Here is a 115,343-nt window from a genome sequence, read left to right as displayed (position 1 = left end):
TAATAAACCAACTTGAAGTAATACAAGACCTTGATATTGATGCAGGACTTGAAGCTGGAGAATTAGACGTTTAAAGAATGTTTTTTCAGTTTCCACAAGTGTTTTCCAAATACTTGTATTGATTTGAGCGGAAAGTAAATTCTTAGGTTCGGTAGAAGCAAACAAAGTTCTTTTGATAGCAGTAATCAAGGTTTTTTGGATGCTGTAGTAAGATAAGCCAATAGATTGTTTAATAATTCTGTTGGCAGCGGCTTTATTATCGAATTTAAAATTGCCATTTTTCAACGTCAATTCAATTAGTTTTTTAATATCAGCTTCATTCGGTAATTCAAACCCAATGATGTTATCAAATCTTCTTAGCAAAGCATCATCCAACATATCTTTTTGATTTGTTGCTGCTATAACAATGCTACTTTGAGGAAGATAATCAAACAATTGAAGTATTGTATTCACAACACGTTTCATTTCGCCGTGGTCTTGGCTATAATCTCTTATTTTACCTAAACTATCAAATTCATCAAGGAAAATAATACAATCTTCTGTAGCTGCTTTTTTGAATATTTTAGATAGATTTTTACTGGTTTCGCCTAATTTAGAAGAAACGATAGCACCTAAATTAATAACCACCATCATTTTATCCAATTCGCCTGCAATAACATAGGAAGCAAGAGTTTTTCCGCAACCCGAAGGTCCGTACAAAAGTAATTTATTAGAAACTGGTAAATCAAATTGTTGTAAGATTTCTATCTTATGGTGTTCCTCAATAAAAAACTTTAGTTCAGTATATATCTTTTCGTTGGCAATGATATTATCTAATGAGTAATCAGAAGTGATTTTCTCTAAAATAAGTTCGGATAACTCTTTATCTTCAATTCTATTGAGATGAGTTTCTGAGCCAACTTTTGTTAATCCGTTAGACTTTTGGAGTCTTAAGCTATCCTTTAAAATAGATTGAAGTTGAATAGCGAAATTGAGCTTCTTTGTTTTTTTTGAATGCTCAATTAATTCGTTCAGCACAGTTAATAGGCGTTCCTGGTCATTTTCAAGACCATATTTCGCTATCTCTTTTATGTAATCTAACTGTGCCATTTCTTACTGCAAAGGTAACTTTTTTTGCTTAATAAAAATATGACAATATAACAAATAATACAACTGGGTTTTACACACAAATACTATTGGGTAAAGTTGATATTATGTTTAAAGAGATATTGGCTTAGTTCCTCATTTCCTTACTACGACTTATCACGGGATTTTTAAAATATCCTAACTCTTCCTTTACTTCTGCAATTTTTTTCAACATTTCATCATCTAGTTCCGGTATATCAAAATACGCTATATCGAATATATGTTCTTTCTCTGGACTTTCGCCGATAGCAATGCCAATAACTTTTGCTGCATTTATATTTTCCATTCTTGCAACCAAGCACCTTAATTGTAATTCCTTTTCTTTGTTTTTCCAATTTTTAGAGCTCAAAGGCATAAATACATACGAGTGGTCACTGTCTTTAAAAGGTTTTATCATTCTGCCTTTTAATTTCTTTTCGATAGCATCAATAAAAGCCATTCCTAACTCAATCCTATTAATTCTTGGTTCTAACGTGATTATTCTCGTTGCTGTCTCCAAATCAGACATCATTTCAGAATTTCCTTTATCAATAATATGAATTTTATGCAGGTGAGCCACAATTTCATCCCACATAAAGCTTTGTGGAATTTCTCTTTGCCAGTATTTATATTCTTCGCTTTCAAGATATTCTTCCCACATACCATCATCCAGAATAACGCTGTCAGGTACAAAATCAAATTTCAATTCTGTGGTTAGATAGAGTGCAAGAAAATCTATTTCTCTTGGTACTGAAATGATCTTATTTGATAAAAAATTCTCTTTTGCTTTAATATAGTTTACAAAATCTGTAATGGTATCCAGTTCTTTTAAGATCGTAAAAGTAGAAGGTTGATCGAATACGTGTACGAAACCATTTCCAAAATTTCCATTTGGTGCAATTGAGAGTTTGATAAATAAAAGCAAAAGCCCCCCTGATTAAAGGGATGAAGAGTAAAGCCGGCAAAGCCTTTAATGCCTTTATTGTGCTGAATGACAAGGGTGAAACCAGTTTTGAATTTGAAATGCCAAAAACAAAAAGAAGAAATAACACTTAAAGCTTGAAAAGCACCATTTCCTGAGAACTTTAGACAGTGATCAGCTAAGCAAGTCCTCCATATTTGTTTCTACTGAAAATCTTTGCCTTTGGATTCATCACTAAGGTGGGCAATTGCGGGAACTTGATTTTAATCAGGCTGCGTTCCCATCGAAAATATTATGTATTTTTACTAACTACTAAACTTTAGAAAATGAAAAATATATTGTTAGTCTTTTTGTTATTATCGCAAACCATTTTTGCACAACATAAAAAGAAAGCGGAGAAAGAACCTCCTTTACCTCCTTTATCCAAACAAATTGAAATATATAAAATTCCTGAAGATCGTTTGTTGAATGGTACTCTAAAAGGTTCCAAGTGGTATTTTGATCTAAGAAATTCCGAAACAGAACTTTCTTTGGATAAAGACAAAACAAAACCTGATGTTTTATACTTAGTTGATGCTAAGAATTTTCAAATTAATATCAATCAGAAGAATTGTAAAAGTTTAATAAAAGGCATCTATCAAATCATGAAAATGAATGATGGAAGTACAACTGCACAAAATGGGCATCAACCTTTTAAAATTACATCACCTAATCAAAAATGTAGTGCAAGATTAGCCGCATTTTTATCAGGAGCTCTTGATATTTCTTTTAATGAAACGGGAGAAGTTATGGAGATAAAAGGTCAATCTATACACGACGTATCTTATCCTGGGTCTTAATATTTTCCTCTATCAATTATTTCAATTTGAAAGATTGGGTGTTATCTTCTTTACTTGACTTTTTCTTACTAATTTCTTCGTACACTGCTCTTTTGCCAATCAGATCATCACTTCTATCCTTGACTTTGATTCTGGCCCGACCTTTATAACAACGCTTAAATACGGTTGGATATTCTTCGAGGATAAAGGCATTATCCGACTGGACCGCACACCTCAATTGGACTATTTGAAAGTCTTCATGGTTCCGGTTACAAGAATCAAAGACTGTCCAGGTAGGAGATCTGTTTTATGATCAAGCTAAAAAATAAAGCCGGAGCAATAATCGCTGCAGCCATAATTAACATATATTTCATCTTCTTAATATAATTCCTTTCTTTCTGTGTTTGAGAATTAAAAAATATTCGGGTTAAATTGAGCACCGGCGAGAGGGGCCATTTTATACCTCTTTATTGTTCTGAGCGATAAGGACCTGCATATATGAGTTAAAGGGTTTCAGGTTTATGTCTAAATTGGAAAAAAATTCCAGATCGGCAGTTTCTACACTAATAATTGCTCGCTGCAGAATCTTTTCCCCTGTAGCCGTAAGCCTTATGGTTTTGGCCCTTGTAACAAGGGTTTTGCAATAGTGTGGCGAAACTGCAAGGTTCAACAGTTGTGCTTCAGTTCAAGTTTTGTACATAACTTAAAATTTTCTTCGATTCCCCCGACCATCGTAAAGCCCCAAACCGTTGTGCGATATGCTAAAAACACCATTCGCCAAAGATGAACTAATAGAAAACAAATGAAAAAAAATCTTAATACTATTCACAATTTTACCTTTGTTGGCATCTTGCCAGTCAACTTTAGAAGATGGAAATCTTGACTTTGAAAAACTAAATTTTGCTACATTCAACACAAAAAAATATTACTCAAAATCTCTGAAAGCAGAATTGGCAGATTATCATAAAATGCGGAAGAGCGACCAAAAACAAATCTATTTCTTTCAAGCCGATGCAGATACCATTGATGTTAGTGGAAACGATTTCAAGAATATCGAACCATATGCTATTACTTATCGCCAAACAGGTATCGGCAGAAGGAATTGGAGTGAAGATTATAGTGTTGGCATTTTTAGAAATTTAAAATTTGACGAAGTAAATGCAATAACAGATTTAAAAAACAATTTGCTTTTGATTTCAGGAACAACTGACAGTGTAAGAATCGAAAATATAGAAAAATTCATAAAAGAATTAACCAAATTATATGGTAATCCAACTGTGTCGAATGTCGCATCAGGAATGTCATCTTATGATTTAAAAAAAGTGGGATTTTGACGACAAAAAATCGTTCTTGTATCAGACGGAAAATTTGATTATAAAAAATCTCGTCTTAAACGAAAATAAAAAAAATATAGTAAGGAAATTGAAAGTAGAAATCATACTTCTATTACCTTATTCATTTGTAAAAATGAATATTATGATGTTTTTAGAAAGATGAGTATGAGAACAGGTTTTATGACAAATTTTGAAAAATAAAAATTGGAAAGCACAATCGCACAAGATCGGTTTGGCAATATGGCGGGTTTCGCGTATTTAATGAATAAATTATCACCATTGCTAATTTCTTCAGCGTCTCCGTTTCTTCTTCTTCATCTGATTAGCAAATATCAGTTCCTCAAAATCTTCACCCTGCGCTTGTGGCAATAGACTTCCTAAACTTCCAGAAAGCCTGGTTCATCATAAGTATTTGCATCTTTAAGAAGAAAATCAAACAGATGATGCTGCGGCTCACCAGTCTCTTTGAGGTATGTACTTTTTGATTTTATAGTTGGTTCGGATTGTTTTTCAGTTTTACAATCTGTCCTTTTTGATGGTTCCACCAGTCATTAAATACATTAGCGGAAAATTCTTTCCCTAAACGCGAACCATTCCATACCGTTTTTGAATTGTGATCAATAAAAGTGATGCCATAGATACGTCCAGTATCATTCTTTCGCACGACTGTATTAATGCCCTGTTCGGCTAATTGTTTTTTAAAGGCCTGCTCATCATCAGCTGATTGCAGGGCAATGGTAATGGCAGCTTTAACACTTGGCTTTACCTGATTGTCTTTTAAAGCCATCTTGCATTTCGCAAAATGCAGTTCCAGAGCCGGCAGTCCTGCACCTTTTCCAAATAAGGAAGCCTTTAGAGGGTTACCGGTTTCTCTCCATGTTTATCAAGCACCGAGTAAATCAAACCCTCTTTTTGTAACCCATTAAGTTCACCTTTGACTAATTCAGTGGTGATATTAAAAAGGGATAACAGGGCGTTATATTCTCCCATGCTTTGAAATTTGTAATACTCCGGGAGATGCCGGACGACGGAAACCGTCTGGCTTTTCAGGTTTCCTTTCTGATAATCCACTCCACGGAAGGTTGGGCTTTGCAACTGGTCTTTTTCTAAGGTTGGCAATAAACCGTGTTTATGTTCTAATTCCCTGGTGATCTTAACAGAACGCCTTTTATCGAAGGTGTCAGAAATCTTCCGGCCTTCTTCGTTCACACAAACTGACACGATATGGATATGGGTACGGTCAATATCCGTATGTTTGAAAACTACAAAGGGCTGGTTTCCGTAGCCCATTTCCTGCATATAATCTTGTGCAAGCGTGCGGAATTTTTCGTCGCTGACCTGATCCCGGGGGGTTTGGATTTAAAGAAATATGCAGAACAGGCTTTTCTGTTTTGATATTTGCAAGCAGGTAAGATTCAAAAGAACGGGCCAATTACGGTACGGTGTATTTCCCGTCAGGCGTTTCGATCATCCTGTTTGTATACAGAATCCGGCCATCTTCCCGGTCAATTTTGAATTGATTGTAAGCCAGTGTGCCGAATAAATTCTCTCCCCTGCCAATCTTTGCAATCATTGTGTCTTTATTTATTTAGATATTTTTCCTCAAATTCCTGTGTCAACCGAATCATTTCCTGGCATAATCTGGCCATTTCAGCAGTCTGTTTTTCCAGTTTAAAGAGCTATGCTGCTGCTTTTTTTGGAAAAATTCTGGTATAACAGCTTTACCGTCTGGATATAATTGACGCCGATGGCACGAAACTGGCCATAAAAAGTGGTCAACCAGATATGATAATCAATGGAAGCCTTATCAATTTTTACGGTTTTAACTGTCCTTTGAAAAATGCAGGCAGTAATAAAATGCGCGATCACTTTCATCCCTGAGCCTTCAAAAAGAGAGATGGACCTGCTATTTTCTTCCGCGTTCAGACTAATCGAATATCTAAGCGTAGCGGGATCTTTTTTTAGGTTTTCTTCCGCTTTTGCTTGTTCTTCTATAATTATTTCCATCCATACCGATCCATTTAGTTTTATAATAAAATTCGACTTCGGAGAATTTTTCCGGCCCCCTGCAAGGGCAAGTTGTTTTGAGCAGCGGAATTTATTTCCAGCAGCTCAAAACACAACTTGCTCCTTTCGGGTGAAAGGAGAATCTGCCCTGCGGGACAGATTAAAGTAAGAAGGGAAATCTGCCTGTTGGCATTCTCATTTTCTGGTTTGTTTAGAAGTATTCGCATGATAAATCCATTTCAAAATATTTGATAAAGTTCGGGCAGTTTATTAAAAGCATTACTATGGAGTACGATGTCAATTGCATCCTTTAAACGTCGCAGAGTGCCACGCACCACTTAAAGGGTAAATCAAACGCTTTATATGCTTTATGATTTTAATGCAGGAAATAAAAAATGTACTTGTGCAGAGAAAGAAAATGTTTTTGTATCAAGTCGGTCGGGAATAAAAGTATAAAGTTTTAAAAACATAAAACTGTAAAAGCGCAAAGGCAGGAAGGTGTTTTTGTTTTTGCAGGGCTTACCAAATGCTTAGTAGTAAATCCGACATTGCAGAAACGACAACATGAACCTGTATAAGAACAAGGGTAAAAGGGAAAGCATGGATACATGAATGAAAGAATATTTACATGCAGATTCCTTGTTAAGAGGTAAAGACGGCAATAATAAAATTTTATATGGTGGAATTTTAATAGAAAGAAGAATCAACCAATCCTATAAAATTATTGCCCGGACAAAAGACATTTAACGCCAAACGGCGTCACTGAGTGCCAGTTTGGAGATGAGCCTCACTTGTCGGATTAATTTTCCTGCAAACTCCAGATCATGTTATATAAAGAAACGGTCAGTAAGGAGATGTGGGAGCTTCTTCAAAAACTTATGAAAGATGAGAAGTTGAAAGATTTTAATCTTGTTGGCGGCACAGCTCTTAGTTTAAGAATTGGACATCGTAAAAGCGTAGACATTGATTTGTTTACAAATGCAGATTTTGATGAGAATGCTATGCTTACTTATTTAGAAACTCAATATTCAGGAAAGGTCAGAGATCTATTTAAAAATACAGCACTTATGTTTATAGACAAAGTAAAAGTGGATATTCTTGCCCATAAATACCCTCTGGTGAATCCAGTAGAGATTCAGGATGGAGTCCGTATGGTTTCTAACGAAGACATTGGAGCCATGAAACTTCACGCCATTTTTCAAAGTGGAACAAGAATAAAGGATTACATCGATATGTATTTCCTTTTAGAGCATCATCCTTTTAAGGTTTATTTGGAAGCTTATGAAAAAAAATATGATGGAAATATGAGGCTTGCTGCCTACGCTCTGTTAGACCACGGAAAAATTGATATAGAGGAAAAAGTTCTTTTAATGAAGGGTAAGGAGTCTAATTGGGTAAGAATGAAGGACCGGCTAAAAAAAGCAGTTTTTAACCCAAGTCAAAAGTTTTCTCAAACTACACAAGAGAAAAAACCGTTGCCTCCTAAAAATAAAGGTAAGGGCTTTCGCAGATAAACATCCTTGCACAATTCAGAAAAAAATCGTAAATTCCATACTATGAAAAGCATTCCTAAAAATAAAAAAATGCCCAATATCGAGCTTGTATTTTTTGGGGATTACGATATAGCGGCTATGGATTTTGAAAAGGCCTACAGATCAATTATTGCCCGAATCGTAGAGCGTGGGGGGCAGGAAGAAATTGACGAAATCATCCGTTTCTACGGTCATGAAAAAGTGATCAGGACTATCCGTGACGAAATTCACTTTCTCCCTAATTATGCCATTGACAAGGTATTGAAATTCTTTCCTGAAATCAAAAAGGAAGAAATGCACTGCTACCTAAACCGCAAGGATAAACCTTATCACTGGATTTAAAGCCAAAGTGAAAGGCTTTTTGCCGTTATTTCACTTCTACAATACTGGTAGCTGCACAGTTGAACTTACCTTCAATTATTAAGGGCTAACTAAGAATCTGTTAAAACAAACATTAAAAATGAAACGCTTTCAGAGAAATGATGAATATATCACTCCTCCAGGCTCGTTAAGCCAATTACTTTCCCATCCCAGCAATAAAGGCAGTAAAGGTATTGATATATCGATATTCCACGATCACAGGTATGCATTTTTCTTTTGGAATAAATGGACACAGAGACTAATCAAAGAAAACCGGATTAATTATCCACCATGCCTGGTGACATTAGACTGGCATCAGGATTTGGTTTTTCCCGAGGATATTGAAAAGTCAGATTTAGAAGTATTAAACTTAGATAGTAATCATGATGTGGCAGTATACGCATGGTCAAATTTAAGAAGCTTAAACGATACCCATATACTATCCGCTGCCTATCTAAATATCATCGGAGATGTATATGTTCACTGCCGTCAGGGATCATTTGAGAGTGATTGGGAAAATGAATATATTATTGACCGGTATGGCAATACCCATACCATAAAAAAATTCAAGGACTACGCGGATCTAGAAAGCTGTCTTTTATCAAGCGATGAAAATCATGTATATTTCGATATAGATCTTGATTTTTTCACTTTGAAAAATCCATTCAATGGAAAAGGCAGCAACTACACCTATCTGTCAGAAAAGACAATAAAAAAAATGCTCAGTTCTGAGCATCCTTTAATGAAATGGATTTTCCAGCGTCTTGAGGGAATTACCATCGCAACGGAACCTGAACATACCGGAGGTTTACTAAAAGCTAATAGGCTGTTACATCTTATCAACAACATCTGGTTTCAGCCTTCACTTTTTACAACATATCCTGGACAGTGGGATAAAGAAACGCAATGGAAACACCTAAGATAAATACAGGAATTTTATAATTGTTTATTTTTCTGTTGCCTCAGAATTCGGTGTTCATCCTCCGCCTAGTGGGACATAATTAAGTTGATAAATCTTAAAGGCTAAATAAACGAACCGGGTCGCTTTGAAAGCGACCCGATTTTTTTATAACAGCAGCTAACTGTTGTAAAAGACATAACCACCATCGCTCCAATAATCGCCACAAAAGAGGTCACGGGCGTACGCTTCATAGTCAAAATATCTTTTTGCGAATTCGCTTAAATCTTCCCTTTCTTCAATAAGCTCGCGAGCGAAATCTTCATCACTTTCGTAGGTTCCTATATAGTCATTCTGAAAAGAAGACACCAGCTCATCGATATCATGCCCTGATATTTCATGGTGACCATTATTGCACCAGATCAGAAAGGCTTCCTGCTGTTCACCCAGCTCACTAAGGGCCTGGATAATCTCAAAGATGTTATCACTGATCCAGCTTTCGCCTATAAGATTTTCGGGAATATTTTCATAATCCTGAAACATATATTCCGGGTCTTTTTCATCTGCATGGAGTTGTTTACAGGCATTGTAAAATTCATTGACGTCCGTAAAATCGGAAAGATCCATCCATTGTCCCTGTAATGAACCTTCGTTGTACTTTTTATAGGTTCCCACGTACACGCGGGCATCGTATATTTGGATTTGCTTTTTCATTTTGAATAATTTTTGAGATTGACGTTTTTCATTGATGATTTAAGATTACCTCTCTTCCTTGTTGTCGTGTGCTTTTTCTTTGCCATAATAGGAATCTGTTTTATTCGGTAATGAGAGGAGGAGCTGTTTTCGTTTTCTAATAAATTCGGTATTTCTGACATTTTTTTTATTCGTCTAAAGAGCCGGAGTATGCTTTGTTTCGTTTTCAAGAGCATAAAAAGGTTAGTGTTTTTTTAGGAGCAAGGTTTTTCAAAAAAATACAACCCGAATGGGTGGAGATTTTTTTGAAAATGCAAAGCACGTGACCTTGCCCGTGAAAAACACGGTATTACCTTTGCTCTTGAAACGGAACAAAAAGCATTCAGGGTCTTCGTATAACATGCGGGGAAGAAATACCATTCATATAACTACAAGATGGGCAATGAACGCCAAAAAGCGCCTTTGGAAACCGTTTGATAGGTAAGGCTTACTTGCTGAAATACCTTAGCCAATCCCACCAAATACTTTGGCTATGAAAAAGGAAAAACCGACTGCTAAGCCCCCAAAAGGATATATTCGATACAGTTATACACGTCAGCTTCCTTCAGTAAAAAAGATGACTATAAAAGAAGCTATGGAAATGCTGCGCAATGCAGGGATCATTGTACAGGAAGAAGAAGCCGAGGAAATCATGGAATTTCTATATATGCTTACGCAAATAACCATCAAAGAATTTTTCTCACCTGATTGATTATTCGTATATTAGCTCTATAAAGAGGTCAAAAACAAGCTAGCCCATTTCAGACTGTCTCAGCGCTGAAATAATATAATCCATACTAAATACTTTCCTCGGTATTCTATTCTTTATCCATCAGTTTTAATTTTAATAAACATATATGTTATGGTAACTGCCGATTTATACATCAGGGTTTCTACCGATGAACAAGCCGAAAAGGGATACTCGCAAAGAGATCAGGATGAAAGACTGCGTAAGTATTGTCTTTACAATAATATTATGGTCGGACATGTGATTTATGAGGATCATTCAGCAAAAAGCTTTAATCGTCCCGAGTGGATCAAGTACCTCATTGAGGTTAAAAAGAAAAGCCATAAAAGTACTTTAGTGCTGTTTACCAAATGGGACAGGTTCAGTCGCAATGCAGGCGATGCTTACCAGATGATCAGTCAGCTACAGAAAAACGGCATCAATCCACAAGCCATAGAGCAGCCATTGGATATGGCCATTCCCGAAAATAAATTGATGCTGGCTATTTATCTAGCGTCTCCTGAAGTTGAAAACGACCGAAGGGCCTTAAATGTCTTTTACGGGATGAGAAAGGCAAAAAAGGAAGGAAGAATGATGGGTACCGCTCCCTATGGCTATATCAACCGTAGCATGGAAGACGGTAAAAAATATGTAGCCATAAAAGAGCCTGAAGCGACGAATCTAATCTGGGCATTTAATGAGATAGCGAAAGGTCATACTCCAGCAGATCATGTCAGGGTAAAGATGAATCAAAGAGAGGGCAAGAGCCTTTCCAGAAATACTTTTATAACTGCTATGAGGAATGCCATCTACTGTGGCAAAATCTACATTGGGCAACACAAACAGGAAGAGGCACACTACATTCAGGGCAAGCACGAACCTTTGATCAGCGAAGCACTTTTCTATAAGGTTCAGGACGTATTGGATGGTAACAAGAAAAAAGAAAGACCAGGAGGAAAGATTCTGTGCAATGAGCATTTTCCGCTAAGGGGACTTTTGACCTGTCCGCGTTGCGGCGGCAATCTTACAGGCAGCGGTTCGAAAGGTCATTCTAAGATATACTACTATTACCATTGTACCAAGAAATGCAGTTTTAGATATAAATCTGATATTGTAAATGACCTTTTTGAAAAAGAGTTGACAAAATTTGAGTTTAACCCGCCTTTGAAGGATATTTTAAAAAAACTTTTGCTTGATAACTACAAATCATTTACCGGAGGTATTGATGAAAAGAGAAAATCAGTATCCAAACAGATAGATTTGATCAACGAAAGAGTGTCAAAGGCAAGAGACCTTTATCTTTCTGAAAAATTGGATGAAGACGATTATAGGGAGATAAAAAGCAGTGGGAAATTAGAAGTTGACAAGCTGGAAGAAGAACTGGGTCATTTGGTTTCAGAGAGCAAAACATACGATATTCAAAATAGGCTTGATCATGCCCTGAATGCTATTTCAAGTATCTCAAAACGCTATAAACAGGGCGATATGGAAATAAAACGGATGATTGCCAGTTCGATATATCCAAAAAAAGTGGAATTTGACGGAACGGAGTTTCGAACTGCTGAAATGAACATAATTGCAAGATATATCTATCTGGCTAACAATAAGTTAAAGGATAAAAAAAACCGACATCAAATCATTAAAAATTCTGATGTCGGTTGTGTGAGCGCGAAAGGATTCGAACCTTTGACCGTCTGCTTAGAAGGCAGATGCTCTATCCAGCTGAGCTACGCACCCTAAAGTTTTTTTTGAATAAAGTCGGGGCGGCAGGATTCGAACCTGCGACCTCCTGGTCCCAAACCAGGCGCGATGACCGGACTACGCTACGCCCCGATTGAAGCCATCTTGTAACAAGAATTACCTTGTTTTTTGTGGGTGCAAATATAGGAGGTTTTTCTTAATTATAAAAATAAAATTTATAAAAAATAAAATTATTCTGAAATAAAAAGTTTTATTACTCGTTAGTACACTCAGATTCAGTATTCTGAGTAGTGTGATGAATTTCTGACTAATTTGAAAAATGTTGAATGAGTCAAGTATATTTAATTTCATTATTGCACGATATGATTCATTGATGTAATTTTAAAAAAATCTGATACCAACCATGAAAACTAGGGGCAAATTATTTATTTCATTTATTGTAGCCGTTTTTTTATCATTCAATGCAAATGCACAATTACAGGAAAGTAACGGGGAAGCAACAATCTCGTACATCCATAAAAAAGAGATGTCTCCGGAAGATTTTTTTCAGAAGAGAATGAGGCAGTCGAAGATGTATAAAGTTACAGGCAAAAAGCTTGAAATATTCTTTGAAAAAGATAATACCTTCTTTCTGGGAAGAAACTTGCTTGCCGGAACAGATAAAACAAGTATAAAAGTAGATACGCTGTATATAATTTCTCAAAAGATTCTTGTAAATTATTTTCCTGATTATCAGTTGGAAGGGGAGGATGTAAGAGATGTTGTTTATAAATATTTGTATAAAAATATTCCGGGATTCAGTGGGAATATTAGCAGTAAATTTGCCTATAAAATTGATAAAAATATTATCGATGTTGATTATAAGAATATTACTCGTAAATATATTGCTAAAAAAAAGCGCTATTTATCACTTTAAAATCAATACTGAAAATTTAAAAAATTTTAGAGTTTAAAAAAAGATTAGAAGACGCATGATCAGAAGCTGGCTTTATCAGACAGATATAAAAAAAACTCACAATTTCTTGTGAGTTTTTTGTGAGCGCGAAAGGATTCGAACCTTTGACCGTCTGCTTAGAAGGCAGATGCTCTATCCAGCTGAGCTACGCACCCTAAAGTTTTTTTTTTGAATAAAGTCGGGGCGGCAGGATTCGAACCTGCGACCTCCTGGTCCCAAACCAGGCGCGATGACCGGACTACGCTACGCCCCGAAAAAAGATATATAGAAAAGCGGAGGGTAAGGGATTCGAACCCTTGCGACACTTTCGCGTCGACAGTTTAGCAAACTGCTCCGTTAACCACTCCGGCAACCCTCCTGTTATCTTCGTTTATTAATGATCGTTACTGCTTTATTGCGAGTGCAAATATAGAATAGATTTCTTTATTTACCAAATATTTTTCAAGAAAAATTTGCGTATTTTTGAGCTGATAAACTGAGAAAAAAAGTAACAAATGCGTAAAACATTATATATCATCGGATTAAGTATGGTCGTTTTTTCCTGTACTTCGCAGCGAAATGCAAAAAACAGACAGTATATCCCCAAAACCCCTTCAGTACAGCCAAAAACGGCAGTGAAAACCCCTTCTGAAAAGCCGAAACCAAAGGTTACTTCTGAACACGGGGTAGAATTTTTTACTACTAATATTGCAGATCCTGCCAAGAATGATAATACCGCAAGTTACGGATCCATTGTTTCCGCAAAACCGGCTGGCTACAAAGTGGTTAAAACCTATTTCCCGGCTATTGCCCAGAATTTCAGACAGAGATATCTCATTCTGCATTATACAGCACTGCCGGATGATAAATCGATTACCGTTCTTACCCAGCAGGCTGTAAGCTCACATTATTTGGTAAATAACACTGGAGATAACGAAATTTATCAGCTGGTAGACGAAAACAAACGTGCTTATCATGCAGGAGTGAGTGCATGGAGAGCAGATAAGAATCTTAATGATACTTCTATTGGGATAGAAATCGTAAATACAGGTTATACAACAGATTCTACAGGAAATAAAGTATTTGCTCCTTTTGATGATGCCCAAATAAAAAAAGGTGGCTGCTTTGGTAAAAGATATTGTAAGCAGATATCAGATTCCGGCAACAAATATTCTGGCGCATTCTGATATTGCTCCTACTAGAAAGCAGGATCCGGGACCATTATTTCCATGGAAAAAATTATATGATGAATATCAGATCGGGATGTGGTATGATGAAGCTCAGAAGCAAGGCTTCTATGATCTTGCGACATCTACTGATTTTCAGTCGAAATATAACGATCCTGCATTTATTTTTAACGTTCAGACCCAATTGCAGAAATTTGGTTACGGACTGAATCTTAGCGGAAAATGGGATGATGCTACCAAGAAAACCATTGAAGCTTTTCAGTATCATTTCCGTCCGCAGAATTATAATGGAATCATGGATGCCGAGACATTCTCGATATTACAGGCATTGCTACTCAAGTATCCGGTGAAGTAGAATGTAACAATATAAAAATCTAGCAGTGTAACAATGTATAATTTAATTGTTAAATTGGTACATGGTTAAATTGTTACATTAATTTATAACGTAAATTATGGAAAATTTCAGAAAAGAGAGCGATTTACTGGGCGAACTGGATGTGCCTGTAAATGCTTATTATGGAGTGCAGACACAAAGAGCGATTAATAATTTTAAAATTTCAGGTCAGCTTTTATCTTCATACCCGCAGTTCATCAGGGGGTTGGCTTTTGTGAAAAAAGCGGCTGCCAAAACAAATTATGAATTGGGTCTTCTTGATGAGAATCTGTATTTCAATATCGCTGAGGTCTGTGATGAAATTATCAACGGCGAACTTCACGAGCAGTTTCCTGTAGATATGATACAGGGAGGAGCAGGAACTTCAATCAATATGAATGCTAACGAAGTGATTGCCAACAGGGTTTTAGAGAAATTAGAAAAAAATAAAGGACAATACGAATTTTGTTCACCCAATGACCATATCAATCTTTCACAATCTACCAACGATGCGTATCCTACCGCAATAAAAATGGGATTGCTGCAGATGAATGCTACACTGGTAGAAAAATTGGAAAAAATCGTTGAAGCTTTCAGAGAAAAAGGAAGAGAATTTCACGATGTGATCAAAATGGGACGTACACAGCTTCAGGATGCCGTTCCGATGACTTTGGGACAGGAGTTTGAAGCATTTGCCGCAACACTGGAAGAAGATATTTCTAAATTAAATAACAACGCAAGCCTTTTTGTAGAAGTAAATATGGGGGCAACGGCCATCGGAACCGGACTGAATGCTCCCGTTGGATATGCTACACTTTGCGCGAAGAATCTGGCTCAGATTACTGGATTTCCGGTAGTTTCTGCGCCCGATCTTGTGGAAGCAACCCCTGATACTGGTTCTTACGTGATTTACTCTTCTGCAATGAAGCGTCTTGCCGTAAAGCTGTCGAAAATTTGTAATGATCTGAGACTGCTTTCTTCGGGACCAAGAGCCGGACTTTCTGAAATCAACCTTCCGCCGATGCAGCCGGGATCTTCCATCATGCCGGGTAAAGTGAATCCTGTTATTCCGGAAGTGGTTAATCAGGTTTGCTTTAAAGTTTTCGGGAACGATCTTACGGTGACTTTTGCCGCCGAAGCAGGACAGTTACAGCTTAATGTCATGGAGCCGGTACTTTCCCACGCCATCATGGAAAATATTCACTTTCTTTGCAATGCGTTGGATACGCTTCGTGAAAAATGTGTAATGGGAATTACCGCAAACCGTGAAGTTTGTTTAAACATGGTAAAACACAGCATAGGAATTGTAACAGCGCTCAATCCGTATATTGGATATAAACATTCGACAGAAATTGCAAAAGAAGCCCTGGAAACAGGAAAAAGTGTGTATAATCTGGTATTGGAAAAAGGTATTTTATCACAGGAAAAGCTGGACGAAATCCTTGATCCCAGAAATATGCTGAAACCACATAACAAATAAAATAAGTGATAATTTTAAAGTGAGGTTTTTAATCATAATTCCTGCACATAACGAAGAAAATAATCTTCCCTTTACTCTGGATTCTTTACAGCAACAAAGCTTTAAGGAATTCAAAGCAGTAATCGTGAACGATGGTTCTACGGACAATACAGCCGAAGTAATCCGAAAATATACCGATCTTGATCCGCGCTTTGAAACGGTTGATCTTCAAAAATCTGCACATCAGCCCGGATCAAAAGTTGTAAATGCATTTAAAAACGGCTTAAAAACTCAGGATTTAAATGAATTTGACATTATATGTAAATTTGATTCGGATGTTATTTTTCCTGAAAATTATCTTGAAAAAATAGAAGAATCATTCCGGAGTAATCCGAATTTTGGTTTGGTAGGTGGCCTTTTGTACGTTGAAAAAAATGGAAACTGGGTGTATGAAGGAAATTCTAATAAACACCATGTTCGTGGACCTTTAAAAGCATATCGTAAAGAAAGTTATCTGCAAATGAACGGAATCAGAGAAACGTTAGGCTGGGATAATATCGACTCGGTTCTTCTTCAAAATCTCGGTTGGAAAGAGGTTGTTCTTTCCGAGCTTCATGTAAAGCTAATCAAAGTGAAAGGAGCGGATTATACCATAAAACCAGCCGAATATTACGGGAAATATTTTTATTTTTTAGGGTTAAACAGATTTTTGGCTTACATTGCTTCATTTAAAGAAGCTGTAAAAATCAGATCTGTGTCTTTTTTCTTTACAATAATCAGAGCATATGAAAAGTGTCGCGCCGGAAAATTGGAATTAAAAATATCCGAAGAAGAACAAAAGGTCATCAACAGGCAACGCTGGCAAATGCTGAAGAAAAAATGGCTTAAAATATAAAAATGAACTTAACTGTTTGAATAAAACCAAAACAAGTTGGCTTTAGCTAAAATATAAAACTTGAAGAAAATAGCCTACATAGAAATTGATACGCACGCAGAAATTGCACAATCTTTCATGGAAATCATGAACGGTGCAGACTCATTTTCAGTGGATTATTATTTTTCGGAAAAGATTAAAAATCAGGTTGTTGAAAACGGAGAGTCAATTTTTATTTCTGACAGCTCAATGATTTTGGATCAGCTAAAATCAAAAAGATATGATCTTATTATTGTCGGGACTGTTCATCGTTATTTTAATACATTCAGGATAATTGCTGAAAAATATAATACTTCAGTTATTGTTCATAATATAAATTTCGTCAATATTTCTGCCTTAAGTTTATTCAAAAGTATTTTCAAAGCAGATTTGATGTACCGGCTGAAACTATGGTGGAAAGAAGGTTTATTTTATTCATCAAAAGTTTATCAGAAAGCGAAAAATCTTCTGGTTCTGGATGATGAACTGAGTTCTGAACGTTTCAGGTTTTTACCTCTTTTTTACACGAAATATGCAGAAAAACAGGACCGTAAACTTCTGACAATCGTTATTCCGGGAGGGGTTTCTCAGCAACGGAGAGACTATAAAAAAAGTATTTTCAGTCATAAAAAAACTGGAGGAATTATATAATTCAGATCTTCAGAAAAAACTGATAGAGTTTGTTTTTTTAGGAAAAGCAAAGAATGATGAATTGAAGCAAATTATTGATCTCGAAAGGTCTTTAAAATATATAAATATTACGTATTTTTCCGAAAGAGTTTCGCAGGCAGATTTTGATAAATGGATGCTGAAAGCTGATGTCTTATGGTGCCCGATTCAGCAGGAAACAGTTTTTTTCAGTCAGAAGGAAATATACGGAAAAACAAAAATGACCGGAAATTTAGGTGATGCCATAAAATTCGGAAAGCCGGCTGTTTTCCCAAAAAATTATCATTCTCATTTAGGATTTATTTTCCCTGAGCAGTCTGATATTATCAAACAATTTCAAGAACTTAAAAGTTTTCATTTTGATTTTCAGAAGGATTACAATAAAATAACAATTCAACAAAAGCTACAGAAAGTTCTCGGTGATCTGATTTCTATTTAAATTTAAAAATACTTTTAATGAAATTTTTGTTTACATAATCTTCAATCGGAAAAACCTTTGTAAAATAATTCCCTATGAAAATTAAAATCAGAACAACCGCAGGTTTGTAAACCAGATTGATGAAATTATTACTGAAATTCGGTAAAACAATCGCCACGGTAATCGCCAGCGTACAGATAATCGAAACAAAGATCATCTCAATCGTGAGTGGAGAGACTTTAAATACAATATAATTGAAAACAATTTTCACAACGTTGTAGGTCGTTAGTGAAATCGCTGTAGACAATGCAATACCGATCAGCTTTAAATCTGTGTTTTTCAGAAAGTAAAAATTCAAACTTATGGTTAATCCGGCAAGCAGAAGCATTACCAGAATATTGAATTTATAATACTTTGAAAGTGAAATAATATTACCGTTGAATCCTGTAGCAAGATCAATTAATACTGCTGATCCCCAGATCCAGACTACCGGTTCGTATTCCCTGAGCAATACCCCGTTTTTTGGCATGAAATACGTGAGATAAGGAAATCCGATCATAATACATGAAAACAGAACGGCTCCCAAAAAATACAATGTCAGCGATGTTTTTTTATGAAACTTATCCAATCCTTCCATGTCACCATCTGCCAGGTTTTTGCTGATAATCGGTGCTGAAATATTAAATAAGCCCAGCTGTGGGATTGAGATTAAAGAAATCAACGCATACAAGGTAGAGTAGATCCCATTTTCTTCCATTCCCATGTATTCGCCGATCATAAAGCTATTAATGGCCAGGTAATTCCCGAAAGTACCTAAAAAGCCGAAGAAACTGTAATTGGTAAATTCCTTCCAGAATCCGTCCTTCTTAAAGTAATCAGTACTGAAATCAAGATTGATTTTTTCCAGCTTATTCGTGTAATAGATGTACCCGAAGAGCATCAGTGCAAAGATCCCGAAGAAAAATGCCAGTGCAACTCGTTGTGAAAATGCAAAATAAAAAAAAGGCAAAAAGCGCCAAGATTGGCTATCTTAGGAAAAAGATTATCAAAAATATTGGAAACTACAATTCTTTTAAAGTTTGATACATATTTATTGAATATAGCGCAGAGCGATAAGACCAAAATGAGCGGAAGGACAATTTCTTTTAAATTCCATGCTTTTGTATTCAGAAATTTAGGATAAAAGTGGGGTAATATAAAAAATATGCCACAAAAAATGAGAAAATTGATTAAAATGGTAAGCAAGGACAGGGAAAGCATATTCTGGTTTTTTCCGTCTTTCTGTACACTGTGGAAAAATTTTACATTGGCGTAAGAAATTCCAAATACAACAAACGGAACCAGCATCTCTGCCGTCTGCATGCTATATCGGAGTGTGCCATAAAACACAAAATCGTTCGGAAAAATAAAAATTGCGGAAACGGTACCGAGCAGAAAACCTACATAGCCAATGATAGAATATTTAAAGCCTTGTCTTGCTACTACACTCATTCTTATTGGCTTTTAGGGATGAAAATGATATTGTTGATGTATTCTTTTTTTATTTTTTTCGTCGCTTATGTTTTTTAACAGTATTTCTTCCGTTAGTTTTTCTAGATTAAAAGTGGTTCTGTTCAGATATTTTGCATCGTAGCCCCAGGATTCTACTTCAGATATTTCCTGCCAAATTGAGGTTTCATGATGTCTTTGTTCCATTTCCACCATCAAAACTGGCAGGAACTTTTGGATAACTTCCCGGGCTCCGTAAAGTGTTTTCATTTCATTGCCTTCAACATCTATTTTGATGAAATCCATTTTGCTGAAGTTTTCAATAGCAGCCCAGTCATCAAGTCGTATTACTTTTACCTTTTCGGTATAGCTTTTTTCTTCGCCTTTTTCCTTGTAAGATGTATTCAGGGTTCCTCTGGACGCAATTGTTTTCCCATTGATAACAGGGACTTTAAATTCTGCCGTCGTATTTTCATCAGAAAGAGCTAACGGAAAAACCCTCATTGTCGGGAAAATTCTTTTCAGTCTTCTGTACAATTTTTTGTTGGGTTCAAAAGCATAAATATTTTCATGATTAAGCTTTTTTTCCAGCTGATACAAAAATGTACCTACATTGGCGCCGATATCAAGAATTACAGCATTTTTGGGTAAGAATTCTTTGATCCAAACCAATTCCGGTTCAACATTTCTCACGGAGAAATTGTCTTTGTTGAGATTATTTAAACTTTTAAAAAATCTTTTCTTATAAAAACCAGGACTGATATATTGTAGATTTTCAGCAATTCTTTGGTATAGAGACATTCTTTCGCTTTTGACAACAACAAAGATACATAAAAATGTTAAATAAGTGTTAAAACGATGTGTTTGTAAGCGATTGATTATCAGTGTTAAAAATTTAAGCTAATAAAAAGATGCGTTAAGGAAATCATTCAGAGGTTTCATTACTTTGAAAATTTTTGAAAGGTTTTCAGCCGCGTTTTTATCTGTAATTTCATCATCTTTAAGATCGTAAACAACAATAAAACTCTTTAGTTTCAGGTATTCTGCCATAGGATCTTCCTTTTCGAATCCCTGTGGTACTTTTTTAAGTTTGTCATCCTGATCCAGTTCCGGAAAATATTTTTTAAACTCTTTATCATTTAAAAGTTTAATAAAATCCTGTCCATACACTGAAATTTCTTTTCTCAATGTTTTCAGGACAGAAGATTCCGGCATATAAATTCCCCCCGGCAATAAAAGATTTCCCGGGTTCCAGGTGAAGGTAATATCCGCCTTTCTGGCTTCCTTTTCCCATGCCCAGCGAAGCTCCGAAATTGGTTTTGTAAGGGGTTTTGTCTTTTGAAAACCGGGTGTCACGGTAAATTCTGAATAAGGATTTTTTAGCATCAATTTTTCCAAGCTCAGCATCGAATTCCGACATTTCTTTAATAAGCTCTTCCAGGAATGATATGATGTTTTCCTGAGCTTCCGTATAAAGATTTTTATTTTCCGTAAACCATTCCCGGTTGTTATTTTTGGTCAGTTTTTTTAAGAAATCAAAAATTTTTGGAGAAATTGCTGCTGACATATTTTTTTATTTTCAATCAAATTTAATTAAAATTGATCAAATCGGAAAAACATTTTTTGTAGTATCAGGAGTAGCTGTGGAAAGAATAGTTATTAAATTAAAATTAAAAATAATGCGTTTTTTCTGCGGAAACTACAAAAGCATTATATGTTTTAAATATTAAATTATTGTTTCTGTAATAATAGTTAAAATGTAATTCAAATAATAATTGTATCTTTGCAAAAATTTTAAAATATTTAATGAATTTATTTACGGAAACCAATTTAAGTCCTGATATTCTTAAGGCAATTGGCGAACTGGGCTACGAAAGCCCGACAGAAATCCAAAAACAGACTATCCCTTTCATTCTTTCAGATATTCGCGACTTGATCGCACTTGCGCAGACTGGGACAGGCAAAACAGCAGCATTTTCGCTTCCGATTTTGGATATGATTGACGATACGAGTCGCAAAATCCAACTTTTGGTGCTTTGTCCGACACGGGAATTATGTCTTCAGATTACGAAAGACATTAAAAACTACTCCAAATACATGAAAGACATCAAAACGACAGCCGTTTATGGTGGAAGCAGTATTATGGATCAAATCAGATCTCTTAAGGATAAACCGCAGATTATCGTGGGAACTCCGGGTAGAGTAATCGACCTTATCAACAGAAAAGCATTAGATTTCTCCGCGATCCACTGGCTGGTTTTGGATGAAGCCGATGAAATGCTTTCCATGGGTTTCAAGGACGAACTGGAAACTATTCTCAGCGAAACGCCTGAAACCAAGCAGACTTTTCTTTTCTCTGCCACAATGAGCAAAGAAGTGGAAAGAATCTCTAAAAATTATTTAACAAAACCGCACAGAATTTCAGTGGGTTCTATTAACGAGGTTAAAAAGAACATCAAACATGAATATTATGTAATCGGTTATCGCCAGAAAAAAGAGGCCTTGAAGCGTCTTATTGATTCCAACCCGAATCAGTATTCCATTATTTTCTGCAGAACGAGAATGGAAACCCAGGAGATTGCTGATTTCCTGATGCAAAATGGATACGCAGCAGATGCTCTTCACGGAGATCTTTCTCAGGCACAGAGAGATACGGTAATGAAAAAATTCAGGTTAAAGAATATCGATATCCTGGTAGCGACAGATGTAGCTGCAAGAGGACTTGATGTAAATTCCCTGACACACGTTATTCATTATTCTTTACCTGATGATCCGGAAGTGTTTGTTCACCGAAGCGGAAGAACAGGAAGAGCCGGAAAAGACGGTATTTCCATTGCCCTGATCAAACCTGAAGAAAGCAGAAAGCTGAAGCAGATAAAATCGGTGACGAAGATCGAAATGCACGAAGGTAAAATTCCTACAGGAGAAGATATTATCAAAGCTCAGGTTGGAGGTGTTTTCGAAAGTCTTTTTGAGATCCACGAAGATTTCTTTGAATTTGACGATTCTCTGATTCCTGACCTGTCAGCATTTACGAAGGAGGAACTTGCTCATAAATTACTTCAGTTCCAGCTGAAAGATCTTGCACTTTATTACAAAGACAGACATGATCTGATGGATCAGAAACTGAGCAGCAGAGATGATGATGGTTCAAGAAGGGACAGAAGAGATCGCGACAGAGACAGAGGAAGAGATCGTGACAGAGGCGAAAGAAGCGAACGTAGCGAACGTAGCAGTAAACCGAGAAGGAAAAATGAAGATATGGTAAGATTCTTCTTTAATCTTGGTAAAAAAAGATCAATTGAAGAAGCTTGACGTATTGGATATCATCAATAAAGCGACTTCAGGTAAGAGCAAAAAAAGAGCAGAAATCGGCGATATTGAAATTCTTGAGAAATTCTCATTCTTCGAAGTTGAAAAATCATTTAAAGACAATGTATTGAGCAACATCGGATCAATGAAATTCAAAGGAAAGGAAATGAGAGCCGAAGTAGCAAACTAAGCTTCTCAAAATATACTGAAAACCGGCCGTAGCGCCGGTTTTTTTAGCTGATAATCAGCTTGTAGCACAATGTTAACAAAACTTAACCTAGTATTGTTTCAGGTAAGGTCCTTTTTTAGGAAATTTGCACACGAATTATAAATACTTAAAAATGGGAATTGGTAATATTTTCCACGCTTTTCAACCAAAAGATAAAATCTTCTTTGTACTTTTCGAAAAAGTAACTGAAAACCTAGTTGCAATGTCTGAAGATTTCAATACAGGAATCAAAGACTTTGATCTCAATGATGATTCCATGTTGAAAAAAATGAGCGACTTCGAACATAAAAATGACGAATTGACTCATGAGATTTTTGTGGAACTGGGAAAAAACTTCATCACTCCTTTCGACAGAGAAGATATTCACACACTGGCAACGGGATTAGATGATATTGCTGATTACATTTATGCTTCCACGAAGTATATTTTCCTGTACAAATCACCTGAGATGAAAGCGTATTCAGATTTTTCATTACTGATCCACAAGGCATGTCTTGAAATTCAGAATGCAATGAAAAACCTGAAAGGATTCAAAAATATGGAACAGGTAAAAGAAGCTTGTATTAAAGTAAACTCTATTGAAAATATTGCAGACGACCTTCTTTCCAATTCAATGGTAGAACTGTTCGAAACAAATGATGCCATTAATATCATTAAAGTTTCTTCTGTACTTAATTATCTTGAGATCGTAACTGATAAAGCAGAAGATGTTGCCAATACGATTGAGAACATTATGATTAAATACGCTTAATTAATAATTATAATTAAACAATGGAATTTCCGATTTTACTTATAGTTATTATTGTCTTGGCATTAATATTTGATTATATCAACGGTTTTCATGATGCAGCCAATTCAATTGCGACTATTGTTTCTACAAAAGTTTTAACCCCTTTCCAGGCTGTACTTTGGGCAGCATTATGGAATTTTGCGGCGTTCTTTATCGCTGCTTATATCATTGGCGAATTTAAAATCGGTAATACGATCGCAAAAACCGTTAATGAAAATTTTATCAACCTCGAAGTAATTTTTTCTGGTCTGATTGCCGCCATTGCCTGGAATCTTTTAACATGGTGGTTTGGTATTCCTTCTTCATCTTCCCATACACTGATCGGAGGATTTTTGGGAGCGGCGCTGATGCATGCTTTCATGATGGATTATCATAACGTGGCAGCGGCACAGCCTGCTCTTGGATTCTGGGAAACCTGTAAAGAGGCCTTCGGTCAGGTAACACACCAGAGTGTTGTGAAATTTAATAAGGTAATTCCTATTTTCCTGTTCATTTTCCTGGCACCGATCATAGGAATGATTATTTCTATTATTATTACACTCATTATTGTTCATCTTTATAAGAGATCAAATCCTCACAAAGCTGATAAATCTTTCAAAAGGTTACAATTGGGTTCTTCGGCGCTATTCAGTTTAGGTCACGGTCTGAATGATGCACAAAAGGTAATGGGGATCATTGGTGCGGCTTTAATTTATTATCATGTTGAAATGCTTCATGATCCTGTATATTTAAAGATACCTGCTGCCGGGCGTTTCGATTACTTTGCCGAGCATTATCTTTGGGTTCCGTTAGTATCATTTATTGCAATTGCATTAGGTACCATGAGCGGTGGATGGAAGATCATCAAAACGATGGGAACCAAAATCACAAAAGTTACTTCTTTAGAAGGCGTAAGTGCTGAAACAGCGGGAGCGATTACTTTATTTATCACCGATCACTTCGGAATTCCGGTTTCAACGACGCACACAATTACCGGTTCGATTATTGGGGTAGGTCTTACGAAAAGAATTTCTGCGGTAAGATGGGGGATCACCGTAAGCCTTCTTTGGGCCTGGGTTCTTACCATTCCTATTTCAGCGATTGTGGCAGGGATTACATATCTTGTCGTAACATTTTTATCTTAAATTTCAGAATTAATTTAAATAATAATACAACTTTGCTCATCCGGGCAAAGTTTTTTTTGTTTTATTGAATTGATATTTAGTTTTTTTAAGTATGTTATTAGCTAATGATAGAGATGAATTTTGTTTATTTTAATCAAATGAATTTAACACAAACTCTTTAATATTATTGATAAAACAGTGAGGATTTTTTACTTTAAAAAAGCCCCGAAAAATTGTATTTTTGCTTAAACTATTAGAATTTATGGAATTTTTAGACAGATACCAGCAGATTGTTGCGGACGCTATTGCTAAATATACTTTCAAAGACAAACCTGAAGAATTATATGAGCCGATGAATTACATTATTTCACACGGCGGAAAACGTCTTCGTCCGATTATGGTTCTTATGGCTTGTGATCTTTTCGGGGGCAATTTGAAAGAAGCGATCAAACCTGCCTTGGCAATCGAGTTTTTCCATAATTTTACGCTGATTCATGATGATATTATGGATGAAGCACCGTTAAGAAGAAATAAGCCCACTATTCATACCTTACACGGAATTAACGTTGGTATTCTATCCGGAGACGGCTTGATGCTGAAAGCCTACAAATTCTTTGAAGACCTTGAACCTGAAATTTTCAAGGCATGTGTAAGGATATTTACCCATACGGGATTACTGTTGTGTGAAGGACAACAATATGACATTAATTTTGAGACTCAGGAAAACGTGACTTTTGATGATTATATCAGAATGATCACCTACAAAACCGGTGTCCTGAGCGCTTCATCATTTGAAATCGGCGCATTGATTGCAAAAGCGAACTTTAAAGACGCAAAAGCGGTCTTCAATTTCGGAAAACATATCGGAATCGCATTCCAGATTATGGATGATTATCTTGATGTATTCGGAGATCAGGCTCAATTCGGAAAAAAGCACGCCGGAGATATTTATGAAAATAAAAAAACGGTTCTTTATCTGATGGCAAGAGAACATGCAACCGAAGAGGAAAGGAAAGAACTGGATTACTGGTATTCTAAAAAAACCGACAATATTGATAAAGTCTACGGAGTAGAAAAAATATTCAGAAGAACCAAAGTAGACGAGAAAGCATTACGATTAATTGAAAAACACAATGAAATCGGCCAGAGCTATCTTCAAAAAATTGATATTCCGGAGGAAAAGAAAAAACCGTTTGCGGAACTTGCCAATTATTTATTACGAAGAGAAAGCTAAAAGAGGTAGTAGATTTTAGGTTGCAGCTAGCAGTTTTGCCTGCAACCTAAGACCTTCAACCTATCATCTATACAATGAAATTCAGAACAGAAGTTAATATCAAAGAATCGAAGAAAAAAATAGATCTTGAGGATAGAATATTTTCAATAGGCTCCTGTTTTGCATCTGAAATGTCTGATCTTTTTTTGGCAGGGACAACTCCAGGCTTTGAATAATCCTTTTGGAACTGTTTTTAACCCCTTTTCCATCAGTAATTCTGTGAAAAGGCTCCATGATGCAGATTTTTATCATGAAGAGGAATTAATCACCTTTGAAGATGAATTTATCTCTCTGGATCATCATACAAGTTTTGATACACGATACATTCATCAGACATTAGAGCGAATTAATACTAATATTGAAGAAGGAAATTCTTTTCTTCAGGAAACGGACTGGGTAATAATTACTTACGGAACATCCTTTATTTACGAGTTTCTTCCGAAACAGAAGCTGGTAGCCAACTGTCACAAGATTCCGCAAAAATTCTTTGAGAAAAGATTACTAAGCCATCAGGAACTTACGGATTCCATTTGTAATACCGTACTGAACCTGAAAGATATCTGTAAAGATGATGTTCAGATTCTCTTTACCGTTTCACCCGTTCGCCATACAAAAGACGGAATGATTGAGAATCAATTAAGTAAATCTAAACTGATTACGGCTGTTCATGAAAGTATTCTGCAATTTGAAAACTGCCATTATCTTCCTGTATATGAAATTTTGATGGATGATCTCAGGGATTATCGTTTTTATAAAGAAGATATGATTCATCCTAATAACCAGGCGGTTAATTATATTTTTGAAAAATTCGGGAATGCTTATTTTTCTGATCCAACCAAAGAGTTTATCAAAGAAAACTTTAAAATTAATAAAGCATTAGAACACAGAACTAACGATGAAAAAGATCCTAAATATATCGAGTTTAAAGAAAAATTAAACGAGAAAATCGAAAATCAGCGGCAAAAAGTAAAGCATAAAATCTTTCAAAATGATTGATTTTACGACAATTAATTATCTGAAAACAGGAAATCAGAAACAAAAAAGAGCTTACGAAGTTCTAACGAAATACAGGATTTTTGAGAAATTAAAAGATTTTTCTCCACTTTTAGCCGGAACTGTTCCTATTGAAATTGATACTGAAGAGAGTGATCTTGATATTATTTGTGAGGTTGATCTCAGATTTGAAGAAAATTTTTTGGATGAGTTGATGTTCAGTAAATTGATTCCTTTTGATGGAGATGTCAAAGTTTCATATCCCATTTTGAATGGCGAAAAATGTATTACTTTAAATTTCATGTTAGAAGGATTTTCTATTGAAATTTTCGGACAAAATAAACCGACATTGTTGCAAAATGCTTGTCGTCATATGCTTGCCGAATATAGGATATTACAGGAAAAAGGAGAAGAATTTAAACAAAAAATAATAGAGTTAAAGAAAAAAGGAATCAAAACAGAACCGGCTTTCGGAATGTTGCTGGGACTGAAAAACCCTTATGAAGATCTATTAAAATTTTAAGAAAATGATTGATACACATACACATCTGTACGCAGAAGAATTTGATGAAGATAGAAAAGAAGCTATTGAAAGAGCTTTAAATAAAGGGATTGACAAATTTTATCTTCCCGCCATTGATTCAGAATCTCATGGGAAAATGCTTCAGCTTGAAGCAGAATACCCTGATCATATTTTCTCTATGATGGGACTGCATCCTTGTTACGTAAAACCCGAGACTTGGGAAAATGAGCTTGAAATTGTTAAAAATTATCTCGGCGAAAGAAAATTCCCGGCAATCGGCGAGATCGGTATTGATCTGTATTGGGATAAAACAACGCTTGATATTCAGGTAAAAGCTTTTGAACAGCAGATTGACTGGGCGATAGAAAAAGATCTTCCGATTGTGATCCACACCAGGGAAAGTTTTAATGAAACATTTGAGGTGCTGGAACGAAAAAAACATCCAAAACTGAGAGGAATTTTTCACTGCTTTTCAGGGAATCTTGAACAGGCAAAACATGCCATTGATCTTAATTTCATCCTGGGAATCGGTGGAGTAGTGACCTTTAAAAATGGTAAAATCGATCAGTTCCTGAATGAAATTCCTTTAGATAAAATCGTTCTGGAAACAGATTCTCCATATCTCGCGCCTGTTCCGCACAGAGGAAAAAGGAATGAAAGTGCTTATCTTGATCTGGTTGCCGGAAAACTCGTGAATATCTACGGAAAAGATTTTTCAGAAATCGACAGGATCACGACAGAAAATGCAAACAAAATTTTTAATCATTAAATATAAAAGTCTTCCGATTTGGAAGACTTTCTTTTATTTTTTTCGTGTAAAGTTTTTGTTCTTAGGCTTCTTAAATCCAACGGGTGCAGATGAAGATTCATTATTCCTGTTTTTGGGTCTCGGAGGATTTGATCTTGGAGGTCTTGGTTTGTCGGCTCCGGCTGTAAAAGGTTTGTTATTAGAATCTCTTTTCTGCGCGACAAGATTGTCTGTGTGGAAAGGGTGATCTTTAATCACAGGGATCTTTTTTCCGATCAGCTTTTCAGTATTTTTAAGATTTAGTAAATCCAGTCCGTCCACAAAAGAAATAGAGGTTCCTTCCGCGCCGGCTCTTCCCGTTCTTCCGATTCGGTGAACATAGGTTTCAGAAACGTCAGAAAGCTCGAAATTAATGACGAATTTAAGCTCATCAATATCAATTCCTCTTGCAGCAATATCAGTGGCTACCAAAACCCTTGTCTTGCCGGATTTAAAATTGTTTAAAGCATTCTGACGCGCATTCTGGGATTTATTTCCGTGAATAGCTTCCGTCGTAATATGATCTTTCTGCAGTTTTCGGGCAATCTTGTCGGCGCCGTGTTTAGTTCTTGAAAAAACCAATACGGAATCCGAAATATCATTCTTTAAAATATGGGTCAAAAGGTCCAGCTTATTGTCTTTTTCCACAAAATAAACCGATTGCTTTATCGTATCCGCTGTCGAAGAAACCGGTGTTACTTCTACCTTCACAGGATTGTTGAGTATAGAATCTGCAAGTTTCTGAATCTCTGCCGGCATGGTAGCCGAGAAAAATAAAGTCTGTCTTTTCTGAGGTAATAGCTTGATAACTCTTTTTACATCATGCACAAAACCCATGTCAAGCATCCTGTCAGCCTCGTCCAATACGAAGATTTCAATATTTTTTAGACTGATGATACCCTGTGAGATAAAATCCAGTAATCTTCCGGGAGTTGCTACCAATATATCAACCCCTTTTTTCAATGCATTTTCCTGGTTTCCCTGCTTTACACCTCCGAAAATAACGAGATGTCTTAACGGTAAATATTTTCCGTAGGCTTTAATATTTTCTTCAATCTGGATCGCCAGTTCTCTGGTAGGTGTCAGGATTAAAGCTTTGATATGATTCGAAGGTCTGTTTTTAGAAAGATTCTGTAAAATAGGAATAGCAAATGCCGCCGTTTTTCCAGTCCCTGTCTGCGCGCATCCCAGGAAATCTCTTCCTTTCGTAATTTCAGGAATAGATTTTTCCTGAATGGGCGTAGGGTTGGTATATCCTTGTTCCTTAATTGCTTTTGCAATAGGCTCGATTAAGTTTAAATCTGTAAAATTCAAATGAATTGTTTTTATAATTACAACAAAAATTCCTTCATCTTGAAGGAATTGTATTTTGCAAAGGTAGTTTAAATATTTTTAAATAAGTTAATTCACTTTTGTCCACTGCTGATTCTTTCTCAGATCCTCAAAAAACTTGTACAATTCTGATAATTTTTCACTACCGCGTTTACCGTAATCTTCAATGTGTTTTGTGGTTCCGTCTGCAAACTGGATTCTTAGATGTGAGGAAGGAAGATCAGTTACATTCTTTTCTCCGTAATTATCATTAAGGTTTTTTACGTCAAGTCCGTCCAAAAGGGCAATCAGTTTATTGTAATCTTCCTGTTTAATGGTACCTTTAAAAGTTCCCTCGCGAGGTTTTGAAAATTCATCTTTGGAAGGTTTGTCACTGAAATTAAAATGTTCTGCTTCAAAAACTGCAGTTCTGTCAGGATTGATGGTCAATTTAAAAACCGGGCAGAATCCAAAGCAAGGTGTCGCTTCATACTCAATTTTAGAGTATTTTGAATCCAATTTCTGAGAAGTGCATGAAAATAAAAAGATGAAGGCACAAATGCCAAGTAAATATTTCATAGTATAAATTTGTTTTTGGTCTTTCAAGAACCGTTCCAAAGGGAGATGTAAGGAAATATTACAGAGAAATTTAATGTAGAAAGGGCTTTTCAGATAATTTTTTGTTATTTTGAGGCTTGTAATTTCATGCCTTTTATTCATGTATAATTTTTTTAAATCAATTGCTAAAGTTTTAATTCCCCAGCAGGTACTTATCAATAATGAAGAAAACTTCAGAAAATTAATGATTCCTTTTTATAAAGGAAATAATAATGAATGTAATGTTTGCGGAACAAAACTGAAAGGCTTCGCGGAATTGCCTAATGGAGAAAAAATATGTCCGATATGTGGCAGTCTTCCCAGGGCGAGAAGGCTCTATAATCTTTTGGAGACAGAATTTCTGAAGCCGGGGATTTCCTTTCTGGATTTTTCTCCCTTCAGAATTTTATATAAAAAATTAAAAAGTAAAAAAAACATCCAGTACTTTTCATCAGATTATGAAGACGATTTTCTGGCAGATTATCATTTCGATATCAGAAATATAGATGTTGAAGATAACAAATTTGATCTGATCACATGTTATCACATTCTGGAACACGTCATTGAAGATACAGATGCCATGAAAGATTTGCACAGGGTATTGAAACCCGGCGGTAATTTGCTGGTCCAGACTCCGTTTAAAGATGGCGATATTTATGAAGATTACAGCATTACGACTCCTGAGGACAGATTAAAATATTTCGGACAGGATAATCATGTAAGGATATATTCCGTTGAAGGTTTAAAAGAAAGACTCGAAGGCGCAGGTTTTAATGTTGAAATAAGAAATTTTTCAGCTGACCATTACTATGGATTGTCGGATCAGGAAAAAATACTGGTTTGCACAAAGTAAAATTATTAATTGAATAAAAAAAGGAGAGACTCGTAAGTTTCTCCTTTGTTTTTTTTGAATGTTTTTATTTAGCCGGCCCTGTAAAAAATCTACCTAAAGAAAAATTTTACAGTCAGGTAATTATCCGTGTAATTGCTTCCAGATGGCATCTTTCAACTCAATAAGACCTTCTCCGGTAACACCCGAGAAAAATAACGGTTGTTTGTTTTCCGGAAATTCTGCGGCGATTTCCTTTTTCAGTTCGTCATCCAGAAGATCAGATTTTGAAATGGAGATAATGAAATCTTTATCCATTAATTCAGGATTATATTCTTTCAGCTCATTTTCCAGTATTTTAAACTCCTGGAAATGATCTTCAGAATCGGCCGGAATTAAAAACAGCAGGATGGAATTTCTTTCAATATGTCTTAAAAACCTGTGCCCTAAGCCTTTACCTTCTGCTGCCCCTTCGATGATTCCCGGAATATCTGCCATTACAAAAGATTTATAATTTCTGTAATCAACAATTCCTAAATTGGGCGTTAATGTAGTAAATGCATAATCGGCAATTTTCGGTTTAGCCGCAGAAACAGATGCCAATAAGGTAGACTTTCCGGCATTCGGGAAACCGACAAGACCTACATCTGCAAGAATTTTAAGCTCAAATACGACATAACCTTCCTGACCATCCATTCCGGGTTGCGCAAATCGGGGAGTCTGGTTGGTAGAAGATTTAAAATGTTCGTTTCCTTTTCCTCCCATTCCTCCTTCCATCAGGATGATTTCCTGACCATCTTCCATGATTTCTCCGATGATCTCTCCGTCTTCATTTTTGGCAATTGTCCCGATCGGAACTTCGATATATACATCGGCTCCGTAAGCTCCTGTTAATTGGTTTTTTCCTCCGTTTTCACCACGTTCCGCTTTTACGTGACGGGTATAACGAAGAGGGAGTAAAGTCCATTCGTTGGCATTTCCTTTCATGATGACGTGACCGCCGCGGCCTCCGTCGCCACCGTCAGGTCCACCTTTGGGAATGTATTTTTCACGGCGAAGATGTGCAGAACCTGCACCTCCATGACCGCTTTTACAATGAATCTTTACGTAATCTACAAAATTTGACATAATTTTTAATCGTCAGTTAATGGTTGACAGTTGATGCTGCTGATGATGACAATCAACTGTCAACGATCAACTTTAATCTATTTTACTTTTTCTACTTCAGCGAAAAGTTTTTCGGAGATTTCGTTGATGTCTCCGACACCGTTGATCTCTACATATTTGCCTTGCTGCTTGTACAGTTCGGCCACTTCTGCTGTTTTTGCGTAGTATTCTTTTATTCTGTTTTCGATGATCTCTACATTGCTGTCGTCTGATCTTCCGCTGATTTCTCCTCTTTTCAAAAGTCTTTCAACTAAAATCTTATCTTCAACGACCAATGAAAGGCAGATGTCGATCTCATCATTCAATTCTTCTTTTACGATTTTTTCCAGCGCTTCTGTCTGAACAGCAGTTCTCGGATAACCGTCGAAAATAAATCCTGCAGTATCGGTCGGTTTTCTGATCTCGTCTACCAGCATATCAGTTGTTACCTGATCCGGAACGAGTTCTCCCTTATCGATATAAGATTTTGCAAGTTTCCCCAATTCTGTATCATTTTTAATGTTGAATCTGAAAAGGTCACCTGTTGAGATCTGCTTCAAGTTGAATTTCTCGATTAAGTTTTGCGCTTGCGTACCTTTTCCGCTTCCCGGAGGGCCGAACAGAACAATGTTTATCATAATGTTGAAGGGCTTCTGGCGATGGCATATGGCTTTTGGTTTTCACCATTCACATACTTGCTTCCTGCCTTTAGCATTTTTAAGTTATTATTAAATTTATTTCTTTATTTATTTTACTTTTTAAGCTAAAAGCTATCAGCTAATAGCCAACAGCGTTTAATGATTGATTTGTCCTTCTTCCAGTTGGTACAAATTGGGTAGGTTTCTTCCCAGTTCATCATAATCCAGTCCGTATCCTAAGACAAATTTATTGGGGATTTCCTTTCCGATATAATCCAGCTTGAAATCTTTTTTATACACTTCGGGTTTCAATAAGAAAGAAGCTATTTTTACCGATTTCGGACGCTGTGTTTCATTGAAATATTTAAAAAGACTTTCAACAGTATTTCCTGTATCTACAATATCTTCTACAAGAATGATATGGCGGTCTTTTACATCTTTCGTAAGTTCCATTTTCTGGTAAACAATTCCTGTAGATTCTGTTCCTGCATAAGAGCTCATCTGGATAAAAGCAATCTCACAGTTTCCGGGATAATGCTTCAGAAGGTCCGAAAAGAACATGATCACCCCGTTCAGAACTCCGATGAAAACCGGAACTTCATCCTTATAATCTTCATAAATTTTTAAAGCCGTAGCTTTTACAATCTCCTGAATTTCGGCATCCTCCAGATAAGGAACGAAAGTTTTGTCGTGAACTTGAATACTTTCCATAAAATTTTTAGTAGTCTGCAAAGTTAAGGATTTTTGATGAAAGTATTTTATGAGTTTGAATGGGATTGTTTTTAGGGTAAATGAATTTTGTGTACTCTGAATAACATAAAGAATATAATATAAAGTACATTATCGTGAATTCTATTGAAAAAAAATATTTTGATCCTTATAAAATTTTTTAGAATTTCTTTAGTGATTCTTTTCATTTTCTTAAAGTTTCTGAAACGAAGATAGAATGAAATTTTTCATTTTCAAGCACTTGTGAAAACTATGACGGGATTTGACGCGTTTTGACCGGTTTCCGAGGTACTATCCTTAAGCGACTACCTTTTGAGAGAGTGTATAGGCGTTCATAATGCATTCTGAACTCTGAAAATAATGTGTCTTTGCGAAAAGTTTTCAAACAATATTGAGCTATCATACTTTGAATCTATCACCCATGTCAATAATTATATTTTGTTCATATTATTTTAAACAACCTTTCTAACATTTTCAATCTTTCTGAGAAGACATGATTTTCAAACTAATACTACAATATTTTCTTTTTCTTGGGATTATTTTTGTAAAAAAGAATTTAAAAACTAATTAAAATCATGGAAACAATCTTTCCGTACATTTTTTTGATGTATATACTTTTATTTTCCCAGACCACAGTTTTCGGTAGTGTTCCCGGACTTTCTTTTCGTGAGAATAATGTAAAAGACAGTATTTATACAACAGATTCTTTAACAATAGACTAATGAACTATCACCTCGTTAAAAATCCTGCAGCAAGAATCAAAGAATTCGGAAGATGAGCATATAATTATATTTATCACGTCAAGTTCTGCCGCTTACGGTTCTGATTTTTGCCTTAAGGAAGAACAATAAAATAATAAAGACTTAAACCTTTTCACTTTGATGATTAAAAATTAATGGTGGAATATTTAAAGTTAATTAATATAATAAACCATAATGATGTTTTATTAGTAAATTCTTAATAATATTTAAATTATTTATTGATTTTAGTGTTTTATGGATTGATATATATTAATAATCGTCATAATATTATTTTTTATTATATTTTTAGTAAAACTAATTTTTTAAATTTAATAACCATAATCCCGGATACTTTTTTCATAACAGTAGCAAAAAAATTAACCGTTTATAAAAACGGAATACTCAAATAACATAACCTAAACAAAATTACAAATGGCAGAAAATGAAATCACTGCAGATTCGATTGCAGAGAACACCCCGACCCAAACACTTTTTAGATTTGTGAGCTTACGAAGTCCTCAGCTTTCTGATGAAAAGAATCAGGAGAAGAGATTTATTCTTTTCCCTGAAGCGATGAAAACCGATACTGTTTTTTATAAGCCTGTAACTGAAGGTACTGGATCTAAGCAAAAACTCCTACATGAGAGAGCTGAGGTCTTTAAAACAAATGCAGACCGAATTGAGAATTTAAATGATTTAAAAAATGAATTTAATGATCTCTATATGTTTGCTTCCTGGCTTGCTGTACATAAGGCGATTTGTACTTATGAAGAATTTCAAGCCAAAAAAACGGAGATATTGCCTCCTATCTATCCGACTCCGGAACTTCATGTTTTATGGAATAATTTAATTTACCAGGTAGTTACACAAGAAAATTTCTATCTCAAGGAGACACTTTTACAAATGCTTTTGGCACTACATACTCTTGCTGTTACAGATGAGGACGATGTTTTGCTGGCTCTTGCAGCGAAAGTTGTTCTTCCAAAAGAACTGATATTGGATGATAATAACATAACAGCTATAACTTCCGGTTCTAGAGCGCTGTCTAATGAGGTTGTGCAAACCCTTCCAACTGATGATATGAAAAAACAGCAGGAAATTTCTGCTGCAAAAACAAAACTCAGTAGAATTGAACTGTTGAACAGGAATCTTTCTGTCATCATAAAGCAATACAAAAAGGATTATGAAATAGAATTTAAGATTCAGAAGCAAGCACATCAGGAAATGATAATTCCGCTTCTTGAAGAATATGAGAGAGCTGTTGCCGCAGCTAAACAAGAATATTGCAGCACGCGTCCACCCGGAACAGAATATAATCCTGAAGATCCATGCCAGCAGCTTCCAATAGTTCCTTTTCCAAGACTGCCGGAGTTTGAGTTTAATTTTAGGGATGAAGTAAGTGCAGAATCGTTGGTAACAGATCTAAAACCGGAAAATTTAGAAGCTTTACTCGACGTATTAGGATATAAGTTTGATCCAGAAATAGAACAGTCTTCACGTTCCGTAGAAGAAAGTATTAGTGATCTTGAATCTGTTTTAGAAGGGAGGGATACATTTGGAGAAATCAGCACTGCAGTTGATAAAAATGTAGAAGAGCTAAATAATCTGATCGTTCAGAATTTTCAGGGAAATGAAGAAGTTTATAAAAGTATAGGAGGTATTCTTATTCCTGCATCAAAGACTGTTTCGGTTCCTTTTACTTTCCAGATTTGTCCAAATTTCATATACAAAGGATATACCCTTAATTTGGCTCTGAATGTACCGGATTCCTCGTGGGATGTAAATTTATTATCTTATGCCCTTACTCCCAATGGAACGCCATCTTCAATTGATGGGGGTTATTTTGTAAAAACTAGAATAGGGAATACCATTTTCTTAAATGATTTATACAACCCAGGTTTGGATTTTTATACTATTCAGGATTCCACATTAAGGGTTAAAGTGGTATTTACCAATGGCAGGGTTGCCGAATTCACCGTTCCTGGGATTACGGCAAGGGCATGCAGCTCGGGAGACTTTGTCCTTCAGATGGAAGAAGGAGAGCCTCCTGTAGTTATTGAAGATGAGAATAACTTTATTCCATCCGGATTTGGCTTTAAAAATATTGGTATTGCAGATTATCTAAAGGTTGAGCAAAGTACCCATGCATATGTAGAAGGAGAAGTAGCCCATATAGAAAATGTAATGGCCAGGGAATACAGGGAGAAATCTACCAGAAGATTAAGAAGAAGCGAAAATACAACTACTACATCTTCTGATACCGAAAGAGAACAGCTTACAGATACCACTACAGCTAATCGTTTTGAAATGCAGAATGAGATCTCGAAAATGATGCAGGAAGCAAAAGATTCTAATGTTCAGGCCCATTTTGATGCTAATTGGAAAACGGGTACTGGCCCAATGGCTGCTAGTATAAGTACTGGAGTTGCCGGTGGGTATTCCAGTCATTCCTCAAAAGAAGAAAGTACAAGACAAGCAGTAACACAATCTCAGGATATTACCTCCAGAGCAATGGACAGAATTGTTTCCAAAGTTCATGAGGAAAGAATTGAAAAAATTATTGATGAATTTGAAGAGAACAATTCTCACGGTTTAGATAACAGGAAAGGAGACAGACATGTTGTAGGGGTCTATAGATGGGTTGATAAATTAATGAAAAACCAGATCTATAATTACGGCAAAAGAATGATGTTTGAATTTATGATTCCTGAACCTGCAAAGCTTCATTTGCTGGGAATGAAAGAAGTGAAAGATCCTGATCAGATGGACTTAATAAAGCCTGTAGATCCAAGAGCTGAAGGTGGTATGCAAATCAGTGATTACAGTGCTTTGAACAATGAGATAAAATTAAAATACTGGCTGGGTAAGTACAATGCTGAGATTGATGAGAAGCCAAGAGAACTTTTTTCTGTTACCAAAGCTTTTACAGGTCGGGACTCTTCATTTACCGGTAAAGATGACGGAAATATTCAAGTCGTAAATGGAAACGGTGAAGTTATTATTCCGGAAGGATATATTGCTACTAGTGTTAAGTATGTATTTAATACCTGGCCTCATGGTTTTAATGGGAATCATGCCGCTTTTATGTCTATAGCAGGTAAAAGCTCATCATGGATTATAGGTACCGGAAGTACCCAGATAGAGGGCACCATTGATGGATTGAATGTAAAGGATAAGCTGGAATTTTCCTTTGCAACCGGAGAAAGCCCGATTATACAAGGGGCTTTAAATATCACCTGTGAACTTACTGTGGAAACCAGAAATATATGGCTGCAAAAGACGTTCAATGCTATTATTAATGCCTATGAAGATGCGCTTACAGCTTACAATAATGCTAAGGCAGAAGCAGATAATAAGGCTGTAGTCATTAAAGACTCAAATCCTAATTTCTACAGACAGATTGAAAATACGGTTTTGCGTAAAAACTGTATCTCCTATATGTCAGACAGAACAGCGGATTCTATCCGTGGATATGGCTTGTCCGGATTAACACAAGGCAATTCATTTAACGATTATGAAACCGTTCTTTCATCAAAACTGGATCAATACACTGCTTTTGTCAAGTTTATGGAGCAGGCTTTTGAATGGGATAATCTTTCTTACTACCTGTATCCTTATTACTGGGGAAATAAGCAAAACTGGATAGATTTATATCAATCGGAAAATACAGACCCATTATTCAGAAACTTCCTGCAAAGCGGTATGGCACGGGTGATTGTGACGGTACGTCCTGGTTTCGAAGATGCAGTCCAATTCTATCTGGCAACCGGTAAAATCTGGAATGGCGGTGAGGTTCCTGTTATTGGAGACGAACTTTATTTATCAATAGTGGATGAAATGAAACAGCCAAAAGGAAAAAAACAAGGAAAAGCTTGGCTCACGAGACTTCCTACGACATTAAATATCCTTCAGGCAGAAAGCATCGGGCTACAAGTAGCACACGCTTTACCATTTACCACAGAAAATCCTGATGACTTTGAAGTACCATCGGAAGTAATTACTCCGGAGAAATTCAATTTTAAAAAGAATAATAACCTTTTGGGTATTCAACCCGGAGAAGAAGAAAAAATCATTACGGGAGACTGGCTTTAAGAAAACTATTAAATTAAAAAACAAGATTATGTCCAATATAGGAAAAATTATAAGAGTAAATGCTTTGCCACCAATAGGAGAAAGGGAGACCAACGTTATTTACCAGGTAGCGGTACCGGGTGGGGCTACTTACACGGATTATGCGGTTGACGAAAGCGGTGATTTAAAGACCCATGCCGTTGTAGACGGATCAATTCCTGTGGAACTTTCAGACAATCATGTAAGCATTACTGATCCTGACCTAATAGCAGAAGGCATCGCGAGCCAGGCCAATTACAATACAAATATCCGCGAAAGAGTAACCTTAAAATTAGATATTCCTTCAGTAGACGGCAACGCTCAGGATTATCCTAAAATTATAGGAATGAATGATAATGGAGAAGTGGCAAAACTTCCTGCAGGTGATTTGGGGAAAAATATGATGAATGCAAACCTTTCAAATAGTTCAGCAAGAAGCCATACCCTTAATGCTTCATTTTCGATCAATACTTTAGGAAATCCCTATGTATTATCCGGGTTGCCGAACAAAAATTCTGATACCGCTAATTTTCAAAAAGTTGTAGTTCAAAATACAAGTGGGCTAAATGCTGTGATAGACAGCAAAAATCTACTCCTGGAAATGCCAAACCAATTGACAGAAGCAGAAAGAGCAGTATGGAAGACTAAAATGAATGGAGGTTGGAGTACAGGAACCATGAGTGTAGCTGTAATATCCCCGCCCGTTGTGGATAAAACAGATCAATCTTTCTGGATCAATCTGAAAGGAGCAAATTTAAATCTCCCTTCTACCAGCTTCAAAATTGAGTTATGTACTCATGATAGTGTTTCTGCTGATACTGCTACTGTCATTAAAGAAATACCGGGTGCACAGGTTCAGCTCTATACCAATGGTATTGATCTGACATTTTATTACAACTTTAAAGATATTCCGGTAGGACAGTATAAAATAAGGTTATGGAATGGTGTTGCATGGTATTTAACAAGTTTTACCATCAATGTGGTCAATCAAATTCAGCGAATAGCGTTAAATAACATTATCTGGCAAAAGAAGATATACAATGATGCCGTATCACCTGCCATCATACAGTCCGGATCATCGGTGAGTTATAATTCCGATAGTACTATAAAAACTCCCGCAGATGACTCTTCTTTTATTGCAGCCAGGATGACCAACGAGTTGATTGGCGCTGACGAAGATTTTTATATGAACGTTGAAATTACAGGCAAAACAGCGAGCTTTAATGGAGCCAACGGAAGTATGACTCACTTTTTTGGTGTATTAGATCCGGTGAATACGGTAGCACTTATAAACCAGACCGTTGTTAACGTAAGGCTGGTACAATCGTACTGGTATCCTATGGTTAAAATATTTGCTGATAATTCTGCAGAAGCATTATTTACCAATGATTCGACTTATGCACTTAATGCAGTATTTATAAGACGTGGCGTAAACTGGACTGTTATTGTAAATTTTAATAATAAAACGGGTATCCATACCAAAACAGGCTATACAGGCCCCATCGCTTTTGGAATGTATAATATGAATACACTGGGAAATACCGGTGTAATCGCCAATATCGTTGAAATATATAAACTATAATATATACCCAACTTTGAGACAAGCTCAATATTAAAAAAAGGCAGAGCCTGAAAAACTCTGCCTTTTTATTTTAGATGTAACAGACAACTAGCTAAAAAAAAGATTTTATGGGAAATATTTTAGATGGCATTGATGATTTTGACGAAGAAAGTAAACGAATGCTTCGTGGAAGCCGTATCATCCAATTTGCAGAACTCGAAAAAGGAATTTATGGAAGTGCTAAAGACCCTTTTGAAGGAATAAGAACCAATAAAACATTTGATGAAATTTCTAATGAAATTGCATTAAGTACACCTTTTGGGAAAGAAAGCGTGTTCTATATAGAATTAAGAGAAATAATAACAGGTCAAATACCGAAACTGTAAGTTATGGGCTATTGGAAATATGAAATCGTACATGATTACAATGCTACGAAACTCATCAAAGAATTCGGGGAAGAAAACTTGATACTCAAAAATTCAATAGGAACCGAAGATGATGAGACAGACTTTATTGTGTATGCAGAAAAAGACGATCACACCATTAGTCTGGGAAGAGTATTGCTCATAAAGATGAGCGATGCAATGGTAAAATATCATCATGAGTATAAAGGTACGGAGGATCTGTCGAAATATTGGGCAAAATATATTTATGAACAATGCAAAAGCAATAAAACATTCTGGTTTACAGAGGATGAAATTGCCGGAGCTTTTTTAGAATCTGTAAAACGGCAGACGAAATTAATTTCTAATGTCTCGGCTTTAGATATCGAAAACTTTATCAAGAAAATAACAGAAAGTATTTCGGATTCTTTCCGCAAGGATGAACGGTTTTCCAGGGAGCAATGGGATCCCACACTGAAATCTGATGAATATCTATTTGCACAGCCCGAGAAGGCAGTAAATATCTTTATACAGAGATGTGATTCCTTAAAAAAAATGCTTAAAAAAGTTAAGGATCAATTAGAAATTTTAAATTCTTTTAAATTCTTTGGTAAGGAAGTTAAAATACAGACCCTTGACGATATCATAAAAGGAATTGACGAGCAAATAAAAAGCGTTGAAGAATTTAAAAAATGGCTAATTGAAAAAAGGGATGATATTAAGCTGACGATCCCGTTTCTTTGTGGAGTATGGAATGGTTTGGTAGAATTTATTGGCGGATTTTTGGATCTCGCTTTGTTAGCGGTTAATATTACCGTTAGCGATCTGGCGGGAGGAGAAACTAATCTGGAATTTTTAGAAATAAGAGAAGGAGTGGAAGAAGCTTTGGGAGCTGTTTTGAAAGATCCTGCCAAAGTTTTTAAAGATGCAATAGAAGGGATTAAAAATTATAAAAATTCCCGTTACGATGATCCTAAATTAAATGAATACCAAATACAACATAATGAAGGAGAGGATCTTATTTTGGCAATAGATATGGTTGTTACCATTGTTACCATTATAAAAGGTATTGCTAAACTTGCTGAGCTTTTATCTAATTTTACGAAATGGGTTGATGTTATTTTAGGAAGAAATGGCAGAAAGTTTATTAAAGGAAGAATTGTTTTTGGAGAAGTTACCCAAACTATAGTTAAGAGAAATATGCCAGAAGAGTTTTTTGAAGCATTAAAGAAAATGGGTAAATCAGAAGATAACATCTTAGAATATTACACCAAATATCATAACGAAAATGATTTCAGATTTCTGAATGAGATTGATGAGATTCTTGCAAAGAATAAAAATCTTACCAAAATAGATGCCTACACACTTTGGAGTTATACAACAAACCATTATTATGGGGATCTGAATAATTGGTTAAGAAATGGGATAAATGCAAATAAAACAAAAGAAATAGCAAGACTATTAACCAATGCATTAGAGAAAATGCCAAAATATAACGGAACCGCTTTCCGAGCATTAGAGTTTAGGGATGATGACATTTTGGAATCTTTCCTAAAAAAACACAGCAAAGGAAAAACGGTTGAATATAATGATTTTGTATCTTGTGGAAGTAATACCAGTGCTGCATTTTTTGATAAACCCAAAAAAGAATGTATTTTTGAGAATGGAAGTAAAAAATGCACCTATTATTTCAGATTTTGCAGATGGTATAAAGATTAGAGGTTATGCTAAAGACGAATTATTGTTACAAAGAGGAAGGAAATTTGAAATTAAAGATTATAAAGAAGTTAGTGGTAAACATTATTTTGAATTAATAGAAAAATAAATATTATGAAATCAGATTTTGATAAATTTATAGAAGAAGTTGAAGCTTCTAGGAAAAATTTTTGGGAAGAAACTTATCCAAAAATGAGTTTAGAAGAGAAAAAGAAATATTGGTTGGCGAGTACTCATAAAGGAATGAGAACCCAAGGCGAGGCTTTTGCAGATGAATATTCGGAATTTTCTAAAGAATGGTATGATTTTGCAAAGGAACACGAACCTCAGTTTGATGAAATATTTGATTATGTTACCAAAAACTTAGGATTTGAGTTTGATTGGAAAGAGTTTAACAAACGTATCAAGAAATAATTTATTATCAATTCTCCGAAGTCTGTCGCTTCGGAGTTTTTATTGTAGTTGGAAATAATAAGATTAATCGAAAATACTCACTATACGATTAAATATTTAAAATAATGAAAAAAGAATTAATGAAACATCAATGGGATTTTATTCTCTACGAAGAAAATGGTATAAAAACATTTAATGTAGCCTTTTACAAAAGTTATTTTGATTTTACTAGAGAATTTAAATTACAAGGAGATGAACTTAACTATGATTTTGAATAATTGAAAACATTAGCAGAAGACATCAGAAATAATTACGAAAAGTACAAAGATAGAGAAATAAGACTAGAGTAAGTTTTACACTCCGGAGCAAAAATGCTTCGGAGTTTTTTATTTTGAAACAAATAATCTTGATAACACTACCCTAACCTTAATAAATACCAAATACAACATAATGAAGGAGAGGATCTTATTTTGGCAATAGATATTATTGTAACGGTCGTTACTATAATAAAAGGTATTGCTAAACTTGCTGAGCTTTTATCTAATTTTACGAAGTGGATTGATGATGTTTTGGCGAGAGGAGGAAAGGGTGCAAAGAGAGTTGAAATTGCACTACTAAGAAGAGGGAAATATTTGGGGCAGATTCTTGATGATGCAGATTTTATAAAGATAGAAAGTTATCTGAAACAGTTAAAAGTAGAATTGCAAATTGGAAAAGGAGCCGGAGCTTTTGAAATAGAAGGATTCTTTCTTAAATCAGGAAATCCTTTAATGTTGGAAGCTCATAATGCAGCAATGTTCGTTACAGATGGAATAAAAATGAAATTGATTTTACGTGAAAACGCCACTGTTTACGAAACCCTCCACGAATTGATGCATATGCGGGATTGCCAGAAGATAGGGATGAAAGCATTTATGCAAAAATCTTTTGTGGAGAGAGAAAAATTTGTGTATGATAAAATGGTGGAATATCAAGAATATCTGAATAGAAAAGAACTTAAGCATGCAGAAGATTACATTAATTGGCATTATGGAAAAGTAGGAAAAACAGATAATCTTGGTAACCCTATTAAAGAAATTTTACCGTTTGATCTGAAAAGTATACCAAGAAAAAGACAGGGCATAAATATTAATACAATAATAAATTTAAAATAACAAAAATGATAACAAAAGAACAAGCATTAGAAAATGCCATTGAATACATTAAAAAACGAAATAGGAGTTATGTATATATTGTTACAAAAGAAAAAATTATATATGAAGAAAAAAAATATATAAATTATGGAAAATATGAAGAACAAGAACGGAATATTTATGTAATTAATTATGATATAGAAGGCTATACTGAACCTATTCCACATTTTATTGCAGTAGACGCAGAAACTGGCGAAGTCTTATTTACAGCCACTCCACACGGTTACGTTGAAGATTGGGAGGATTAAAATAAAGTGAATGTAAAAACTTTGAATATGAATAATCATTTTATTCTACAATATAAGAAACGTGATGAAAATGGAGCTTTTATTTTGAACGATAAATACTTTATGGTATATTCCCATAAAATATTGGAAGAATTGGACAAAGCAGAAAATTCTTAATATTTTTGAACCGCTCTTTGCTAAGCGGTTTCACTTTTTGAAAAATTAATATATATTACTTTAACAAATCTACAATTCATAAAAACACAATGATAATATTATCAATTTTGCTTCATATTTTAGGAAACTCTTTCCCCCAAATGGGTCCAAAAAACAAACAAAATAATCAATTCCTAAAATTATCAGGATTGTTTTTTGATTTTTTTACAGCATTTTTACTAATTTTTTTAATTCATTTATTAGCTCCAAAAACTTATTATATTGATAATAAAGATGCAATTTACGGGTTGGAATTTAGCAATACTATGCAGGAATTAGGATTTGAAAATGGTGATAAAATTATTTCAATTAATAATCAGTATGTCAAAAAAATATCTGAAATTACTAATATGATTTTATTGAATCCCAATTCTATCATAAAAATAAAAAGACAAAATACGGATAAAGAAATAAAAATAACGGATATTGATGTTATGAAAATTATTCAGTCCGAAGGAACTCCAATAAAAGTGAAATTTACACCTAGTATAGAAGAAGGTAAAATTCAGAATATAAAACAAACCAAAGAAAAATTTAGTTTCACAAAAGTTTTAGAAAATTACCAAACTTATACTAAAGGAGCCTATGATTTTATTAATCCAAAGAAAGGTTACAAAAAAATCGGTAGAATTCGTACTGTTCCTAAAGATTTTAGTGGACAGTTGTCACTATTATCTTTTTGCTGTCTCGTTGTCGGAATTATGAATTTATTACCATTACCTGGATTCAGTTTAGGCAATTTTGTTATTTCAATTATAGAATTAAAAAGAGATGAAAAATTTAATCTCAAAAAGAAAAATATTGTGGGTTGATGTTTGATTTTCATTGTAATTCTATTTATTTTCTTGCTTCATATTTAAAAACTATTGAAAAAGTATATTTACAACTATGCAGAAGTTCTTGTAGGAATTTCAATAAAATAAATTCAATGTTCCTCTCAACCACATGATTTCCACCCATCCCAAAAATAAAATCCACTACAAATTTGCCCACCCAATTTTTTAAAAGTAATTTTGCATGAATCTAAAATAAAAGTAAAATATGTCAACTTACGTAGTTGTAGGTCTTCAGTATGGAGATGAAGGTAAAGGAAAAATCACGGATGTTTTATCGGCAAAATCGGATTATGTGGTGCGTTTCCAGGGTGGAGACAACGCAGGTCATACGGTGTATGTCGGGGATGAAAAATTCGTTTTACACCTTCTTCCATCGGGAGTTCTTCAGTGCAAAGGGAAATGTATCATTGCTAACGGAGTAGTGGTAAACCCTAAATCTTTCATTAAGGAGGTTAATCAGATAGAAAATAAAGGGCTGAGAACAGACCATATTTTTATCAGCAGAAGAGCGCATGTCATCATGCCTTACCATATTCTTTTGGATACGTACCGTGAGGAAGAACATGGAGGAACGCAGATCGGAACTACCAAAAAAGGGATCGGACCTTGTTACGAAGATAAAATCGCAAGAGTAGGAATCAGAATGGTAGATCTTCTGAACCCTGAGATCTTAAGAGAAAAAATCGAGAAAAACTTAAAAATTAAGAATTCTCTTTTCGAAAAATATTTCGGAAAACCGACATTGGACGTTGAAGAAATGTACAACGAATATGTAGAGATCGGAAAACAGCTTCAGGACAGAATTGTTGATACGGAATTAGAATTAAACGAAGCGATTCAGGAAGGTAAAAATGTTTTATTTGAAGGAGCGCAGGCTTTGATGCTTGATATCGACTTCGGAACGTATCCGTACGTAACTTCATCTTCTCCGTCAACAGGCGGTGTCTGTACAGGAGCAGGAGTCCCGCCGACTTCCCTTCAGAATCTGATTGGTGTTGCAAAAGCATACTGTACAAGAGTTGGGAACGGACCTTTCCCATCTGAATTAGACAATGAATTAGGAGAGAAAATCAGACAGATCGGGGGTGAGTTCGGAGCGACAACAGGTAGACCTAGAAGAACAGGCTGGTTGGATCTTGTTTCTTTAAAACATGCCTGTATGATTAACGGTATCAATAATTTAGTAATTACTAAGCTGGATGTTCTTACCGGAATCGATACCATTAAAATCGCTACCCATTATAAAACGGAAGACGGAAAAATTATTGATTATTTCACTTCTTCTACTACAAAATTGTACGATTACGAAGCAATTTACGAAGAGCTTCCGGGCTGGACAGAAGATATCACGAAAGCAAGAAGCTACGATGAGCTTCCTGACAATGCTCAGAAATACATTGAGTTTATCGAAAAATATCTGGGAATCAATGTTTATTTAGTTTCTGTTGGTCCTGAAAGAAGTCAGAACATCATCAGAAAAGAATTATTCTAAAATATTTTTTTATTAAGAATTATCATTAAGGCTGTCGTCAGACAGTCTTTTTTTTGAATTAGTTGATAATTAAATAAATGATACTAGATAATAAAATTTTATGAATACTCTTTTGATTATGGTTTCATAAATTTATTATTTCGAACATAGTTAAATTTTAATATTATCATGTAAATTTTTAAAATGGTATAATTTTAACAAATTTATGGCAAATATTTTGATGTTAAATTAGTAACCATGGATTAAAAGTGATAAACTGATAATCTGAATTTAACAATTAAATATTTATAAGGATGAAACACATGCATCAGAATCAGGAATTTCGTTTTAATGAAGTTCTTTTTGAGCACCGCAACAAAGAATACGGTGCCTACGTACTAAGAAATGAATCGGATAAAATTTTAACAAAAGCACTTTTTATAGGAGTAAGCTTTTTGGCTGCGGTTTCTTTAACACCACTTGTAATCAATGCGTTTAAAAGTGAACCGGTAATAATATCAGATGGAGGGATTGAAATCAATCTTAAAGACCCAGTAATTCCTGATGACGTTATTATTCCTCCAAAGCCACAACCAATTCCTCAAACCACACAACCTGCGGTGAGAACTTACGACAGTACTGTTAAAACACCATCCAGAAATGCTCCGGACACAAATACTGAAAAAATTCCGGATGACGCAGTGGCTGGATTGACCAACAATTTTAAAGCAGATCCTGCTCCTCCTAGTTATATACCAACAGCGCCTACTATTCACACTGGTCCGGTTTCAACACCAAATCCGCCAAGAGCTGATGTAAAGCCGGTAGATAATAATGGTATTGCTCCTGTTGTCGATGTAGAAGCAAATTTCGTGGGCGGACTTGATTCATTCAGAAATAAGGTAATGAACAATTTCGATGGATCAGGATTTGAATCCGGTGATGTAATGAAAACGACAATTACTTTTATTGTTGAGAAAGACGGTACAATTTCAGGCATCAAAGCCGATGGAAAAAACGCTGATTTTAACAGTGAAGCGATGAGAACAATCAGAAGTATTAAAGGAAAATGGGTACCTGCCAAAGTGAACGGACAACCCGTAAGAAGCTACTTCAAATTCCCGATATCTATGAAGTTCGATAATTAAAAATAAAATTAGATCTAAACAGTTATCCACAAATATTTTTTTTTGTGGATAATTTTTTTTATTGTTAAAAGGCTTATTAACAATATTTTAACTCATTTTTCGTTTTATCGGTTCATTAATAGCAAGGAAAAATGTGTATTTTTGAAACTTAAAGTTCTAAGAATGGCAAAAATCATAGGTATCGCTAATCAGAAAGGAGGTGTTGGAAAAACAACAACAGCTGTTAATTTAGCCGCGGCATTAGGGGTATTGGAAAAGAAAATATTAATCATTGATGCTGATCCTCAAGCTAATGCAACTTCAGGTTTAGGAGTTGATGACGTTCAGTATTCTACATACAACCTTTTGGAGCACAGTGTTGAAACAAAAAACTGTATCAAACAGACTGCAACTCCTAATCTGGACATTGTTCCGTCTCATATTGACCTTGTAGCGGCAGAAATCGAGCTGGTTGACAAGGAAGACAGAGAATATATGCTGAAAAAAGCGCTGCAGCCCGTAAGAGATGATTATGACTATATTATTATCGACTGTGCGCCGAGTTTAGGGCTTATTACAGTGAATGCACTTACCGCTGCAGATTCTGTGATCATCCCGATTCAATGTGAATATTTTGCACTGGAAGGACTTGGAAAGCTTCTCAATACCATCAAAAACGTACAGAAAATCCACAATAAAGATCTTGATATCGAAGGTTTACTGCTTACAATGTACGACAGCAGACTGAGATTGTCTAATCAGGTTGTAGAAGAAGTAAATGCGCACTTCCCAGAGATGGTTTTTGAAACGATTATCAGCAGAAATGTACGATTAAGTGAAGCGCCAAGTTTTGGTGAAAGTATTCTGAACTACGATGCGGAAAGTAAAGGTGCGGTTCAGTATATTCAGCTTGCAGAGGAAGTTTTGTTGAAAAATGAAAAATTAGTAAAGAATTAAAAGCCGATAGCGATACGCTACATGCTATAAAAATATGAAGGATAAAAAAAGAGCGATGGGACGTGGTTTGGGTGCTATTCTGAGTGCTGAATCCAAAGCAACGATCAATTCTGCAACCGATGAAGGAGCAGACAAGTTTGTAGGGAATATCGTGGAAATTTCCTTGGAAGATATTTATCCAAACCCAACCCAGCCAAGAACTTATTTTGACGAAAAAGCATTGAATGAGCTAGCTCAGTCTATCAAAAACTTAGGGGTAATACAACCTGTTACTTTAAGAAAAGATGGCGAGAAGTTTGAAATCATATCAGGGGAAAGACGATACAGGGCGAGTAAAATAGCTGGTCTTGAGACGATTCCTGCCTATATCCGTCTGGTAAATGACCAAGAGCTTCTCGAGATGGCGCTTGTTGAAAATATCCAGAGGGAAGATCTTGATGCGATTGAAATTGCGCTTACTTATCAGCGATTGATGGATGAGATTGGTCTTACTCAGGAAAACCTCAGCCAAAGAGTAGGGAAAGACAGAAGTACGATCACCAATTCAATCAGGCTGTTAAGATTAAATCCGGATATTCAAAACGCGATCAGAAGCGGAGAGATTTCTGCGGGACACGGAAGAGCGATTATCAGTCTTGAAAATGAAGAACATCAGCAAATTCTTTTTGATCTCATCATTAAGGAAAAACTGAATGTCCGTCAGACCGAACAGGCTGCTACAGCGTTGAAAAATCCGAAATCTGTAGCGGCAAAAAGAGCAAAAGCCGAGCTTTCCAATAATTATAAAAGAGCTCAGAAAACAATCGCGGATTTACTGGATGTAAAAGTAGAAATCAAAACCTCCGGAAACGGTAAAAAAAGGTAAAATTGTTCTGGACTTCAAGAATGAAGACGAGCTGGAATATATTTTATCTCATATTAAATAAATGAAAAAATTACTTTTCACATTTTTTCTGTGTCTTTCCGTAATTGCCTTTTCTCAGGTGAATCCCAATGACACAATCCGGGTAGAACATCATCCGAAGGATAGCGTGTCTGTAGAAAAAAATAATACGAAGACAACGGAAAATGTAGTTTCGGACCTGGAAGGAGCGAACGGACCGACCAATAAAACGCTTAAGCTTAATCCTACAAAAGCAGGACTTTATTCTGCCGTTCTGCCGGGATTAGGACAATTCTACAATAAAAAATACTGGAAAGTTCCCATCGTATGGGGTGCGGTGGGTGCCGGTGTAGGTATCGCTGTATGGAATGATAATCAATACAAAAAATACAGGGAATATTATATTGCTAAACTCAACGGAACTCCCAATCAGTTTGTAGATGAACATCCTTGGCTTGATAAAGTTGCCTTAGGAAATGCTCAGGACAGAGCCAAAAGGCAGCGGGATTATGCGATCGCCATTACAGGATTAATCTATATTTTAAATATTGTGGATGCTGTTGTCGATGCACATCTCTATGAAAGCCGTCACGACCCGGATCTGTCATTCAGTCCGGCTGTCATTCAGGATCAGTATGGAATTGCTCCTCCAAAAACGGGTATCAGTTTAAGTTATAAATTTTAATAAAAAATATAAAACTGCTTTAATAAATACGCCTTTGCTGAGTGAAATGCCTTTGCTAACGAAAATATGAAGGATGATTTTGAACAAAAACTTTGCGATCTTTGCGTTAAAAATATAAGCAGACAAACAAATAAAATATGAAAATAGCACTTGTTGGATACGGCAAAATGGGCAAAATCATCGATGAAATTGCCACTAAAAGAGGTCATGAAGTGGTTGCCAGACTCAAAGAAACTCCAACTGCTGAAAATCTTAATAATGCGGATGTTGTCATTGAATTTTCGCTTCCGGAAGTGGCTTATGAAAACATTAAAGCCTGCCTTGAAAATAAGATTCCAGTCATCTGCGGAACAACCGGCTGGCTTGAGAAAAAGCCTGAAATTGAGCAATTGGCCGTTGAAAATGAGACGGCTTTCTTATATGGTTCTAATTTCAGTTTAGGCGTTAATTTGTTTTTTGCTTTAAATGAAAAGCTTGCAGATTTGATGAAAAATAGGGATGAATACTCTTGTCAGCTAGAAGAAATTCATCACATCCATAAAAAAGATGCACCGAGTGGAACAGCAATTTCTATTGCGGAAGGCATTTTTAAAAACAATCCGAAATTTAACTCATGGAAATTGGAAGAAACTCAGGACAATCAGCTTGGGATTTTTGCCATCCGTGAAGATGAGGTTCCGGGAACGCACAGTGTGTTTTACAGAAGTGATGTAGATGAAATTGAAATTAAACATACGGCGTTCAATAGAAATGGTTTTGCATTAGGAGCGGTAGTCGCCGCAGAATGGATTAAAGATAAAAAAGGAAATTTCACAATGCAGGATGTTTTGGGGCTTTAGTTTGTAACAAAATTCCTACATTGCGGACTAATACAGTGAATGGTGACCTTTTGTGAGTTTTAGATCATTTATCAAACATCATTTATCAATTATATTATAGATTAGGCACAAAAATTTATGAATTATTTTTTAACTTATACAGTCTACGTTCTCATTTTGTCTGTACTGATGGGGATTTCTACCTGGAAACTGTTCAAAAAGCTTGGGTACAATCCTCTGTTTGCTTTTATTCCTTTTTACAATTATTTTATTGTTTTAAAAGAAACCAAACATCCGAAATGGTGGGCGATTTTGTCTTATTTACCGATAGTAGGCCCAATCATGATGTCGGTGTTTCATTTATATTTAATGAAAAAATTCGGGAAAATACTTTTTAAAGACAAACTTCTTACGGTAATTCTCCCGTTTATTTATATGGCAACGGTGAACTACAGCAAAGATGTTGAGCTGGAAGATGAAAATGAATTATTCCTGACAGATGAAGAAAAGAGTGAAAAAAAGAAAGACTCTTTCATCGGATCTGTTACTTTTGCCGTAGTCTTTGCAACGATCATCCACGTTTTTGTAACGCAGCCTTTCGGAATTCCTACAGGATCTATGGAAAGAACTTTATTGGTGGGTGACTTCCTTTTTGTGAATAAATGGAGCTATGGTTACAGACTACCGATGCGTCCTTTAGCTATACCATTCCTGCAGGGAACCATTATGGATACCGGTGAAAAAGGTAATCCTAAAGATGATCCGAAATCTTATGTAGACGCTGTAAAACTGCCTTATGAAAGAATTTTGCAGTTTAATAAACCGCAGAGACATGACGTAGTTGTTTTCAATTATCCACAGGACTCCGTGCATACGGCAATTGACAGAAAAGATCCTTACGTAAAGAGATGTGTTGCCGTTGCTGGTGATACTTTCAAGATGAGAGGCGGAAGACTTTACGTGAATGGAAAACCGGAAACTGTTTTAGGGGATCAGGAAATTCAGCATGCTTATACCGTTAATACAGGAACTCAGTTAGATATTCCAAGTTTATACAATACTTATGGATTCTTACCTGTAAGAGAAATGCAGGATGAAAAAAACGGCGGATTTGTTTATATATTCCAAGGTCTTACAGATAAGACAGCTAAAGATATTAAAGCCCTTCCGAATGTAATCAGCATGGAAGAAAACATTTATCCTAAAGATTCTGCTACAATTTCTTATAAATTAAATGCTGACAAAACAGCTTATACAAAAAGTATTGATACTACCCAGTCAATTTTTCCAATCAACAAACCTTGGAATCAAGATTGGTATGGACCTCTAAGGATTCCTAAAAAAGGTGATGTTGTCACACTTAATCAGGAGACTTTACCGGAATATAAATGGATTATTTCTAAATATGAGCACAACAGCTTAGAAAATAAAAACGGAAAAATTTTCGTCAACGGAAAAGAAACGAATCAATATACCATTCAGCAGGATTATTATATGATGATCGGGGACAACAGAGATGCTTCTTTAGATGCGAGATTCTTTGGTTTCGTTCCTGAAGAAAATATTGTAGGAAAACCAATGTTTACCTGGATGAGTTTACAAGGTGCTTTTGCCGATAATTCTTCATCTTATCAGGCACCGTTTAAAATCCGTTGGGACAGAATGTTCAAAGCAACCAATACAGGTGAAGCCAATAAAACTTCGTACTGGTGGATTGCAGCGATGATTCTTATTTTATTCTTTGGGTGGGAATATTTCGTTAAATTATTTAAAAAGAAAAAAACAGAAGACGATTTATAATATCTGATGTTTAAAAATAAAATATTTAATAGAGTTCTCCTCGCAGGAAGCTTTGTTGTAACACTTTTAATTATTGCAAAACTCTCCGGGGTTTTGCAATATGCTTATGTACCACAGGCTGGTGGTGAACCTAATATTAAAAAAAACACATTTGTAATTATTACAAATATCCTTCCTTATGAAAAATTTAAATTACTGACCTACAATCAGGATAGGCAAGAATTTGGTAAAGGTGTTTATGTCCAAAGGTTAGTGGGAACGGAAGGAGATAAGGTTGAGATTAAAAATGGAAATCTTTTGGTAAATAATAAGTTAGCAAGAACGGGAATTAATTTAAAACATTTATATAAAATTGACAGAGCTTTTGTCAATGATTTGATGTTAAAAGGAATATCAGAAAATGAATTTTATCAGTTTGATAATGATTATTTCCTGACTAACCTAAGTGAAAACGAATTGAATGATAATTTCTTTTATGAGAGATTTATTAATCCCAATCCTGATCCGGAGATTGCTAAAATGTATCATAAAAACTGGAATGCAGACAATTTCGGGCCAGTAACAATTCCTCCGGGAAAAGTCTTTTTTCTTGGCGACAATCGAAATGCAAGTTTTGATTCAAGATATGTGGGATTTATTGATGAAAGTGAAATAACGGGAAGAATTATTTATCCTAAAAAATTAAAGTATGAACAATATATTACTACCGGTATTTTATTTACCGCCGGTTTCATGGTTTTCGGTATTTCTTAATCCTGAAAACGAAATTTTATTTGAACAGTTTGAAAGTTTCCCTAAGCAGACCTACAGAAACAGAGCCAATATATACGGTGCAAACGGAAAATTGTCTTTAATAATACCTATTTCCCATAATGGTAAAAGAGAATTTAAAGATATTGAAATTTCTTACCGCGAAGACTGGAGAAACCTTCACTGGAAGTCTATTAAAACAGCCTATCAGAGTTCTCCCTATTTTGAATTTTATGAAGATAAAATCAGAAAAATATTTGAGATAAAGGAACAGAATCTGATTAATTTTAATCTTAAAGCACTGGAAATTATTCAGAATATCCTTAAAACTGAAAAGGCATGGTCTTTGAATACAGAATACATCAGAAATCCCGAAGAAATTAGTTTCAGAGAAAAGTTTTCAGCAAAAAATCCTTCGGAATTTGAAATGGAAGAATATTATCAGACATTTTCAGATAAATTAGGTTTTTTAGGAGATTTGTCAATTTTAGACCTGATCTGTAACAAAGGTCCTGAATCTCTTACTTATATTAAAAATATTAAACAATCATACTAACATGAAAAAGGTATTATTAGCCGCTATTTTTTTAGTGGGATTCGGCTTCTCGCATGCGCAGGAAGCTAAAGCAGGCGCTGATCCGATGAAGGATAAAGATCTTATGACATGGTATCATAAAGATTTCGCTGCTACAAAAGTTTATGGAGTTAATACTGGAAACGCGTATAAATATTTAGAATCGAAAGGTCTTAAACCTAAAACGGTTGTTGTAGGTGTTCTGGACAGTGGTGTTCAGGTAGATCATCCTGGGTTGGTTAGCAATATCTGGTCAAATCCTAATGAAGTTCCGGGCAATGGTAAAGATGACGATGGAAACGGATACATCGATGATGTTCACGGATGGAATTTCATCGGTGGAAAAAACGGAGATATAGACATTGACAACATGGAGGTAACGCGTGTTGTTGCTAAATACAAGCCTGTTTTTGAAGGAGATGATTCTGCCAAAAACAAAGCAAACCAAGCTAAAATGCCGGAAGAATTTGCGATGTATATGAAATCTAAAGAGCTTTTCACTAAGAAAAGTGTAGAAGCAAAGCAAGGTTTGCAGACTTATACAATGATTAACGATGCGATTCCGACAATGGTAAAATTGTTAAACGGAAAAGCTGTTACTCCTGAAAATATTGCTTCAATAAAACCTGCAGACCAAACAGAAGCTATGGCTGCACAGGTTCTTGGCAGGGTTGCTCAGAGTCCTGAATTTAAAGGTAAATCCGCTGCTGAATTTGAAAAAATGATGCGTGATCAAATGAAGGAGGCATTAGATTATTTTGGACCGCAGGAAAAGCAGTATAATCTTGATTATGATCCGAGAAAAGAAATCGTAGGTGATAATTATGACGATTATTCAGAAAAAAACTATGGAAACAACCATTACGAAGGTCCTGATGCCATGCACGGAACACACGTTGCGGGAATTATTGCAGGACTTCCAAACGGAACTGAAATACAATATGGCGTAGCTTCAAAAGTAGCCAAGATCATGTCTGTAAGAACTGTTCCTAATGGTGACGAAAGAGATAAGGATGTTGCCAATGCAATTCGTTATGCTGTAGACAACGGAGCTAAAATTCTTAATATGAGTTTTGGAAAACCCGTTTCACCGGGGAAAAATGTAGTTTGGGATGCTTTCAAATATGCACAGGATAAAGGCGTTTTACTTGTAAAAGCAGCGGGTAATGAGAATGAAGATGTGGCTGAACATTTAGCTTATCCTACAAACTTCAAAAATGTAACTGACGAAAAACCATTTGTAAACAATGTTTTGGTGGTGGGAGCAAGTACTAATGATAACAACGCCTTAAGAGCAAGCTTTTCCAATTACAATAAAAAAATGGTAAATGTATTTGCTCCGGGCGATGAAATTTATTCTACCGTTCCTCACAATGAATATAAATATCTACAGGGAACCTCTATGGCTTCTCCTGTTGTTGCGGGTGCAGCGGCTATTCTATTGGCCTATATGCCAACTCTTACACCTGCTCAGATTATTGAATCTTTAGTGAAATCAAGCAATCCGAGTACCGCAGAAGGATTTGGAGATTTCTCTCAGGCCGGGGGAGTTATTGATGTTAAAAAAGCTGCGGAGTACGCTTATACTAACTTTTATAACGGAAAATCACCTGCTGTAAAAAAAGGTTCAAAAATCCGTAAAAAAAGACTGTTAAAAAATAGCATATCCACCTGTAATTAAGGTTGAATCATACAAAGTCCGAAATTTTCGGACTTTTTTTATTTTTATCTTTCAATTTTGGCACGGTTTTTTGTAATTTTATATTAACAAATAATAATAAACTACAAAATGAAAAAGTTACTATTTACAGGGATGTTAGGAGCATCACTTTTTGCGGTGTCTTGTTCCGGAGTGAAAAATGCCCAAACGGCTCAAAGTCAAAGATCAGAATTTCTTAAAATGAAAGGTGACTGGCAGATTGTCAGCATTAACTATGATAAACAATTTAAAATTAAACCATTTGATGATGGAATTGATGCGCAGTGTTTCGTAGGAAGCCACTGGAGACTGATTCCTAATAACTGGACTGGTGCTTATACGGTAAGTGGAGGAGGAACATGTGGCGGAGGTTATACGCAGCCAATTAAAATAGATGTTGTAAGCGGAAATACTTTTAACTTTAAAAAAATAGCGGACGGTACGAAGGCAAAGCAAAATACTGCAGGTTATACACTTACCCTTACCAATCAGATGACAGATCAGTTTTCACTGGAACAGAATATTCCTTTTGACGGAGAAAATGTAAGAGTTGTTTATAACTTTGAAAGAACTGGAATGAAATAATTAACTTAAAAATTAAATAAAATGAAATTTACAAAAACATATATAGGAGGATTATTTTTATCTTCAGTTTTATTACTTACAAGCTGTGAAGCTGTACAGAATTCTAACCACCAGCAAAGAGGTACTGCAGTAGGAGTTGCATCCGGAGCAGTGATTGGAGGGATTTTAGGAAATAATGTAGGAAGAGGTGGAAACGGAGCAATTGGCGCTGTTTTAGGAGGTGTTATCGGTGGTGTTGCAGGTAATGTAATCGGTTCTAAAATGGACAAGCAGGCTAGAGAAATTAAAGAAACTTTACCGGGTGCTGAAGTAGAAAGAGTAGGTGACGGTATTAAGATTACATTAAATGAAAGCATTGTAAACTTTGACTTCGATTCTTCTGCGCTTACCAGTACTGCTCAAAATAATCTTGATAAACTGGCTCAGGTTCTTATCAATAATCCTGATACCAATATCAATATCTATGGTCATACCGACAGCAAGGGTAGCGATTCTTACAATATGTCTCTTTCAGAAAGAAGAGCAAATGCTGTAAAAACTTATCTTACAGGTAAAGGGATTGCTTCAGGAAGAATGTTTGCAAAAGGTGAAGGCGAAAGCATGCCTGTAGCTTCAAACGATACGGATGCAGGAAGAGCAAAAAACAGAAGAGTAGAGTTCGCGATCACAGCGAATGAAAAAATGATCAATGATGCTAAGAACGCACAATAGTAATTAACATATAAATATTTTCATCAATAACCGCATTTGCGGTTATTTTTGTATTTTTATCGTAATATTCTTTGAAAATTATTATTTTTGTATCTGAAATAACATAGATGAAGAAATATTTGAAACTGCTCCGTGTCGAGCAATGGGTAAAAAACCTGTTTGTTTTTGTTCCATTATTTTTTTCCGGAAATATAAAAAACCTCGATTTACTTACTAAAAGTATTTTCGCTTTCATTATTTTCTCTTTGGCAGCAAGTGTCGTTTATATTCTGAATGATTATAATGATATCGAAGCAGATCGTAAACATCCCGAAAAAGAAGAAGGCCTTTGGCGAGTGGTGAGATCTCGAAATCTCAGGCAATAGGTATTTTCATAGGGCTTATTGCTGCTGATATCGCACTTGTATTTTTTGCACAGGCTTATTTTCATGAAAATCTCTGGAAATTTGCTACCATCGTAGGATCTTATTTTTTAATGAATCTCGCCTATACATTCAGATTAAAGCATGTTCCGATTATTGACATTTCCATTATCGCCCTGGGATTCGTTCTCAGAGTGTTGGCCGGGGGGTATATGACGGGTATTACTATTTCTCAATGGGCTATTTTACTTACATTTGTTCTTGCTTTGGTACTGGCAATTGGTAAAAGGAGAGGAGAACTTATCAACGCACAGGTTTCGGGGAAAACGAGAAAAGCGCTGGATGGATACAATGTGCAGTTTGCCGATATTGCTCTTTCCATTTCTGTAACGCTGGCCATTGTCTGCTACATCATGTTTACCCTGTCGCCGGAAGTTCAGGCAAAATTTCACCAACGTGTTTTTTACACGGTAATTTTTGTTGTATTTGCTTTTTTAAGGTATTTGCAACAGACTCTGGTGTACAACAGAACGGAATCTCCTACCAAAATTGTTTATCGTGACAGATATATTCAGATTACTTTGCTGTTGTGGGTCGCTACATTTTTAATTCAAATTTATTTTAAAAAATGAAGCCGAATTTTATACAGAAAGTGACCAACTGGGGGAATTATCCCATTGTAGAAAAGGAAATGAGATCCGAAGACAGTTTCCTTAAAATAAAAGAATTTGTATTAAACCATAATGAAGTTATAGCAAGAGGAAATGGAAGATGCTATGGTGATGCATCGTTGGGAGAGCATATATTTTCTACAAAAAAACTAAATAAATTCATCAGCTTTGACCGCCTGAACGGAATTATCGAATGCGAATCCGGTGTTTTGCTTTCAAATGTTCTTGAAATTACAGTTCCGCAGGGTTATTTTTTATACGTTACTCCCGGTACGAAATTCGTGTCTGTAGGAGGCGCTATTGCTTCCGATGTTCATGGCAAAAATCACCATATGGAAGGCTGTTTTTCAGAATACGTGATTGAGTTTAAATTAATGATTGAAACTGGTGATATTATTACCTGTTCGAGAGAAGAAAACTCAGATAAGTTCTGGGCTACAATTGGAGGAATGGGGCTTACAGGAATTATTCTTACTGCAAAATTTAAGCTGAAAAATATCCAGACGGCATATATCCGGCAGGAAAGCATAAAAGCTGAAAATCTCGATGAAATTTTCAGTTTGTTTGAAGAAAGCGAAAACTGGACTTATACCGTTGCGTGGATTGACTGTCTTCAAAAAGGAAAAAATATAGGCAGAAGTATTTTAATGAGAGGAGAGCACGCTTTTCAGCACGAGCTTCCGCAAAATTTAAAAGAAAATCCCTTACGTTTAAAGAAAAAGTTTGAACCTACCGTACCGTTTTATTTTCCCGGGTTTGTTTTAAATGCTTTAACGGTGAAGATTTTTAATTTTTTCTATTTTAAAAAGCAGTCTAAAAAAAGCAGTGACGAGTTTTATTGATTACGAAACATTTTTTTATCCTTTGGATTTCGTTAAAGACTGGAATAAAATTTATGGAAAATCCGGCTTTATTCAATATCAGATGATGATTCCTAAAGAAACAGGCAAAGAAGGAATGAGAAAAATTCTTGAAACAATTGCCAATAGTGGAAACGGATCTTTTCTGGCTGTTTTAAAGCTGTACGGAAAAGAAAATCCGGAGGCCTACAATTCTTTCCCTTTTGAAGGATATTCGCTGGCCCTGGATTTTAAAGTAAATTCAAAGCTGAAAAAATTAATTGACGGGCTGGATGATATTGTTCAGGAATACAACGGAAGAATTTATCTTACCAAAGACAGCATGAGCAGATCTTCCCTTACGAATTACCTTAAGAATGTTCAAAGTTCAAAATTTGTGTCTTTGCAGCATAAAAGAATCATAAATAATATCTAGCCAATGATCATTATAGGAAGCACATCGGAAGTGGCACAGGCTTTTGTAGAAGAAGCTTTGAGGGAAGGAGAGAGGTTTGAGAAAATTTATCTCATCACTTCCAGCAAGGAAACATCCGAAAGATTTGCAAGACATATTGACGTGAAGTTTTTTCAGCAGGCTGAAGTCATAGAACTTGATCTTATGAAAGAAACAGATTACAGCAAGTTTGAAAACATCAATTCAAATCTTTTGTTTTGTGCGGCAGGATATTTAGGCGAAGGGACGGAAGATGGATTGTATGACAATAAAAATACGGAAAGAATAATTGACATCAATTATGCGAAACTGGTGCCGGTTTTGAATTATTTTGTGCAGAAATTTGAAAGCAGAAGATCAGGAACAATTATTGGTCTTTCGTCTGTAGCGGGAGATCGCGGCAGACAGAGCAATTTTATCTATGGAAGTGCAAAGGCTGCTTTTACAGCTTATTTAAGTGGCTTGAGAAATTATCTCTCTGATAAAAAAGTTCATGTTCTTACTGTGAAACCTGGGTTTATGGCTACAAAAATGACGGAAGGTCTGCCTTTGAATCCGAAACTTACGGCAACACCCAATCAGGCCGCAAGGCGTATTTTTAAAGCTTTCAGGAAGAAGAAAAATGTTGTATATGTACTGCCGGTTTGGGGATTAATTATGTTAATTATCAGAAATATTCCGGAATTTATATTTAAAAAGTTAAAGCTGTAAATGTTTATAGTGAATGAAAATTTACAATAATAAAAATATCTTTACGACATTTGCGTTAAGATAAATTAAACGAAAATTCCAATGAAGAAATTGTATTGTTTTGATTTTGACGGAACTCTGACTTATAAAGATACTATGTTTATGTATCTTAAGTTTTATGATCCCGTAAAATTCAGATTACAGTTTTTAAAGCATGTTCCGCTTTTCGTTTTATTAAAATTAAGACTCGCTGAAACTGAAAAAGTAAAAAAAAGTTTCATTGGCTCTATTCTTAAAGGGCAAACGCAGGAAAAAATAGAAAAAAAATCCAAACAGTTCTTTGAACAGCATTATCCGAAGATTGTGCGGGAAAATGCATTAGACTTTATTCAGAATATTGATCGTGAAAATACACACAGCCTTTTGGTGACAGCCTCGCTTGATATTTGGGCAAAACCCTTTGCTGATGCATTTCAGATGCAGCTTGTTGCGACAAGAGCAGAGTTTAAAAATGGTGTTTTTACGGGTAATTTTATAGGGAAAAATTGTAACGGAAAAGAGAAACTTATCCGCATTCAGGCAGAAATTATCAATAAAAAATACGATAAAATCATTGCTTTCGGAGATACTTCCGGAGATAGGCCAATGCTTAAATGGGCAAATGAAGGACATTATCAATTTTTTCACTAATTTTGGGTACTGAAAATGAATGTATAGAATTGAGCTTTTTTAAGCTGAAATAATTCTTTATACTTTGTTTTCAGGTATAAAACTGTATTCCGTAGAAATAAAATCTTCAAAGTAAAATGAATAAAATATACTTAGATAACGCTGCTACAACCCCTCTTTCAGAAGAAGTTATCGAAGCCATGGTAGATACCATGAAAATGAATTTTGGAAATCCGTCTTCAACACATAGTTTTGGACAGGAAGCAAAAATTCTTATCGAAAATGTAAGGAGACAGGTTGCAGATTATCTTCACGTTACCCCTGCCGAGATCATCTTTACCTCTTGCGGTACAGAATCCAACAACATGATTATCAAATCGGCTGTTGAGCATCTTGGCGTACAGAGAATTATAAGCTCGCCTCTGGAGCATAAATGTGTTTCTGAAAGTATTCTCGACATGAAAAACAGAAAGGGAGTAGAGGTAAATTATATTCGTCCCAACGGAAAAGGAGATATTGATCTTGTAAAACTGGAAGAATTATTGAAGTCTTCGGATAAAAAAACATTGGTAAGTTTAATGCATGCCAATAATGAAATCGGAAATCTTACGGATATAAAGAAAGTGGCGGAATTATGCAAAGCTAATCAGGCGATTTTCCATTCAGATACGGTACAGACCATGGCCCATATGAAACTTGATTTTTCTGATATTCAGGTGGATTTTGCATCTTGCAGTGCCCATAAGTTTCATGGGCCTAAAGGAATTGGTTTTGCTTTTATAAGAAAATCAAGCGGGTTAAAAGGAATTATTACCGGAGGGCCCCAAGAGAGAAGCTTGCGAGCGGGAACAGAGAATGTAGCAGGAATTGTTGGTTTAGGAAAAGCTCTGGAGATTTCTCTTAACAACCTTGAAGCATATACAAACCATATGCAGGATATCAAAAGCTATACTGTAGAAAAACTTATGGAAGCTGTTCCCGGGATTAAATTTAACGGAAGAAGTGCAGAAAAAGACGGTAGTCTTTATACGGTTTTAAGTGCTTTATTACCATATAAAAATTCTTTAATAGGTCTTCAGCTAGATATGAAGGGAATTGCGATTTCACAGGGGAGCGCATGTTCTTCGGGTGCATCCAAACCTTCTATGGTAATGATGATGGTTCTTTCAGAAGATGAAATGGATCACTGTACGCCTTTAAGAATTTCGTTCAGTCATCTGACTACCAGACAGGATATTGATGCTTTAGCTGATGCCTTACATGAGATTTCTAAAGATTTTGTTATAGAAAATACAAATGTTGAGCATAGATAATTCTATTACCCAAATGGCGTAATTTTGGAGTTGTATTTAGCGATAGATAAAAGAAGATAATATTAATTTAAATAAAAGAAACAAAATGGCTTTAGAAATTACAGACAGCTCATTTCAGGAAACGGTTTTAAAATCAGATAAGCCGGTATTGGTAGATTTTTGGGCGGTATGGTGTGGACCTTGCAGAACGTTAGGGCCAATCATCGAAGAAGTTGCAACAGATTTTGAAGGAAAAGCAGTAGTAGGAAAAGTAGATGTAGACAACAACCAGGATATTTCGATGCAATATGGTATCAGAAATATTCCTACGGTTCTTATCTTTAAGAATGGTGAGGTTGTAGATAAATTAGTTGGGGTAACTCCAAAACATGTGATCGCTGAAAAATTAAGCGCACACTTGTAAAATAATAAGTTTGATAATGAATGCCTTCCATTTTTGGGAGGCTTTTTTTTAGGAAATAATTTGTACGTAAGGAAAAAAAGTTGTACTTTTGCAATCACAAAAAAAGATACAAGCTCTTTATAAAATTTGATCCGGTAGTTCAGCTGGTTAGAATGCCGCCCTGTCACGGCGGAGGTCGCGGGTTCGAGTCCCGTCCGGATCGCAACTACAATATCAAAGTAGTACAAAAAGCTTTAAAACGTATGTTTTAAAGCTTTTTTTGTTTTATGTCTGTTCAAAGAGAACTAAAAAAAGCATAATCTGAAAGTGACCTATTCAGTGACCTGTTGAAATAGGTTAAAAAGGTCACTGGAAATTCAGACAAACCCTTTTCAGCAGCTGGTTCAGCAACTGAACATCTTGTGTTAAGTTTTTACTAAGGTTAATTTTAAATCTCAAAAGCTAAACGATATGAACAAGACATTCAATTTACTTTTCTATGTGAAGAAATCGAAAATCAATTCTGTAGGAGAGTCTCCTATTTATTTGCGGATTACCATCGACGGCAAAATAACCGAAATAAGCACAAAGCGTACAGTAAAGCCTACGAAATGGAATTCTGCAATGCAGAAGGTTAGTGGCTCTTCGGAAGAATGCAGATCCCTTAATTATTATTTGAAAACATTTGAGCAAAAAGTTTACGATACCTATCACGAATTAATCAGAGATAAGGAAGCCGTAACTTCTGAGGCTATTAAGAATAAGTTAGTAGGTAGAGGTAGAATAACCCGAACACTCATTCCCGTTTTTCAGGATCATAATGATCGAATGGAGAAACTTATAGACAAAGAATTTGCCCAAGGAACGTTAACCCGTTATAAGACCTGTCTGAAACATACCAAAGATTTTTTGAAATGGAAATATAGTATTACCGACATTGAAATAAAAAAGATCGATTATGCTTTTCTAAACGATTTTGAATTTTTTTTAAGGACTGAAAGATCCTGTAATAATAATTCTGCAGTAAAATATATCAAGAATTTTGGTAAGATTATACGTATCTGTCTTGCAAATGGATGGATGGAAAGAGATCCTTTTATGAACTATCATTCTAAGTTTAATGAAGTGACAAGAATGTTCCTTAATGAAAAGGAGATAGAAGTACTTTTTGCCAAAGATTTTAAAAATGAGAGATTGTCTTTGGTAAGAGATATTTTTCTGTTCAGCTGTTTCACCGGACTAGCGTACATTGATACTCAAAAACTAACATATCAAAATATCAATTTGGGACTTGATGGCTCTCAATGGATTTATACAAAACGTCAGAAAACTAAAACTACTTCTAATATTCCCTTACTTTCTCAAACAGAGAAAATTATTGAAAAATACAAAAATCATCCAGTATGTCTTAATAATGGAAAGTTGCTGCCTATTCTGAGTAATCAAAAGATGAATGCATATCTTAAGGAGATTGCCGACCTGTGCGGAATTAACAAAGAATTGACCTATCATATTGCACGACATACCTTTGCAACAACGATAACTTTATCTAATGGGGTTTCCATTGAAAGTGTTAGTAAAATGCTAGGTCACAAGAGCATTAAGACAACACAGCATTATGCGAAAATACTTGATAAAAAAGTCAGTGAGGATATGATGGAATTGAAGCAAAAATTTACTAATAAGGAAATTGTTGTAATTTTTTAGGTAACTCATTTTTGCTGAAGGATTCTTGATAATTGTAATAATAAAGATTATCTACTGAACTCTGGAAAAAACCTTAATTTCAAGGAAATCGGACTGCGTTTTCCCATCATCTATGTGAAACACTCTTTCGATTTTTATTGATTTATAATAGCTAATTAATTGAAATCTGTGAGTATCATTTATATGTTATTTAATAAGTAATGTATTAAAAAAATGCTCAGCAAAAATAAAACAGTGGTGACTATGAGCAAGAAAATGTTGTTCTCGTAAAATGTATTATTATTAATACGTTTTTTGTTATTGTAGTAATTAATATATGAAAATAATAAAACTATAGCTCCAACAATGACAATTACAATCCCTACAAGACTGGAATGTCCATTTTGAGCGTGCACTGTGTTTTTAGCTTCTGCAACTAAAGGTATCTGCTTAAGAAATAGGGAAAATTTAACTAGTATGAATCCGAAACCCATCAATGCTATCGATGTTCGCATCCACGCAAGAAATGTTCTTTCATTTGCCAAATGTTCACTGGTATGATTTGGTTTATCTTTATTCATATCTTATTCAAAATTTATCTTATGCCTACAATAGCTAACAATACCAAATTTACAAATTAAGTTTGAAATAGATTTTTTATCTATTAGCAATTTGCAACAAAATAAAATGTTCTAGGTTACATATTGACGGTTTATATTCAGAAGAAATATATTATATTAGAAGAAATATTTTTGCAATGGAACATACTGAATTTTCTTCCGATGTCATTTCTTCACAGGAATTACTTGATAAGCTTTACCAAAATGGTAATATAAAAACCTACCGGGAAGGTGAAATCATTTTAGATGAAAATGCTTCGATCCGATCTATACCAATTGTAATGAAGGGATTGTTGAAAGTAATACGAACGGAAGAAGATGGAAGAGAAATATTATTATACTATATTAAAGCAGGTGAAAGCTGCATTATGTCTTTTCTTGGTGGAATGCATAATGAAAAGAGTATTGTAAAGGCAGAAGTTGAAGAAGATTCCGAGATACTTTTCTTACCTGTAGAAAAGGTTTCGCTCTTTATCAAAGAATATCCGGAATGGCTGGACTATATTTTCAGACTATATCACAAACGCTTTGAAGAATTACTGGATATTATTAATGCTATAGCTTTTAAAAAGGTAGATGAGCGACTACTAAATCTTCTTACTAAAAAAGCAGAAATAGCAAATTCAAATACTATAGTCGTTACTCACGAGCAGCTTGCGAATGAACTTGGAACAGTAAGAGTTGTTGTTTCCCGACTTCTAAAGCAATTGGAAGATTCTGGAAAAGTGAAATTGGGAAGAAACAAAATTATTTTTTCAGATCTGAACTAAAATTTTCTTATGTAACAAAAGTAGCGGTGCAGTAAAATAGAAATATCCATTTTTGTCATATAAAATTAAAGAGATGGAAATTTTCGGATACATTGCCGCAATATTTATTGGTATTTCCTTAGGGCTGATAGGAGGAGGGGGAAGTATTCTTACTGTGCCTGTCTTAGTATATCTCTTTGGTATAGATGCCTTCGTAGCCACAGAATATTCACTTTTCATAGTTGGAATCAGCAGTGTGGTAGGTTCATTTTCCTACTTTAAGAAAGGGCTGGTTAATATAAAAACAGCTTTGGTTTTTGGTGTCCCGTCAATAATATCTATTTTTTTGACCAGAAATTTTATTTTGCCACTGATTCCTGATGAAGTTCTTACAATCAGTACTTTAGTGGTTACCAAAGATATCTTATTACTTCTGATTTTTGCATTATTAATGATTCTCGCATCGTACAAAATGATTCAAAGTAGAGTAGCGCCGCAGATAGAATCGATTCATTTTAATAAAAATAACAATCTTTTGGCAGCAGGGCAAGGGTCGGTTGTCGGGGTGCTTACTGGTTTGGTCGGTGCGGGTGGTGGCTTTATGATTATTCCTGCACTCGTCAATTTGCTCAAGACACCAATGAAGGTAGCCATCGGTACCTCGCTTGTCATCATTTCCCTGAATTCCCTTATCGGATTTTTCACTTCAATGCACAACGTCCCGATCAACTGGAAACTACTTGCAACGGTCTCATCCATTTCCATAGTGGGGATTATTATAGGAGCACAATTGTCAAAAAAAATAGACGGTAGAAAACTCAAACCTGCTTTCGGCTGGTTCATCTTAATAATGGGAATTTACATTATTGTAAGAGAGCTTTTAATGTAGCTTTTGAGCATCTTTTGCAGCGTGAGTTTGTCGGAAAATTATTGCATCCAGGTTCGCTGATTCTCAATAAAAGAATTCAGTTATTTTTATTCGAAAAATCTATTTTGTATTTTAGAAAAGAGAAATAAACTGCTCTGTAACAAAAGTAACCGTATATGTAATCTTAAACATATATTTTTGAAATAAATTAATTAAAATGATAGAAGTTATAAAACAACCCTGGCCGTGGTATATTGCGGGTCCGTTAATAGGGCTTACAGTTCCGGCTTTGCTGATACTGGGTAACAAATCTTTTGGAATCAGTTCATCTTTAAGGCATATTTGCGCAGCGTGTATTCCAGCCAACATTATTTTTTTCAAATACGACTGGAAAAAAGAACTCTGGAATTTGTTTTTCGTTTTTGGGATTTTGCTCGGTGGAGTTGTCGCATCTCAATTCCTTATGAATCCTGGAGAATTATCGATTAATCCGAATCTGAAAGCCGAACTTGCAACCTACGGAATTACCGATTACAGCAATCTCGTTCCTGCTCAATTGATGAATTTTGCGAGTCTTTTAACGATAAAAGGTTTCATTACTATGGTTGTCGGTGGATTTTTGGTAGGTTTCGGAACCCGTTATGCAGGTGGTTGTACCAGTGGACACGCCATTATGGGATTGGCAAATTTGCAGTTACCATCACTTATTGCCACAATATGCTTTATGGCAGGAGGTTTTCTAATGGCGAACGTGATTTTGCCGATAATTCTTTCACTTTAATTTAAAAAAATATGGCAACAGAAAAAGATATACGTCATCAGGACAGCGTTTGCACCAACGAAAGTCATCTTACTCACAAATGGTATTACAATCTTAAATACCTTTTTGGTAGGAATTGTATTTGGGATTGTATTTGTAAAAGCAGAAATCATCAGCTGGTTCAGGATTCAGGAGATGTTCCGTTTGCAGTCGTTTTTTATGTACGGCGTAATCGGTAGTGCAGTTCTTACAGGAATGATTTCAGTGTTTATTATTAAGAAATTCAACATCAAAACAATTTACGGGGAAAGGATTTCAATTACACCGAAGAAATTTAACAAAGGACAAATCTATGGCGGGCTGATTTTTGGATTTGGCTGGGCAATGACGGGTGCCTGTCCGGGACCTCTTTTCGCACAGATTGGAACAGGTGCATTGGCTGTTGGAGTTACTTTGCTGAGTGCCATTTTTGGAACTTGGGTCTATGGATATTTGAGGGATAAATTGCCCCACTAATATATTTTCAGTAAAAATCTAATCGTAAGAGACTGATTCAATTTTGAATCAGTCTCTTTTTTTACAATATTATTTGATGACTGTTGTTAATATTGAGGTATTTTGAGTTTATTTTTAAATTATTTTATATTTTATGCTTAGTTTTTAGCTTATGTAACAAATGTTACTTACTGTTTTTATCAGATTATTTAGCTTTACAAATCATCAAAAAGTCTGGCTATGGAAAATCATTTTCAAATCATCATTATCGGAGCAGGAACAGGAGGAATTATGACTGCTGCTTCTCTCATAAATACCAATGAATCCCTCAATGTTCTCATCATAGACCCTTCCGAGAAACATTATTACCAACCAGCGTGGACTCTCGTAGGAGCTGGAACTTACGATTTTAAAGACACAGCAAGACAGACAAAAGATTTAATTCCCAATGGTGTAACCTGGCTTAAAAACAAGGTTACAGAAATTCATCCCGAACAAAACAAGATTTCTGCAGATAATGGCACGAGTTATTCTTACGAATATCTCGTGGTTGCACCTGGGCTGGTGAATAATCTTTCTCTGGTAGAAGGTTTAGAAGAGGCGGTGAAAACGGGTATTGTTTGCAGTAACTATATAGATCCCGAGTTTACGTGGAAATCTCTTCAGAGCTTTAAAGGAGGAAATGCGCTGTTCACTTTGCCTACAACGCCCATCAAATGTGGAGGCGCGCCGCAAAAGATAATGTATCTTGCCGCAGATTATTTTAGGAGAAAAGGTATTTCAGATAAGGTAAAAATTACTTTTGCGCTTCCCGGTGGTGTTATTTTTGCCGTAAAAGAAGTCGCTGAAGCGTTGATGAAAGTCATTTACCGTTACCATATCGATTTAAAAACACTGCACGGACTTTTTAAGATTGACCCGGTGAATAAAATTGCCTATTTCAAAAACGAAGATCGTATTGTTGAGATTCCGTTTAATTTTCTTCATCTTGCGCCGCCACAGGAAGCTCCACGTTTTATTAAAAATTCAGTTTTAGCTAATGAGGCAGGCTGGCTTGATGTTGATATTAACAGTCTTCAGCACAATAAATTTCAAAATATTTTCGGAGTAGGAGATGTAGCCGGACTTCCAACTGCAAAAACTGGTGCTGCAATTCGAAAACAAGTTCCTGTAGTGGTTTCTAATCTCATCAATATGATTTTAGGTGCAAAACCAGATAACAAATCTTATAATGGATATTCTTCGTGCCCGCTTGTAACAGGTTACGGAAAAATGGTTTTGGCAGAATTTAACTATAAAAATGAGTTCACACCAGACCCGAATCTCAAAAAGATGCTCATTTCAGACAGTTCAAAAGAGCATTGGAGACTTTGGATTCTCAAGAAATATATTCTCCCGTATCTCTATTGGAACAAAATGCTGAAAGGAAAAGAAGTTTGAAATGTATACCAAAAAAAGTTACGTCAATAATTTTGGTGTTTGCTTTTTCAATGGTTAAAACGCAATCTGTTAATTTAGATAATCGTGATAAAGTCATCATCTCAGGAAATCTACGAAACTTTTTGATGTCAACAGACAATCTTACAGGTACCGATTATTGGGCAGATGCTTTAGCAGGAAATTTAAAGGTTGAATACAAACCCGTAAAACGTATTTCCATTGGAGTTTCTGCTTCGTATCTTTCTAAAGTTGCATCATCAGATTTGGAAGAAAAGGATTTGAAATCCGGAAAATCTTCCAAGTGGGAACGGGAACTTTTTGACTTATCTTCTCCTCAGAATCTTTATGCCGTTTCAAGGCTTAATCAGTTGTATTTACAATACGAGAAAGGGAAATCAAAATTTACGATAGGAAAAATTCCGATTAAATATTCTCCGCTTATCAATCCAAGTGACGGCAGAATGTTACCTATAGAATATGGCGGATTGAGCTGGAATTTTACTTCCGGTAAATCACAGGTTGATGTAGCATTGCTGAATTCTGTTTCAATGCGTTCAAATTCAGAATGGTCAAAAATGAAAGACGCAATCGGAGTATTGGATAACGGATTTCAACCAGACAGCTCAAAAGCAGATTATCTCAGTGAAAATAACAGCACAGGTGTTGCCATCTTTCACTACGGAAGAAAATTTCGAATTGCAGATATTAATTTTTACAACATACATTTAGATAAAACACTCAATACATCTTGGTTTCAGCTGGGTTTAAATTTTCCTAAATGGGATTTTGGGTTGATTTACAGTTATCAGATTCCGGATTCTTACCAAAGTCGATTAAAATATTACGAAAGATATGTCCAGCCAGATGAAAACGGTCAGGTTGCAAGTTTTTTGTTTCGATATAAGATCAAAAATTTCGCTTTGGAGTTTGCTTATTCTAAAGCATTTGATACCGGCAGATTTTTATTTCCGAAAGAATTGGGAAGAGATCAGTTTTTCACATCGCTTCCGAGAAGCAGATTGGAAGGTTTTGGAAATGTTGATATTATAAAAGTTTCGGTCTTATTTCATCATGGAAAATGGTCGGCTCACTCAGATTTTAGCATCAGCAACGGAGTTTCCGAAAATGATTTTAAAAATAATAAGTACAATACAGATGATTTTTTGCAATGGAATAGCTTTGTCGCTTACAAAGTCAGTCATAAACTGGAAGTTGATTTGCTTTACATTTTTAAAAGAAATCTGCAAAGCTCAAACCCAATTGCAGTCTATCAAAAGACCAATTATAATCAGTTAAATTTAATTACGAATTATTGGTTTTGAAAAATTTAACTTATGTAACAAAAGTAGCGGTATAACACTTTGTAAACCCCGAAATTTGTACTATAATATTAAAAAAGTATAACCCTAAAAAATTACATTATGTTTTTTCAGCATATTTATGATAAGAGCCTTGCGCAGGCTAGCTATTTAATAGGATGTCAGGCAAAAGGTGAAGCCATTGTTATCGATGCCAAAAGAGATATCGATACCTATCTTCAGATTGCCAAAGAAAATAATCTCACGATTACACATATTACAGAAACTCATATTCACGCCGATTTTTTGTCGGGTTCTAGAGAACTTGCGGAAGTGACGGGTGCAAAAATGTATCTTTCGGATGAAGGTGGTGAAGATTGGCAATATCAGTTTCCACATACCGGATTAACGAATGGAGATATCATTAAAGTTGGAAATTTAACTTTAAAAGTCATTCACACGCCGGGACATACGCCGGAAAGCATCAGCTTTTTATTGACCGATCATCCTGCAACGGACGAACCGGTGATGATTTTTACAGGAGATTTTGTTTTTGTGGGAGATATAGGAAGACCAGATTTATTGGAGAAGGCGGCCGGAATTACAGGAACTCAGGAAAAAGGAGCGAAAGAAATGTTTCATTCTGTTCAGGATTTTAGCAGATTGCGGGAGTTTATCCAAGTTTGGCCGGGACACGGTGCAGGTTCGGCTTGCGGAAAAGCTTTGGGTGCAGTTCCGAGTTCAACGGTAGGTTATGAAAAAATCAGAAACTGGGCTTTTCAATATGAAGAAGATGAGGAAGGTTTTGTAGAATATCTGCTGGAAGGACAGCCGGAACCTCCAAAATATTTTGCAATGATGAAAAAACTCAACAAAGTGGAAAGACCTTTATTAAAAGAAGTTCCAAAACATCCGAAACTTTCCAAAGAAGAATTTTTGAAAGCTTATCAAAATGGAGTTAAAATTATAGACACGAGAAATAAAGTAGATTTTGCCCAAGGTTTTATACCAAACAGCATCAATATTCAGGGTAATAATTCATTTTCCACGTGGATGGGATGGATTGTCAATTATTCCGAGCCGTTTATTTTGGTTGCTCAGGAAGAACAAATGGAAGATCTTACCAGAAAACTGATGAGAATCGGGATGGATCAAATGATGGGCTATATTGATGACGTGAAAAATTTAGACTTAGAATTACAGACTGCCGATATTATTGATATTGAGGAATTCAAATCTTATCTGAACAGAGATAATATTCAGGTGGTTGATGTAAGAAATAAAACCGAATATGACGCAGGACGTATTGAGAATGCTGAGAATGTCTTTGTGGGAACTTTGGAGGATAATCTGGATAAAATTTCCCATGAAAAACCAATTGTAATTCATTGTCAAAGTGGCGACAGAGCAGCAATTGCCTATTCTCTACTGAAGAAAAACGGTTTTGAGAACGTCAAAAATTTCTCTGGCGGAATGAAAGAATGGACAGAAAAAGCAAACCCTGTAAAAAATTAAGATGGATTTATTATCAATGTTATTCGGAAAAAAAGACAATGCTGCGCTGGAAACTGCGTTGGGAGAAGGTGCTTTTTTGGTAGATGTAAGAACGCCCGTAGAATTTGCTTCGGGAAGTGCTGAAGGGGCTGTTAATATACCTTTGGATGTCGTCAAAGACCAGATTTCCAAGTTCAGGAATAAGAAAAACATCATTGTTTTCTGTAGAAGTGGAAACCGTAGCGCAATGGCAAAAGGAACATTGGAACGAAACGGAATCACGAATGTTCTCAACGGTGGCAGTGTACAGAATATGATAAAACTAACGGAACAATAATGAAAGATTTTTGGGACGAAAGATACCGCCAGTCAGATTTTGTGTACGGAGATCAACCAAATATCTATTTTGCCGAAAAATTGGCTGAACTCACTCCCGGAAAAGCTCTTTTTCCTGCTGAAGGAGAGGGTAGGAATGCTGTTTATGCGGCAATTCAGGGTTTTGAAGTTGAGGCTTTTGACCAAAGTGAAGAAGGCAAAAAGAAAGCGATGCAGCTTGCTGAAATAAACTCGGTGAAAATAAATTACACAACGGTTTCGGCAGATACAATAGGTTATAAAAAAGAAAGTTTTGACCTTTTAGTAATGGTTTTTGCCCATTTTCCTGAAATATTGAGGCGGGATTTGCACAGATGGTTTTCATCGCTTGTGAAGAAAGGTGGGGGGAATTATTCTGGAAGGTTTCAGTAAAGAGCATTCTAAATTTCAAGACGAAAATCCAAATGCAGGCGGACCAAAACATTGGGAAATGCTTTATGATTTAGAAGAACTGAAAACTGATTTTTCCGATTTCGATTTTCAGGAAGCATATATTTCCGAAACCATACTGAGTGAAGGCGCTTATCACAAAGGAAAAGCTTCGGTTGTACGCTTTTTTGGTACAAAAAGATAAAGAAAAGTATGGATAATTTATTTAAAAACTGGAACTTTGTAAGGTTGCTTCGTCTGGCAATGGGAATTTTCCTTGTTGTAGAAGCCACACAATCTGGAATGTGGATTTTGGTGGCTGTCGGAATGGTTTTTGTTGTAATGCCACTATTCAATATCGGCTGTTGTGCTGCGGGAAACTGTTCTGTCCCAACAAGAAATTCAAAAAAAAATGGGGATAAGGTTGAATATGAAGAAATCAAATAAAATCTGAAAAATGAATAAATTTCAGGAACTAATCAGTCAGGAGAAACCCGTATTGGTAGATTTCTTTGCAGAATGGTGCGGTCCATGCAAAATGCAGGCGCCTATTCTTCAGGATCTCAAAAAGAATATTGGTGATGTAGCAAGCATTGTTAAAATTGACATCGACAAAAACCAGGCGGTTGCCTCGCAATTCGGAATCCGAAGTGTTCCTACTTTGATGATCTTGAAAAATGGAGAAGTAAAATGGAAACAATCCGGTGTTTTTCAGGCGGATGAACTGGAAAGATTAATCAAGCAAAACCTTTAAAATGTATAAAAACCTAATCGTTGTATTTTTTCTCATCGCAATTACAGGATGCGGAAAAGCTCAGAGTAACAAAAGCGAGAGCAGTCTTCCTGCCAAAGAATTTTCTAAAAAATTGGACCAGACCAAAGATGCACAATTGGTTGATGTAAGAACACCTGGAGAATTTCGTAACGGTCATCTTAAAAGTGCAATGAACATCGACTGGAATGCAGATGACTTCACAGAGAAAGCAAAAGCGCTCGATAAGGATAAACCTGTATTTGTGTATTGTATGAGCGGACCCAGAAGTACGGCCGCCGCTGCAAAACTTCAGGAAATCGGTTTTAAAAATGTATATGAAATGCAGGGAGGAATGATGAAGTGGAGGAACGCTGAGCTTCCGGAGATCAAAGCATCAACTGCTACAGGAATTAGTCTTGCCCAGTATAAGGAAATGTTGAAAAGCAATACTCCCGTTCTGGTGGATTTTTATGCAGAATGGTGCGCTCCCTGCAAAAAGATGGAGCCTTACCTTAAAAAGATGGCTGCTGAAATGCCGGATAAGGTGAAAATTTTAAGAATAGATGCAGATGCAAATACAGAACTCTGCAAAGAACTGAATGTTTCTGCACTACCGGTCCTGAAGCTGTATAAAAACGATAAATTAGTCTGGGATAATTTAGGTTTTGCAACAGAGCAGGAAGTGAAAAACAAGATTGCACAATAATGTATTTCATATAAATTCTGTTAATGTTTTTGACCTTAGTAATTAAAAATTTATATTTGCAGGAATGACTTATCAGAAATTAAATACCAATCATATAATGAAAAGCGTTATTGCAATGTTTTTCATTATATGTATTTTAATTTCTTCCTGCGCTGTAAAATACGGTATCAAAAACCTACTCAGTCTGCAGCCTTCCGCTAAAAGTCATACCTCCGCACCAAAGGAGAAATTTACCACCAACACAACCACGGCCTCTGTCTGCAACTTTTGCAAGGAAAGAGAAATTACCGCTAAAAATGATACCCATTTTTCAGTGGCGGAATTTCAGGAGCTTGCTGCATTTACATTCATTCTATTTGCAGGGGCATTTCTGTTTATAAATCTTAGAGAACATCCATTTTACAGTACTTCCAAAATTGGAATTACGGTTCCCATCTTCATACAATACCGCAAACTTATCATTTGATTTAAAATTTAATTGGTCTCTTCTTGTAGAGACTCAAACGATTGATTTTAAATTTTTATTAATCCTTATCGGAATCATTTCGGTAACTGTTAATCTTTCATACAATGATAAGAAAAAGTCTTTCAGTCCTTATTTTTGGGCTGATTACTCAGCAGTCTGTCCTTTATGCCCAGCAAGAATCACTTTTGGGTAAAATATGGACAGAAACACAAAAAAACTATTCAGGGATCCGTGCAGCCGAGTCTGCAATAGAATCTTCAGAATATAACGAAGAGACAGTAAAATCCAAGGCATTACCACAGGTAAAGCTTCAATATCAAAATACCTACGGAACATTAGAGGGAAGCAGTGGTGGTTTTTTCCCACAGTCCGGTTTTTTTTAATGTTTCCGGAAACAGGAATTCGGGCTCCTCTTTATCCTCAAACAATTTCGGCTCAGCCATTGCGGAGTACGAGATCTACAACTTCGGGCGTCAGAGATCCGAGGAAAGATCAGCAAATGAGTTCACACAAAAGCTCAGGACAGATAAAGAATCCTATTTGCTGAGGCTCAAAAAATTGCTATCACAACGTTATCTTGACTATGTCTTTAATGGCGCCAAGCTCAGATGGGCAGAGAGAAACTCGACGAGGCTCGAAGAAATCCACAGTTCAAGCAAAGCCCTTTCGCGTGCCGGTCTCAAACCGGAAGCAGATTCTGTACTTACCTATTCATCGTACGTTCAGGCATTGGCAATGCAAGATAATTGGTTTGGAAAGCAGCAGGCAGCCACAGAAAAACTTAAGGAATTTTACATTGATAATTTTAAAGTAGAGGATTACCAGGTCAGTCATTTTCTTGACCCTGAAATAAATTCTTTTAACAGTGAGAAGGTTAATCCATCACATCCTTTTTTAAAGTCCATCCATCAGGAGTCCGAATACTATCAGACCAAAGCGGAAACAGAGAGAAGATCATCACTTCCGTCGCTTAAGATCTTGGGAGGTTATGCTTACAGAGGTTCAGGATCCGATCCATATGGCAATGTCTCAGGGAAATTTACCGATGGTTTCTCCAATTCTGCCAACAATGCTCTTGTTGGACTTGGATTGACGTGGAATATCAGCAGTCTTCATACGAACAGGCAAAAAGCCAATATGCTGTCAAAAGAAGCGGAACGTCTGGGTTATCTCGAAAACCAGTATCAGCTATCAATGCAGACTGAGATTAAAGCCCTTGAAAGCAGGATTGTAGAACAGCAAAAACAACTTAAGAAAGAAAGTGCTTCTGTGAAAGGCGCATCAGATGCCTACGAAATGTATGTAGCAAGATACAAGAGTGGTCTTATTACCCTCACTGAACTGTTACAGATCCGTCAGATTCTTGAAAATGCAGAAAAAAAGTCAGATCGATGCCGCAAAAGAATTCTGGGAGCAGGTCATAGCAAAGGCTGAACTCACCGGCGATTTTGATTATTTATTTACCCAACTTTAAAATTTTAGAATGAATTTAATACGTTTTGCGCTCAGAAAGCCCATTGCCGTCATGGTCGTTTTCCTGTCGGTCATTGTGCTTTCGCTTACAGCTATAAAAAAAATAAAAGTAGATATTTTCCCGGAGGTAGAGTTGCCGTCAATGTATATTGCGATGCCTTACGGAGGGCTTTCACCTCAATATATGGATGGTTTTATGTCCAATGAATTTCAAAAAGTTTTACTCTTTGTGAATGGTGTCAAGAATATTGATTTCAAAAGTGTTCAGGGACTGACCTTAATGAAACTGACCTTTTATCCAGGCACCGATATGGCGCAGGCTGCAGGTGAGGTTTCCACGCAGGTTTCACGGGCAATGGGATTTTTACCACCCGGTGCAGTACCGCCTATGGTTGTGCGGTTTGACGGTAATTCACTCCCGGTCGGTCAACTTGTCTTTGAAAGTGACAATCACTCTGTAACAGAGCTTCAGACAATGGTCCTAACCAAAATCCGGCCGATGTTTGTTGAGATTCCCGGTATTACGGCTCCGGCACCTTTTGGGGGTAACATCCGTTCGATCGTTGTAAATATTGACCCGGCTGCAATGCAGAGTAACGGACTAAGTCCGGAAGAAATTACTTTGGCGATCACAAAAAGCAGCCATCCTTCGCCAGCAGGAAATATCAGAATGGGCGAAACGAATTATATGGCACCGATCAATTCCATAGCCAAAGATCCTGCGGAGTTTCTTAAAATCCCGATAAAGACCCAAGACGGTAGAACTCTTTACGTGGGTGATGTAGCCAATGTTCAGGATGGAGCTGACCAGACATCTGGATATGCATTGGTCAATGGGAAACGCTCTGTGTATCTCCCGGTGATCAAAAAATCAGATGCTTCAACACTGACAGCAGTTGAAAATCTAAAAAAAGCAATGCCAAAACTGAGAGATCAGCTTCCGGATGATGTGAAGGTGAGTTATGAATTTGACCAGTCAAAATATATTGAACGTTCCCTTTCAAATCTAATTCATGAAGGACTTTTGGGTGCACTTTTTACAGGACTGGTCATTATTCTTTTCCTTGGTGACCTTCGAGGTGCACTGATCGTGGTCTTTACAATTCCCATAGCAATATTAACAGCCGTCTGTGTGCTCTATTTTGCAGGATATACTATTAATATAATGACCTTGAGTGGGTTAGCCCTATCCATCGGAATTTTGGTAGATGAAGCTACGGTCACGATCGAGAATATCCACCAGCATATGGAAATGAGGAAAACCAAACCCAAAGCCATTCTTGATGCAGTACTTGAAATTTCCATTCCGAAGGTGCTGATATTATTATGTATTCTGGCCGTTCTTACGCCTGCCTTCATTATGACGGGCATTCCAAAAGATATGTTTCTTCCGCTTTCTTTTGCAGTTGCATTCGCAATGATAGCTTCCTTTCTGGCATCCCAGACCTTCGTTCCGATCCTGGCTAACTGGATGATGAAGAATAAGCATATTGAGAAGCATTATGTTAAAAACAGGAGTTTTTTCTATCGATTCAGAACGGGCTACAGTCACAAAATGAGAAAATGGTCGGGAAGGACTTTGGTATTGTTTTCGGCCTATATCATTTTCTCGGGCCTTTTAATATTTTTAATGATGCGCTCATTGGGAACCGATATTATGCCTCTTTCCAACAGCGGTGATTTTCAGATGAGAATTGATGCGCCACAGGGAAGCCGTCTGGAGAAAACTGAAAAGCTGGTGAAGGATATTCTCAAAGATATTGAAGGTATTTTGCCGGAAAATGCGGTCAGCATCAGTTCGGCCTATGTCGGTTTACATCCGGCAGCAACGCCGATCAATCCCATATTTCTTTTCACCAACGGAACACACCAGTCTGTTTTGCAGGTTTCTGTAAATAAGGAGATCTTTTCAGGGTCTATGGAAGATCTGAAAGAAAAGATCCGCAAGAAGATTGCTGAAAAGCATCCTGAAGCACAAATCAATTTTGAACCGATGGAACTTACCGAAAAAATTATTGGACAGGGATCGATGACCCCGATAGAAATCAAGGTAGGATCTCCGAATCTGAAACTGGCGGCATCTCACGCAAAAAAAATAGAGGAAAAGCTGAAAAGCAACGATTTCCTGCGAGACGTCCGCATTGCAGAGCCACTTCAATATCCGACGTTACAGATCAACGTAGACCGAAATCTCGCTGCGCAGTTCGGACTGACGATGCAGGATGTGACACGCAGTCTTGTGACCGCTACCTCTTCAACCCGCTACACCGACAAGAACCTCTGGGTCGACCCAAAATCAGGACTTGTCTTTCAGACACAGGTCCAGATTCCAGAAAGTATAATGAACTCTGAAGAGATCCTGAAATCACTTCCACTGAAAAAAGACAGCCCGAGACCCGTTCTTGAAGATATCGCTACAGTTAAAAAAACGATCGCACCTGCACAGGTCAACCGAAAGGGACCTATGAGATATGTAACAATTATCGGAAATGTGTACGGAAAAGACCTGGGCTCTGCTTCCAAAGCGGTAAAAAATGCCATCAGTGAGACCGGAAAACCTCCAAAAAGTGTTTCTGTCTGGACAGAAGGCACACTGCAGCTACTGGATGATACACTCGACAGTCTTGCAATGGGACTTTTGGCGGCAGTACTAGCGATATTCCTAATGCTTTCTGCTTATTATCAGTCATTTAAAGTACCTTTTGTTGTTCTTTCCGTGATTCCTTCCGTGATCGTGGGAAGTCTTGTTTTGATTTTCATTACCGGCAGTACGCTCAACCTCCAGTCATATATGGGGATGATTATGTCCATCGGTGTTTCGGTTTCAAATGCCGTATTACTTATCAATCAGGCAGAGTACTACCGTAAACATTACCATATCAGTGCGCTTCATTCTGCGAGAATGGCAGCGGCGTCCAGACTCCGCCCTGTACTGATGACCGCTTTGGCGATGCTTGCCGGGATGATTCCTATGGCAATCGGTATCGGGGAAGGTTCTGAGCAGGTTGCTCCACTTGGTAGAGCTGTTATCGGTGGTATCATCGCATCCACTCTTACCATTCTGCTTTTGGTTCCGCATTTTTTTGCAGCAGTAATGTCCAATGCAGGACATTCAAATCCTTCCTTGGATCCGGAAGATGAGGAAAGTAAATTTTTCGTACAATCTTAAATAATTAAAAAATAATGAAAATCATCAATAAAATAAAATACATCTTCATTCCGGTCGTTCTTTTGGGAATGGCTTCCTGCTCGGGCGAAAAGGAAAGTAAAAATGAAACAAAAAAAACAGTTCAGCCTGCTCGGTCTTTCGTGACCACAGAAATCAAGCTGATAAATCCCACTTATCAGATTTCCGTTCCAGGCGAACTGAAACCTTATGAATCGGTGCAGATCTTTGCGAAGGTTGCCGGATTTATCAAGAAAATTTATGTTGACAGAGGTTCAGTTGTGACCAAAGGTCAGCTTCTTGCAGTTCTGGAAGCACCAGAAATGAATCAGGATTACCTATCCGATAAATCTTCACAGCAGAAAACATACACCGACTATCTTTATGCTAAACAGGCTTTTGAGCGATTGCAGGACGCGGCCAGTACAAAAGGAGCTGTTGCCGACATAGAACTGGATAGGGCTAAAAGCATTATGCAGAGTTCCAAAGCAACATACGAGGCATCAAAAGCGGGCACCGGTAGGTCTTCACAGATGAATCAGTACCTTAGGATCACGGCACCTTTCAGTGGTGTGATAATGGATAGGAATCTGTCGGTAGGAGCCTTGGTTGGTCCCAATTCAGGAATGGCTCTTTTCAGTATTGCTCAGAAAAATAAGCTGAGACTGACGGTATCTCTTCCTGAAAAACATGCATCAAGTGTCAATGAGGGGATAGTGGCGCAATTTACGGTCAACTCTATCCCGGGAAAAAATTTTGAAGCGCATCTTTCAAGGAATTCCGGTGTTATCAGTCAGGAAAACCGTTCGATGACCCTTGAGTTTGACGTTCCAAATCCGGGCACTGTCTTAAAAGGGGGGGAATATGCACAGGTCCAGCTCAATCTGAAAAGAAGTGCACCTACATTTTTTGTACCCACGAAAAGTATTCTGCAGACTCAATCCGGAACCTTTGTGATGACCTTCAATGATAATACGGTAAGCAGAGTTGCTGTGAAAGAAGGAATCACCTACGAAAAAATGACCGAGGTCTTTGGTGCACTATTCGGCCATGACAAAGTTCTAGTAAAACCTTCCGAAGAAATTGAGGAAGGAAAGATATCAACCCCAAAAAAAAATAAATAATGATAACGACCTTAAAATTTAAAACACCTATTTTCATTCTTATGATGACCCTGTTTTCTTTTTCTTTGAGTGCGATGCAATCAAGAGTTGAGAATCAGGATGGGCCCATCCCACAAAATAATGTAAATGATAATGAGGATATCATCTTAATCGATGAGAACGGAAAGAAAATTGCTTTGAGTGAACTGAAAGGGAAGGTGGTCTTTGTAAATTTCTGGGCCACATGGTGCAGGCCTTGTGTCGAAGAAATGCCGAGCATCAGAGACCTGAAAGACAAATTCAAGGGAAATGACAATATCGTTTTTGTCCTTCTCAATGTGGAAGCCAACCTGACAAAGTCTAAGAAATTTATGAAGGATAAAAACTACGATCTTCCGGTGTATGTAGCAGCAGACACTATTCCTTCGCAGTACTTTCAGGGAGCAATTCCGACGACTTTGATCTTTAATAAAAAAGGAGAACTCGAAGCACAGATGCAGGGAGGGCAAGATTTTGACCGACCTGAGATTTATGAAGCGCTGAAAAAGTTAACCGGACAATAATTTATTAAAATAAGAACAATGGAAAAATTTAAAATATGGCTTCGGAAGAACTGGAGTACGGCACTTTTGGTGTCAATATTCATCGTGTTGCTTGTGAGTCCCGATGCAAAAGCCTGGCTGATGCGCCAGATCATCTCTACCGGTCTTATGAACTCAAAGATTGAAGAAAAGGAAACAGAGCCGGCCGTTGAGTCGACTCCTTTGTCCAGTACTGAAAACTTCAGTGTCAGAAATGATAAAGGTGAGATCATCAATACTTCTGACCTCAAGGGAAAAGTGGTATTTATTAACTTCTGGGCGTCCTGGTGCCCGCCTTGCCGTGCGGAATTCCCTTCGATTCAGACATTCTACGACCGATTTAAATCCAATAAAGATCTTGTTTTTCTTACAGTCAATCTGGATGAGCAGACCGCCTTGGGTAAGATGTATCTTGAAAAAGAACAATTCACTGTTCCGTTTTTAGTTGCAGAAGGTTCGATTCCAACTGCTTTTTTTAATGGTTCACTTCCTACGACCGTCGTTTTGGACAGATCAGGAAAAATTAGGATGCATCATGCGGGAATGGCAGACTACAGCAAAGAATCATTCTATCAAGAAATCAATCAACTTTTAAATGAAAAATAATGAAAAACTTAATTAAGATATTGACCTTCTCAGTTTTCCTGACAGGGTTTATGGGTTTTGCGCAAAAGGCAACAGTTTACGAACCTGCAAAATCTATTAATAAGGAGTACAAGGCTTTGTATGTGATCAATGAAGGTGATGACCAGAAAATCAGAGTCATTATCAGAAATATCAATAACGCGATGGAAGATCCCAGGCTGAAAGGCAAACTGAAGGTCGAACTGCTGGCCTTTGGGGGCGGAGTGGAAATGTTCAGAAAGAAAAACCCCTACGGGGAACTTCTTACAGGTCTGCAAGATAAGGGGGTAGTGATGGTACAGTGCGAAAATACCCTTCGTGAAAAAAAGATCGAAAAGTCCGAATTATTTGAGTTTGTAAATTACACCCCCAGCGGAAACGGGGAAATGATTTTGAGACAGGATGAAGGATGGGCAATAGTTAAACCCTAAAATTGGAAATTATGAAATTATCAATAGGATTCATCAACGATGTGCACGGCTATATGGAACCCCATCCAGAGCTGTTTTATGACTATCAGAAAGAATATGTTAAAAGTGCAGGAGGTTATGCCAGAATTCAGACCATCTTCAAAAAGATCAGGGCAGAAAATCCGAACGCATTGCTCTTTGACGGAGGGGATACGTTTCACGGAACAGTTCCGGTGGTACAGTCGAAAGGAGAGGTCTTGATTCCCATACTTAACCAACTTGGATTTGATGCAATGGTAGGACACTGGGACTTTGCCTATACACCAAGACATCTGTTAAAACTGGAAAGCCAGCTCAATTATCCCGTCTTGGGCTGCAATGTTTTTGATGAGCAGGGAAAACGATTTCTACTACCTTACAAAATATCTGAAATTGGAGGACTCAAAATTGGTATAATCGGGATCTGTTCCAATATTATCGATAAGACAATGCCGGAGAAGTTCAGTGAAGGCATAACGGTGACCGATGGAATTGAAGAGACGAATCAATGCGTCAGAGAATTAAGAGAGGATGCTGTGGACATTATTATTCTTTTGTCGCACAATGGTTATCCGCAAGATATCGAACTGCTCAAAAAAAGTGGAAGGAATCGATATTTGTCTCAGTGCACACACCCATAACAGGATGTACGAAGCAGAAAAAGCAGGAAACTGCATTATCATCCAATGTGGCTGCCACGGATCATTTGTAGGAAATCTAAAGCTTGATGTCGAAAATGGAATGATTACACATTTTGATTACAAGATCATTGAAACTGACGACAGTATTGATGAAGATGTAGAAGTTAAAGATCTGGTGGAAAAAAGTCTACAGTCTTTTGCTGAAATGAAAAGTACAGTATTGGGGACGACAGAACATATTTTGCACCGCTATTCCACGCTGTCTTCTACTATGGATGACTTTCTTCTGTCTGCCGTCAATTTTGCGACGGACGTTGAGATCTCCTTTTCCAACGGATGGCGCTATGGTGCACCTATAAATGTCGGAAATATTACCCTCTGGGACTTATACAAAATCGTGCCGATGAATCCGCCTATTTCCACCACAGAGCTTACTGGAAAAGAGATCTTTGAAATGTTAGAAGAAAATCTGGAGCGGACCTTTTCCGCAGAGCCGATGAAACAAATGGGAGGTTATGTTAAGCGTTGCAACGGATTGAGAATTTTGATGCGCATTGAAAATCCGCCGGGTTACAGAATTCAGGAAATCTATTTTCAGGGAAGACATTTACAAAAAGACAAGGTTTACAAAGTTGCTTTCCTCACCGAGCAGGATGTTCCAAAGAAATATGGGAAAAACCGCACAGAGACAGGATCTAATGCCATAACAGCAATGACATATTATCTTGAGAATAATTTTCACATTGAAAGATCTGAAGATTCTTTTCTTTTGGTCTGAAATAAAGGCAGAAGATCCGAAGATCCTCTGCCTTTTATTTTATGTGCTGGGCAATTACGATGATTGAATGTTGCTATAAGATCAGGCTGTTGATAAAGTTTTCCAGATTAGTAAATCCTGTTAGAGTGATGACTGATCCGTCTGCGGCATCATTCAAGTTCAGTCTGTTTTATTATTAATATAATCTAAAAATATTTGTAAAAATAAAGTAGGTTTTATATCGTAGGAAATCTGTGAGATATTAATCGTTCAAATTGAAATTTTCCACAATATTTTTTTAAGAGATAAACTACAACGAGTCTCTAGTAATAAACTTCCTATAAAAATCATTGAACTCAAAAATATTATATGTAAAAAATTCGTGTAAGTATTGCTCTACCCTTTCAATTTTTGTCATTGGCTTGTAAGTTTATTTATAGATTTAGATTACCAATCCATATTTGCTGAGTTATCAAATATTCCCTGCAAATGATCACAAAATTTTTCCATAATATCATTATCGTGCATTGCAGATTCATACATCCCATTGCTTGCATAAGGTAATATTGTGATCAAACCTTGCCCTTGGGTATATGTGAGTGCAGGTTTTAAATTGCTGCTATTCATATCAGAGATAAAAGATTCTATCAAACATATAACTTCATTATCTTTAAATTCCAGTGTGCCTTGAAAAGAAAACCTATTTTTAGTCTTATTAAAGTTCATCATTACTGGTACAGCACCGGCTCCGGAATGAAAGTGGAATGCATTGCCGTCTTTTCCAAATGCACCGTGAGCAACAAAGTTCCTTACCTGATTCCTTATCATCAGTAATTCAATATAATATTCCTTTAACATATCGTCAGATATGACAGTATTGAATTTAGTTTTCCATTCGGCATCGATTAATTTTGTGACTTCTTCCCCTGTTTTTATTTTTTGTGTAAGGATAGCAAGATGAATAAATAGATGTTCTGTCCAGCTAAAAAATGATTCAATAGTTGAAATTGCTAACCATTTTGTGCTTTGCCGTATCTTGTAGTAATTTTTGGAACCTAGAACAAAAGTGCCATCAATAGAAATCCTTTCTTTAGATAATTTTTCTAGTTTCTTATTTTCTGATTTATATAGATTTAGAAAATAGTTAAATCGTTCAAATAAATATCCATTATTATTTACAATATTTATTTCGGAACTCTTGATAGCCTCTGCTGCCAAGTGGTTAAAATATGGTCTTGAAGATTTTATCGCACCGTTAATTTTCTTAGTAATTATTTTCGCATCTTCTTCATCTTCCTTATTTTGAATAAAAACCCCAACTCCCATTTTCCTGTGTTCAATCAGAAATGCTTTACCATTAAAATCAATTGGAATAGACCAAGCCAGCTTTTCAGATCTTCCTGTGTCTTTGAAACCTAATAAATTTACAAATAGAAAATAAACTAAGTAGTAATCCTGTATCTCCCTTCCTGCATCACTTCTTTCAGCAAAAAATAATAGTTTTTCGTTTGCTTTTGTATTATCATCGACTTGCTTTATTGGAAATAATATTTTCAGGGCATTTTCTTTGTATTTTTCAATATTCATATTCTATTTTTATGCAGGTAGTTGGGTTTTCATTTTCCGGCTTTAAGCATCTTCAATGATTTAGATAAAATAATTTTAAACTATTTTAATGTGTTTTTTATATAATAAATCTAATGTATCTAAGTTCAAAATTCGAATTAATTCTTATCGATTCAACTGGCGCATTAAGATATTTGGCTAGGACTGTCTTTAATCCATTTTCATTATACCCATCAATATAATACTTCGATATTTCTTTTTTAATATCATTTCCGTTAAAGATTATTGATTCGATCACCTGGACTATTCTATCTCCAAAACCATCGTTTGTTGTTTTTTGGCTGCATTTAATTTCAATATTTATTGTCTGCGAATTTGGTAAAAATAATACAGAGTAATCCTGTTGAATTAAAATACCATTTATGAAATCGAATGATTGATTGAATGCTGGATTATCTCTTAATTTAAAAATTTCTTCTCTATAATTTCCTTTAAAATTATTAAATCTGAATTCACCTTTGCTGTCGTAATACATTTCAAATAGAATTCCATTTAGAATATGATTCTCGGAGTTTATTTGAAAATCTAGTAGTGACCTATTAAGATTTTCAAAAAATGTCATAGCGGAATTTGCCCCACCAATAGCGCATTGTAATAAATTTCTTCCTAAAATGAACATTTGGTCCTTATCTAATTGACTTACTGGTATTGTTATTAAATAATCAATTGCAGGATTTTGTTTGTACCAATTGTAGGTCTTTAGTTCTTTAATTTTTTTGTAAAATTCTGAATCTTCATAATAATTTTCATCTTTCAAAACATTCGGATTATAAGGTAGGCTTAAAATATTTAGCTTTTGATGTTTGTAAAAGTAAAAATCACCAATTAATGAGGTGTGTTCCCAAGTTGTTTGTCTTCCTCCTGACAATGCAAAAACTGTCTTTCTTACAGATTTAAATAGATCTTCGACAGCTATCCTTTCGGACGAGAGGTGCTTTATTAGTGAGCCCGTATAAATACTATTATTCTCATATCCGACATCTAAAGCACCTTCATTTGGAGATGTTGAAAATGCTATTAGTGATCCTTTAGGAGCTATAATTGGACTAAATCCAAGTGCAGTCCCGCGACCAAATGATCTTCTGCAAGCATCTAATATCACTATGTTTAATTTAGTAGGATTTTGCCTGTATATGTCAAATAAATCATTTAAAGTAATACAATTTTGTTTTGCCACATATTTATTTTCAGGAGGAATTTGCGAATCGATACTCGCCAAAAAATTCTCTCCATCTACTTCGAATCCGTGACCTGCAAAATAAAAAATAGATGCATCAAAATCTTTTAGTAAGTCGCTATATTCTTGTAAAATTTCAACTATGTTTTTTTGATCGATATTTAGATATAATTTTACCTCATAATTGTAATCTTTAAAGATTCCAGCAATTTGATTTGCATCATTTTCTCCGTTAGTTAATTCATTTCCTTTAAAGTAGTTGTTATTGCCAATTATAATTGCTAATGTTTTCATATATCTAAGTCGATTTTGGATGTTTTTAAAATATTCGTTGATAAAATGTAGAAAATTAGAATTTTGCAAGCTATTCTGATTACCTAAAAGGATAACCTTTAAACAATCAACTTGTGTTTTTCGATATTGATATTCTCCATCACTTTAGACCTCAATATACAAAAGATATTGTTAGAAAATTACGGTTTCCTCTCAATATGAAAAAAAGTTTGTCGCGACAATAACGCAACCAGAATATTTAAATTTGGCAAAATAAAAGAATTGTGTTTTACTAATATGCAAGGTAACACACAGTAATAATATGAGCCGGTCTTATTCTTCTAATAAACCTGAATTTTTGGTAAGAAAAACTTTTATAATTTCATCTGAATTAAAATTATCAGAATTGTGTGTTTCCTGATTGTTGTTACTCCCTTCCCTTGAAAGATTTTCATCAAAAGTTAAATTGAGTTTTGAAGTCTTTCCCTTAGTCATAACATTTGAAGATAGATCTAACTTTTCATAATACTTTGCAATTCCTTGTGGCTGTGTTTCAGCGAAAATTAATGGTGGGCAAAGTGAATAAATTAATTCTTCACCCTGAAGTAAAACTTCATCTTCTTTATGGCAAGGTATGTAAAACTGAATGTACGAATCTTGGTAATAAAGTTTAATCCAGTGAGAAGGCAATTTACTTTCTAAATTTCTTTTTTTGAAAATTAATACATAGGGAAATTTTACATTAAAACCAGATGCCCCCCCTATGAATCTGTTTGGCATGCTGTACAAAATAAGCCTCATTGTTATTTCTCATCAGAAAATCAAAACAGAATTTATAGTTGTCTACTTCAACATCAGGAATTACAGTCAAGGCAATTTTCAGTAAACATTTAAAAATGTTAATCGGTATATAAGGATTATGTATAACGTTAAATTCTATAATACCTCCATCTAATTTTTTTTAATTACCCCTTGTTTATTTGATTCTATATCAATGCCATGAAAACCATTAAAACTATTTTTTTTAGCTACAATATTACCATCGTATGATTTAAATGTTGGAGGAGTTTGTGCTCCTAAGGCATTAACACTTCTATTCAAACCTAAAAAATTTGCCATATCACTTTCGAAACCTGAGAAATGATTGTTACACTTATCACATTCGTAATCTGACACCCCAGAATTATTTCCAAATAATCTTGAAATAATGTGAGGCTTGCTTTTAAAGGTTGTTGCATCGGACTTTTTACCACAGAAGCGACAGATTCTTTCTGATATTTTTTTTAGAGGACGCCTTTGATTATTTATTGGAGGAGTATACATACTTTTTAATTGATAATCCTTATCAAAAGCTTTTAGATGCTCAATATTTCCAGAGTATGTATATATGTTCATTAGTTATCCGTATTATTTTTCATTAACTTTAAATAACTTCGATTTTTACTACCTCACTACTAACCACTTTTGTATTTGTATCATTCATCTTCTGTCTAATTGTAACTTTAATTTTATCATTCTTAGGAGTAGGAAAATTCATTAAATCTGAAATATTTTTAAAATCAAAGGCTTTACAAAGTAATGTTATATGACGAGTAGAATATTTATGTCGCTGTGTTAATGACTCCACATTACTAACAAAACTTTTGGCCAAACCCATTTTTAGGCTAAGCTGATCTTTGCTTAGTTTTTTTGCTTTGCGAATGTTTCTTACGTGATTAATAAAATCCAAATCGAATTGTGTTGTTTCTAAATAAGTAATTTGTTCCATATATTTTTAAAAAAAATAACCCAATATGTTGGGTGTTAAATAAATATTTATTATTTTTGCTTTAGCGAATAAATCATTAACCTTCAACAAGGTAAAATGAACGATGTATCTCGAATCAAAAAGACCAATTTTCCATCGAGAACCTCGTGAAATCGCTCCATGTCTAAAAGTTTCTTACTTTTGTATACGGCATGCGAGCGGTTCTCACGTATACTTTAGGTGGAAACTTTAATCTTCGGTTTAAAGTGGGTTGGTCGCCCTGATTCTAGAGTGTGAGACCGCCGCATGCTATTTTTGCGTATAATTCTCATATCTAAAAGCATCGTTCCATATATAAAAATAATATTTATGAGGACGACATTTTCAACCATTCTTCTAATTTGCCCACCGGAGTAGTCCGCCAGCATAACAGAAAAAAAATACGGCTTTATGCCAGTTTTGCTTGCAAAATGCTGGATTGGTATTACCTGGCTATTATCGACAAACTCCGAAATTCCTTTAAAAGTAAAAGGAAAGCCAGACTACAATTTAATCTCGCACATTAAAAGTACTCGCTTTCTTTTGATATTCCAAATTATTTTCAGAACGAAGGGAATTTAATACTGAAGACAAAAAAATTCAACGGTCTGAATAATGCAGATGGTTACGGCTGTTTTTAGATTTCAATAGAATGTTTTCTTATTAGAAATGACACTTTACAATGAGTAAACTCATTGCGGCTTTACAGCTTACACGGGACACAATTTCATTCATATTATTTCAAGATGTGCTTGGGAAGGAGGTTTTGATATGTCCTTACTGAAGCTTCCTCCCAAGCATCATCAAGTAGATACGCTGAAAACATATTCAAGAAACAGAAAGTAGAATGTAACCATAGAAAAACAAAAGCCCTTTCCACAAAAGTTGACCGCTAGCGTAGGAAAGAGCAAAGTCTAACGAATTAAACCTATTCAAAAGTATGAAAAAAAACTTTTGCAGCCTAAGTCATCTTCAATTGGCTTTTGGCTTCACCTTGCTCGTCTCCGGCGTAGCAATAGGGCAGATGCGCACCATTACAGGCACTGTCTCGGAAAATAACCAGCCAGTCAAAGGAGTTTCCGTATTCCAGGAGGGTAGTGAAGAAGTGGCTGTGACCAATGCAGCAGGCGTTTACCGTGTTCAGGTATCGGGAGAGAACCCCGTAATTATTTACCGCCATCCGGACTATCCCGAACGAAAAATCACTTTAGGCAGTAGGATAAACGTCAATATCTCATTAGGTAAAGAAAAAGAGATAGAGGAAGTCGTTCTCAACGCAGGGTATTATAAAGTCAAAGACAAAGAAAGAACAGGAAGCATTGCCAAAGTCTCTTCAAAAGACATCGAAAACCAACCTGTTATCAATGTGCTTTCCGCTGCACAGGGTAGAATGTCGGGCGTGAGCATTACCCAAAATTCAGGAGTTCCGGGCGGAGGATTTGATATTCAGATCAGAGGGAAGAACAGCATCCGAAGAGAAGGAAATGAACCATTGTATATTATTGATGGTGTTCCAATTCTTTCAGAAACTCCCTCGTTGTACAGTGCTGCAATTTTACCATACGCTACCATAAATCCTCTAAATTCCATCAATCCCAATGATATAGAAAGCTTCGAGGTATTGAAAGATGCCGATGCCACGGCAATCTACGGATCACGAGGTGCCAACGGAGTCATCATTGTGACGACCAAAAAAGGAAGAAAAGGAAGAACCGATTTCAAGATTAATACCTCTTATTCTCTCAGTACGGTAGCCAACCGATTGAAGCTGCTGAACACTGATGAGTATATTAAGATCAGAAAAGAAGCATTTCAGAATGACGGCATCTCCACAATTCCTGCGGCAGCGTATGATTTCAACGGTGTGTGGGATCAGACCCGAAACACCGACTGGCAAAAAGAACTCATTGGTAATACGGCAGATGCGTCTGTAGTCCAGCTTTCTTTAAGCGGAGGTTCTGAAAACACCTCCTACTTAATCAGCTACGGACATAACGAACAGACAACGGTATTTCCTGCAGATTTCAGATACAAAACTAATAATCTAACAGGGAATTTCAGTTACAGAACACCTGATAAAAAACTGGAAGTCAATCTCAGCAATACCTTTTCGTTTCAAAGTAACAATGTCCTGAATGATGATTTAACAAAGAGAAGTTTAACTCTTAGTCCGAATGCTCCAGCACTCTACAATCAGGATGGTTCATTGAATTGGGAGAACAATACGTTTACGAATCCTCTGGGTGTTTTCAAAAGCGAATATCTCAATTCTAGCAATTTTTTAAACAGTGGAGCGCAGATTTCGTACCGCTTATTTCCGTTCATTACACTAAAATTCAACGGAGGTTTAACGTATCAGAATTTTGAAGAGTTTTCATTGAAGCCCCACACGATGTACAATCCCTCATCAGGATTGACGAGTGCCAATTCCACATCTTTTAAAAACAATTCTTCCACATTCTCTTATATTCTGGAACCGCAATTGGTTGCCAATCAAAGCTGGGGAAACCACAGCCTCGAAATGTTGTTGGGAACAACCTTACAGCAGTCTGAAACCAATCAGGGTTCTATACAGGGCTATGGCTTTGAGAGCAATGCCTTGATTCAGAATTTGGGAGCAGCTAAAACAAAAGTCATCAGCGACCAGGTCAGAAATCAGTATTACTACAATGCTGCGTTTGCAAGAATCAATTATCAATTCATGAAAAGATACATTGTCAACCTTACCGGAAGACGGGACGGTTCAAGCCGTTTTGGTCCCGACAATCGTTTCGGAAACTTTGGAGCGGTAGGTGCAGCATGGCTTATTTCAGAAGAAAGCTGGATGAAAAATGTTCGATGGCTGAGCTTTGCGAAAATCAGAGGAAGTGTCGGAACTTCCGGAAATGACAGGATCGGAGATTATCAGTATCTCAATACCTATACAATCTCATCCAACATCTACAACAACATCACAGCTCTGAATCCTTCAAGACTTTATAATCCCAATTTCAGCTGGGAGAAAACATTAAAGAAAGAAATAGCACTGGAATTATCATTTCTGAAAAGCAGAATTAATTTTTCAGCAGCATATTACAACAATACATCATCCAATCAATTGGTGGGTATTCCACTGCCTGCTACGACAGGATTTGCTACGATACAGTCCAATCTTCCTGCAAAGGTTCAGAATACAGGTTGGGAGTTTGAGGCATCAATGCAGGTTTTGAGACAAAGCAAGTTTAAATACGACACGTCATTCAATCTTTCTGTACCACAGAGTAAATTATTGGAGTTTCCGAATCTGGAAGGATCAACGTATGCCAATCAATATGTTTTAGGATATCCGATGTCACTCGTCAAAGTCTATCAGTTTGAAGGGGTAAATCCTTCCACCGGTTTATACCAATTTACCGACTTTGACGGAGACGGAAAGATTAATTCTCCCAATGACAATAAAGTGATTGAAAGAATAGGCGTGAGATTTTTCGGAGGCTGGTCAAGTAATTTCCGTTACGGACAATGGTCGGCATCATTTCTTTGGCAATTTGTAAAGCAGAGAAACTGGAATTACAACCGTCAGATGCTGGTGCCGGGATCAATGAACAATCAGCCTGTGGAAGTCTTGGATGTTTGGTCTCCTTCAAATCCTTCTGGAATGTATATGCCGTACAGTTCGGGAGCCAATGCTCAAAAGAATGCTTCACACGTTTTATTCCAGAATTCTACTGCTGCGATTGGTGATGCATCATTCATCAGACTGAAAAATGTACAGCTTAATTACAGCATTCCCGTTCAGAAATTCGGAATCAGAGAAGCAATGATTTATGTGCAGGGACAAAACCTCTTGACCTTTACAAAATATTTCGGTGTCGATCCTGAATTTGTACTGACCGGATATTTACCGCCACTGAAGACCTATTCAATGGGCTTTCAGTTGACTTTTTAAAAAGGGTTAAGCTTTTAGTATTTCAAAATTGAATCCATATTATAAAAAAAGTTTTTATAAGAATTAAGAATAAATCTTTAGCTAATGTAAGACTTATCCTTAAAGAATTTGAGACTTTATGAATGGATGTTTTCCATTGCGAAAATTGAAAATCAGATGATGTGAAATTTTCACATTCTAAGCATTGAATAAAAATTAAATCTTTAAAAAATTGAAAAAATGAAAATAAGAATAGAACATACTATTGTGGCAGCTATAATATCCGCCGTACTGACTACCGTTATTTCCTGTGAAAAATTCGTAGAAACTGATTTTCCCAATAACCAGCTTCCGACAGAAGTCGTTTTTGAAGACGAGCAAACCGCTGAAGCGGCATTGGCAGGACTGTATGCAGGACTTTGGACGAACTCGCTTATTTCGGGAGGTATTGATGGAATGGGTGCATTGATGGGAACGTATACAGACGACCTGACCTGTGTGTACACATCAGGATCAAACGGTATTTTGGATATTGCTAACAATCAGCAGGTTGCTACTAATACCGTAGTAACGACGGCTTGGACGAATGCTTACGGGCAGATTTATGCTGCCAACAGCATCATAGAAGGCGTTACGAATTCAAAATCGTTAAGTCAGGCATCCAAAGACCGAATCAAAGGTGAAGCATTATTGGTTCGATCCATTATTTACTTTAATCTCTATCAGATTTTTGGAGAAATAGCTTACACAGAAACTACGAACTATTTTATAAATAGCCACTTGGGGAGAATGAATAAAGATCAGTTCCTCATAAAACTGGAAACCGATTTGTCTGAGGCGGTCAATCTTTTACCATCCGCTTACAGAAATGCAGAAAGAATCTATCCCAACAAATTTGCGGGATATATGGCATTGGCAAAAATGAAGATTCTGTTGAAGAAATGGGCGGAAGCAGAAGTGCTTTGCAGTACGATATTGCAATCATCACAATATACATTTCAAACAGATCCTTCCAAAGTATTTCAGAAAAGCGGCACGCATATCATTTGGCAGTTGAAGCCCAAAAATACGAATGATGCTACGAAAGAGGCATCACTGTACAACTTTACGGGAGCACCTTTATCGTTTGTCCTCAATTTGAATCTCATCAATACCTTTTCTGTGGGAGATTTGCGGAGACAGTATTATATAACGGCAGTTCCTTTTAACCAGCAGATCAATTACCGCTCTTCAAAATATAAAAACCTTGCGGTCAATAATCCTAATGAATATTCAATAATCTATCGTTTGGATGAAGTCAATTTCATGATGGCAGAGAGCCTGATCGAGCAAAATAAAGCAGGAGAAGCCGTTTTGTATATCAACCGTTCCCGCCAACGGGCAGGATTACCGGCTCTTAGCACCTCATTATCCGTTTCGTCGGCAACCACAGAATTGAGAGAGGAAAAGCGCAGGGAATTTTTTGTGGAACACGGCATCCGTTTTTTTGATCTGAAAAGATGGGGACTGCTTGACCAGTTGATTCCGGTAAAACCTAATTGGAAAAACTACCATGCCCAATGGCCGCTTCCGCAGAAAGAACTGCTTCTCAATCCAAATCTTAATCCACAAAATACAGGATATTGATAATGAACAGAAGTTCGAAGAATTGGAAGAATAGGGAAGACATACCTGAAAATAATAAGACGATGAAAACGATTCGAAAAATAGGGCTCCTCATTGTGTTTACTTTTCTGTTGTTGCCGTTACAATTCAACGGACAACATGATGACCTGAAAAAATTGGAAGCATTGGCAGAAAAAGCCGAAGTCCCGGATTTTCTGAAAATGTCAGAAGATGGAGAATGGGTAAGCTGGTTGATGAAATATGAAAGTAAATCGCCGATGTACATTTTACAAAATGTACATGATAAGACTCAAAAGTTTGAAAGAAAATCAATCAGGACTTCATTTTTTATGGGCAGTGAAAAATTTGCCTTTTTGAGTGGTGACCGATTAGAACTGATTAGTTTGGCAACTCAAACTATTGAAACAAAAAATCATATAAAGACGATTGATCAGATGAAACCGCAATCTTTATTTTTGATTCATTATGATGAGCATCAGAATAACAGACTGGAAATCTATGGTAAGAACGGAAAACAGCTGCAGTCGATTGATCAAGTCGTACGATTTCTTAAGGTTGACAATGAATTGATTCTATGGACGAAAAACGATTCTAAAGCACAAGAAATTAAAGTTTGGAAGATTGAAGGGAGCAATAAAAAACTGATTGCAAGTACTTCAGAAGAAGTCTTGAAAGTTTGGAAAGGCACTGCTACGGAAGGAGGATATACAGTCTTTGGTAAAGACAAGCATGAATATACATTAAAGCACTATGTTGATGGTTTGCCGATTCCGCGAAACCTTGATTTGATGCGGAGTAAAAATTATCATTATGTAAATCTTGACTATTCATCAGATCCTGATGCATTATTTATCAAGCTGATCAGAAAGATTCCGAAAGAAAAAAAATGATAGAGTTTTGGTATGGCGTTGAAAAAGATCTCACTCATCATATTAAAGATATGCAGGTTGAAGAAAAATTTTTGTGGTATCCCAAAACAGGTAAAGTAATCCCGATGGATTCGATTTTTCATACAGAAATAGCGATTGGCAATTCCGGAGATTTTTTGAAGATAAAAAAAGATCATTCATTTGTAGATAAGAAAGATGATTTTTTCATGCCCAAAAGAGATTCCTTGTTTGTATGGAATTCAAGATCAAATGAACATCGTTTTTTTTGTGTGATTGATGAAAGACTGTATGTTTCACCGGATAGAAAATGGATTCTTACGGCTGATAACGATGGATGGAATCTTTTAAACACAATTACCCTTAAAACTAAAAAGCAATTATCAGATCGTGAAGCTTCACCCTATTTTAAAGGAACTGAGTTGATTACCTGGGTAAAAGGGAATAAGGTATGGGAACAAAATATTTTGAACGGCAAACTGGTGAGGAAAGTGAATTTAGATGGTGACCATGTTGAAATTATCAACAGTCAACACCAAAAGATAACGGAAGGGCTGCCTAGAGAAATTATTTCAGTACCTGAAAATAATTATTTATTTCGTCTCTCAAAAGGTGATTTGCTGAAATCATACGTAGAGTGGGATCATCGTACAATAAAAAAAATTATAGCTGAAACTACAGATAAAATACGAAATTTGATCTTTACAGATAATCATTCAAATTTTGTGTGGACTAAAGAAAATTACAATGAAGCGCCATCCATTGTATTTAAACAAAAAGGAAAGAAACATCATGTCGTATTCACGTCCAATGTTCATGATAAAACTGCGGAAAAAATAAGAAAGATTCAGCTGCATTACAAAGGAGCAACTCAAGAAACTTTAACTGCAACTTTATTTTTGCCACATGATTATAATTCGGGTAAAAAATATCCTGTCGTACTTAATATTTACGAAAAACAACAGAAAGGCATGTCAGCCTTTTTGCTTCCGACCTTTAAAAACGGAAGAGGCTTTAATGTACGGTTGCTATTGGAATCAGGCTATATGGTGCTCATTCCGGATATTACATACGGAGATAAAGGATCTGGTTTGTCTGCACTGGAGTCAATCCATAATGTATTAGATGAATTGGTAAAAATAGAACAAGTAGATGCGAGGCGAATTGCTTTGACAGGACAGTCTTTCGGAGGATATCAGACCAACTTTGTCGCAACGCACTCAGATCGCTTTGCTACATTTATTTCGGGAGCATCGGTATCTGACGTTATCCATACTCCGTTTTCTTTCAATTACGATTTTGGAAGTCCTGACTATTGGCGGTATGAATATGGTCAAATGCGTATGGGTGGCAGCTTTGTAGAAAATAAACAAAAATATATGGATAACAATCCGTTGTATTTTGCTTCAGAGGTTAAAGCTCCCATATTACTTTGGACAGGTGAAAAAGACAGTAATGTAGATCGCGAGGAAACCCGCTCATTATTTGTGGCTCTGAGAAAATACCGCAAGCCTGTGATAGCATTGTTTTATCAGGATGAAGGACATTCTCTTTCCGGTAGAGCAGAACAAAAAGATTTATCTGTAAGAATGCTGGAGTGGCTGGATTATTTTTTAAAAGATAAAAGAGATGTTGAATGGATTGATAAACAAATGAAGGGTGCGTTGTAGCACCCTTCACCTTTTTAATTAGTTAGGAATTTCATACAGTGGATTCCCGCAAGAGGTTCCACCTGCATTTTGGAATAGATTATGAGTGTTGACCCCATCAGACCAGGTACATACTTCCGTAATAACGTCTGGCTGACATGATTTTTCTGTCATAATACATTTTTCAACAGGTGCTAGAGGATCAAAACGATAGCCGTTTTCCACTAAACTGTTTTTTTTCACAACGCTTGTAGCGTACGCACTTCCTGCGCCTAAAAGCAATACTGCTAAGGGCAATGCGATTTTTCTCATTTTTTTCATGATGTAAAATTAAATTTGGTGCCTACTCTTAGTTCAGGTTTTCGGCTTCCCCCTGCAATGAAATGCTGAGTGATGTTCTGCGCAAAACGATATTTAATGATTTCATTTCCTGTTAATACATAAAGATGCTGATCTGCAATATGAAACTGCATCTTTTTTTCCTTTTTGGGATTTGGTAGATAAAAACTTCCGATGTATCCTTGTTTTACGGTAGAATAAACATCAATGATAAAAGAATTTTTCCACCGATCCCTGTCTTCAAATTTTCCGATGAGATTTGATTCGATAAACAACAGACCCGCATACGCAAATGCTTTTTTATTGACTTTTAATGGAGGTTTGCTCATCTTCTTTTTTCCGTCCGAAAGTTCAGAAACTTCAATCTGCGGAATGCTTATCGTATCAATGGTTTTATACTTCGCTTTGATGGTAAGATGGTTATCCATGATCAAGAGCTGATTTTTGTAATAGTGTACATAAACAGCAGTTTGAGTGATTGGGTCAAAATGCAGTTGTCCATCAGTATCAAAGATTCCGTCATTGGTTTTTCCAAGAATTCCTGATTTCAGATTCAGAGGATTTTTCTGCAAAGGATTTAACAATCCTAAGGTCTGCTTTTCTGAATCTTTGAAATAAGTGCTGATTGCAAAGGAATCTTTACTGATATTCACCAATTGGCTGAAATATGCCTGTCCTAAGCTCAAGGTCTTTGCCTGATGATTTCCCAGCATTCCCTGATAGATAACAGGTACGCTTCCATCATACAGATAGAAATCCGGTGCATTCACCTTCAGTTGCGCTCTTTTAAAATCAAAGTCGTACCTGTCCGGTATTATCCTGTGATCTTTCATTGCTTTAAAATTCAAATCAGTTGATGTCAGTAGAAATGGAGCAGTATAGTTGCCCAGATATACTGAATCTTTTGAAATGCCCGCAAGGTAATAGGAGTTGATCTGAAGATTGAAACGATTCTTTTCTGTTATAGGATGCTGCAAAAACCTTCGTGTAAAATTATTTTCCTTTTTGATCATAAATTCTGATTGTCTGTACATCAGAATGATTGCTGAACAACTTACAATCGATAAAACAATCAGCAGACTTACAGATTTAAAAATCTCTTGTCGTTTAGAACCTGAATATAAAACAATTGCAAAAGCAGCTATGATAACTGTGGCAATATTAAATATCAGATGGGTTTTCCAATCCATTTTTTCTAAAATTCCACCGCAAGAGCAAGGAATAAACTCGCTGTAGTTCAAGATCATGTAAATATAGACAGTGAATAAAACCATCAGAACAAAAGAAAAGTATAATCCGATTTTTCTGGTTCTCTCAAAGATCAATAAAATACATATTGCAAGTTCAATGATTAGAACTCCGTAAGAGATAACATTTGAAAATGCACTCAATAGGGGAGACTGTGCAATCTGAATCTGAAAATTTTCAAAATCCATCATCTTACTGATGCTCGCATAGCAAAACAGCAGGATGAAAAAATAGCTGACAATTTCTATAAATCTTGTTCTGACGGTTTTCATAATCGTAATATTTATCCTTTTCTAACTAAAATCCATTGTACGTTCTTTCCGCAATATGCCGGCATAAGTTCACCTTTTGATACAAAAACTGAAGTACTGATCCGCCCTTCAATTTCCCATTCACCGCTCACAGTGCATTTTTTTCCTGTGCTTATCAGTACCTTTTGGTTTTCCACACTTAGAAACTTTGTCGGTTAAAGAGGTTTTTATTTCTGGTGGTATCCTGCTCAATCCTCCAATGCTGCTTATCTCTTGGTGGATCGTCATCATCATCTCCTGTATCCAGATTTTCAGAATCACTTTCTCCGGATTCTTTATTTCCAATTTTTTCAGATTCATTATAGTTTTGAACTTCGATTTTCAGATTTTTTTGTTCTGTTATATTAAAATCATTATCAGATCTTTCGCAAGACTGCATAAGCAATACAGTTATTAAACTTAAAATTGAGATACACTTTTTCATTTTTTAAATGGCTTTAAAAGTTATCCCGGCCGGTTTGAAATATGATTAGAATTCTGATGTCGAAATTAGGAGTGTTGGGGTATTCAGAAAAGCTTTATGCGGGTCTATGGATTCATTAGAAGGGAATAATTGATAGATTATTCCCACAAAATAGAATCTTATAACGCTGTAAATCAGCTCATAGGTCATAAAAACTTTTGAATAGATCAAACAACTGTTTGAATTATGATTTTTTAATTAAATTTGTGAATACGCTATCTATATGTATTATCATAATCGAATATTATTGTTAATATTTACTTTCTTTTTGTCATTAATCCAAGGTCAGAATCTAAATGAACAGTCTTACAAGAATATTTCAGGCTTATTTAATTCGTATTCCGAGAATGATGAAAGAGCCTTGGTGTTTGTAAATCTGTACATCAGCAAAGCAAAAAAAAGATCATAATTATAAAAAGCTCATAAGAGGATACGAGGAAGCGATCTACTACAGCAGAGATGTGAACCGCAAATTATTATATGCAGACAGTACGATAATCACAGCCATACAAAACAAAAATGATGATGATATTTCCAGGGCTTATCTTGGAAAGGGGATCATATACTATTATAACAGAAGACAATATAAACCTGCTTTAGAGCAGTATTTAATAGCCTTCAAGTTTTCCAAGAATTCGAAAGATGATTACCTCAAGAATAAGATCACGTATCATTTGGGGATGGTTAAAAGCTATTTGGGTTATTATAAGGAGGCGGCAGTACATTTTGAAGAAGCAGCAGATTATTTTGAAAAAAAATCCAAAGAGAATGTTCATCCTAACATCAGGCTGAATAACGAATCAGGATACTTTAACAGTATTTACCGGTTAAGTACCTGTTACAGGAACTTACGGTTGTATCAGAAGGAAGATTCATTGATTAATATAGGATTAAGAAGACTTCACAATACCGCTCAGCTGTCCACGGAGTATGGATATTTTCAAAAAGGAAAAGGGGTACAGTTGTTAAGATTGGGAAATACCGATGATGCATTACAATATTTTAAACAGTCAAAGGATATTTTGAGTCACCATCAGGATGATGCTTCATTAATGACGGTTTATTTTTATATGGGAAAAGCGTATTGGTCAGATAGAAAAAGAGCAGAATCTTTACAGTATCTTAATAAAGTTGATTCTTTGGTCAATAAATTTTGGTTTGTCACTCCGGAGATCAGATCCGGTTATGAATATCTCATTAAAGATGCCAAACAAAACAAAAATTATGAAAGGCAATTATATTATACCAATCAGCTGTTAAAGGCTGATTCAATTATCAATGCTGATTTTGCCATGCTTTCTTCAAAAATTCACAGGGAATACGATACCAATACTTTATTAGAAGAGAAGAATAAATTGCAAAGGGTTCATAAAAATGGGTTTATTATTTTATATTATTCTATGGGTTTTGGATTGATGATATTATGCTTTTCAATCTGGAAGTTCCGCAAGAGAGAAAAAGCACTGACGATCAAGTATCAGGAATTGTTAGAAAAATTTAATACTTCTCAACCTACAGATCATTTTTTAGAATCGAAACCTGTTTCTTCCGAAGAAAAAAATATATACAGCGCAGAAATTATTGAAGAAGTAAAAGCAAATCTCAAGATTTTTGAAGAGAGAAAAAACTTTTTGAAGCAAAATTTAACGCTTCCGATTGTGGCTAAAATGATTGGAAGCAACCGTACCCATCTATCATACGTACTCAATGTTCATCTTGATGTAACATTTACCACGTATTTAAAAATTTTAAGAATCAGGTATATCACCAATTTACTATTAGAAGACAGTAAATATCTTAAATTTAAAATTGACAGCCTTGCGGAAAAATGCGGAATGGCAAACCGGCAAATCTTTTCAGCACATTTCTTGGAAATCAACGGAATTAGACCTACCGATTTTATCCGGAAAAGACTGGATGAAATTCAGAAGAATTGATTTTTTTATTTTTTAGCCCGATTTTTACGTGACCAAAAAAATGATACGTATGAACGGACAAAATTTCCGAAAAAAAAATGACCAGCTTTGGAAAAATCTTACAACAACTGTAGATCAGATCAACAGGAGCGAAAATGACATTGTCATTCGTTCTGAAGAGATTCTGATGGAAACAGACATTGCCATTAGACAATTGAAGGATCACCTTCGGCAATATCAATTTTCAGATTGGAGTGATGAAATCTACTTTTTTAAAAATACCAAACCGCAATTCATAGCAGTTTATATTTACTACTCCAAAGTTTTAGCTATAGAAGCCTCAAAACCTTATGCAGATCCTCAAGCCTTACAATCCTACTACGAAAATGAGAGAAGCAATCTTTTGTATTTTTATAATGAGCAGAGAGAATTTATTAGTTACTACCGCCGAAAATCTACCTATCTGGATAAGAAATATTTCGTCAGGTTCAAATTCGACTTTAAGTTGAAGTTAAGCCCCGAACTGTACAGCTATGATGAAGAATTTTCGACATCCCATGATCATATGGTATCTCAGATTTTAGCGAATGATCTTTTGGATCACTATTATCTAATAAAATAAATTCGAAAGAAGTCAGAGAAAATTCAATCGCACATATCAGAAATCTGGAATGGACAGCTCCTAAAGTTGCATTGATTGAGTTGTTGTATGCGCTTCACCAAACAAAATGTTTCAACGGTGGTCACTCAGATCTGGCTGAAATTTTCAGGTGGGCAGAAAACTCACTTCATATTAATTTAGGCAATTATCATAAAACTTTAGGTGAAATACGCTTACGTAAAACGGAAAGAACTAAATTTTTGTCATTGCTTCAAAAGAATTTAGATCAATATCTGGATAATTTAGATGTGTGATTTGGATGAAGATAGATAAAACAAATTGTAATCTTTAATTTAAAACCTTTTATTCATAGGTTTCACAAGGGAATCTTTCGGTAGTACCGACAAACTACCGAAAGATATTTTGCGTGATTTCGAAAATTTGTCAGACAAAACAAATTTGAAATCATGGCAATATCCATTATCACCAAAGAAGATCTTCAGCAGTTTAAAGTTGAATTGCTGGAAGGGATTAAAGAATTACTACACGATAATACAACAGAACAAAAATTATGGCTTCGGACCTCCGAGGTCAAAAAGCTGTTGAACATCTCTTCAGGAACATTACAAAATCTGAGAATCAACGGAACGTTATCATACAGTAAGGTAGGAGGGACTCTGTACTACAATTACAAAGACATTGAGAAACTACTGACAGACTTCAAACATTAAATCGGTAGTTATGAAGCAGTCTAATAAAATTATTGATTTTTTTGGAAATGTCATTAGGGATCATCGGATGGTTCCCTCGCACATCAGTTTATATGTTTCGCTTTTCCAGTTGTGGAGTAGGCATCAATACCAAAATCCATTTCGTGTGAGTCGGAAAGAGGTGATGAAGCTCGGTAAAATAAAATCTTTTGCGACTTACCACAAATGTATAAAAGAACTGCATAGCGCAGGGTTTATCATTTATTCCCCTAGTTATCACCCTTATGAAGGAAGCTTAATCGAAATTATTGATTTTGAAAGTGAAGATTTTGAAAAAAGTAAAATAGTACATGACCAAAAAATAGTACCCGACAAAAAGATTTCCTTTTCTGTACCGATGCTGTATGAGGTTGAACTATATTTTAACGAGTGTGATTTTCAATCTGAAGAAGCGAATCAATTTTATTCATTATACGAATCTAAGGATTGGAAGTTGTGCAATGATCAACCCATGAAGTGTTGGAAATCTGCAGCAAGAAATTGGATTTCAAAGCTGAAAAATTCAAATCAAAACCAAAACCAAAACCAAAACTAATGAAAGAAATTGATCCTAAAACTCCGATCTGGCAACTGACTGTTGGAGAATTCTTAGAAATTTCGAGCGGTGTCAACTCTGAAAAGAAATATGAATATGGTCTGAAAGGTTTAGCGAAAATATTGGGATGTTCTGTTTCAAAAGCTTCAGAAGTAAAATCATCGGGGTTATTGGATGAAGCCATCATCCAAAACGGAAACATTATCATCATAGACAAAGAAAAAGCATTATCGCTTTTCGGAAAAAAATAAAGATGACTTATCTTGAATTGATACACCGATTTTGGGATTTTAATAAAATAAATCAAATAGGTTCTACGGGAATTTCGATGTATCTGTATTTGCTTAAAATTGGATATGACAATAACGGGTATGAGTTCCAGATTTCTGATGTTGCAGTGAGTAAAGAGTTGGGATTAACCCGAAAGACCGTAAAATCTGTAAAAGAGAAACTCCAGAACTTTGGATTAATTGAATTTCAAACCAAGAACGGACTTCCATGTTACTACAGATTGCTTTTAGATTATCCCTTGAAAATTGCTAAACCCGAAAAAATAAAGAAAGCTAAAATTGTAAAAAGTTCAGATTTTCTTACAGCAGGAAGTGTAGAAATTCCATCACAACAACAGCCATCACCACCTGTAATCAATCAAAAGAACATTCCAAGTTTTGATGAATTTATTGAATATGCCCAAACATTAGAAACTTATGAATCTGAATTAGATTCCGTCATAGAAAAAAAGTACGAAGTCTGGGTACGTAATGATTGGCAAAATAGTTCAAACCGACGTATTACCAACTGGAAATCTTCCCTAAAAAGTATATTGCCGTTCATAAAAAATGAGGATACAAACCTTCAGCTTTCCGTATCAAGCATTCCAAATATAAAGCGTCCTAAAAATCCAGACCGAAAGTAATACTAAAATAAAAAATTCAACACATAAAAAAGATGTACAGCATGGGGGATCCGCATGTAAGACTTATCCGAAAGGAATTTGACAATAAAAGCGAAAGAGTTCCCGAAAAAATCAGAATAGGGAACCATTTCGTGGACGATTTCATTTTTGAAGATCATGAAGCTGCCGATATTCCTATCAATGCACTTCGGGTGATTTTCAATATTATTTCCATCATCAGCAATGAACAATTCCGTCCGGAAGACAGACCAAAACAGCTTTCACTTTTTGATGAAGAATTTGAAACCGAAAACAATATTTTCGCTTCTATAAAAATCAGAAATAGCAAAATTTCTCCTAGCGGTTCCACAAAACAAGTGATAGATGCTTATGAATTTCTCGCAAAATTCAAAATGAGCTGGTATAAATCGTTTAATTCTAAAGGAAGAGAAATCAAAACTTTCGGTGGACTCATTTCAACACCGAGTTACGATAAAAGAGGGTACACCACTTTTCTAATCAGCAGTTATTGGCTGAAAAAATTGATGGTCATTCCGGAATATAATTATGTGCTGTACAATCTGGTCTATAATGTAAGAAACAACAAACATATAATATTTGCTATCTGGCTTTCGAAAATCCCTGAAAATGGAACGGTATTAAAACTGTCAACACTGAACAAAAAATTTGGATTGAATTATCAAACTGCCAAGGATTTTTGTTTCAAGTTTCTAAAACCTGCAAGAAGCAGTCTTAATACATTCAATACGGTCTCTTTCGATTATAAGTACAAAAGAGATTCAATTTTTGTAATACCGCGTTTGACAAAAAAGAAGGAAGATGATCATATATCTGAAAACAGTAACGAAGAACGGAAATTAAGAAAAGCATATCCTAATGAAAAGCAAGAAATCAGCCGAAGATTGATCTACTTTAGAAAAAGATATGGTCTGCTGACAAGTGAAATGATTCAGTTTTCGCATCAATACAGATATATTCCGCAAACCAGAGTATTGATAGAGAAAGCTTTTGAAGAATTTATTAGAACAGCACGATTGCAAGGAATTAAATCGACAGAATTTCAAGGAACCGAATTTTTAAATAAAATTCAGGAACACATCATACAGATTTACAGGAATACAAAAATGGGAGAGTTGCTGCCAAATGGCTACCCAATAATTATTTGAGTTCGGAATTCCACTCACCCAAAATTCGGAATTGCACTCACTGAAGTTAAGAAAATGTTAAAATATTGAAATTTTTGATTGAGAATTCGGAATTGCACTCACTCCAAAATTCAAAACCCGTTAAAAATAGGGATAACTGTAAGAAAATGTGAAAAAAAAACGAAAAATCAATGAAAGTAGAAAATACAATTCGGATTTACACTCACCACAAATGAGTTGTTTTTTCGGAATTGCACTCACTCCACTTTCGGAATTGCACTCACTGAAATTCGGAATTGCACTCACCGAAAATGGGGTTCAAATGCTTTACCATAAGGCGATTCGGTGCATCATTAAAAGTATTATAAAAGTAATTAAAAAGTCTTTTTTTATTTAAAAGGAAAATGTGGATAAAAAATTTGCTTTAAAAAAGAAAAAAATGAATTGCGAAGAAGCAAAAGAAAAAGTAAATATTAGAACAGTTTTGGAATCGTTCAATCTCTTTCCCGTGAAAGAAAACCGAAAAACGGCATTTTATTTTGCGCTCGACAGAGAGGAAAAAATCCCGAGTTTGTCTGTTGATTTTGTGAAAAATAAAGCTTTTGATTTCGGAACCGGGAAAAGTTATGATGTTATTTCAATTGTTCAGCAAATGAATCAATGTTCAGTTTCTGATGCTTTGAAGTACCTTGATAAATTTGACTTCTCAGTTCAAAATAATACTCAGATTGAAGAATCTGTCCAAATCAAAAATTATCAAATCATAAAAGTAAATGAAATTCAGCACCCAGCTTTAATCCAATATTTAAAATCCCGAAAAGTTTGTGAACAAAAAGATTTGGTAAAAGAAATTGAGTATATGTTGAATGGTAAGAAATATTTCGGAATTGGCTTTTTTAATAATTCCGGAGGCGTTGAAATCCGAAATAAATATTCAAAGATATGTTTGGGCAAAAAAAGATGTGACTTTGATAAAAAATGATTTGAAGACTTCCAATGAAATTGTAGTTTTTGAAGGTTTTTTTTGATTATCTGACTTTTAAAAATTTGGAAAGTGCAGAAAGTTCAATTTCAGATTGTTTGATTCTCAATTCTACGGCAATGCTTTTCAAAGTCGATAAAGAACTTAGAGCATATTATAAAACCTCACTTTTCCTAGATAATGATGATAATGGAATTACAATCAAACAGGTTATCCGGAAAAACTATAAAAATGTTGAAGATTGTTCTTTGTTGTACAAAGATTTTAAGGATTTAAACGAGTGGTTTTGTGCAACAAAGTAAAATGTAAAAATTCTGAAAATGATTTTAAAGAGAAATTTAATTTTAAAAATCATAAACTGGTTAAACCTTAAAAAAAAACAGATTACCTAATGTTTAATTTTACATTTTTCCTACTATCAAAACCCTCTATTTAATCACTTCTAACTGATTTTTGGCTTTTTACTATTGCAAATGTAGGACAGCATCATTCACCTAAAAAAATATTTTTGGGTTTCTATAAAAATTCTTTCCACGAGTTCCAATAATTTTTTCAGACACTCCTGAATCCTTCGGACAAAAATATTTCGAGCCACAATCCTCCAAAGCTTTGGAGGATTGTGGTTTTATATGCCTGATACTTTCCTATGATCATCGGCAAAGAAAAAGACGGAACCTCAGTTATACGAATCAATTAAATCGCAGACGGTCTTTGACATCAACGGAAAAAACAACAAAATAAAACAACAAATAATTCTGCTTTTCCAATTGGATATAAGCAGAAAAAAAACGAGTGTCCTCGAAACCAAATCAATCAAATCGAAAATTTTAACAAACTCGAAAATCAATTATTAACAATCAAAAATTAACATTATGAACATCGTAGGCAGAATTACAAAAAACGCAGAAATCAACACTTTAAAAAATGACAAACAGGTCGTGAATTTTTCACTAGCCATTAATGACAGATTTAAAACCAAACAAGGCGAACTAAGAGAACAGACCACTTATTATAACTGCTCCTATTGGCTAAGTGCCAACGTAGCTAAGATTTTAACGAAGGGAACATTAGTAGAGCTTACAGGCAGAGCAAGTGCGAGTGCGTGGATTGGAAAAGATGGAGAAATAAAATCGGGGTTGAATTTCCATACTTCTAACATCAAAGTACACGGAGGCGGAAAAAAGTCTGACACAGAAGAACAACCAGCTTCACAGCCACAGAAATCCAATGCTTTTGCGGAAGATACGGACGATGATTTACCATTCTAAAAGCATTCAAAATATGGAAGCACAATATAACTTTCAAATGAAGCCGAAAAGTGATAAGAATGATTGGGAAAAGGTGGAAATCTTTTCCCAATTCTATTGCGAGAGAACGACAGCAATACGGTATGCAAAAAGTCTTTCAAGAAAATTCAAATCAGAAATCCGCCTTACAGAGGGAAAAGAACCTTTCAAAACAAGCGGAACATACATTTACGAAAACAACAATTATACAACAAATATTATGGCAAATTGGTGCAACAATAAAGTAACATTCACAGGAAATCGAGAGGTTTTGGACAAAGTCTCGAATGTATTTCAAGAAATGATAGAAAAGGAAACTAAGGGAAATATTGGGCAACTGCCCGATTTTGTCAAGAGCAAAAACGGTTACTTCTGTGAAATTTATCGAAGTGAAACAGATGAATGTTCTTTCCATTATGAGACAAGATGGAGCCCAAATATCGAAGCATTATGGATTGTTGCAAATCATTACGATGTCGGATTTGTATTGGATTACGAAGAATCTGGCTGTATGGTTTTTGGCAAGACCATATGCGAAAACCAAATCTTACAGGATTATTTTCTCAATCAATGTGACTTTCAAGACTTCATCTACAATGTAGATACAGATTGTTACGAATTCGAAGGTGAAAATTACGATTACAAAGAGGAGATTATGAGAATCCTATTAGACAGGAAAATAAATAATAACAAACAAAAAATTGCATAAATGAAAACATCACTTCAACAAACAGAATATTTACTGATAAAATCAATGACCAACAGTGAATGGGATAATGGCGATTTTGCCATTATCCACATTACGGGAGAATGGAAAGAAATCCAAAAGAAAAGGCTCGAAGCCGTAAAGCCTTTGGAAAATGACTATGATTTAAAATGGCTGAATTATGCCGATACCAATGTAGAGTTTTTCAAATTTTCGGAAGAAAATTATCCCTAAGTTGAAGAATGGCTTTCGGAGAGAAGCAGGATTTTTATCGAATTGGAAAAAGAGGATTTGAAAAAATTTTTGCAACCCGAAAATAATCTGAATTGCTACCAAATGCAAGTCTATAAAAACGGAAATGCCATTTACAACGCTTTTGGAAAACAGACAGGCGAAGAATTTTGGACAGAAGAATTTTCATTATATCAATTAACTCAACAACAATGAGAGTAACAGACTTAAACGGTTGCAAGATTAAAGTAACCAATCTTGATGAAGCTATCCAAATTACAGCAGAGTAAGGAATATGAACATACAAACAAAGAATTTTCAGAATTAGATAAAAGACTGAGAAGGTTTTGGAAAGATATGTACGGAAAACTACTAAAATCAAAACAATATGAGCAATCTCGCAGACAAAACGGAGTATAAAGCATTGAACATTATTGCCAAAATGGTAAAACAATATGAAAAATTACACTATTTGGATATGACCAAAGAAGATGATTGGAATGCCACAAACGCAAGAAACCTATTACAGAGCATTATTCAAAATAATGAATATAAAATTAATTATAACAGAAATAGTAAAAAATCAATTTTAAAAACAAAATTATGCAAACCAATTTTTTCAGACAGATAGGCAAACTCAATCTTACAGGAGATTTGCAAATCACACTCCGACAAGGGGCAGAAAACAGTTTCGTTCTTTCCGTATTGCTCAACAATGAGCAATGCGGAGACGAGGCAAGGAAAACGATTCCGCCACTCAATTTAATGGGGACAGCGGAAGAATTGGACAACGGATTTTTTGAAAGTATTTCGACACCATTGCAGACCGCATCGGGCTTAATGGTAGATATGGAAAGTTTTATGAAACAGGTCGAAGAAGCCAAGAAGAAATCGGCAATGGAAAAGGAGAAATCCGACAAGGAGAAAAAAGAAAAGGAAGGCAAAGATAAAAAGTACAAAGAAGCCTTGCAAAAAGCCGAAGAACTCGAAAAAGACGGCAAATACAAAGAAGCGTGGTCAGCTCTTCCAAAAGTATCGGAATTTCCCGATTATGCTGAAATCATCCGCAAAAAGCAGGATGAATATGAGAAACATTTTGCACCAAGCCTATTCTCTGAAACGACCAATGAAAATGTTGAATCTTAAAAATATTATAAATGTTACTTGCAACCCTATTAGACCGAGTTTTTATACTCAAAGATAACGGACAGGAAATACGTTTACCTGACCCTGAACCAAAATGGAGCGTAGAATCAGTAATGAACTTTTACGCCAACACGTACCCGATACTGACCACTTCAAAAATTTCAGCACCGAAAATCAAGGATGATGCTGTTGAATATCAATTTGAAAGTGTGATGGGAACAAAAGGATAATAAATAGTTGATGGTTTTTGGTTGACAGTTGATAGAATTACAATCTAAAAGCTAATAACCATCAACCATAAACTGACAAACAAAAATAAAATGAATGCAACGAAAAACCATATCGGGGACAATTCAACCTCCCGAAGAAAAAAAACAAAGGCAACTTCACTTACAATTGAGGGAATACGCACAATGGATGCATCAGATAAAAGACAGTTCGGAAGTTCAGAAAGACCAACGGAAATCCGTTCCAATCTCCCAACTTCCAATGCTTTTCTGAGAACCTGCTTTATGCCGAAATTAAAGGAGAATGAAATAACAATAACACAGGGCAAACGTAAGTCTGCTAAAACAGAAAGGGATTTTTATAAGTCCCTTTCTCAATTAGCAAAGCATTATGATATAACCCCAATGCCGACACAGCATTTTAATTATCCATACAATATCAGCCTTGCTTTGAGAGATATTGAAACGCAGTTGAAAACCAAGACTGAAAATTGGCAGAGTGTTAGGCTGATAGAAAAAGGGAGTAAGACTTGCTTTGCAATAGAAGAAAGATGCAACACAGGGGCAACCTTGTTTTATGTTCCCGTCGTACCGCTTTATCAATTGCTCCGCAATAAGGTACACAGAAAAGCAGCTTGCTTACTATTGTCCGTATGCACTTATCTGTATAGAAATGTAGATATTCCATATTACAGACAGGAAGATTCTTATCTCTATTGGAATTACGAAATGCTTACTGATTGGATAGAGCAGGACGAAGAAATAGAAGATAACCACATCTGCAAAAAAGAACTTCAACGGGCGGAAATCAACGGAGATATGATGGGACAAAAAATTTCCAATGCTAAGAATCTTCTTTTTTTTGAGCAACGCTTGAAACGTTTTATACCGAAAAACAGGTTTGATAAAGAATGCCTTCAATTGGCAGAAAAAACCTTTAAACTTTATTGTGATTACCCTAATGAAAGCATTTTCAGAAATGCCCACTATAATAATGCAAACAAGCCCTCAGAAATGGAGGGAGATGACAATTATAATGAGGAAACTGTTATCGCAATGGATAAATATATTTCCTTTTTTGCCGAGAGTGACGGATTGATTTATGATAATCTAACGAGTATGGTCAATAATGAGTTCAACGAATATGCTGAAACACAGCAACCAATGATTTTTAAAACCTTTGACGGAAGTGATATATTGGATAAAAACCTTGATTTTGAAAATCAGTTGTTTAAGGTCTTAAACGAATTGTGCCGATTGCTCAACTAATCTGTGCATACACGGCGCAAATAATTCAATTATAAAAACAAGCTATGAGAAATACAGCCAATACAATTAAGAACGAAGAAACCGACATAACCAATAATTTTGGAACACTTTACTATCCTAAATCAGCACTGGTCTTTTATGAGACAGAAGATTATAATCGCGATGGTTATGTTGAACATTTTGATATTGACCCTAATGGAAACCCTGTCAATGCCCACCCTTTGACTGTAAGGGAGGCACAACGACTCTCCAAATCTTTAAATATTCAAAATAAGAAAGAAAAAGATTTTCTAAGACCAAGTGGTATTATTTCTGAAACTGTACTATTTATAGATACATCGGAAAATGGAAAAGTGGTCTGGTACACAAAAGCACAGGAACGACAGTTACTATTTACCGAAAAGCTTTCCATTCCAAATGGTTTAGCGAATGTGCCACCTTTGCTATGGTGTGCCAATAAGCAGGGAATGAAAATATTCGCATTGGAGACAGACCAACGCCCCAATACAGATACACCACTATTTCACGCTCCGTTCTTTAATGTTTACGAAAGCGGAAGTGTTTGTATGGGAACGGTCGACGTAAACATTAAAAGTTCCGCATCACTCGAAGAGTTTACTAAGAAATGGGAAAACTATTTTTTCAATTCTTATTTCAGCCATTTGGTCAACAGCCATAATCCGATTAAAGGAAACTTGGTAATCCTTTGGAAAAGCCTTATTGATTCAAAAGAGCCGTTTCCGACAGATATTCTAATCAATTCAAATCTAACTTTAAAAAAATCTACTCTAATGATACAATCTGAAAAAACAAAAGTCCATTTTACCGATGATAGCCTTTTAAATCCTACCAATCCTGTAATGGTAAACCTCATAGGTGCAGGTGGTACAGGTTCTAAAGTATTGACCGCCTTGATCGAAATGAACCATTCATTGATTGAATTGGGACACGCAGGATTACAGGTGCGGTTGTGGGATGATGATATTGTCACAGAAGCGAATCAAGGCAGACAGCGTTTTGCAGAATGTGAAGTAGGATTACCAAAGGCAGTTGCACTGATAAATCGGGCAAACCGATGGTCTGGAACGAATTGGAAAGCCGAAGTCAGAAAGTTTGAAAGAGATTCTTTAGGAAGAATCCAAGAGAATATGCAGTCCGCAATTTATATGTCGTGTGTTGATAATGTCAAATCACGATTTGAAATTGCTGATATTCTGAATGAATTGAAAGAGGGTAGGAGATTATACAGAAACCAGGCTAAATATTGGATGGATTTTGGCAACAACCGATATTCTGGACAGGTTTTGCTTTCTACAGTTGAGAATATAAAACAACCTGATTCCGAAAAATATCAAACAACGTCGAATCTTCCTTATGTGACGGAAGAATTTGGAGAACTGCTTTTGCAGTCTGAAACGCAAGATGATACACCAAGTTGCAGTTTAGCAGAAGCATTAGAAAAGCAGGATTTGTTTATTAATTCTACATTAGCACAAATGGGATGTTCTCTATTGTGGAACTTGTTTCGCAACGGACTGACTGAAAACAGAGGTTTTTTCCTTAATCTAAAAAATTTCCATTCTCAACTGATAAAAATATAAAAAACCGCCTGACCAAAAGTTGGGCGGCAAAAATGCAATTCCTCCCTGCGGTCGGAAACGTATTTTTGCGGAAAGCGGAACAACCCCATTTCTAAAACAATTCCGGACTTTGGCTTTGGTTTGTTTTAGAAAAAAGGTTGTAAGTATTAACTGACTATAGAAAACTCGTTGTGCATAGTTTCAATTAAGCATTAAAATAGTTAGTTGAAACTATGCACTTTCAGTGCAAGAATTTCAGTTTCTATAAATTTTTTATTCGACACAGATGCACAGATAATAAAATGAATTTTTTAATATTTTATTATCTGTGCATCTGTGGAGTTTTTTAAACGAATTTCATTCGTTGTTCAAATCTATGGACTGAAAGTCCATAGTGGTTTAGTTATTTACAACAAGCATTTCCCTCTTGAATAGGTGGGCACTTTACTGTACCGTAACTACAAAACACGCAACAATCTCCCTTTATAGGTTTTAGAGTTGTTTTGCAACTCTCACACTGATAGAAAAATTGACAAGCATCAGTTGGCATTTCTTCGGATTTCTTATGTCCGCAGGTTGGACAAGTTATTTCGGATATTAAAATGATGTCCATTATGAAATAATTTTGCTTTTTAGTGATTTGTAACCAGTAGAGTTGATAGCTTTTTCGATTTGCTCGATGCTGGTTTGTTTGTTGTCGAACTTTACAATTGCGTTGCCTTTTTCGTAAGAAACAATAACTTCAACAATGCCTTTTAGTTTGCTAATTTCTTTCTTTACATGATGTTCACATCCTGAACAAGTCATTCCTTTAATAGTAAATTCAACTTTCTGAATTTTAGAAGTCGAAGTAACAATTGCCGTGATTTTTGTCTTCGGAACAAAGATGTGAGCATAACTCGGAAATGATAGAAGTAAAACTGATATTACGGTAATACTTCCTAACAATGATTTCGTTTGCATAAAATTTTGTTTTTGATTTGTTTCACAATTACAGTCAATTTGTTGTTGAGGTTTCAGTTTTTGATACCAAGCAAAGCCAAGAACTAAAACAGTCATACCAATAAAATAAGGTCGAAAAGGTTCGAGCCACGAAAAGGTAGAAGCAATTCCGCTTGAACCCGCAACTATAGCCAAAATTGGCGTAATACAGCACAAGGACGAAGCAATTGCTGTCAAAAGTCCTGCACCGATTAATTTTTTTTCTGTTTTCATATTGCTTCCAAAATTTTGTTTTCGTTAAGGATTTTGAAAAAAGGTTTGAGCATTTTTTCATACTCTTTTGCCAACGAATAGAAAATAGTTTGCGCTTGTCTTTCCGTTTCAATGAGTTTTCTGTCTTTGAGTTTTCGCAAGTGCTGAGAAACTGCCGAAATGGTCATACTGAGAATATCGCTTAGGTCGCAAACACAAAGTTTCTTTTCTTCATAAAGAAGAAAAAGTATTTTCAGTCTTACATTGTTACCCGCTAACTCAAGTCCGCTGGATAAATAATCAACTGTCCCTTTGATTTCACTAATCCGGTCTTTGCAACGCATTATCTGCTTAACGTCCGCCTGCTGCCTTATACAAGAAAGATTATCCATAAGTACAAAGATAAGCAAATTGTTTATTTAAGCAAATACTAAAATACAAAAACATCTTTTTATACATTTTCATAAAAGGATAAAAGATTTCCGTATAAGTCTAATGCTGCAAATTCTCTTGTGCCATAATAGGTACTTTCTATCTCTGTTTTTTCATTGTGAAGCACCTCTTTTTCTTTTAGCTCTTTATACAGCTCTTCAACTCCTTTTACTTCAATTCTGCAACTGTGTGTTCCTGCTAAAAAGCTTTCTGCCCCACTACTAATCGGTTTTAGAAATAGAAAAATGCTTTTCCATTTCCAACTATAATTGCAGGAAGCCCACAAATGCAGTTCTATGTTGCCCCGAACCAAAATTGCAAAAGTGTCTTCCTTGTGCCGACAATCAAAACCAAATTTGTCTTTGTAAAATTGAACTGCTTTGTCAATTTCCCTGACAGGAAATGCGGGTGTTGCCTTTATCAGTTCTATCATTGTCATGTGCAATTTTAAATTGTAATATTGTGGTAAATAGTTGAGACAGCTCAAACGGATTGAAAAAACGTTTTCGGTTTCCTGGCTTAGCTGTTTATCCTTTGTTTTAATAATTTAAAGATAACCCAATACCCCAGCCCATATCGCTATCATAATGTGTACGAATACCCACATTTTTATTGATAATATATTTTAGCTCTGTCATATATTCCATATCGGTGTTGACCATAAAACCAGCCCTCAATCTCTTTGTGATGGGAATATCTTCACGCATTAAAGAAAGACGTACAATTCCATCGTGATATACCTCTGCCTGAAAGTTTACTAACATTGGTAATGTGTACATAAAGCCCAAGCTAATAGCTCTACGTGTATCTTTTTCATTTTTCTGTCCGAATAAATTGGTTTCGTGTTCATCCATACCCATTTTACGATACCTCCAATCAAAACCTATAAACGGCATAAACCATTGCATTTTTCCAATGTACCTTCCTAAATGTGTTTCTACTTCATAACCGTGCATATCGTTATAGCCTAATCGCCATTCTGTCCCTAAACTCCATCTTGAATTCTGAAGCATCGCATCACCATCATTTCCATTGCTAGCAAAATCATTCTGAGCCATTAAGTGTGGCATATTGCTTTCTCTTTGCAACATATTATATGCTTGTTTTTTGTTAGGTAAATTCGGATTTTGATAATCGTCAACTGCAAATACCCTGTTCATTCCTGACATCATATGATAAAGGATATGACAGTGGAAAAACCAATCTCCTTCTTCGTTTGCTAAAAACTCAATAGTATCAGTTTCCATTGGCATTATATCCAACACATTTTTAAGTGGTGATTTTTCGCCTTTACCATTAATTACTCTAAAATCGAAACCGTGCAAATGCATCGGATGGCGCATCATTGAGTTATTATGAATGGTAATTCGTAGAATTTCTCCTTTTTTCACAGGTATTTTATCAACTTCTGAAAGTATTTTATTATCCATGCTCCACACATAACGGTTCATATTTCCGGTAAGGGTAAATTTCAATTCTTTTACTGGAGCATCTTTAGGAAGTTCCGTATTGGAAGGAGATTGTAGCATTGCATAATTCAGCGTTTTGATTTCTCCCAAAGCATTTGCATTGTAACGGTTGGGATCATTT

At 35.8% G+C, this 115,343-nt stretch carries 115 protein-coding genes, 6 tRNA genes and 11 pseudogenes (3 of these 132 running past the window's edge); 98 read left to right on the top strand and 34 right to left on the bottom strand.

The genetic code is table 11. From position 1 onward, the window contains the following. Positions 1-74: the 3' end of a S8 family serine peptidase gene (locus tag AAHI02_RS08190; RefSeq protein ID WP_346986211.1), read on the top strand. The gene continues 1,342 nt to the left of window position 1, outside the view; only the last 74 of its 1,416 coding nucleotides appear in the window; its start codon lies beyond the left edge, outside the window; the stop codon is at positions 72-74. Here AAHI02_RS08190 and AAHI02_RS08185 read toward each other — a convergent pair. Both AAHI02_RS08185 and AAHI02_RS08180 read right to left on the bottom strand, forming a co-directional pair. Continuing rightward, positions 1-1,089, bottom strand: the 5' portion of a protein-coding gene (locus AAHI02_RS08185; RefSeq protein ID WP_346986210.1) for an ATP-binding protein. 39 nt of this gene lie to the left of the window's left edge; only the first 1,089 of its 1,128 coding nucleotides appear in the window; it begins with the start codon at positions 1,087-1,089; its stop codon lies beyond the left edge, outside the window. The two genes, AAHI02_RS08190 and AAHI02_RS08185, sit on opposite strands and share 113 nt — an antisense overlap. Positions 1,090-1,213: 124 nt before the next feature. Continuing rightward, positions 1,214-2,029, bottom strand: a complete 816-nt coding sequence (locus AAHI02_RS08180; protein WP_346986209.1) for a hypothetical protein — start codon at positions 2,027-2,029, stop codon at positions 1,214-1,216. Positions 2,030-2,352: 323 nt separating this feature from the next. Here AAHI02_RS08180 and AAHI02_RS08175 point away from each other — a divergent pair, with 323 nt between their 5' ends. Continuing rightward, positions 2,353-2,865 (top strand): hypothetical protein, encoded by a 513-nt coding sequence (locus AAHI02_RS08175; RefSeq protein WP_346986208.1) that lies wholly within the window; start codon positions 2,353-2,355, stop codon positions 2,863-2,865. Positions 2,866-3,794: 929 nt separating this feature from the next. After that, positions 3,795-4,178, top strand: a complete 384-nt coding sequence (locus tag AAHI02_RS08170; protein WP_346986207.1) for a hypothetical protein — start codon at positions 3,795-3,797, stop codon at positions 4,176-4,178. Between the two features lie 487 nt (positions 4,179-4,665). Here AAHI02_RS08170 and AAHI02_RS08165 read toward each other — a convergent pair whose 3' ends face one another. The 3 genes and pseudogenes from AAHI02_RS08165 to mobA all read right to left on the bottom strand — a co-directional run bounded on the left by AAHI02_RS08165 (position 4,666) and on the right by mobA (position 6,189). Then, entirely contained in the window at positions 4,666-4,965 is a 300-nt protein-coding gene (locus AAHI02_RS08165) for a hypothetical protein (RefSeq protein WP_346986206.1), read from the bottom strand. Positions 4,966-5,030: 65 nt separating this feature from the next. Further along, the gene (locus tag AAHI02_RS08160) at positions 5,031-5,477 is read right to left on the bottom strand and encodes a relaxase/mobilization nuclease domain-containing protein (RefSeq protein ID WP_346986205.1); all 447 of its coding nucleotides are present in this window, start codon (positions 5,475-5,477) and stop codon (positions 5,031-5,033) included. 281 nt (positions 5,478-5,758) lie between these two features. Beyond that, positions 5,759-6,189, bottom strand: a pseudogene (mobA, locus tag AAHI02_RS08155) (conjugal transfer protein MobA). A gap of 820 nt (positions 6,190-7,009) precedes the next feature. Between mobA and AAHI02_RS08150 the strand changes: the two are divergent. The 3 genes from AAHI02_RS08150 (at position 7,010) to AAHI02_RS08140 (ending at position 9,002) form a co-directional block, all read left to right on the top strand. Next, entirely contained in the window at positions 7,010-7,699 is a 690-nt protein-coding gene (locus AAHI02_RS08150) for a nucleotidyl transferase AbiEii/AbiGii toxin family protein (protein WP_346986204.1), read from the top strand. A 42-nt stretch (positions 7,700-7,741) separates the two neighbouring features. After that, the gene (locus tag AAHI02_RS08145) at positions 7,742-8,059 is read left to right on the top strand and encodes a hypothetical protein (protein WP_346986203.1); all 318 of its coding nucleotides are present in this window, start codon (positions 7,742-7,744) and stop codon (positions 8,057-8,059) included. A 118-nt stretch (positions 8,060-8,177) separates the two neighbouring features. Next, positions 8,178-9,002: a hypothetical protein gene (locus AAHI02_RS08140; RefSeq protein ID WP_346986202.1), complete on the top strand. Its 825-nt coding sequence runs from the start codon at positions 8,178-8,180 to the stop codon at positions 9,000-9,002. 153 nt (positions 9,003-9,155) lie between these two features. On the opposite strand, the gene AAHI02_RS08135 is transcribed toward AAHI02_RS08140, so the two are convergent. Further along, positions 9,156-9,689, bottom strand: a complete 534-nt coding sequence (locus AAHI02_RS08135) for an antirestriction protein ArdA (RefSeq protein WP_346986201.1) — start codon at positions 9,687-9,689, stop codon at positions 9,156-9,158. A gap of 511 nt (positions 9,690-10,200) precedes the next feature. Here AAHI02_RS08135 and AAHI02_RS08130 point away from each other — a divergent pair. Together AAHI02_RS08130 and AAHI02_RS08125 are read left to right on the top strand one after the other, a co-directional pair. Beyond that, positions 10,201-10,419, top strand: a complete 219-nt coding sequence (locus AAHI02_RS08130) for a hypothetical protein (RefSeq protein WP_346986200.1) — start codon at positions 10,201-10,203, stop codon at positions 10,417-10,419. Between the two features lie 150 nt (positions 10,420-10,569). Beyond that, positions 10,570-11,472 (top strand): annotated as a pseudogene (locus AAHI02_RS08125) (recombinase family protein); the annotation flags it as partial. 625 nt (positions 11,473-12,097) lie between these two features. Here the strand turns inward: AAHI02_RS08125 and AAHI02_RS08120 are convergent. Next, positions 12,098-12,171 (bottom strand) — tRNA-Arg (locus AAHI02_RS08120). Positions 12,172-12,192: 21 nt separating this feature from the next. Next, positions 12,193-12,267 (bottom strand) — tRNA-Pro (locus tag AAHI02_RS08115). Between the two features lie 271 nt (positions 12,268-12,538). On the opposite strand from AAHI02_RS08115, the gene AAHI02_RS08110 reads away from it, so the two are divergent. Beyond that, the gene (locus tag AAHI02_RS08110) at positions 12,539-13,051 is read left to right on the top strand and encodes a hypothetical protein (RefSeq protein WP_346986199.1); all 513 of its coding nucleotides are present in this window, start codon (positions 12,539-12,541) and stop codon (positions 13,049-13,051) included. Positions 13,052-13,171: 120 nt separating this feature from the next. On the opposite strand, the gene AAHI02_RS08105 is transcribed toward AAHI02_RS08110, so the two are convergent. The 3 genes from AAHI02_RS08105 to AAHI02_RS08095 all read right to left on the bottom strand — a co-directional run bounded on the left by AAHI02_RS08105 (position 13,172) and on the right by AAHI02_RS08095 (position 13,448). Then, positions 13,172-13,245: transfer RNA gene (locus AAHI02_RS08105), tRNA-Arg, on the bottom strand. Positions 13,246-13,268: 23 nt separating this feature from the next. After that, positions 13,269-13,343, bottom strand: a tRNA-Pro gene (locus AAHI02_RS08100). A gap of 20 nt (positions 13,344-13,363) precedes the next feature. Then, positions 13,364-13,448 (bottom strand) — tRNA-Ser (locus AAHI02_RS08095). 136 nt (positions 13,449-13,584) lie between these two features. On the opposite strand from AAHI02_RS08095, the pseudogene AAHI02_RS08090 reads away from it, so the two are divergent. The 5 genes and pseudogenes from AAHI02_RS08090 to AAHI02_RS08070 all read left to right on the top strand — a co-directional run bounded on the left by AAHI02_RS08090 (position 13,585) and on the right by AAHI02_RS08070 (position 18,109). After that, positions 13,585-14,611 (top strand): annotated as a pseudogene (locus AAHI02_RS08090) (N-acetylmuramoyl-L-alanine amidase). A gap of 97 nt (positions 14,612-14,708) precedes the next feature. Next, entirely contained in the window at positions 14,709-16,109 is a 1,401-nt protein-coding gene (gene aspA / locus AAHI02_RS08085) for an aspartate ammonia-lyase (protein ID WP_346986198.1), read from the top strand. 19 nt (positions 16,110-16,128) lie between these two features. Then, positions 16,129-16,983, top strand: a complete 855-nt coding sequence (locus tag AAHI02_RS08080) for a glycosyltransferase family 2 protein (protein ID WP_346986197.1) — start codon at positions 16,129-16,131, stop codon at positions 16,981-16,983. Between the two features lie 60 nt (positions 16,984-17,043). After that, positions 17,044-17,652 (top strand): hypothetical protein, encoded by a 609-nt coding sequence (locus tag AAHI02_RS08075; protein WP_346986196.1) that lies wholly within the window; start codon positions 17,044-17,046, stop codon positions 17,650-17,652. Between the two features lie 61 nt (positions 17,653-17,713). After that, positions 17,714-18,109 carry a hypothetical protein gene (locus tag AAHI02_RS08070; RefSeq protein WP_346986195.1) on the top strand — a complete coding sequence of 132 codons (396 nt, stop codon included), beginning with the start codon at positions 17,714-17,716 and terminating at the stop codon, positions 18,107-18,109. Here AAHI02_RS08070 and AAHI02_RS08065 read toward each other — a convergent pair. The 4 genes and pseudogenes from AAHI02_RS08065 to AAHI02_RS08050 all read right to left on the bottom strand — a co-directional run bounded on the left by AAHI02_RS08065 (position 18,102) and on the right by AAHI02_RS08050 (position 21,143). Continuing rightward, positions 18,102-19,579 (bottom strand): annotated as a pseudogene (locus AAHI02_RS08065) (polysaccharide biosynthesis protein). The gene AAHI02_RS08070 and the pseudogene AAHI02_RS08065 sit on opposite strands and share 8 nt — an antisense overlap. Before the next feature lie 12 nt (positions 19,580-19,591). Next, the gene (locus tag AAHI02_RS08060) at positions 19,592-20,377 is read right to left on the bottom strand and encodes an FkbM family methyltransferase (RefSeq protein ID WP_346986194.1); all 786 of its coding nucleotides are present in this window, start codon (positions 20,375-20,377) and stop codon (positions 19,592-19,594) included. A gap of 99 nt (positions 20,378-20,476) precedes the next feature. Further along, the gene (locus AAHI02_RS08055) at positions 20,477-20,809 is read right to left on the bottom strand and encodes a DUF2461 family protein (protein WP_346986193.1); all 333 of its coding nucleotides are present in this window, start codon (positions 20,807-20,809) and stop codon (positions 20,477-20,479) included. After that, positions 20,724-21,143: a DUF2461 domain-containing protein gene (locus tag AAHI02_RS08050; protein ID WP_346986192.1), complete on the bottom strand. Its 420-nt coding sequence runs from the start codon at positions 21,141-21,143 to the stop codon at positions 20,724-20,726. The genes AAHI02_RS08055 and AAHI02_RS08050 overlap by 86 nt, the downstream gene beginning before the upstream one ends. A 239-nt stretch (positions 21,144-21,382) precedes the next feature. Here AAHI02_RS08050 and AAHI02_RS08045 point away from each other — a divergent pair. The 7 genes and pseudogenes from AAHI02_RS08045 (at position 21,383) to AAHI02_RS08015 (ending at position 28,568) form a co-directional block, all read left to right on the top strand. Continuing rightward, positions 21,383-23,078: pseudogene (locus AAHI02_RS08045) on the top strand (DEAD/DEAH box helicase). Positions 23,079-23,229: 151 nt separating this feature from the next. Further along, a complete protein-coding gene (locus AAHI02_RS08040; protein ID WP_042723220.1) occupies positions 23,230-23,868 on the top strand; it encodes a DUF47 family protein in 639 nt (212 codons plus the stop codon). Positions 23,869-23,888: 20 nt separating this feature from the next. Further along, complete coding sequence (locus tag AAHI02_RS08035; protein WP_346986191.1) at positions 23,889-25,031, top strand: inorganic phosphate transporter; 1,143 nt, start codon at positions 23,889-23,891, stop codon at positions 25,029-25,031. Between the two features lie 241 nt (positions 25,032-25,272). Next, entirely contained in the window at positions 25,273-26,244 is a 972-nt protein-coding gene (locus AAHI02_RS08030) for a polyprenyl synthetase family protein (protein WP_042723222.1), read from the top strand. A 74-nt stretch (positions 26,245-26,318) separates the two neighbouring features. Next, a pseudogene (locus AAHI02_RS08025) lies at positions 26,319-27,279 on the top strand (GSCFA domain-containing protein). Further along, complete coding sequence (locus AAHI02_RS08020; RefSeq protein WP_346986190.1) at positions 27,272-27,799, top strand: DUF4269 domain-containing protein; 528 nt, start codon at positions 27,272-27,274, stop codon at positions 27,797-27,799. Before AAHI02_RS08025 ends, AAHI02_RS08020 begins: the two are co-directional and overlap by 8 nt. A 4-nt stretch (positions 27,800-27,803) precedes the next feature. Then, positions 27,804-28,568 carry a TatD family hydrolase gene (locus AAHI02_RS08015; protein ID WP_346986189.1) on the top strand — a complete coding sequence of 255 codons (765 nt, stop codon included), beginning with the start codon at positions 27,804-27,806 and terminating at the stop codon, positions 28,566-28,568. A 33-nt stretch (positions 28,569-28,601) separates the two neighbouring features. Here the strand turns inward: AAHI02_RS08015 and AAHI02_RS08010 are convergent, their stop codons facing one another. Both AAHI02_RS08010 and AAHI02_RS08005 read right to left on the bottom strand, forming a co-directional pair. Then, a complete protein-coding gene (locus AAHI02_RS08010; RefSeq protein WP_346986188.1) occupies positions 28,602-29,900 on the bottom strand; it encodes a DEAD/DEAH box helicase in 1,299 nt (432 codons plus the stop codon). Between the two features lie 87 nt (positions 29,901-29,987). Further along, positions 29,988-30,476 (bottom strand): DUF6438 domain-containing protein, encoded by a 489-nt coding sequence (locus AAHI02_RS08005; RefSeq protein ID WP_346986187.1) that lies wholly within the window; start codon positions 30,474-30,476, stop codon positions 29,988-29,990. A gap of 139 nt (positions 30,477-30,615) precedes the next feature. On the opposite strand from AAHI02_RS08005, the gene AAHI02_RS08000 reads away from it, so the two are divergent. Beyond that, positions 30,616-31,347 carry a class I SAM-dependent methyltransferase gene (locus AAHI02_RS08000; RefSeq protein ID WP_346986186.1) on the top strand — a complete coding sequence of 244 codons (732 nt, stop codon included), beginning with the start codon at positions 30,616-30,618 and terminating at the stop codon, positions 31,345-31,347. Positions 31,348-31,467: 120 nt separating this feature from the next. On the opposite strand, the gene obgE is transcribed toward AAHI02_RS08000, so the two are convergent. The 3 genes from obgE to hpt all read right to left on the bottom strand — a co-directional run bounded on the left by obgE (position 31,468) and on the right by hpt (position 33,818). Beyond that, positions 31,468-32,451, bottom strand: coding sequence for a GTPase ObgE (gene obgE / locus AAHI02_RS07995; protein ID WP_346986185.1), 984 nt, complete (start codon positions 32,449-32,451; stop codon positions 31,468-31,470). A 77-nt stretch (positions 32,452-32,528) separates the two neighbouring features. Continuing rightward, on the bottom strand, positions 32,529-33,107 hold the full coding sequence (locus tag AAHI02_RS07990) for an adenylate kinase (RefSeq protein WP_346986184.1): 579 nt from the start codon (positions 33,105-33,107) through the stop codon (positions 32,529-32,531). Positions 33,108-33,263: 156 nt separating this feature from the next. Next, the gene (gene hpt, locus AAHI02_RS07985; RefSeq protein ID WP_042721800.1) at positions 33,264-33,818 is read right to left on the bottom strand and encodes a hypoxanthine phosphoribosyltransferase; all 555 of its coding nucleotides are present in this window, start codon (positions 33,816-33,818) and stop codon (positions 33,264-33,266) included. A gap of 593 nt (positions 33,819-34,411) precedes the next feature. Here hpt and AAHI02_RS07980 point away from each other — a divergent pair. The 30 genes and pseudogenes from AAHI02_RS07980 to AAHI02_RS07835 all read left to right on the top strand — a co-directional run bounded on the left by AAHI02_RS07980 (position 34,412) and on the right by AAHI02_RS07835 (position 64,358). Next, positions 34,412-34,558 carry a hypothetical protein gene (locus AAHI02_RS07980; protein ID WP_346986183.1) on the top strand — a complete coding sequence of 49 codons (147 nt, stop codon included), beginning with the start codon at positions 34,412-34,414 and terminating at the stop codon, positions 34,556-34,558. A 450-nt stretch (positions 34,559-35,008) separates the two neighbouring features. Beyond that, on the top strand, positions 35,009-38,668 hold the full coding sequence (locus AAHI02_RS07975) for a hypothetical protein (RefSeq protein WP_346986182.1): 3,660 nt from the start codon (positions 35,009-35,011) through the stop codon (positions 38,666-38,668). 28 nt (positions 38,669-38,696) lie between these two features. Beyond that, positions 38,697-40,268 (top strand): hypothetical protein, encoded by a 1,572-nt coding sequence (locus AAHI02_RS07970; protein ID WP_346986181.1) that lies wholly within the window; start codon positions 38,697-38,699, stop codon positions 40,266-40,268. 107 nt (positions 40,269-40,375) lie between these two features. Next, complete coding sequence (locus AAHI02_RS07965; protein WP_346986180.1) at positions 40,376-40,633, top strand: hypothetical protein; 258 nt, start codon at positions 40,376-40,378, stop codon at positions 40,631-40,633. 3 nt (positions 40,634-40,636) lie between these two features. Next, entirely contained in the window at positions 40,637-42,349 is a 1,713-nt protein-coding gene (locus AAHI02_RS07960) for a hypothetical protein (RefSeq protein WP_346986179.1), read from the top strand. A 111-nt stretch (positions 42,350-42,460) separates the two neighbouring features. Further along, the gene (locus AAHI02_RS07955) at positions 42,461-42,760 is read left to right on the top strand and encodes a hypothetical protein (RefSeq protein ID WP_346986178.1); all 300 of its coding nucleotides are present in this window, start codon (positions 42,461-42,463) and stop codon (positions 42,758-42,760) included. A gap of 104 nt (positions 42,761-42,864) precedes the next feature. After that, a complete protein-coding gene (locus AAHI02_RS07950; protein WP_346986177.1) occupies positions 42,865-43,017 on the top strand; it encodes a hypothetical protein in 153 nt (50 codons plus the stop codon). A 192-nt stretch (positions 43,018-43,209) separates the two neighbouring features. After that, positions 43,210-43,893 carry a zincin-like metallopeptidase toxin domain-containing protein gene (locus tag AAHI02_RS07945; protein WP_346986176.1) on the top strand — a complete coding sequence of 228 codons (684 nt, stop codon included), beginning with the start codon at positions 43,210-43,212 and terminating at the stop codon, positions 43,891-43,893. Positions 43,894-43,898: 5 nt separating this feature from the next. Beyond that, the gene (locus tag AAHI02_RS07940) at positions 43,899-44,180 is read left to right on the top strand and encodes a hypothetical protein (protein WP_346986175.1); all 282 of its coding nucleotides are present in this window, start codon (positions 43,899-43,901) and stop codon (positions 44,178-44,180) included. Between the two features lie 245 nt (positions 44,181-44,425). Next, positions 44,426-45,187 (top strand): hypothetical protein, encoded by a 762-nt coding sequence (locus tag AAHI02_RS07935; RefSeq protein WP_346986174.1) that lies wholly within the window; start codon positions 44,426-44,428, stop codon positions 45,185-45,187. Between the two features lie 229 nt (positions 45,188-45,416). Then, positions 45,417-46,703, top strand: coding sequence for an adenylosuccinate synthase (locus AAHI02_RS07930; RefSeq protein WP_346986173.1), 1,287 nt, complete (start codon positions 45,417-45,419; stop codon positions 46,701-46,703). Between the two features lie 293 nt (positions 46,704-46,996). Then, on the top strand, positions 46,997-47,830 hold the full coding sequence (locus tag AAHI02_RS07925) for an energy transducer TonB (protein WP_346986172.1): 834 nt from the start codon (positions 46,997-46,999) through the stop codon (positions 47,828-47,830). 162 nt (positions 47,831-47,992) lie between these two features. Beyond that, positions 47,993-48,766 carry an AAA family ATPase gene (locus AAHI02_RS07920; protein ID WP_346986171.1) on the top strand — a complete coding sequence of 258 codons (774 nt, stop codon included), beginning with the start codon at positions 47,993-47,995 and terminating at the stop codon, positions 48,764-48,766. Positions 48,767-48,800: 34 nt separating this feature from the next. Continuing rightward, a pseudogene (locus AAHI02_RS07915) lies at positions 48,801-49,692 on the top strand (ParB/RepB/Spo0J family partition protein). Beyond that, positions 49,693-50,334: a DUF5683 domain-containing protein gene (locus AAHI02_RS07910; RefSeq protein WP_042721809.1), complete on the top strand. Its 642-nt coding sequence runs from the start codon at positions 49,693-49,695 to the stop codon at positions 50,332-50,334. Between the two features lie 137 nt (positions 50,335-50,471). After that, positions 50,472-51,173, top strand: coding sequence for a 4-hydroxy-tetrahydrodipicolinate reductase (dapB, locus tag AAHI02_RS07905; RefSeq protein WP_346986170.1), 702 nt, complete (start codon positions 50,472-50,474; stop codon positions 51,171-51,173). A gap of 117 nt (positions 51,174-51,290) precedes the next feature. Continuing rightward, on the top strand, positions 51,291-52,952 hold the full coding sequence (gene lepB, locus AAHI02_RS07900) for a signal peptidase I (RefSeq protein ID WP_346986169.1): 1,662 nt from the start codon (positions 51,291-51,293) through the stop codon (positions 52,950-52,952). A gap of 6 nt (positions 52,953-52,958) precedes the next feature. Then, the gene (gene lepB, locus AAHI02_RS07895; protein ID WP_346986168.1) at positions 52,959-53,705 is read left to right on the top strand and encodes a signal peptidase I; all 747 of its coding nucleotides are present in this window, start codon (positions 52,959-52,961) and stop codon (positions 53,703-53,705) included. After that, on the top strand, positions 53,641-54,258 hold the full coding sequence (locus tag AAHI02_RS07890) for a WbqC family protein (RefSeq protein WP_346986167.1): 618 nt from the start codon (positions 53,641-53,643) through the stop codon (positions 54,256-54,258). The genes lepB (AAHI02_RS07895) and AAHI02_RS07890 overlap by 65 nt, the downstream gene beginning before the upstream one ends. 1 nt (position 54,259) lies before the next feature. Continuing rightward, entirely contained in the window at positions 54,260-55,957 is a 1,698-nt protein-coding gene (locus AAHI02_RS07885; protein WP_346986166.1) for a S8 family serine peptidase, read from the top strand. Positions 55,958-56,065: 108 nt separating this feature from the next. Then, on the top strand, positions 56,066-56,560 hold the full coding sequence (locus AAHI02_RS07880; protein WP_346986165.1) for a hypothetical protein: 495 nt from the start codon (positions 56,066-56,068) through the stop codon (positions 56,558-56,560). Positions 56,561-56,581: 21 nt separating this feature from the next. Next, positions 56,582-57,271 carry an OmpA family protein gene (locus AAHI02_RS07875; protein WP_346986164.1) on the top strand — a complete coding sequence of 230 codons (690 nt, stop codon included), beginning with the start codon at positions 56,582-56,584 and terminating at the stop codon, positions 57,269-57,271. A gap of 107 nt (positions 57,272-57,378) precedes the next feature. Beyond that, positions 57,379-58,265, top strand: a pseudogene (locus AAHI02_RS07870) (decaprenyl-phosphate phosphoribosyltransferase). Next, positions 58,262-59,579 (top strand): annotated as a pseudogene (locus AAHI02_RS07865) (FAD-binding oxidoreductase). Before AAHI02_RS07870 ends, AAHI02_RS07865 begins: the two co-directional pseudogenes overlap by 4 nt. Positions 59,580-59,582: 3 nt before the next feature. Then, the gene (locus AAHI02_RS07860; protein WP_346986163.1) at positions 59,583-60,308 is read left to right on the top strand and encodes an SDR family NAD(P)-dependent oxidoreductase; all 726 of its coding nucleotides are present in this window, start codon (positions 59,583-59,585) and stop codon (positions 60,306-60,308) included. Positions 60,309-60,389: 81 nt separating this feature from the next. After that, a complete protein-coding gene (locus AAHI02_RS07855; RefSeq protein WP_346986162.1) occupies positions 60,390-60,977 on the top strand; it encodes an HAD family hydrolase in 588 nt (195 codons plus the stop codon). Between the two features lie 116 nt (positions 60,978-61,093). Continuing rightward, complete coding sequence (locus tag AAHI02_RS07850) at positions 61,094-62,269, top strand: cysteine desulfurase family protein (protein WP_346986161.1); 1,176 nt, start codon at positions 61,094-61,096, stop codon at positions 62,267-62,269. A gap of 85 nt (positions 62,270-62,354) precedes the next feature. Further along, complete coding sequence (gene trxA, locus AAHI02_RS07845) at positions 62,355-62,672, top strand: thioredoxin (RefSeq protein ID WP_042721093.1); 318 nt, start codon at positions 62,355-62,357, stop codon at positions 62,670-62,672. A 128-nt stretch (positions 62,673-62,800) separates the two neighbouring features. Continuing rightward, a tRNA-Asp gene (locus tag AAHI02_RS07840) sits at positions 62,801-62,874 on the top strand. Between the two features lie 248 nt (positions 62,875-63,122). Further along, entirely contained in the window at positions 63,123-64,358 is a 1,236-nt protein-coding gene (locus tag AAHI02_RS07835; RefSeq protein ID WP_034741491.1) for a site-specific integrase, read from the top strand. Positions 64,359-64,537: 179 nt separating this feature from the next. Here the strand turns inward: AAHI02_RS07835 and AAHI02_RS07830 are convergent, their stop codons facing one another. Further along, positions 64,538-64,831: a DUF202 domain-containing protein gene (locus AAHI02_RS07830; protein WP_346986600.1), complete on the bottom strand. Its 294-nt coding sequence runs from the start codon at positions 64,829-64,831 to the stop codon at positions 64,538-64,540. Between the two features lie 263 nt (positions 64,832-65,094). On the opposite strand from AAHI02_RS07830, the gene AAHI02_RS07825 reads away from it, so the two are divergent. The 23 genes and pseudogenes from AAHI02_RS07825 to AAHI02_RS07715 all read left to right on the top strand — a co-directional run bounded on the left by AAHI02_RS07825 (position 65,095) and on the right by AAHI02_RS07715 (position 83,546). Continuing rightward, positions 65,095-65,727, top strand: coding sequence for a Crp/Fnr family transcriptional regulator (locus AAHI02_RS07825; protein WP_034741485.1), 633 nt, complete (start codon positions 65,095-65,097; stop codon positions 65,725-65,727). Positions 65,728-65,800: 73 nt separating this feature from the next. After that, complete coding sequence (locus AAHI02_RS07820; protein WP_034741481.1) at positions 65,801-66,595, top strand: sulfite exporter TauE/SafE family protein; 795 nt, start codon at positions 65,801-65,803, stop codon at positions 66,593-66,595. 196 nt (positions 66,596-66,791) lie between these two features. Beyond that, on the top strand, positions 66,792-67,355 hold the full coding sequence (locus AAHI02_RS07815; protein ID WP_034741478.1) for a YeeE/YedE thiosulfate transporter family protein: 564 nt from the start codon (positions 66,792-66,794) through the stop codon (positions 67,353-67,355). 11 nt (positions 67,356-67,366) lie between these two features. Continuing rightward, positions 67,367-67,850, top strand: a pseudogene (locus AAHI02_RS07810) (DUF6691 family protein). Between the two features lie 219 nt (positions 67,851-68,069). Beyond that, the gene (locus AAHI02_RS07805; protein WP_346986160.1) at positions 68,070-69,269 is read left to right on the top strand and encodes an FAD/NAD(P)-binding oxidoreductase; all 1,200 of its coding nucleotides are present in this window, start codon (positions 68,070-68,072) and stop codon (positions 69,267-69,269) included. Between the two features lie 125 nt (positions 69,270-69,394). Further along, entirely contained in the window at positions 69,395-70,591 is a 1,197-nt protein-coding gene (locus tag AAHI02_RS07800) for a hypothetical protein (RefSeq protein WP_040995549.1), read from the top strand. A 99-nt stretch (positions 70,592-70,690) separates the two neighbouring features. Continuing rightward, positions 70,691-72,082: an MBL fold metallo-hydrolase gene (locus tag AAHI02_RS07795; RefSeq protein WP_034976041.1), complete on the top strand. Its 1,392-nt coding sequence runs from the start codon at positions 70,691-70,693 to the stop codon at positions 72,080-72,082. Between the two features lies 1 nt (position 72,083). Further along, positions 72,084-72,398 carry a rhodanese-like domain-containing protein gene (locus tag AAHI02_RS07790; RefSeq protein WP_034741465.1) on the top strand — a complete coding sequence of 105 codons (315 nt, stop codon included), beginning with the start codon at positions 72,084-72,086 and terminating at the stop codon, positions 72,396-72,398. Then, entirely contained in the window at positions 72,398-72,808 is a 411-nt protein-coding gene (locus AAHI02_RS07785) for a class I SAM-dependent methyltransferase (protein ID WP_346986159.1), read from the top strand. Before AAHI02_RS07790 ends, AAHI02_RS07785 begins: the two co-directional genes overlap by 1 nt. Next, positions 72,777-73,010 (top strand): hypothetical protein, encoded by a 234-nt coding sequence (locus AAHI02_RS07780; RefSeq protein ID WP_346986158.1) that lies wholly within the window; start codon positions 72,777-72,779, stop codon positions 73,008-73,010. Before AAHI02_RS07785 ends, AAHI02_RS07780 begins: the two co-directional genes overlap by 32 nt. An 8-nt stretch (positions 73,011-73,018) precedes the next feature. Next, positions 73,019-73,252, top strand: a complete 234-nt coding sequence (locus AAHI02_RS07775; RefSeq protein ID WP_034741459.1) for a hypothetical protein — start codon at positions 73,019-73,021, stop codon at positions 73,250-73,252. Positions 73,253-73,262: 10 nt separating this feature from the next. Then, positions 73,263-73,559: a thioredoxin gene (gene trxA, locus AAHI02_RS07770; RefSeq protein ID WP_034976039.1), complete on the top strand. Its 297-nt coding sequence runs from the start codon at positions 73,263-73,265 to the stop codon at positions 73,557-73,559. A gap of 1 nt (position 73,560) precedes the next feature. Further along, a complete protein-coding gene (locus AAHI02_RS07765) occupies positions 73,561-74,265 on the top strand; it encodes a thioredoxin domain-containing protein (protein WP_034741451.1) in 705 nt (234 codons plus the stop codon). 97 nt (positions 74,266-74,362) lie between these two features. Beyond that, positions 74,363-74,731, top strand: a complete 369-nt coding sequence (locus tag AAHI02_RS07760) for a hypothetical protein (RefSeq protein ID WP_123851096.1) — start codon at positions 74,363-74,365, stop codon at positions 74,729-74,731. 104 nt (positions 74,732-74,835) lie between these two features. Next, entirely contained in the window at positions 74,836-75,114 is a 279-nt protein-coding gene (locus AAHI02_RS07755) for a TolC family protein (protein WP_346986157.1), read from the top strand. Continuing rightward, the gene (locus AAHI02_RS07750) at positions 75,080-76,165 is read left to right on the top strand and encodes a TolC family protein (RefSeq protein ID WP_346986156.1); all 1,086 of its coding nucleotides are present in this window, start codon (positions 75,080-75,082) and stop codon (positions 76,163-76,165) included. The genes AAHI02_RS07755 and AAHI02_RS07750 overlap by 35 nt, the downstream gene beginning before the upstream one ends. A gap of 49 nt (positions 76,166-76,214) precedes the next feature. Beyond that, complete coding sequence (locus tag AAHI02_RS07745) at positions 76,215-79,373, top strand: efflux RND transporter permease subunit (protein WP_346986155.1); 3,159 nt, start codon at positions 76,215-76,217, stop codon at positions 79,371-79,373. A gap of 14 nt (positions 79,374-79,387) precedes the next feature. Beyond that, positions 79,388-80,494, top strand: coding sequence for an efflux RND transporter periplasmic adaptor subunit (locus tag AAHI02_RS07740; RefSeq protein WP_042279168.1), 1,107 nt, complete (start codon positions 79,388-79,390; stop codon positions 80,492-80,494). After that, complete coding sequence (locus tag AAHI02_RS07735; RefSeq protein ID WP_034741440.1) at positions 80,494-81,036, top strand: TlpA disulfide reductase family protein; 543 nt, start codon at positions 80,494-80,496, stop codon at positions 81,034-81,036. The genes AAHI02_RS07740 and AAHI02_RS07735 overlap by 1 nt, the downstream gene beginning before the upstream one ends. Positions 81,037-81,054: 18 nt before the next feature. Then, positions 81,055-81,660: a TlpA disulfide reductase family protein gene (locus AAHI02_RS07730; RefSeq protein WP_034741437.1), complete on the top strand. Its 606-nt coding sequence runs from the start codon at positions 81,055-81,057 to the stop codon at positions 81,658-81,660. Next, positions 81,660-82,109, top strand: a complete 450-nt coding sequence (locus tag AAHI02_RS07725) for a DsrE family protein (RefSeq protein ID WP_034741435.1) — start codon at positions 81,660-81,662, stop codon at positions 82,107-82,109. Before AAHI02_RS07730 ends, AAHI02_RS07725 begins: the two co-directional genes overlap by 1 nt. A gap of 11 nt (positions 82,110-82,120) precedes the next feature. Further along, on the top strand, positions 82,121-82,768 hold the full coding sequence (locus AAHI02_RS07720; RefSeq protein WP_346986154.1) for a metallophosphoesterase: 648 nt from the start codon (positions 82,121-82,123) through the stop codon (positions 82,766-82,768). Further along, positions 82,728-83,546: a 5'-nucleotidase C-terminal domain-containing protein gene (locus tag AAHI02_RS07715; protein ID WP_346986153.1), complete on the top strand. Its 819-nt coding sequence runs from the start codon at positions 82,728-82,730 to the stop codon at positions 83,544-83,546. The genes AAHI02_RS07720 and AAHI02_RS07715 overlap by 41 nt, the downstream gene beginning before the upstream one ends. A 426-nt stretch (positions 83,547-83,972) precedes the next feature. Here AAHI02_RS07715 and AAHI02_RS07710 read toward each other — a convergent pair whose 3' ends face one another. The 5 genes from AAHI02_RS07710 to AAHI02_RS07690 all read right to left on the bottom strand — a co-directional run bounded on the left by AAHI02_RS07710 (position 83,973) and on the right by AAHI02_RS07690 (position 88,369). Further along, entirely contained in the window at positions 83,973-85,112 is a 1,140-nt protein-coding gene (locus tag AAHI02_RS07710; protein WP_034976031.1) for a hypothetical protein, read from the bottom strand. Positions 85,113-85,209: 97 nt separating this feature from the next. Continuing rightward, entirely contained in the window at positions 85,210-86,622 is a 1,413-nt protein-coding gene (locus tag AAHI02_RS07705; RefSeq protein ID WP_034741428.1) for a caspase family protein, read from the bottom strand. Between the two features lie 312 nt (positions 86,623-86,934). Further along, positions 86,935-87,381 carry a hypothetical protein gene (locus AAHI02_RS07700; RefSeq protein WP_065720276.1) on the bottom strand — a complete coding sequence of 149 codons (447 nt, stop codon included), beginning with the start codon at positions 87,379-87,381 and terminating at the stop codon, positions 86,935-86,937. Positions 87,382-87,552: 171 nt separating this feature from the next. After that, positions 87,553-87,996: an HNH endonuclease gene (locus AAHI02_RS07695; RefSeq protein WP_034741422.1), complete on the bottom strand. Its 444-nt coding sequence runs from the start codon at positions 87,994-87,996 to the stop codon at positions 87,553-87,555. Positions 87,997-88,024: 28 nt separating this feature from the next. Then, the gene (locus AAHI02_RS07690) at positions 88,025-88,369 is read right to left on the bottom strand and encodes a helix-turn-helix transcriptional regulator (protein WP_034741419.1); all 345 of its coding nucleotides are present in this window, start codon (positions 88,367-88,369) and stop codon (positions 88,025-88,027) included. Positions 88,370-89,327: 958 nt separating this feature from the next. Here AAHI02_RS07690 and AAHI02_RS07685 point away from each other — a divergent pair. The 4 genes from AAHI02_RS07685 to AAHI02_RS07670 all read left to right on the top strand — a co-directional run bounded on the left by AAHI02_RS07685 (position 89,328) and on the right by AAHI02_RS07670 (position 96,477). Then, entirely contained in the window at positions 89,328-92,315 is a 2,988-nt protein-coding gene (locus AAHI02_RS07685; RefSeq protein ID WP_034741415.1) for a SusC/RagA family TonB-linked outer membrane protein, read from the top strand. Between the two features lie 219 nt (positions 92,316-92,534). After that, on the top strand, positions 92,535-93,920 hold the full coding sequence (locus AAHI02_RS07680) for a RagB/SusD family nutrient uptake outer membrane protein (RefSeq protein ID WP_034741412.1): 1,386 nt from the start codon (positions 92,535-92,537) through the stop codon (positions 93,918-93,920). Between the two features lie 62 nt (positions 93,921-93,982). Beyond that, a complete protein-coding gene (locus AAHI02_RS07675) occupies positions 93,983-94,810 on the top strand; it encodes a hypothetical protein (RefSeq protein ID WP_346986152.1) in 828 nt (275 codons plus the stop codon). Further along, positions 94,807-96,477 carry a prolyl oligopeptidase family serine peptidase gene (locus tag AAHI02_RS07670; protein ID WP_346986151.1) on the top strand — a complete coding sequence of 557 codons (1,671 nt, stop codon included), beginning with the start codon at positions 94,807-94,809 and terminating at the stop codon, positions 96,475-96,477. Before AAHI02_RS07675 ends, AAHI02_RS07670 begins: the two co-directional genes overlap by 4 nt. 18 nt (positions 96,478-96,495) lie before the next feature. Here the strand turns inward: AAHI02_RS07670 and AAHI02_RS07665 are convergent, their stop codons facing one another. From AAHI02_RS07665 to AAHI02_RS07655, 3 genes are all read right to left on the bottom strand, one after another. Continuing rightward, a complete protein-coding gene (locus AAHI02_RS07665) occupies positions 96,496-96,753 on the bottom strand; it encodes a hypothetical protein (protein WP_123855292.1) in 258 nt (85 codons plus the stop codon). A gap of 20 nt (positions 96,754-96,773) precedes the next feature. Then, positions 96,774-98,315 carry a MauE/DoxX family redox-associated membrane protein gene (locus AAHI02_RS07660; RefSeq protein ID WP_034741403.1) on the bottom strand — a complete coding sequence of 514 codons (1,542 nt, stop codon included), beginning with the start codon at positions 98,313-98,315 and terminating at the stop codon, positions 96,774-96,776. Between the two features lie 178 nt (positions 98,316-98,493). Then, the gene (locus AAHI02_RS07655; RefSeq protein WP_123855294.1) at positions 98,494-98,778 is read right to left on the bottom strand and encodes a hypothetical protein; all 285 of its coding nucleotides are present in this window, start codon (positions 98,776-98,778) and stop codon (positions 98,494-98,496) included. Between the two features lie 500 nt (positions 98,779-99,278). Here AAHI02_RS07655 and AAHI02_RS07650 point away from each other — a divergent pair, with 500 nt between their 5' ends. The 19 genes and pseudogenes from AAHI02_RS07650 to AAHI02_RS07560 all read left to right on the top strand — a co-directional run bounded on the left by AAHI02_RS07650 (position 99,279) and on the right by AAHI02_RS07560 (position 112,148). Further along, positions 99,279-100,754, top strand: coding sequence for a helix-turn-helix domain-containing protein (locus AAHI02_RS07650; RefSeq protein ID WP_346986150.1), 1,476 nt, complete (start codon positions 99,279-99,281; stop codon positions 100,752-100,754). Between the two features lie 49 nt (positions 100,755-100,803). Beyond that, positions 100,804-101,355, top strand: a complete 552-nt coding sequence (locus AAHI02_RS07645) for an RteC domain-containing protein (RefSeq protein ID WP_346986149.1) — start codon at positions 100,804-100,806, stop codon at positions 101,353-101,355. A 446-nt stretch (positions 101,356-101,801) separates the two neighbouring features. Next, positions 101,802-102,065, top strand: a complete 264-nt coding sequence (locus AAHI02_RS07640) for a helix-turn-helix domain-containing protein (protein ID WP_034741391.1) — start codon at positions 101,802-101,804, stop codon at positions 102,063-102,065. Between the two features lie 10 nt (positions 102,066-102,075). Continuing rightward, positions 102,076-102,639, top strand: a complete 564-nt coding sequence (locus AAHI02_RS07635) for a hypothetical protein (RefSeq protein WP_074231889.1) — start codon at positions 102,076-102,078, stop codon at positions 102,637-102,639. Then, positions 102,639-102,890 carry a DUF3853 family protein gene (locus AAHI02_RS07630; RefSeq protein WP_034741388.1) on the top strand — a complete coding sequence of 84 codons (252 nt, stop codon included), beginning with the start codon at positions 102,639-102,641 and terminating at the stop codon, positions 102,888-102,890. The genes AAHI02_RS07635 and AAHI02_RS07630 overlap by 1 nt, the downstream gene beginning before the upstream one ends. A 2-nt stretch (positions 102,891-102,892) precedes the next feature. Continuing rightward, a complete protein-coding gene (locus AAHI02_RS07625) occupies positions 102,893-103,555 on the top strand; it encodes a hypothetical protein (RefSeq protein WP_034741385.1) in 663 nt (220 codons plus the stop codon). Positions 103,556-103,596: 41 nt separating this feature from the next. After that, positions 103,597-104,721: a hypothetical protein gene (locus AAHI02_RS07620; protein WP_117590634.1), complete on the top strand. Its 1,125-nt coding sequence runs from the start codon at positions 103,597-103,599 to the stop codon at positions 104,719-104,721. 418 nt (positions 104,722-105,139) lie between these two features. Next, on the top strand, positions 105,140-105,682 hold the full coding sequence (locus AAHI02_RS07615) for a hypothetical protein (RefSeq protein ID WP_346986148.1): 543 nt from the start codon (positions 105,140-105,142) through the stop codon (positions 105,680-105,682). A gap of 65 nt (positions 105,683-105,747) precedes the next feature. Further along, positions 105,748-105,984: a toprim domain-containing protein gene (locus AAHI02_RS07610; protein ID WP_346986147.1), complete on the top strand. Its 237-nt coding sequence runs from the start codon at positions 105,748-105,750 to the stop codon at positions 105,982-105,984. Between the two features lie 570 nt (positions 105,985-106,554). Continuing rightward, the gene (locus tag AAHI02_RS07605) at positions 106,555-106,950 is read left to right on the top strand and encodes a single-stranded DNA-binding protein (protein ID WP_028122590.1); all 396 of its coding nucleotides are present in this window, start codon (positions 106,555-106,557) and stop codon (positions 106,948-106,950) included. A 13-nt stretch (positions 106,951-106,963) separates the two neighbouring features. Further along, on the top strand, positions 106,964-107,677 hold the full coding sequence (locus AAHI02_RS07600) for a hypothetical protein (RefSeq protein WP_159437613.1): 714 nt from the start codon (positions 106,964-106,966) through the stop codon (positions 107,675-107,677). Next, a complete protein-coding gene (locus AAHI02_RS07595; RefSeq protein ID WP_051889993.1) occupies positions 107,678-107,908 on the top strand; it encodes a hypothetical protein in 231 nt (76 codons plus the stop codon). 42 nt (positions 107,909-107,950) lie between these two features. Then, a complete protein-coding gene (locus AAHI02_RS07590; RefSeq protein ID WP_185147315.1) occupies positions 107,951-108,121 on the top strand; it encodes a hypothetical protein in 171 nt (56 codons plus the stop codon). A gap of 172 nt (positions 108,122-108,293) precedes the next feature. Further along, positions 108,294-108,536, top strand: coding sequence for a hypothetical protein (locus AAHI02_RS07585; protein ID WP_028122591.1), 243 nt, complete (start codon positions 108,294-108,296; stop codon positions 108,534-108,536). Continuing rightward, positions 108,509-109,051: a PRTRC system protein E gene (locus AAHI02_RS07580; protein ID WP_346986146.1), complete on the top strand. Its 543-nt coding sequence runs from the start codon at positions 108,509-108,511 to the stop codon at positions 109,049-109,051. Before AAHI02_RS07585 ends, AAHI02_RS07580 begins: the two co-directional genes overlap by 28 nt. A gap of 11 nt (positions 109,052-109,062) precedes the next feature. After that, positions 109,063-109,281, top strand: coding sequence for a PRTRC system protein C (locus AAHI02_RS07575; protein WP_027379053.1), 219 nt, complete (start codon positions 109,063-109,065; stop codon positions 109,279-109,281). 90 nt (positions 109,282-109,371) lie between these two features. Beyond that, complete coding sequence (locus AAHI02_RS07570) at positions 109,372-110,547, top strand: hypothetical protein (protein WP_034741379.1); 1,176 nt, start codon at positions 109,372-109,374, stop codon at positions 110,545-110,547. Positions 110,548-110,591: 44 nt separating this feature from the next. After that, a pseudogene (locus AAHI02_RS07565) lies at positions 110,592-111,245 on the top strand (PRTRC system protein B); the annotation flags it as partial. 96 nt (positions 111,246-111,341) lie between these two features. Next, entirely contained in the window at positions 111,342-112,148 is an 807-nt protein-coding gene (locus AAHI02_RS07560; protein WP_028122595.1) for a PRTRC system ThiF family protein, read from the top strand. 382 nt (positions 112,149-112,530) lie between these two features. Here the strand turns inward: AAHI02_RS07560 and AAHI02_RS07555 are convergent, their stop codons facing one another. The 5 genes from AAHI02_RS07555 to AAHI02_RS07535 all read right to left on the bottom strand — a co-directional run. Further along, positions 112,531-112,740: a GDCCVxC domain-containing (seleno)protein gene (locus AAHI02_RS07555; RefSeq protein WP_072410579.1), complete on the bottom strand. Its 210-nt coding sequence runs from the start codon at positions 112,738-112,740 to the stop codon at positions 112,531-112,533. Beyond that, on the bottom strand, positions 112,740-113,342 hold the full coding sequence (gene merTP / locus AAHI02_RS07550; RefSeq protein ID WP_346986145.1) for a mercuric transport protein MerTP: 603 nt from the start codon (positions 113,340-113,342) through the stop codon (positions 112,740-112,742). The genes AAHI02_RS07555 and merTP overlap by 1 nt, the downstream gene beginning before the upstream one ends. Next, positions 113,339-113,713 carry a metalloregulator ArsR/SmtB family transcription factor gene (locus tag AAHI02_RS07545; protein ID WP_027381139.1) on the bottom strand — a complete coding sequence of 125 codons (375 nt, stop codon included), beginning with the start codon at positions 113,711-113,713 and terminating at the stop codon, positions 113,339-113,341. Before AAHI02_RS07545 ends, merTP begins: the two co-directional genes overlap by 4 nt. Positions 113,714-113,772: 59 nt before the next feature. Then, the gene (locus AAHI02_RS07540) at positions 113,773-114,186 is read right to left on the bottom strand and encodes a VOC family protein (RefSeq protein WP_198417452.1); all 414 of its coding nucleotides are present in this window, start codon (positions 114,184-114,186) and stop codon (positions 113,773-113,775) included. A 106-nt stretch (positions 114,187-114,292) separates the two neighbouring features. Then, positions 114,293-115,343 carry the 3' end of a multicopper oxidase domain-containing protein gene (locus AAHI02_RS07535; RefSeq protein WP_346986599.1) on the bottom strand. It continues 1,220 nt past the right edge of the window, so only the last 1,051 of its 2,271 coding nucleotides appear in the window; the start codon falls outside the window, past its right edge; the stop codon is at positions 114,293-114,295.

The sequence above is a fragment of the Chryseobacterium sp. POE27 genome, assembly GCF_039727685.1.
GTDB lineage: Bacteria > Bacteroidota > Bacteroidia > Flavobacteriales > Weeksellaceae > Chryseobacterium.
This window is presented reverse-complemented; position numbering and strand designations above follow the sequence as displayed.

Bases quoted from the DNA above. Each gene is read 5' to 3' on its own strand.
- AAHI02_RS08175 (WP_346986208.1), top strand. From the start codon at position 2,353: ATGAAAAATATATTGTTAGTCTTTTTGTTATTATCGCAAACCATTTTT.
- AAHI02_RS08165 (WP_346986206.1), bottom strand. From the start codon at position 4,965: ATGGCTTTAAAAGACAATCAGGTAAAGCCAAGTGTTAAAGCTGCCATT.
- AAHI02_RS08160 (WP_346986205.1), bottom strand. From the start codon at position 5,477: ATGCAGGAAATGGGCTACGGAAACCAGCCCTTTGTAGTTTTCAAACAT.
- AAHI02_RS08150 (WP_346986204.1), top strand. From the start codon at position 7,010: ATGTTATATAAAGAAACGGTCAGTAAGGAGATGTGGGAGCTTCTTCAA.
- AAHI02_RS08145 (WP_346986203.1), top strand. From the start codon at position 7,742: ATGAAAAGCATTCCTAAAAATAAAAAAATGCCCAATATCGAGCTTGTA.
- AAHI02_RS08140 (WP_346986202.1), top strand. From the start codon at position 8,178: ATGAAACGCTTTCAGAGAAATGATGAATATATCACTCCTCCAGGCTCG.
- AAHI02_RS08135 (WP_346986201.1), bottom strand. From the start codon at position 9,689: ATGAAAAAGCAAATCCAAATATACGATGCCCGCGTGTACGTGGGAACC.
- AAHI02_RS08130 (WP_346986200.1), top strand. From the start codon at position 10,201: ATGAAAAAGGAAAAACCGACTGCTAAGCCCCCAAAAGGATATATTCGA.
- AAHI02_RS08110 (WP_346986199.1), top strand. From the start codon at position 12,539: ATGAAAACTAGGGGCAAATTATTTATTTCATTTATTGTAGCCGTTTTT.
- aspA (WP_346986198.1), top strand. From the start codon at position 14,709: ATGGAAAATTTCAGAAAAGAGAGCGATTTACTGGGCGAACTGGATGTG.
- AAHI02_RS08060 (WP_346986194.1), bottom strand. From the start codon at position 20,377: ATGTCTCTATACCAAAGAATTGCTGAAAATCTACAATATATCAGTCCT.
- AAHI02_RS08050 (WP_346986192.1), bottom strand. From the start codon at position 21,143: ATGTCAGCAGCAATTTCTCCAAAAATTTTTGATTTCTTAAAAAAACTG.
- AAHI02_RS08040 (WP_042723220.1), top strand. From the start codon at position 23,230: ATGGGAATTGGTAATATTTTCCACGCTTTTCAACCAAAAGATAAAATC.
- AAHI02_RS08035 (WP_346986191.1), top strand. From the start codon at position 23,889: ATGGAATTTCCGATTTTACTTATAGTTATTATTGTCTTGGCATTAATA.
- AAHI02_RS08030 (WP_042723222.1), top strand. From the start codon at position 25,273: ATGGAATTTTTAGACAGATACCAGCAGATTGTTGCGGACGCTATTGCT.
- AAHI02_RS08020 (WP_346986190.1), top strand. From the start codon at position 27,272: ATGATTGATTTTACGACAATTAATTATCTGAAAACAGGAAATCAGAAA.
- AAHI02_RS08015 (WP_346986189.1), top strand. From the start codon at position 27,804: ATGATTGATACACATACACATCTGTACGCAGAAGAATTTGATGAAGAT.
- AAHI02_RS08005 (WP_346986187.1), bottom strand. From the start codon at position 30,476: ATGAAATATTTACTTGGCATTTGTGCCTTCATCTTTTTATTTTCATGC.
- AAHI02_RS08000 (WP_346986186.1), top strand. From the start codon at position 30,616: ATGTATAATTTTTTTAAATCAATTGCTAAAGTTTTAATTCCCCAGCAG.
- obgE (WP_346986185.1), bottom strand. From the start codon at position 32,451: ATGTCAAATTTTGTAGATTACGTAAAGATTCATTGTAAAAGCGGTCAT.
- AAHI02_RS07990 (WP_346986184.1), bottom strand. From the start codon at position 33,107: ATGATAAACATTGTTCTGTTCGGCCCTCCGGGAAGCGGAAAAGGTACG.
- hpt (WP_042721800.1), bottom strand. From the start codon at position 33,818: ATGGAAAGTATTCAAGTTCACGACAAAACTTTCGTTCCTTATCTGGAG.
- AAHI02_RS07980 (WP_346986183.1), top strand. From the start codon at position 34,412: ATGGAAACAATCTTTCCGTACATTTTTTTGATGTATATACTTTTATTT.
- AAHI02_RS07975 (WP_346986182.1), top strand. From the start codon at position 35,009: ATGGCAGAAAATGAAATCACTGCAGATTCGATTGCAGAGAACACCCCG.
- AAHI02_RS07970 (WP_346986181.1), top strand. From the start codon at position 38,697: ATGTCCAATATAGGAAAAATTATAAGAGTAAATGCTTTGCCACCAATA.
- AAHI02_RS07965 (WP_346986180.1), top strand. From the start codon at position 40,376: ATGGGAAATATTTTAGATGGCATTGATGATTTTGACGAAGAAAGTAAA.
- AAHI02_RS07960 (WP_346986179.1), top strand. From the start codon at position 40,637: ATGGGCTATTGGAAATATGAAATCGTACATGATTACAATGCTACGAAA.
- AAHI02_RS07955 (WP_346986178.1), top strand. From the start codon at position 42,461: ATGAAATCAGATTTTGATAAATTTATAGAAGAAGTTGAAGCTTCTAGG.
- AAHI02_RS07950 (WP_346986177.1), top strand. From the start codon at position 42,865: ATGAAAAAAGAATTAATGAAACATCAATGGGATTTTATTCTCTACGAA.
- AAHI02_RS07940 (WP_346986175.1), top strand. From the start codon at position 43,899: ATGATAACAAAAGAACAAGCATTAGAAAATGCCATTGAATACATTAAA.
- AAHI02_RS07935 (WP_346986174.1), top strand. From the start codon at position 44,426: ATGATAATATTATCAATTTTGCTTCATATTTTAGGAAACTCTTTCCCC.
- AAHI02_RS07930 (WP_346986173.1), top strand. From the start codon at position 45,417: ATGTCAACTTACGTAGTTGTAGGTCTTCAGTATGGAGATGAAGGTAAA.
- AAHI02_RS07925 (WP_346986172.1), top strand. From the start codon at position 46,997: ATGAAACACATGCATCAGAATCAGGAATTTCGTTTTAATGAAGTTCTT.
- AAHI02_RS07920 (WP_346986171.1), top strand. From the start codon at position 47,993: ATGGCAAAAATCATAGGTATCGCTAATCAGAAAGGAGGTGTTGGAAAA.
- AAHI02_RS07910 (WP_042721809.1), top strand. From the start codon at position 49,693: ATGAAAAAATTACTTTTCACATTTTTTCTGTGTCTTTCCGTAATTGCC.
- dapB (WP_346986170.1), top strand. From the start codon at position 50,472: ATGAAAATAGCACTTGTTGGATACGGCAAAATGGGCAAAATCATCGAT.
- lepB (WP_346986169.1), top strand. From the start codon at position 51,291: ATGAATTATTTTTTAACTTATACAGTCTACGTTCTCATTTTGTCTGTA.
- lepB (WP_346986168.1), top strand. From the start codon at position 52,959: ATGTTTAAAAATAAAATATTTAATAGAGTTCTCCTCGCAGGAAGCTTT.
- AAHI02_RS07890 (WP_346986167.1), top strand. From the start codon at position 53,641: ATGAACAATATATTACTACCGGTATTTTATTTACCGCCGGTTTCATGG.
- AAHI02_RS07885 (WP_346986166.1), top strand. From the start codon at position 54,260: ATGAAAAAGGTATTATTAGCCGCTATTTTTTTAGTGGGATTCGGCTTC.
- AAHI02_RS07880 (WP_346986165.1), top strand. From the start codon at position 56,066: ATGAAAAAGTTACTATTTACAGGGATGTTAGGAGCATCACTTTTTGCG.
- AAHI02_RS07875 (WP_346986164.1), top strand. From the start codon at position 56,582: ATGAAATTTACAAAAACATATATAGGAGGATTATTTTTATCTTCAGTT.
- AAHI02_RS07860 (WP_346986163.1), top strand. From the start codon at position 59,583: ATGATCATTATAGGAAGCACATCGGAAGTGGCACAGGCTTTTGTAGAA.
- AAHI02_RS07855 (WP_346986162.1), top strand. From the start codon at position 60,390: ATGAAGAAATTGTATTGTTTTGATTTTGACGGAACTCTGACTTATAAA.
- AAHI02_RS07850 (WP_346986161.1), top strand. From the start codon at position 61,094: ATGAATAAAATATACTTAGATAACGCTGCTACAACCCCTCTTTCAGAA.
- trxA (WP_042721093.1), top strand. From the start codon at position 62,355: ATGGCTTTAGAAATTACAGACAGCTCATTTCAGGAAACGGTTTTAAAA.
- AAHI02_RS07835 (WP_034741491.1), top strand. From the start codon at position 63,123: ATGAACAAGACATTCAATTTACTTTTCTATGTGAAGAAATCGAAAATC.
- AAHI02_RS07830 (WP_346986600.1), bottom strand. From the start codon at position 64,831: ATGGGTTTCGGATTCATACTAGTTAAATTTTCCCTATTTCTTAAGCAG.
- AAHI02_RS07825 (WP_034741485.1), top strand. From the start codon at position 65,095: ATGGAACATACTGAATTTTCTTCCGATGTCATTTCTTCACAGGAATTA.
- AAHI02_RS07820 (WP_034741481.1), top strand. From the start codon at position 65,801: ATGGAAATTTTCGGATACATTGCCGCAATATTTATTGGTATTTCCTTA.
- AAHI02_RS07815 (WP_034741478.1), top strand. From the start codon at position 66,792: ATGATAGAAGTTATAAAACAACCCTGGCCGTGGTATATTGCGGGTCCG.
- AAHI02_RS07805 (WP_346986160.1), top strand. From the start codon at position 68,070: ATGGAAAATCATTTTCAAATCATCATTATCGGAGCAGGAACAGGAGGA.
- AAHI02_RS07800 (WP_040995549.1), top strand. From the start codon at position 69,395: ATGTCAACAGACAATCTTACAGGTACCGATTATTGGGCAGATGCTTTA.
- AAHI02_RS07795 (WP_034976041.1), top strand. From the start codon at position 70,691: ATGTTTTTTCAGCATATTTATGATAAGAGCCTTGCGCAGGCTAGCTAT.
- AAHI02_RS07790 (WP_034741465.1), top strand. From the start codon at position 72,084: ATGGATTTATTATCAATGTTATTCGGAAAAAAAGACAATGCTGCGCTG.
- AAHI02_RS07785 (WP_346986159.1), top strand. From the start codon at position 72,398: ATGAAAGATTTTTGGGACGAAAGATACCGCCAGTCAGATTTTGTGTAC.
- AAHI02_RS07775 (WP_034741459.1), top strand. From the start codon at position 73,019: ATGGATAATTTATTTAAAAACTGGAACTTTGTAAGGTTGCTTCGTCTG.
- trxA (WP_034976039.1), top strand. From the start codon at position 73,263: ATGAATAAATTTCAGGAACTAATCAGTCAGGAGAAACCCGTATTGGTA.
- AAHI02_RS07765 (WP_034741451.1), top strand. From the start codon at position 73,561: ATGTATAAAAACCTAATCGTTGTATTTTTTCTCATCGCAATTACAGGA.
- AAHI02_RS07760 (WP_123851096.1), top strand. From the start codon at position 74,363: ATGAAAAGCGTTATTGCAATGTTTTTCATTATATGTATTTTAATTTCT.
- AAHI02_RS07755 (WP_346986157.1), top strand. From the start codon at position 74,836: ATGATAAGAAAAAGTCTTTCAGTCCTTATTTTTGGGCTGATTACTCAG.
- AAHI02_RS07745 (WP_346986155.1), top strand. From the start codon at position 76,215: ATGAATTTAATACGTTTTGCGCTCAGAAAGCCCATTGCCGTCATGGTC.
- AAHI02_RS07740 (WP_042279168.1), top strand. From the start codon at position 79,388: ATGAAAATCATCAATAAAATAAAATACATCTTCATTCCGGTCGTTCTT.
- AAHI02_RS07735 (WP_034741440.1), top strand. From the start codon at position 80,494: ATGATAACGACCTTAAAATTTAAAACACCTATTTTCATTCTTATGATG.
- AAHI02_RS07730 (WP_034741437.1), top strand. From the start codon at position 81,055: ATGGAAAAATTTAAAATATGGCTTCGGAAGAACTGGAGTACGGCACTT.
- AAHI02_RS07725 (WP_034741435.1), top strand. From the start codon at position 81,660: ATGAAAAACTTAATTAAGATATTGACCTTCTCAGTTTTCCTGACAGGG.
- AAHI02_RS07720 (WP_346986154.1), top strand. From the start codon at position 82,121: ATGAAATTATCAATAGGATTCATCAACGATGTGCACGGCTATATGGAA.
- AAHI02_RS07710 (WP_034976031.1), bottom strand. From the start codon at position 85,112: ATGAATATTGAAAAATACAAAGAAAATGCCCTGAAAATATTATTTCCA.
- AAHI02_RS07705 (WP_034741428.1), bottom strand. From the start codon at position 86,622: ATGAAAACATTAGCAATTATAATTGGCAATAACAACTACTTTAAAGGA.
- AAHI02_RS07700 (WP_065720276.1), bottom strand. From the start codon at position 87,381: ATGCCAAACAGATTCATAGGGGGGGCATCTGGTTTTAATGTAAAATTT.
- AAHI02_RS07695 (WP_034741422.1), bottom strand. From the start codon at position 87,996: ATGAACATATATACATACTCTGGAAATATTGAGCATCTAAAAGCTTTT.
- AAHI02_RS07690 (WP_034741419.1), bottom strand. From the start codon at position 88,369: ATGGAACAAATTACTTATTTAGAAACAACACAATTCGATTTGGATTTT.
- AAHI02_RS07685 (WP_034741415.1), top strand. From the start codon at position 89,328: ATGAAAAAAAACTTTTGCAGCCTAAGTCATCTTCAATTGGCTTTTGGC.
- AAHI02_RS07680 (WP_034741412.1), top strand. From the start codon at position 92,535: ATGAAAATAAGAATAGAACATACTATTGTGGCAGCTATAATATCCGCC.
- AAHI02_RS07675 (WP_346986152.1), top strand. From the start codon at position 93,983: ATGAAAACGATTCGAAAAATAGGGCTCCTCATTGTGTTTACTTTTCTG.
- AAHI02_RS07670 (WP_346986151.1), top strand. From the start codon at position 94,807: ATGATAGAGTTTTGGTATGGCGTTGAAAAAGATCTCACTCATCATATT.
- AAHI02_RS07660 (WP_034741403.1), bottom strand. From the start codon at position 98,315: ATGAAAACCGTCAGAACAAGATTTATAGAAATTGTCAGCTATTTTTTC.
- AAHI02_RS07655 (WP_123855294.1), bottom strand. From the start codon at position 98,778: ATGAAAAAGTGTATCTCAATTTTAAGTTTAATAACTGTATTGCTTATG.
- AAHI02_RS07645 (WP_346986149.1), top strand. From the start codon at position 100,804: ATGAACGGACAAAATTTCCGAAAAAAAAATGACCAGCTTTGGAAAAAT.
- AAHI02_RS07640 (WP_034741391.1), top strand. From the start codon at position 101,802: ATGGCAATATCCATTATCACCAAAGAAGATCTTCAGCAGTTTAAAGTT.
- AAHI02_RS07635 (WP_074231889.1), top strand. From the start codon at position 102,076: ATGAAGCAGTCTAATAAAATTATTGATTTTTTTGGAAATGTCATTAGG.
- AAHI02_RS07630 (WP_034741388.1), top strand. From the start codon at position 102,639: ATGAAAGAAATTGATCCTAAAACTCCGATCTGGCAACTGACTGTTGGA.
- AAHI02_RS07625 (WP_034741385.1), top strand. From the start codon at position 102,893: ATGACTTATCTTGAATTGATACACCGATTTTGGGATTTTAATAAAATA.
- AAHI02_RS07620 (WP_117590634.1), top strand. From the start codon at position 103,597: ATGGGGGATCCGCATGTAAGACTTATCCGAAAGGAATTTGACAATAAA.
- AAHI02_RS07615 (WP_346986148.1), top strand. From the start codon at position 105,140: ATGAATTGCGAAGAAGCAAAAGAAAAAGTAAATATTAGAACAGTTTTG.
- AAHI02_RS07605 (WP_028122590.1), top strand. From the start codon at position 106,555: ATGAACATCGTAGGCAGAATTACAAAAAACGCAGAAATCAACACTTTA.
- AAHI02_RS07600 (WP_159437613.1), top strand. From the start codon at position 106,964: ATGGAAGCACAATATAACTTTCAAATGAAGCCGAAAAGTGATAAGAAT.
- AAHI02_RS07595 (WP_051889993.1), top strand. From the start codon at position 107,678: ATGAAAACATCACTTCAACAAACAGAATATTTACTGATAAAATCAATG.
- AAHI02_RS07585 (WP_028122591.1), top strand. From the start codon at position 108,294: ATGAGCAATCTCGCAGACAAAACGGAGTATAAAGCATTGAACATTATT.
- AAHI02_RS07580 (WP_346986146.1), top strand. From the start codon at position 108,509: ATGCAAACCAATTTTTTCAGACAGATAGGCAAACTCAATCTTACAGGA.
- AAHI02_RS07575 (WP_027379053.1), top strand. From the start codon at position 109,063: ATGTTACTTGCAACCCTATTAGACCGAGTTTTTATACTCAAAGATAAC.
- AAHI02_RS07570 (WP_034741379.1), top strand. From the start codon at position 109,372: ATGAATGCAACGAAAAACCATATCGGGGACAATTCAACCTCCCGAAGA.
- AAHI02_RS07555 (WP_072410579.1), bottom strand. From the start codon at position 112,740: ATGGACATCATTTTAATATCCGAAATAACTTGTCCAACCTGCGGACAT.
- merTP (WP_346986145.1), bottom strand. From the start codon at position 113,342: ATGAAAACAGAAAAAAAATTAATCGGTGCAGGACTTTTGACAGCAATT.
- AAHI02_RS07545 (WP_027381139.1), bottom strand. From the start codon at position 113,713: ATGGATAATCTTTCTTGTATAAGGCAGCAGGCGGACGTTAAGCAGATA.
- AAHI02_RS07540 (WP_198417452.1), bottom strand. From the start codon at position 114,186: ATGATAGAACTGATAAAGGCAACACCCGCATTTCCTGTCAGGGAAATT.